Genomic DNA, 115,343 nt, shown 5'->3' on the forward strand with positions numbered 1-115,343 from the left:
CCTCCGCTACCAGAGGTGTCTTCTCCCAGAGTTTGTCCAACATCCCCGTCTCCTCCTCCACCGAGCCCTGGGAGGGGGTCAGTTTTAGTGTCGCCAGGGGGTCAGTTTTACTGACGCTCTACACAAGCCCCAGTGATTGGCTGGGATTTCCGGCGGGAACCCCTTGATTTTCAGGGGTCGGATCCCAGCAAGGTCCACTTTTCGATCCACTTTTTGCCTTTCGGCGAGGGGCGGTCGCCGGGTTGCCCCGCGGTTTGCGCGGACCGGCCCCAGAAGCCTATCGAAAAGTGGATTGATCACTGGGCGGGAGTGGACCGACGACGCGGCGAAACAAGGGGCGCGTTCCGGATCCCGCATTGAATCCGACAATTCGCGTGCACCGCCGCAACCCGCTGATTTCTTTCGCGAAAATCGCTTGCGATCGGTTTCCGATTTCCTCAGAGTCCGGCGTCAGGAACGTTGGGAGAGGGGTCGCTCGCCAGGAGCTCGAGCCCCTTCTTCCTCTTGCTTTCACTCCACCCCTACGGCAGCCGTCGCGGATGCGGCGGCGTGGGGGCGGGGAGAGGAGGTCCGGCATGTCGGCGAATCGGGGAGAGGCCGAGCGGGGTCCCGTGCCGTGGGTGTCGATCGAGCGCGCGGCGGCGTTTCTCGGGCTGAGTCCGGGGGCGCTGCGCAAGTCATTGGAGCGCCGGGCCGTGCGCGCCGGCGATGGGGGGACCGAGGCGCTGCTCGACGGCGTGCGGGCGCGGAAGTTCGGGCGGCTCTGGCGGGTGAAGTTCTCGGAGGCGTGGGGCGCGCCGTGAGCGCCCGGAAAGGAGTGGGGTCATGGCGGTCCGGAAGATGACGCGGCGCGGGAAGGCGTTCTTGTTCATCGATCTTCGATATCGACGGAAAGATGGCAGCAAGGGCCGATTCCGCCGGGACGCGAAGGTGCAGACGATGGCGGCGGCGCGCGCGGAGGAGAAGCGATACCTCCTGAACATCGCCCAGCACGGCGAGCCGTATGCGCCGGGGGAGGCGGAGGCGGGCGCGGTGCCGCGGTCGGGGAAGACGTTTCGGGACGTCGTGGAGGAGTATCGGGCGACGTTCATGGTGACGGAGCTCAAGGTGTCGTCGCGGCGGGGGTATGCGGCGCTGCTCGAGGGGACGCTGCTGCCGAGGTTCGGCGAGCTCGCGGTCGGGAAGGTGGACGGTGCGGCGGCGGCACAGCTCGACCTGGAGCTGTCGGAGCGGGGGCTCGCGCGGGCGACGCGGAACAATGTGCAGGTGGTGATCCGGTCGGTGCTGCGATTCGCGGTGGCGCGGAAGTATCTGCGCGCGATGCCCGAGGGGATGCCGCGGCTCAAGGCGGTGGGGCAGAGCATTCTGGAGATTCCGTCGGACGAGGAGGTCGAGCGGATCCTCGCGGCCGCGAGCGAGCGGCATCGGGTGAGCTTCGCGTTGATGGCGTATGCGGGGCTGCGGCCGAACGAGGTGCGGGCGCTACGGTGGCGGGATGTGCGGCTGCGACGGGATGGGGAGGCCGTGGGCGGGTTCGTGAGCGTGCGGGAGGGGCGGTCGCACGGGGAGACGCACACGCCGAAGACGGGGCAGCGGGAGGTGCCGGTGGCGCCGGAGCTGGGGAGGTTGCTGGCGGGGATCGAGGGGGTCGGGGGGGCGGGGCGGGAGGAGTATGTGGCGCTGAATGAGCGGGGGAGGGCGTGGGGGCAGTACGGGATCGTGCAGGCGTTTGAGAGGGGGCGGCGGAAGGTCGGGGTTGGGGGGTGGTCGGTGTATTGTTTGCGGCACTACGCGATCACGATGTGGTTGCGGGTGGGCGTGCCGGTGCATGTCGTGCAGAGGATGGCGGGGCACAAGCATCTCGCGACGACGCAGCGGTATGTGCACCATCTGAAGGAGGATTTGGAGGAGGCGGGGAGGCGGCTTGCGAGGGGGAGGGAGGAGAGAACGTTAAGGATATAAGCACGGGCTAGACCCGCACGTCACGCGTACTGCTGCCAGAGCTGTGTCGCATAAGCGCGTTTCTGCGCGCCGGACACGCCGCGATGTTGCTCCGCGGCATGCACGAATTGCACCAGGGCGACGAGCGGTGCGGGCAGTGCCTTCTTAAGAGCACTGATCGCGTAGCGGCCCCACGACTTGCCGAAGGTCTCGTTGAGGGACTCGACGACCATGTCGAGCCTATCTTCGATACTGTCAGGGATAAGCGCGGCGTTCTTGTCCTTTCCCGCACCGGCGAGCAGGTAGTAGAGGCCGGTCGCTCCAGCTACACTTGCGAGTGCACCGAGTACGCCCAAAACGATTTTTTCATCACGATTCATTGCGACTTCCTTCCTTTGGTTGTTGCCGGCTATGGCCGACGTGGACGTCTACGTGCTCCGCGGGGCTCTGACTGCGCGTCCTCTCCATCATCCTCCCCCTCGTCTTCATCGAGCGCCCACTTAAGGAGGAAGTAGAGTCCGGCGATGGCTCCCGCTGTTACGAGGACCGCAGCCACCTGCGTGGCGACGTCCTTGCGTCGGGCTGCGCGGCCGAACTGCTGGATCAAGCCCACCTGGTATGGGGTGGGATGTTGGGCGCTGTTCTCCCACCTAGATACTGTCACTGCGTGTACGCCGAGGAGCGATGCGAACTGCGCTTGTGACAATCCCAGCGACTCTCGGACTTGTCTGATCTCAGAACCGTTCATCAGCGTAGGGTCGAAGTTTAGCAATTGTTACGTCAAGTGGCCACTCAAATATTGCGTCCTAAGCTGTAGCGTCTGCAAAACAGAATGACGCAGCGCGGCGCAATGCTGTCGCTCGTGGCAGCAGGGCTGCTAACAACGCGATGCGCTAGGGCCGACGCGGCGCACAGCTTCAGCGGGCGGGGCGGCTGGTCACAGCCGAGCAAAGTGTGCCAGCGATTACCCCTTGACTCGCGTGCGCGAACCACGTTGCATCAACAAGCGTGGAGGGTCCATCGTGCTGAAGGCCTTCGAGTCGAGTGCCGGCTCCGATGTCGCATCGCCGGGTCTTAGAGGTCTTCCTACCAGCGTACAGGGTGGTGCCCTTCCTACCAGCGTACAGGGTGGTGCCGCATGGCATCTGACGGTTGGAGACTGTCGGCTGGCCCGGAGCCACTGAGGCAGTCGGTATCGCGCATGCATGCATCGAGCTACCAGGCATGGAATGGCAACGACTGGCAGGATTACGTCGTACGTCTGCTTCAGCTGCGCTATTCGATACGCTTCCAGGAGGTGCCGGATAAGCACAAAGGCGACTTCGGCGTCGAGGGATTCACTATCGATGGTCATGCATATCAATGTTACGCGGCCCAAGAACCCATCGGCACGGCCGATCTTTACGAGGAGCAGCGCAACAAAATCACCAGAGACATCAACAAGTTTTGCGATAACAAGGAGGATCTGGCCAAGCTCTTCGGGGACACAAAGATATGCATGTGGATCCTGGTCGTACCGCGGCACGAAAGCGCGATGCTTGTGCAGCATGCAACCAAGAAAGCCGAAGAGGTGCGTGCCAAAAACCTCCCTTATGTAGCAAGCGACTTTAGGATCCAGATCACCACCGACGAAGCGTTTCAGCAGGAGCGCGCCGTGCTAGTCACCAATGGCGCCAGGGTGATGCGGATCGACGGCGAGCCAGTCGACGAAGACGACATTGACAAGTGGAGCCAGACGCACGCCAAGCTAATCGAGCGCCTTGAGAACAAAATTGACAACATTCCTGTCCTAAATACGGACGATGAACGCAGTGACTTTAGAAACCGTCAGCTCGATCACTACCTAAGGGGTAGCAGCATCCTTGAGAAGATGCGCGCTCAGTATCCGCATATTTACGAGACAATTGATAGGTACATTAAGAACAAGGAAAGGTTTGTTGAGACAGAGTGCTTGCTCGCAGACACTGCCCCACAACGCACCATCGCGCAGGTCGCACGCGAGCTTGAGAAAGAGCTTTCCGAGGCTATCAAGGGAATCGACCCAGTAACCGCTAAAGACTTGGCATTCGCTACCATCGCCGACTGGCTTCTTCGTTGTCCACTGCGCTTCCCGAAGTTAGAAGGTAGATAGATGGAGGTTACCGACCTAAACATCCCGTTTCGCTTTGTACGCCGTCCAGTCGCTGTTCCTGGCGATCTCCGGATAGCCTGGCGAATCTCTGTGATTCTGTTAATTCTGCACAGGTGCCACGGAGAGTCACTCAAGATGAAGCACTTGCACGTAATGAGCTGGGCGATACGAAGCGCCGAGTCCAGGCTGCTATTCCTTGAAGTGCTCGCTGGACGCACTCAGCCCGAGCAAGCGATCGTTCGCTATGAGCCTGGGCTGAACCGTGCCGTCGACTTTGCCCTAGGGGAAGGTCTCCTTGAGCGAGACAAGTCCAAGCTCCATCTTGCGGCTGCCGGCCGAGCCATGACTGACCAGATTCTCAGTGAGCCCGTGCTCCACGCGGAGAAAGAATTCCTTGAGAAACTGCCGCGAAGAATAACACAAAGGATGATTGAGTCCGTTCTAAAGGGGGTATCTGCGAAATGAGCGGCTACATCAGACTGCGACGAGCGGACCTCGCCGTGGACACCCCCAAAGGTAAATACGGGGCTACAGTCGAGTTCGAGCACGGGTTGAACATACTCTGGGCCGACAATACAAGCGGAAAGTCGACATGTATCCAAGGCATAATATACGCCCTTGGACTGGAGGGCATGCTTAGTGCCAGCCATAAGATTCCGCTACCTCACGCGATGACCCACTACCTCGAAGACGGTGGCGAGAAGATCGCCGTGGACGAGTCGCTCGTGGCAGTCGAGATCGAAAACGGCTCAGGTACGATCGCAACGATTGTTCGGTTTGTGAAGAGCAATGCAAAGGACAGCCGCCTCGTCACTGTGTTCGAGGGGATGACCGTGGAACAGGTAGGTACCAAGGTCGGTGCAGACTACTTCGTCAGGCTCGAAGGCGCAGCTGTACGAGGTGCTGGATTCCATGCATGGCTGACCAACTTTATCGGATGGAAGTTGCCAACGGTGTCACGCTATCAGGGTGACGATTGTCCGCTATACCTCGAATGCATATTCCCGCTGCTTATTGTTGAGCAAAAACATGGCTGGAGCGGGATTCAGGCACGCATGCCTACCCATTTCCGAGTACGGGACGTCAGCAAGCGCGCTATTGAGTTTTTGCTCAATCTTGATGCGTACGAAAATGCGATCCGACGTGATAGGCTCCGCGACGCACTTGCGACCACGAAGGTGCGATGGGGCGAGGTTGTCTCGGAGAGCGAGCGTCTAGCACGCAGAGTCTCGGGTATAGCCAACGGTATACCCAAGGAGCCAGCGACGTGGGGGACCCAAGATGAACCATACATTTCCGTGCCCGTCAGTAATGCTTGGCGCCGTCTCGACGCGGAGATCCGTGACAACTTGACGCGTATTGCCGTTCTTGAGTCGAAGGAGATTCCCAGGGTGGAGCAGGTGGCGGAAGAACTCACCGAATCCCTTAGGGAGGACGAGAGGAGGCTTTCCGACGCGGAGATCTTTGCTGGCCAGTTCCTGAGGGACGTGGAAGCGGAGAAGGCGCAACTTGAGGCGGTCATGCAGCGTCTCGAATCGCTCCGTGAAGACCTCCAGAGGAACAAGGACATTAGCCGACTTAACCAGCTCGGCTCCATCCGGGCGATGAAGACCTCGCGCAAAGAGTGTCCAACGTGTCATCAATCGGTCGTCGATAGTCTGTTGCCCCAGGATGTGCACCACGAGCCCATGTCGATCGAGGAGAATATAGAGTTTATCGACGAGCAAATAGCTGCGTTCGAGTCGATGAAGGTAGAAGCGACCCGCGTCATCAAGTCAAAAGAGCGACGCTTGCAGGCCCTGCGGGACCATGTGACCAATCTTCGCAGCACCATTAGATCTAAGAAGCGCGCTCTGGTTGCGGATGGTCGAACCCCATCGTTGGCTGCTGTCGAGGAAAAAGTGCGACTCGTGGAGACCACAAAAATTGTGATGGCCATACAGGAAGAGTGGCGACTGCTACTCGTGCGCGCTCTTGAAATAGCGAACCAGTATTCAACATTGGAAGCTCAGCTAAAAGAGGTCGGTACAGACGACCTTTCGCCGGCCGATGCTGAAAAGCTCCGTGCTCTGCAGCAGTTGTTTGTGGAGCAGCTAAAAGATTACAACTTCCGGAGCATTGAGCCCAAGTTGGTAGAGATTTCTAAGGACACCTATCGGCCCAGCCACGAAGGGTTCGATCTTGGCTTTGACCTTTCAGCCAGTGACATGATCAGGACCATATGGGCATATCTGCAGGCCCTTTTAGAAGTAGCCAGGAAGGGTGACACGAACCATTTGGGAATGATGATTCTAGATGAGCCGAGACAGCAACAAGCACAGCGAATGAGCTTCGAGGCGTTTTTGCGCCGTGCGGCGAGCGCATTGAAAGCGGAGCAGCAAGTAATCTTTGCTACCAGCGAAGACGAGGCTCAACTGCAAGCAATGCTCGAGGATGTACCTCACAAATACATAAGAGTGCCTGGGATGTTGCTGACGCGACGTGAATAAACAGGCGGTCTCTGCGCAAACCCCCAAGGATTTACAGGCAAGGGTGTGGTTTCTATGGATAAGCCGATGATTGACGAGGCAAGGCGAATCCTCAATACTCTTGAAGCAGGGCCTTCATCGGGGCAAGATCCGAAGGCGGCAGAGGAGCTGCTGTCAGCTGCTGTGGTTCCGATATTAGAATCGCAGGGTTGGGGCACTGTTTGGACCGACGAATCGCATGAGTACGAGCTAGACATCGTCGGTACCCGCCTGCTGGATGGTGGAGCACGCGACGAAACCATCGGCGTTGAACTTAGACTGACGCGCGATGTTTCCTTGATGTCTTCCGTACTGCACAGGATGATTGCTGCAGCATCCAACGCAAATCACGATCACTATCTGCTGGTCGCAAATCGTGCGCCATCTGGTCACGGACGGAAGATTCTAAACCAGCTGAGCGGCAGCAAGTTGACGTTTGTAGATTTTCATGACCTTCGATCTTGGCTCGCTCGGGTCGAACGGGGGATTGAACTAGCACCCACATGTGTGGCGCAGGCAGTTCAAGACATGTGCCGCCGTATTGCTAAGCATATCGCCGAGAACCCCGAAGAGTTACGCGCCGTTGAGTGGCGGGATGCGGAGCGTCTTGTTGGTGAAGTTCTGTCTGGTTTGGGTTTTGCCGTGACCTTGACGAAGTCTGCGGGAGATGGCGGCAAAGACGTCATTATGGAGGTTGAGGACCGGGCAAGCTCACGCACGTACATCATAGAGATAAAGCATTGGGTCTGTGGCAAAGAGGTTCGGGGAGTGCACCTGAAACGGTTTCTGGAAGTCGTGATGAACGAGAAGCATGCGTCAGGACTGTTCTTGTCGACCTCCGGCTATGCAGGCAACGCATTCAAGGCGATCGCCGAGTTAGAGCATCAGCGACTACGGGTCGGCGGGAAGGAGAAGGTTGTCCAATTGTGTAAGAGCTATGTAAAATCCGGGGAGGGACTCTGGCACACACCATCGGCGTTGGTAGAGATTCTCTTCGAAGGTACAGATTCGGCGGCATCTCTGGCTGACTCGAAGCAGGGGACGTAAAGGCCCTTTGGAAGGTGTTAACGCGGCTGGGCTATACGGTGCCAAAGGAAGCAAGTCGACTATGAGCAAGGACAAGATGTCGCCTGGTGTTGTCGCTGCTGCAGACCAGGTGCTTGCCGAATATCTCGATGACCCAGATATTATATTGTTCGACCAGAGCGCTGCTCGCAAAGCACAATTTGGTGGCGTCGCCAGCCTGGCTAATGCAAGAAGAACACCTCGCACGTGCATGTATCCCAGTTGCGCCGCGACAACCATTCGGCATTCCCATACCATACCGCGCTCGTCTTCCATTGCAGCCATAGCAAACCGGGGCCACGTCGTAACGCCCGCCTTTTCGCATCCGGATGGGAAGATGGTGGCCCGCCTGGTTGGCACTCAATGTGCAAGCGCATTTCCCGGCTTCTGCGAAACGCACGAAGGCCTATTTTTTTCTTACGAAAGAACTGGCCGCATCATGTCGGAACTAGACATTTCCCGCCAGCTTTTTCGTTCCATTTGTAGGGAGGTAGTTCGGTTCGAGATTGAAGGGACGTGGCTAGAGCAAACACTGCGAGATTTTGATGAATTTCGCCGTGTGGCCATCGAAAGATTAATTCGTCAACGAGCTGGAGACGAGAGCGTTTCAGTCTCCTCCGTCGACGCGAAAGGGCCAAGGGCTGACTTATTTCAATCGCGCCTGGACGAGCTACGCGAGGAACTTGCTTGGTTTCGCCGTGAATTTTACTCTGCCGCTGCGGCGGGCGTTGACGATGCAGAACAATCTGGACTCGCTGTGTCGGCGATCGAAATCGATCGGGTCGTTCCGGTGTGCCTTTCTGGCCGAGCCAATTTTCACTTTCGTACCGCCGACACTGTCGTCCACAACGTTCGTGTCGTAGTCACTGTTATTCCTACGCCGCCCAATACATTTGTCGCCATTGCAGCACCGAAAGCGTACGGTCACATGCTCGACGCCTATGCGGCCATTCGATTCTCCAACCCATTGATGATAATTGCTGCAATCGAATCTTGGATGTTGCATGGTACAGATCACTGGTTCCTCGGTCCTGACACATGGAGTAGCATTACACCGACGGCCCAGCAGGCGCTCCTTGATGACATTCTTGATGATACGCATAACATTGGCGCGCTCTACAACAAGACGGTATTTAATGCGCTAAAGCGTGATATTCTCGCAAAGATTCGCTCTTCCCTGGGGCCGGCGGAGCTTGTTCAACTTGAACAAACCATCGCGCCTTGGACCGATACAACCGACACGGGCTAACCTGACAATGCAGCCGAAGCCGGGCCGGCAACCAGCCGGCTGCAGCAGCCTGGTCATGGTTGGCGGCGTCGCGCAAGCCGCACTGCGAGCTTCGAGCACGGGCAGGATGAGCCACAAACTGCGAGCACGGCCGGATCGTGCTAAATTCCCGCCGATCGCACCTCTGGCCTGAGATGACCTGGGAAAGGCTCCCAAGTCATGGCAGTCCGACGAACGACCCGACGGGGCATCCCCGTTCTGTTCATTGACATCCGCTACCGCCTCCCTGATGGCACCCGCCATCGATTCCGGAAAGACGCGCTATCCCCGACAGTCCCCGGCGCTCGCGCCGAGGAGAAGCGCTACCTCCTGAACATCGCCCGCTTCGGCTCCCCGTACGAGCCGACGGACGACGCTCCCCCGGCAGCATCCGCCGCCGGCTCCTCCCCGCCCGGATCCCCCACCGATCCGGCGTCCCCGCCCCCACCCCCGACGAAAACCTTCGCCGAAGTCGTCACCGAGTTCCGCAGCACGTACATGCTGACGGACCTGAAAGTCACGACCCGCCGCGGGTACACATCGGTCCTCGAGCACACCCTGCTCCCGCGCTTCGCCAATCGACCCCTCGACAAGGTCGACGGCCACGCGGCCGCGGAGCTCGACCTCGAGCTGTCGAAGAGCAAGTTCGCGCAAACGACCCGAAACAATATCCAGGTCGTTCTCCGCTCCGTTCTTCGCTTCGCCGTCGAGCGCGGTCACCTCGCCGATCCGCCCAAGGGCCTGCCGCGCCTCAAGCAAATCGGCCAGCGTATCCTGGAGATCCCCACCGACGACGAGGTCCACGCGATCCTCGCCGCCGCGCGCGACACGCACCGCTTGAGCTTCGCCCTCATGGCGTACGCCGGCCTTCGCCCCAACGAAATCCGCGCGCTTCGCCGCCGCGACATGCTCCTCCGCTGGGACGACGATCGCCCCGCGGGCGGCTTCCTTTCGATCCGCGAAGGTCGCTCCCACGGCGAGCTTCACACGCCGAAGACCGGCCAGCGCGAGATCCCCATCGCGCCCGAGCTCGCGCGGCTCCTCGCGCCGATCGAGCGCGGCTCACGCGACGGTCATCTCGCGCTGAACGAGCGAAGCAGACCGTGGGGGCAGTACGGCCTCACGCAAGCTTTCGAGCGCGTGCGCGACCGCGCCGGGCTCGGCGGTTGGTCGATCTACGCGCTCCGGCACTACGCGATCACGTCCTGGCTCCGCGCCGGGGTGCCCGTGCACGTCGTCCAGCGGATGGCAGGTCACAAGCACCTCGCCACCACGCAACGTTACGTGCATCACCTCAAGGAGGATCTGGAGGAGGCGGCCCGCCGGCTCACCCTGGCCTCCGAGGGCAAACGGGGTGGGGGCAACAGTGGGGCAACGGGTTCTGAGGGTTCGGCGGGGCAGCGCGGTAGGAAGCGCTAACCCCGCGGAATCATTGGCACCCCCGGCAGGAATCGGACCTGCGACCTTCGGTTTAGGAAATACGGGCTCGGGGCGCGAGATGGTCCTCGCTAACCCCTGAGAAGGACGACGAAAACAGCATCATTCCAGCTACTTTTGCGAAGTTTGACGGGGGCGGGGGAGGCGACATGGCGAGACGTCTGGAGACGTCTTGGGATGCGGGTTGAGGCCACAGTGAGGCCACAGAAGCGACGGAGGGCGGCCTTCGGCGTGCTCCCAGCAGGAGCAGCGCGTCCTCGCAGGGGCTCGTGGGCATCGTTCCAACTCCCCACATTTCACATCTGAGGACGACGCGGACGGGGGCGCCGAGCTGCGGGAGGCCGACGGCCACGTCGTGGAACTGCGAGCGACCGGGGGGGATCCTCCAGCTGGAAAACGCGAGACCGCGTGTGTCGAAAGCACGAGGAGCACCGCGCGGTAAGACAGTTGTCCGTTCCAGCTCGATGCAGGCAGCGCCATTCCCACCGGTTCCCTCTGCACCGGGTTGAGCACCACCGCCCCGACCGGCGACCAGTTTCCTGGTCGCCCCCATCCAGCGCCGAGGATACCTCCTGCGGGCCCGCTGGTACATTCCGATACGATAGCTATTGCCAACTTATGGGTGTGCCTGCATCATAGCGGCTGATGGGCAGCTACTACGAGTTATCGGTGGCAAACTTTGTTATGGATGTGGGCAAGGCCTACCTTCCTGGATATGTGTTCATCCCCTTCCGACGAGAGGACCGTGTCTCTCCCGTATATCCAAACGAAGAGGCGCCGCACGTGTACAGGTCTAACGCGAGTACAATCGCCCGGCGTTTGGATCTTCTTGGTTTCTCGTTGCCGTCGGCACGACGCGCCTATGAATGGGGAATTAGTCGCCTTCAGGAGTGGGAACGCGAAAAGTGGCCCAAGCAGCTAATTCAACCGGGAGGATTTGCAGCATGGGTCGAGGCCATGAGGGTTGCGGTCGATTTTGCTAGACGACTTGATCATATTTCCCCCACTGATATTGACGACGAACGACTCCAGTTCATGCTCGCGTGGGAGGAGCACATGTTTGGCTTTCCCTCTGGAGAGCCCCTGCTCGTCCTCCGCACGATACTTGCCGCAGCTTCAAACGATGACGAAGTGGAGTTGGATTTCGACGACCTCGTCACCGATGGGTATGTGCATGAACCCGATACGCTTTGGGAGGCCGAGGAGCACCAGCCGTTGATTGTCGTTACGGAGGGCAAGTTCGACTCTCGCGTTCTACGCGATACTGTAGATTTGTTGATGCCGGAGTTAAGGTCGTTTGTCAGCTTTATCGATTTCGAGACGGCCAATGCTAAGGGCGGAACCGATGAACTGGTCCAATTCGTTCGTATGTTTATCGGATGCGGGATACGCAACCGAGTCGCCGTTGTTTTTGACAATGATGCAGCTGGCCATGACGCCCTTCAGCGGCTCCTCCAAGCGAGACTTCCGTCTCACGTGTTCGCTATGACTTTGCCTCAGATCGAACATGCACGCAGCTACCCCACGCTGGGCCCCGAAGGTGCTTCCGTCGGAGACATTAACGGGCGCGCATGCTCCATCGAACTGTACCTGGGCAGGGACACACTGCTTGCTGACGACGGTGGGCTATTTCCTGTGCGGTGGACTGGTTACAATGAAAAGACCGAGCGGTACCAGGGGCAGATCAACAACAAGGGATTGATTCAGAAGCGCTTCGAGGAAAAGCTGCGCCTTGTTCAGTCGAGAACAAGAACGGTGGATGAGTTTGACTTTTCTGGCCTGAACGCGATCTTCGAGTCGATTTTTAACGCCGTTGCGTCGCGTTAGCTATCTCCTCGCTTCATCAAATGGTGGTCGCTGGACGGGTTGCCTTCCCAAAAGATTCAGGTTTGTCCGCGGTCACGGCGCGGACACTACACGCGTTCCGCAGGCAGAGCGAGAGGGTCGGCTGCGGAACGCCGGTTTCCGCCGAGAGCGCGGAGCCGCCCCCGGTGGAGGCAGGTTTATTGGGACAACTTTCCTGACGCAGGGGGACACCGACCATGGGATCATGGTACCCATGTCGACCTACTCGTTAACGTCGCTCCAGAAGCAGCTGCCATATCTCCTCTAGATGGTCGTTGTGCGGGGAGTCTTCCCGTAATTCCCGGACTAAAGCCACCAGACCGCCTTGTAGGCCACCGTTGCGCGCGAGCGCCGCAGCCTCTCGCCATCGCACGTCCGGCGCTCCCCAGTTCTTCAGGCGCTTGCGCTCTCCACCCGCACGCTCCCAGATGTCCTCCAGACGATCGGGGGCGAGGTTCGCCCCCACCTCAGCAACCCGACGGACGAGGGGAGCCTCATCCACAATATTGGTAATAGAGGGTTTTCCTCTCCAAGAAAGCCGCCAACGCTGCCAACTGGAGAGTAACTCTTGGCACGCCTCTGCAGCGGACCAAAGCTCCAGCACGCTCCAGCAGCGGTTATAGATTGTTTCAGCAGCACGCTGCCACCCCCGGGCCAGGACGGCTCGTCCCACCGCGTCCGCAACGGACGTCCACTCCGAGGCCTGTGGACCATCCAGCCACCGGATCGCTTCGAACTCGTCCAGATGCACGTCCCACATCAGGAGGGCTGCAATCACTCTCGCCGAGGGGCGGATCCGCCGAGCGCGGGTTATGACAGCTTCACCTAACGGCCGCTCAACAGTCGGATCGGCCAGTCCGGTATCACAGCGCCTGACCAGGGCCTCCGCCACCCGTGGGAGCAGCGCAGTCCGGCCAGTGCTACTGACCGCATCCCACAACGACGCTCGCCGCGGGTGATCGAGCACGGTCTCCGCCAAGCCCTCTGCCAAGGCAGCGACAAGGCCCTCCGGCTCGTCTCCCGCCAAGACCACGTTTATTAACTCGCGCCCGATGGCGTCGCGGTCCACGCCCGGAGGCCAGCATGCACCGCCAGCCTTGACGTGTGCTGCCCACAACGCTCTCCACCCGGGGTGACCAGCATCCAACTGGCGCAACAGTTCGGGCTCGCGAGCTGTTCGTCGTGCGACCAGCTGGCTGAACTCCGGGCCCGGAAACGAAACTGCCTCATCAACAACTGCGGCTCCTGGCAAATGCTCAACGAGGAATGCCAGGCCAGCTGACGGGTCGCCGCGAAAGGCCCGCTGCGCCTCAAATGCTTCGTGCGGCGGCATCGTCTGCATTGCCGCCCACGCGTGGAGTCGCGACCAGCCACGCTCTGCTGCCTGGCGCTGGATCTGCTGGAGTGCACTTTCGACGAACGCCATGCCGGGCGTCACGTTTAGTAAGCGCTGCTCAACCGCTGCCGTGGAGGGGAGAAGCGTTCGGAGCACCGCCTCGGCATTCGGCAGCCCCAGCCATCGCAGTGCGGCCTTCGCCCAACAAGCATGCGGGCTGGTTAGCTCTGCCGAGAGGCTTCCATGGACGGCTTCCTGCCACCAGTTCGCTGCACGGCCCGACGCCAACATGCCCAGCAATTCCGCAGCTTGCTCGGGAGACAGCTCCGCCGCCCAACGAGCGGTCCAGGTGCGCAACGCGCTTTCGAAGGCGGCCCCGTCGGGAAGTTGGGCCAGGTCGAGGTTCGCCAGCGACGACACGAAGGTCAGCCGTTCCTCGCAAAGTCCTCCAATCAGAGCGCGCGAAGCCTCACTTTTCAGGGCGACCGCTGCCAGGGGCTCGGGGGCCAGTGCCAGTAGGGTACGCAACACGTCCAGCGCATGCTGAGGCTCAGGGGCCTCGCGCAAGCGCTCGAGTCGATCCGCAGCCCGGGCAACTCGACGAAGACTTCCCAACTCGGACGGTAGGGAGGAGAGAGCGCCCAGCACCTCCCCGAAGGTCGGATCTGTCATACCGACCAACCATGCCGCCGCTCGGCTTGGCTGCGTCGTACCTGGGGAGACGGTGATTACCCGATGCCCCGACCACTGCAAAGCGCGCTCGGGAGGTACACCAAAGATGCAGGGTGGGGCAACCGACTCGCGGCCCTGGGGTGGGCTGATGGCCACGCGCGCGGAGAAAGCGCGACGGGCGTCTGGCCACAGCCGAGTCCAGAGAGCAGCAACAAGGCCCGGCCAAATATCGAGATTCGGTAGCACCAGAGTCCCCGCGTCCTGGGAGAGCAGCGCCTCCGCAACTGCAACCAACAGCTCGGCCGAGGGCAGCGAGACGGGCTCCCCGCCCAGCAACTCCATCACTGGACGCAGATCCGCAATTGCCCCGACCTCATCCAGACGCCAAATCGCGACCTCGCTGCGCACCATGCCACCGCGACGCGCCTGCTCATCGGGCTGCGTCCACCAGAGGGCCCACCACCCTGCCATAGGCCCACAGCCGACGGATGGCCACCAGCGATCCCCCGGGGCGTAAGAGCCCGGAGGTTTGTCGGTCAGTCCGAGCAGAGCCGGGGGAAGAAGGGTAGGAGAGCCTTCCCACTCCAACAGGGCATGCATATTGTCCCGGGCACCATAGCGCGCTCGGAGCGGGCGGCTCATCGTGACCCCACAAGCCAGGCCAATGGCCTTGTCAGGTCGGTATCCGACGTGCCCCCCTCGGGAGGAACGAGCCACCCCTGATGTTCTGGACCCTCGTCGATGAAGGTCGCGTTCTCGCTATTGGGTTCCAACAGGCAGCCGAGCGAAGAGAGGCCCCAGATGCTCGCTTCCCCGGGAGCCCACGTGCTTTCGATGAACGACGACATCAATGGAAGGGTCTCGTTGAGCACCTCCCGGGGAGGCTGCTGGGGTGCCGCCCCCAGTTCGTCGTAGCAGGATAATAGAACGGCAAGGCGCGGCCGCTGCAGGCGGCTCAACTGACCCAGGCCAGCCACATGGAGCAAGATCTGCAAGAGTTCTACCCATCTGGCATTCGCGTCCCACGAAACCGCCCGCGCCGTATTGCTGCTACTCGCCTTCTCTTTGCTTTTCTTCAGCTCCTCGAATGCGTCGGGATACGTTGGTTCGCTCTTGAGTCGGATCAGCAGGATCCAGCCGTCAGCCTTCGTCAACCTCAATCGCCACGCGTCAGAAACTGCACGGCTTTCGAACACCGAGCGAAGCTGTTCCCCCCCGTAGTCCGGCCAGCGCAGGTCAATGGCGTTGCCCCGCTCATCCACGAGCGGCAGCAAAACCTCGGCCCACGCGTCTGCCGAAGTATGAGAAGCCGCGTGCCCCTCTTCCAGGCATCGAAGCACCTCCTCCAGCGCAGCCAGGTTAGAGGGAGTGCCCTGCTCGTGGCGAAGCCGAAGCAATCCAGGACGCCGCCGGATCCGACCGTAAAGCTGACCCGCATAGTGGGTTTTCCCGCTGTTCGGACCGCCCAGGATCACCAGTTCAGGAGTGCGCACGGGTGCCCCTGTATGCAGCAAATGGCTCATGGTTCAGGATCGGGTCGTCGACAGGACGCGCTCGAAGTGGGATCCACGCAGGCCGGAGGGCAGCTTCCAGGGCCAGCACGAGCGTCTCCCGCTGGTCGATGCGACTCTCGACCTCGATGGCGTGAGGAACGAGTTCGTTCAAGACACGACAAATCGCAGTTCGGATACCGTCGGGAGGAGCGTGATCCGCCTTCGCCCAAACCAACACCGTTGGTCTGTGACCGACGTGGTTACCAAGCCGCTCCAAGAGCTGGCGGGTGTCGTTCCGGGCCTGCCCTCTCTTGGGACCAGACAAGCGTATACAGTCCGCGAACACCAGGAAGGCATCTGCATGCCTCACGATCCATCGAGCCCCCTCCGCTTCCGGTGTATCTTCTTGAACCGACCAGCGGGCGAACCATTCTCCCGGAGCGTCCGTGAGCAGCACGTCCCGAAACTCATCCTTCGGGCCACGTAGCGCAAAATGAAGCAAGCCAGGGATCCTGCTGGTTCCCCGGGGGGTGTGCGGTGGGAAGGACGGACGGCGTGCAGCATCCTCGAACCGCGTCCACGCCGCTAACGATTCCCAAGCTCCGAGCGTCCGCGATCCCGCAAAACGCGCGTCGGCGAGCGTTTGCCCCCGGAGGAGCTGGAGGTAGTTTCCTGTGAGCAATGTAGTTTTTCCTGCATCGTGTGCCCCCAGCACGCCGATCAGGATGGACCGGCCCCGCGGGGCCAAGTTGGCAAGATCTGCCACGCCTAGAGCGCTGCCAGACCATGGCACCCGGGCCGAGGTCTCGGTGGGCGGAGACGGCGTAGCCTCGGCTTTGGAAGCAGACCAGAAGGGGCACTCGGCAGGGTTCAGCTTCCCATCTCTGCACAATTCCCCGTCGTCGACAAAGCAATGGGGGTTCGAGCAGCGTCGGCTCATCGCTTCTCCATAGCGAGTTGCACAGCCTGCTCCTGTCGGAACAAGGCCCGGGCAAGTACTGGAAGGCTTAACGTGCTCTCTCCTGCCAGTCCAGCTTGCTGCACGACCCCGTCCAGACTCCACTCCTGGTCACCCAGGGCCACGATGACAAGATCGCGCAGGCTGAGGCGGCCCTCCTTGGGCGGCGGGATGAATCGCCCTGCCCACCCTTGAGGAAGACGGCGCCGCGCTTCGCGGAGCGCAGTGAGGAGAGCTGGCAGTTGGTGCTGTCGCTCGAAGTCCGCGTTCGAAAGTCGACAGACGGTCTCTGCGAGGAGGTAGCTTACGCTGGCAGGCGCAGGTTTCGTAATCAAGTCAAGAAGGTCGATGGCCATGACCACCGCAGCGAGCTGAGTCGGCAATTCGCGATAGCCGCACCTGAGGGATTGCGAATAGAGCGCTTCCGACCACCATAGGGCGTTCAAGCGCACCTGATCGGCTTGCTGACGATGCTCGCTAGCTGACAGTGCTTCCCGTACCCAATCGTGGTGTGCCGTCAACGAATTGTCGATCTTTTTGATGAGCTCCGCCTGTGATGCCTGGAGCCGTTGAGCCACATCCGTTTGATATTTCGCAACCTCCCTTGCCAGAGAGTCGAGTTCATCCGCGAGCAGAACGTGCATTCGTTCAGAAAATTCGTAGGACCAGCTTCCTGCGCTATTCGTCCAAATTTGGTTTGCTCCTGGGATTGGCTTGTTGTCACGGTGGTGTGGTCCCGCCGTCGCCGCAACCCGCTGCAGCAGGTCTTGCCTGTCCACCTTGCGCGCCGCCGGCGCTTTCAATGCCCCGGGAGCTTCCACCTGTAACAAAGCTTTCCCATTCTTGGAATCGGTCGGGATCGAGGGAACGTCCAGCGCTGCCTCCTCCCCACGCGCCGCGATGCGCTCCAGCATCCCTCGCACTACGTGCTCCTCTCGACCTATGCGTAGCAACGGCAGCGTGTCCGCCGCAGTCAGCCATATAATGGCTGCATTGGTTCCCTCGGCAGCATGGCTGCATGCCCCGAGTAATATGGCCCGATATAACCCGACGGGTGGATTATCATACACGGTGCCCATGGATTTCCACTCGGCGACAAGCGCACGGTGGGCCTTGGTGATGGCGGGATCGTTTGCTGGCACGTCTGGGTCAAGGCCGGCGAGAATGGCCCGAATGAGCTCAGGCCGGTTCGTGATGAGCTCCTGGCCGACAGCGTTGGCGGCCCTCTCGATTTTGGCGAAGCGCTCGTCGTCTCCGCCGAGCTTCTCGATGAGCCCGGCAGCCAACAGTTCGGTCAGCAAATCTGCCATTCGTAGTCTCCAAGTACCTGTGCGGGCAACTTAGGGTTTTGTTGTCTTCGCTGCCGTCAGGGACTCCAGGTGGTGGATGAGCACGGTGTTGTCGGGAAGGTCTTCCAGCGCGGCCTTCAGCAAGGTCGCAGGACGAACCGACGCCCCCTGCATGCTGCGGATCCAGAGCCGCTGCCACAGATCCCGCGGCCGTGGGATGTTCTCCACCTCGCTGACCTTGCCGCCGGCTCGCTCCCAGAGGGCACGAGCGTCGCGCACGTCGGGGTACTCCTCGGCGAGCACGTGAATGAGATCCCGAGGCAGCGCGGTAGAAGTGGAAGGGCTCGTCCGTGAGGCTGGGTCGGCAGGCATGACGCCGGGCTTCTCTGGAGGGATCGTAACCCTAGCATCCCGATCCGGGAGGAGGTCGGTCGCCCTTCGCAACATGCCTATCAAGCACTCCGCTGACGCGCGGGCGGCGAACCTGCGGTACCGGTCGTCCTTGAAAGCATCGCCGTAATCCGAGACCGCTTTGGCCACCACGACGGGCACGTCCAGGAGGTTCCCCAGGGCGCCAAGGGCGCTGGCCTCCATCTCCACGCCGAGCACTTTTCGCATGTAGCTCGCGAGCCGAGGGAAGATGCCTGCGTCCTCCGTGACCGATGCGCCCGTGGCGATAGGCGCTACGCAGACCTGAATCGCGGGGGGCGAAGGGAGCCCGTGGGGGTGGAGGAGCTGCAGCTCCGCAGCCCGCGCCCGGCCGATGTCCGTGAGGATCAGCGGCTGGGCAACCCACTTGCGTTGCCAGAGACGAGGAAGGACGTCGCTCCAGTCTGGACAGGCCTCTTTGAAGTCCGCTCGGCCGAGGGGGTCCTCGCCGGCAAGAAGCCGAAGGAGGACCCAGTCTTCCTGGTTCTCGAGCGGTAGCGCGGGCCGCTCGGCGAGCCACAGGGCCTGTTCCGAGACGGACACCTGCTGCATGCGCTGAATCCAGACCGGCGGGGCGTGGAACTGGAACATGTCCCCCTCGAAGCGCTCCTCTCCGTCCTCGACTGTGGTTTTTCCCGCATCGTAGGACCAGAGTCGGTCGGCGAAGATCACGTCGCCCAGTGCCACCTTGCCCCGGCGCCCGGCGCAGATTCCGCACATGGCGAGGCAACGAGCAGGCTGCGCCTGGATGAGCATGCTCGCGACGGCCTGCGCCTGCTCACGCCCCATGTGCGTCGCCCACGTCGACCGGATCCGGAGCGGGGCTCCGCTCGAGGTCATGAACGATGCATCGGCTACGGTCCAGCCCTTGGGGCCATGGCTCTCCACCCACCCAGGGTCGATGAGGCCATACGTGACGTTCAGGACCTGGTCGTACTCGTCCTTCAGGGCGCAAATGAGGAGTACGTCGAGCGTCATGGCACCGATCTCGCCACGTCGAATGCCCGCCAACGATCGCAATCCACGCTACTGTCCTCCCACCGTGTCATCGCAGACGTGCGCCTCCGTCCTACCCGGCTTGTCTCGGATGCGCAAGTCAGCTCATCGCTCGGATCGGTCTGGGTCTGTTCCGCACCTCTGCGAGGCTCCGATACGGAGCCACCTCTCCTCACTTCGGCCCCTCACGGCCGTAGAGCCTTCACTCCGCGGGCAATGCCTGACAGCAGAAGACTTTTGGCTTGGCGGGCTTGGCTTTCCGCCGTCCGGCTGGCCTCCCTGCGGCACGCAGCCGTGTGGCACAACTCCATACACGCTGAAGGCCCGGTTTTGAGCCGCGCTCGCCGCTGGGAACCCCGCCTCAAAGAGCCCCGCAGTTGCGCCGTTGACCTGCGGTGCGCGGGGCAAGTATAGTCAAGTAATTACGATTGGACAGCCACCAGACAAGGCCCCCTGATGACCTCGAAAGTACAACGCAATCGCTTGCAGCCGTACCACGTGTTCGTTGCTGAACTTGCAAGGTTGAACGAGGTTTACTGGACCTCGAAGTACGCCCTTGAGCGGATTCCTGCCACACTCAAGGCCATTGCGGCCACGGCCTCTGATGCTGAAGATCCGGCGGTTGGGGACTTGTGGAGGAGCTCGAACCCGCGAATGCACAAGCAGTTAACCATCTCGCTGTCAGAATTCAGGAGGCGCGCGACTGCTACCACAGAATTCATCCGAGCGATTTCTGTTGTCGGCATCTGCTCGGCATTCGAAAATGCGATTGCGAATTATTTTGCACTTGCTTGTCTGTACAACCCCAAGAGTGTGTTGAGTGGCTGGAATCATGCCTCGGTGCCGAAGATTCTCAGGAGCAAGGATGCCTATACTAGGCTGCAGAGGCGCGCGACTGAGAGGGCCGCCGAAGTCTTGAGAGCGGGTTACGGCACTCGGATATTCGCACTCATCGATGCTTTTGGAGCAGACCGCGCCGATCTGGAGATTCCTGCAGCTCTGGAGACCTACCATGGTTATCGCCACTTGCTTGCCCACAATCAAGGTGTGGAGGAAGATGGTCCGTGGCTCCCACCAGATGACCTTGTTGCCGCACGTATAGTTGTCGATGAAGAGGCCTGGCGACAAATGTTGGCAGATTTTAGCGCGTTGATGGGGCGGCTGGATCGCATCATGCAAACTGTAATTCCCGACAGAGCAATCCATCTCGCTGTACACTGGGTCATGGAACACCTGGCCAGCGAATGGATTACGCTGGGCACACTACGGAATCGAGTTAACGTTCGCTGGCATCTTCTGGAATCAGTCAAAGCCATCGAGGAGACTGCGGTGGCGCTAGGCTACCGCGTTTCTGCGGAAAATAATCAACGACGCCGTCGGGTTATGCAAAGATGATCAATTTGCGCGGTGTGAATCAGCGCCGGCATTAGCATCCCGCCCCGTTCCAGGGGGCCGAGAAACGCCTAAGCAGGCACTCTGGAACCGGCCGCGCCTCCCCTTTCAACCCCCCGCGGCTCTTCGCACCTCGGGTCGGATAAGCCCGACGAGCGCCTGGATCACGTCCGCAACCGCCACCATGCGCTCGCGCCTGTTCTTGGTGTGCGCTTCATCAGCCGAAGCAAGGACCCCCGCTGCCCACGCGTCGAGCGCGTCGAGGATCCTCAGCACGTCACGGGTCTCCGGCGAGGCTCCCGGTCTGGGCTTCAGCTCGGGCCGCACGATAGGAATCAGCACCGAGAGCACGTCGGCGACGGCCAAGGCACGCGCGTGTCGGCCCGTATTTGGCGCGGTGCTGCCGAGTGAGGCGTCTGCAAGCATGCCCTGGGACCAGCCGTCGAGTATGTCAAGGATTCTCTTGAAAGGATGACCTTTCATTACGGCTTCCTCACGCAGATGCACTACTACCCCGCAGGACAGCGATCGTTAAATTCATCGCCATGCGATGGAACGCCTGAAACACGCGTCCGGCCTCCTCGTCGGTGAGGGCGTAACCACGGAATACCTTGCGCCTCTGGGCGTCGATCGCGTGCTCCTCGACGTACACGCGCCCATCACTCCCGAGCGCGAGGGTCTGGAGACACGCCCACCGGAGCAAGACGCGTTCCCCATGCCGCGCCCGTTCCTCGGCAGTCAACGCGTACCCGACGAACACGCGCCGACCCGGAGGCGGCTCGTCCTCGATGCGGACGTAGATCGTGCCATCGCTCGCGAACACGAGCTCGGTCGGAAGAGTCGCCATCGTTCTTGACCTCCCTTTACTCACACCGGGATCCGGAGTTGCACCCGCTCGGGTCGCGAGCCAGGTCCCTGGTTCGTTGACGAGAGCGAGACGACCCGGCCGCTTTGCAGTCGAAGCAGCGCGGGCACGAGCTCCCCTGAATACGAAAGCTCGGGAAGCCGATCGCGCAAACGTGCAACGGATACGAACCCCTCCGCATCCGGGGGCATCCTCGAAATGGCAAAATGGACAAGCCCTTCGGTGTACGCGTCGTCCCCAAGTCTCCGAAGCACGGCCGCATAGTGCACGACGCAGATCGCGGCGTCCTGGTACGCAGAATCCACGCGCATGAGCTCGAGCAGGAGCAACTCCCCGCGCTCGTCGTGGTCGACGGCGCCAGCGGAGGCGTGGGTCGCTCGCGCGGATCGCGGTGGGAGGCAATCCGAGAGCCGGACCTTGCGGAAGCACCCGCGGATGCGGGATACGAAGCACCCGACGAAGACGCGCGCGAGGTTCCACGCCGAAGGCCGATCCACGATCGTGTCGCGCGGCGGCTCGGAATGCGCCGCGCTCATCCCCGTCCCGCTCTGCGGTGGATACGCCGAGCGGTCCATCTCGGTCGTTGCTGCGTCGTCGTCGAAGTCCCGAAGAGCATTCATGGTTCCTCCATGGGCGTCGCCGACCCGAGGCGACGGCGAATCGAGGGCGTGCGCGAGCAGGGTGGGGACGCCCCGGTTTTCGGCAACAAACGACCCCCAGGAGAGGGCGATGGGGACGCGTGCCCAGAGAGAAGACATCCCCACCGCCCCCTTCTGCGGGTCGTTTTCGGCTACGTGCGTCGCCGTCTGGCGCGCACATACATAAAATTGGGTTGGTCGCCCCGAAGGGACACCAAAAAGTGAATCAGGGAGCGCGGCGCGGTCGCTCGGCCCTGGCGAGCTCGCCGAGGACGAACGCTCTCACCTTGGGCAGCGGGTTCGACGGGAACCGACGATCGTAACGCTCGAACGCCGCCCGTGCGTCCGCGATGTCGCCTTGCTCCAGCGCACCCACCGCCCGATTCAGCAAGGCCCGAGCTTCGGTCACCGGATCCGCAGAGCGCGGCATCGAGCTCGGCGAGCTCGGCGCGCTCGGCGGCGGCGCAGGTGGTGGCGCTGCTGTCACAGGCAAAGCGGCAACAGCCGGGGGAATGCGCTCGTCGAGATGGCTCCTCGTGGCCTCTGGCACGACCGCCGCGGGACGCACGAGGAGATAAACGACGACTGCTCCAACAATCCCGCCCGTGATGTTTCCTCCGAGAAACGAGGCCGCGTCCGGCCCGGCCTGCCCGGTGCCTGGAGCTTCGGCGTCCGGAGCGGTCGCGGGCGCTTCCGGTTCCGTCGCTCCGGGGCCCTGCTCGACGACGGCGCGGAGCCGCTCCCGCAGCTCCTCCGGAACGTCCTCCGTGCTGGCGCGAAGGAACGCGAACAGCCCGTCCACCGTGAAGGGCAGCACGACCATACCATTGTCGCGCATCTTCCTCTTGATCCGCCGCGTGAAATCCTCCCGCGCGCGTTCGAGGCGATCCTTGACGGTGCGCTTCGAGACGCCAACCAACTGCGCCGTCTCCTCATGGCTCAGCTCCCCGAGTTCGACGGCCGTCAGCACTTCGCGAAGGTCCGCGTCCATCTCTCCGATGGTCTCCTGCACGAGTCGCACCTGCTGCGCTCTCGCCATGGCCTCCTCGGGGTTGCGCGCGCCGCTCGGCGCCGCAATTACATCTTCATCGACGGAAAATCCTCCTCGATACTGCTCGCGCACCTGCCAATCGCGCGCCTTGCGCTGCGTGATCGCATACAGCCAGACGGCCATCGACCCCTTCGCCGGATCGTACCGCGGCAAACCCGCGACAGCTACCGTCAGGACCTCCTGCCCGAGGTCCTCCACCTCCGTGAGCGGAACGGGCCCCCAGGGCGGAGGGAGCCGGGCCAACCATCCCGGCACGCGGAGCGCAAGCTGCGCGAGTTGCTCGTGAGGATCATCTGGTGTGTCGAGTCGTCGGGTCACGTTCTAATGGATTGGGTTGAGCCCCCGAAAGGGACACCCAAATCGTCACTTGTCCTTCGGACGGCAGCAGATCGTCGAGGGTCGGAGCGCCTCCACCTGCCCGATGGGTTCACCGCCCGTCGGCTGACACGTGCCCGAGTGGTACGTGACGTTCGAGATCGACTTGCTCCCGAGGGCCGAGCCCGCGGGCAAGTCGAAGCAGGCTTCCTTGAGCGATGAGATCGGGTAACCGAGGAGGAGCGGATCGACGCACGCGTTATCCTTGTAGATTGAGGCCGTCGCCGTGCACATGCTGCCCTCGACCTCGGGCATGCACTCGCACGCGGTGCATCCGCGTTTGTCCTCGAACCCGCTGTAAATGACGAAGCGGTCGGTGTAGTTCTCGCCCTGGCAGGGGACGTCCCCCTCCTGATACACGCAGACGCGAAACTCGGGCGGCGGCGTGGGCGCGGGGGCGCACTTCGCGCCGGATCCGCACCCGCCCTCGCCGCCTTCCGGGAATCCTTCGCAGCCGACGACTGTGAGCCCCCACGTTGGCTCGTCCGAAGTCCCGGTCAGGATCGGCTCGTACTTCACCTCGCAGCCTTCGTCCATGGCCTGCATGGGCCCGATGGTGAGCGACTCGACGCACGGCTTGCCGCCGCACTGTTTTCCCGCGGCGATCGCGTTGGAGCTCGAGCAGCTCCCGTCCCAGTCGGCCGGGGGGTCGAAGGACGTTGGTACCGCGCCAGCAATGTTGCAGGCTGCGTTGCTTGCGGTCGTGGTCGTCGGCAGCGTGCAGGAGCCCGTCGAAGGCTTGCAGCCACAGTTGCAGGCGAGCGGCCCCGCGACCAGATCGGCGTACTTGGTGAAGTGATGCTCGGGCGCCTCGGGCGGGCACTCGACGGCGGGGCCGGGCGTCATCGCCACGAGGATCGGATCGCTCCATCCGAGGGGCCGGAAGGGGACGCACTGGCCAGTGCAGACCTTGGCCTCCATGCCGCCGCCACCGGCATCCCCCGCGTCGGCCCCAGCATCCGCCGGCAACGTGGGCCATCCACAATCGGGCACTCCTCCGTCCAAATCGCAGAAAACAATGCGCCCGTCACGGCCGCATCCAGCAAGCGCCAGAACCGTAAAAGCGCAGCCGTAGAAGTTCCATGCACGTATCATGCGGAATCTCCTGGTTTCATGGAGCCCATAAAATACCAATTCCCAATGACGGCAGTACGACAGGGGTCTCCCAAACGTCGCGTGGCCCGTAGCCGAGCGTGGGGCCTTGGATGCCTACCAATGCTTCGCCGAACGCCCGTAGCCCGAGAACCTCGGTAAGAGGCTGATCGTACGACAGCCGCAGGCCTGCACCTGCAAATGCCTGGGTCGCCTTGGTCTGAAAGACGAGTCCATCACCGCCCGTCGCCTGAAGGAAGCCACCGGAAAGCGAGATACATGTACGAACTCGCGGATGTACGAGGATGCAAGGCACGCCTACCAGCGTCCCGAGCCACAGGCGGACGGGTCTTCCTGCCACTTCCCCCCGGTGGTCGACCACGCCGCGGACCTCGAAACCGAGGGAGAACCAAGGCCACCGGGCCGCTGCTTGGACAGCTCCACCCAGTGCCACGCCGGGAGTGTCGAGGAAACCGACGACGAAGGCCGCAGAGAGCTCTCTCCGAAACGGCGGTTCAGTAGTAGATGGAGAGGGAGCTGCTGGTCGCGGAACGCGCGACGGGGGCGGCTCCGGGGCCCGTGGCGGCGGCGGAGTGGGAGGGGGCGGTGGTGGCTCCGGCCCCACGGGAGGCGTCGGCGGGACCAGGAGCATCCAGGCCTCCGGCGTCTCGCCCTTGGGCGTCATGAACCGCGCGTAGATCATGAGCGCCACGTCCTCGACGAGCTCGTCGCACTTCCACCGCGGGGTCGCGGTCTCCTCCCATTGAACCGCGCCCTGGTCGTCTCGGGCGACGAGCACGGCCTCCAGGCGTCCACCGGTACGCCGCACCGTCACGGAGAGGGACGCGCGCGCCGCGTCCGGGAAGACGTCGTACCGGTACTTCGCGCTCGTCAGCTCCGCAAGGGCGGAGCTTGCAGGACACTTGGCTCCGGGGGGCGCGACGTACTCGAGCCGAAACGCGACGCGCGGTGCCGTTGGCGCATCGTCCGCCATCGCAGGCAGCGCAAGGGCAACCAGAAGGACACTCAGCGGGCTTGCGTAGGCGTGGCGCATCGGTCCGGACGAACCTAGGCTACCAGGAAGCGCGGAAAAAGCGCAAGATGGTCCCACCTGGTTTGGCCCGGCCACACTCGGGTGCCCGGTGAAACTTCCGTGCGTCATAGAGCAGGAAGCCCACCGGGCGTCCCGCGTTTCTCATGCAATCACTGCGTGAGGGCGCTGATCTCCGTGCCGAGCACGCGGGCGACCGCCCCGGCGAAGTGGACCGTCACGTAGAGCCTGGCCTCCAGGACCGCGCGCACGTATTCGCGTGCGTAGCCGAGCGCCACCGCGACATCATGCAGGGTTTTCCCCTGTGCATACATGAGGAGCGCGACTCGCACGCGCTCCTGCTGGTCGGGCGTGAGCACCGCCGGAATGCTTGCGGGCTCTTGATCGGATCCGCTCTCGACGGACCCTTCGGGCAGATCAGTGCTTTCTTGCCCTGCGCATGCAGGACGAACGATAGTGGTCATGGGTTGCGACTCCGCTTCGGACGGGGTTGCGGCCAAGTCGCCCCGGGGGATTTCCAGGTCCCTCGGGGCGGCGCCTTTGTGTGCTAATCACGAAAATTGTAGAGACGAAGCCATCGCGTGGCGTAAACTACTCCTTCGCCGTGAGTGAGACGCTACAGCAGCGCATGGGTCGAATCGTTCGGGATCGACGCGAGGCCCTTGGCTTGACCCAGGAGGAACTCGGGGAACGCTGCAATTTGCATCGCACCTACATCGGCAGCATCGAGCGCGGCGAGCGAAATCTGTCCTTGCAGAACATCGAGCGGATCGCGCATGCCCTGGAAATTCTCGCCTGGGAGCTGGTTCGGGCCGCGGAGGAAGCTGAGTGAAGCTCCCTTCCTGCCGGAGATGACCATCCATAGCGCCAAAAGATGACGATTCATAGCGTCATACTTGGTGGGTTGTCAAAGACGATGTTGCGGCCACGAAACGCAGCAAGTGGCGGAAAGATGGTCCACTCCGTGGCGGGAACACCGTGGGCCGCCGTGCGCTCCGCCTATGTGGCGCTTCGCCATGCCTTCCAAGCCGGCAGCAAACTCGCGTTCCCGCCCCTTGGGCGCTCGTCCCCTGCCGACGTTCAGCGCTTCCCGTCGCTGGCAAGCGCCATCGCGGTCGTGCAGCTCCGGACCCCACTGTAGAAGGAGACGAGAGCATGCACCAGCAGAGGCCACCCGTCGGGATCGGGGTCCCGGCCCCGTGCAGCCGAAGCAGCGCCGGCTTCGGCCCTACGCGGTGTAGCGAGGTGGAAACAAGTCACCGAGGGGAGGTTCGGGGTTGACGTGGGGCAGCAAAGGATCCGGGATATGCCTCGGGACGGGGAAAGGGACAGGTCTGATGGGCAAGAAGATGCTGGGCGACAACGGTTGTTCGGCTTCGTCTGCCTCTTCCGTGAGCACCTCAGTCTCGTCGAAGCCATCCGTCGTCTCTGCGCCCGCCATCATACAGCCAGCACCCGTGAACAACGACGTCGCGCTCAGCAAAACGAGTGTTACCCAGTTCGAACGTGCCATGAGGTTCCTCCTCCCCATCCACGAAACGTGGAAGAGCCTGCATCGTTCATTGGGCCAATGGCCTCGATGTCCACACCGGATTCGACGCTGGAAAGTGCGGTCGGCGCAGGCGATTAAGGCCACGGAGAGCAAGATCAGCCGCACACGCAAGCTTCGGGATGGCTCGACCACCGAAACTTTCTCACTCACGGGGATCCTTCGTTGCCCGAGCTGCGGCGCAGGGCTGAACGGGCAAGTGGACGAATTTTTCCGAGGGGGGCTCCGCCTTACCTGCCTGTCGCTGGACCCGCCCGTGGGGCAAGTCGGACTCGGTGTCACCAGCCCCGCGCAGCCAAGGACGGCGCTGCACGTCCGTGACACGCGAACCAGGAACTTGCTTATGCGAAGCCGCTGAAGGCCCGCACGGCCCGTGCTCACTCTGTAGGCTAGTGGTCGACGCGTCGTGATGAGGAGCATCGCGACGGAGGAACGTCGATGCAGTCCCCCACGGTCATCCTGCTCGTGATGTCACTTGGCCTCACGGCTTGCAGCGGCCCCACACCGAACACGGTGATCCATGCGGCAACCGGCGACGCGGCTCTCATGCCCGTGACGTGGGGCGCGAACGCTCCCCCCGCCACTCCGCCGGTCTCCAGCGCGCCGTCCGTGACCCAGGCCCAAACGGTGAACGTCGTGGTTGTACCGACCAGCAGGCTCGAACCGGCAGGGGGGACGGCCGACAACCCCAAGGCCGAAGGCGTCGACCAGACGAAGCCTGCCATCGTGACCGGTGTGCCGGGGGGGATCGAGCTCGGAAACGGCAAAAGGATCCAGTACTCCGGGCCAGCGACGTTCTTCCTCCTCGATGCGGAGAAGGGCGTGCGAGGCATGCTCCTCGTCGACGTGCGCGAGCCCGGCGGCGGCTACATTTCCGACGTCTGGATGTTCGACGGCGCGGACTGGCGCCACGGCACGATGCTGAAGAGAGTTCCCCTCAGCGAGCGCGTGAGCATGCCGATATCATCGCCTCCACCGCGCCGCACCTTCGATAGGTTCGACCTGGGGCCCACGTGGCTCGTATCGAATGGCGCCGTGGTGCCAGGTCCGAGCTTTCGCCAAGCGCTGCTTGCCCTGGGAAGGCCGAGCGACCTCGCGGGTGAACCCCGCGCGAGTGCAGGACGCCGCAACATGCTCCGGTTCGCCCTCGCACTCGAGCATTTCCGGCGCGAGGAGATGAAGCCGTGTGATCACATCAAGCCTTTGTCGGAGACCCTGCTCTCGGGATTCGCGCGGATGAATGCCGTCGGAGTCCAGTGACCGGAGTCCAGTGACCGGACGGCTTGGATAAATCGTTCGTTGCTATCGCGCCCTGGACGGGCGACCGAGCAATGATACCAGGACCCCGATGATACCCAGCGGCACGGCCGGGCCCTCCTGTTTCGCCGCCATCTCAGGTGGCAAGACCCACCTCCGCAGATGCCTTGCACTCAGCTCCGGGACGACGTGGACGAGCTGCGCCGCGTGGGCGGCAGCGTCGATCCTCCCGCTCGCGTAGGAGTACACCCAGAGCGCGCCTTCGTGCGTCACCAGGGGGCGATCCCGGGGGCCTGCCCGGTCAAGCCTCCATCCCGTTGCCATCCGCAGCACGCGCACCGTCGAGGCGAACGCTTTGCCCTTTGGTAGGTTCTCCACATAGGTCTGCATCGTGTGCGTGGCGACGACGAGCGTTTTCCCAGCACGCGCATCGCTCGCGAGCTCGCGCAGCCAGGCAATCTGCCATTCCTCCGGCGGCCATGACGCGTGGGTTCCGTCTGCGAGCAGGTACGCGTTTGCCCGAACCCCGGCCATCCAGAGCGCCCGCACCCGCTGGCACCCGGCCGAATATCCGATCAGCGCGAGCCCTGACACTTCGCGCAGGCCTGCCCGCTGGTGCGCGAACTCCAGCAGTTCGCCCATCATCGGCCCCTTCGCCACGTTATCCGCAACGATGCAGGGCCGCGGACCGAACGCGCCTCGCAGCTTCGGATCGAGATCACCCCCGACGAGAAACGCCAGCACGAGCGCCCGCGGATGCCCCTCACCTGTTTGCACGAGCCGAAGCGCCACGGTTACCTCCGCATCATGACCGTCCCGACGACAGCGAGCGCCAGAATGCCGACCAGCGCTCGATCGATACCTGTGCTTTTCCCGCCGCCGAGTTCGTGAAACTCGATGTCCTCCCCGTAGAACAAGCGCAGGATCGTCCTGTGGTCGTACCCCTGCGCAGCCAGCCAGTTCGAGCTGTTCTGCCCCAAGCAACCGCGGTTTCCGGGGTGTGAACGCAGCGAAAGGCGCGTGGGAATGACGTCACGCCCGCGCCGCCCGACGTTGTACGTAACCCATCGCTCGGTGTTCGTCGCATCGGAACCCTGTGACCCGTCCAGGTTCCAATGAGCTCCCGCAACGTGGTTCGCGAGGATCATCCGTCCCTGATACCGCAACACAATCCCCCGTGTCCGCGCCGCCGCTTCGAGGCAGTCCGCCGTGGCACTCGGCGCGATCACCTGGAACCGAGCCCCGCTCGGGATTGCCGTCGTTCTTCCGAGCGTCAGCCGATCCCTCATCGCCCGCAAGACGAACGTCCGCGCCGCGATGGCAAGCGCCGCCTTTGCCTCGGGATCCGCATGCAAATGCTCGCCTGCCACCACGCGTGGCACGTACTCGCGCTCGAGCGAGAGCCACCCGGCGGTCGTGAGAATGCGCTCCGGCGCCTCGGTGGGCTCCTCGCCGAGCACCATCCTCACCCCTTCAACCCGTGCTTCACCACGAAGATCCCGCACTCCGTTACCGGCGAGGTCCCCGGATGCAACCACACCAGCGCTGTCGCCCGCCCCGCGTCACTCTCGAACCGAAACGACCAACGGTCGACGGGGCTCGGGTACTTCGCCATCGCAACGACCTGCCGCTTATGAATCAGCGGCCCCACGACCACCGTCGGCAGATCCGCCAAAACGGCGCCCTTCCCGAGAACTTTCTCGCGAAGCGTGAGCGTGGCGGAGACCCGCCACTGCGGGGGAGGCTCGTTCCCCATCAGCGGTGGTTGCTCCATGATCACGATGCAATGTGTCGACGGGCCGAACTGCGGGTCCGTCTCGACGATGTTCTGCCTCGCTTCGCTGTCGATCTCCGCCACGCTCATGGCATCCCCCTTTTCAGACCGTTACGTTCGAGCCCTTGTGCTGCTCGAACGCAACCCCGTTGAGCGAGAGCTGCACGTACAGACCCACCTCGATCGGCCGGCTTGGCGTGCCGCTCCCGAGGTCGATGGGCTTGATCGGGAACGCGATGTCCTCCGGGATGTGGATGATCGCCGAAAAGGCCCCGTGCTCGCTCCGCTCGGGATTGTCGGTGAACACGTAGCCATCCGGCACCGACAACACGGCCGCGCCTCCGGAGGTCCGGGAGAGCGTTCGAACCTTCGTATCCGGCACGTTGCGCAGGTGGTCGATCAGCACCTTGCGCGACGTGGCATTACCACCGCTCCGGGCCTTGTCCCAGTTGAAGTAAACGACGGCGGAGCGGCGCAGCGTCCGGTACAGGAGGTTCTCCCCGCTGTAGTCGTGAAAAATCTCCTTCGGCAAGAACGTGCCCGCGTCGTCCCACAACCACGCCTGCCCCGTGAGGACGCCTTTCGCTTCGCCGAGGCCCGCGATCTTGTCGATCTCGGCGCCATCGTACCGGACGCGGAGCCCGGCCTCTTGCATCGTGATCGACTGGATCAGGAATTCCTGGTCGCTGTACGTATTCTTCGAGGGACGCTGGAGGTTCGTCCAGTTCGTCGTGACGGTGGCGTTGTTGCCGAGGAACGTCATCGACTCGCCGACGGCCACGTTGAAGAGCGTGTATTCACCCTTCGCGATGTGTAGCCATGCGAGCTTCTCGGTTCCCTGGCACTTGCACGGGATCTCGACGACCGAGTAGTAGTGACCGTCCTGGCGCATGATGAACTTGGCGTCGCGCGCCGTCCATTTGTTGAAGAGCTCCCGCGCGCCGGTGTTCGGCGGGATGTAGTTGGCGGGCAATTTCGGGCGCGGCTTCGGCTTCTGCGCCTGCACCTTCTGCGTTTTCTTCACCCCGATGCGCTGCCCGCGGGCGCGGGAGCGCCGCTGGATCTGGCGCAGCTCTTCGAGGGACACCTGCTTCTTCCCGCGCTTGCGGAGCGCGCGGATGTCGCCCGTGTCTTCCTCCTCAGCCTCGAGCTCGAGGGCGGCGGTATCGTCATCCTCGTCGTCGGGGCCAGCGGTATCGGACTCGTCGAGTTCCTCGAAGGGCGACGCCGTCTCGCCCTCCTCGTCGGATTCTCGCAAGATATCCAGTGCCGTTCTGGTGTCGTTCATTGTGCAGTCCTTCCTGTCTCACGCTACGGCTTGCGCCCGGCTGACGGGCATGCGCCGCGAGATGTTCGGCAATCGAACGAAACGACCATCGGGGGTTTGAAGCCAGAAACCCGTTTGCGGTCCAGGCGGCAGCATGCCGACGGGGGCCGCTGTGTCACCTCCCCGGAAAACGGCCTGCTGACCGGCGGGAGCCTGTTGCTGCGCGGCCGCAGCCTTCTGCTGCGCCATGTAGGACAGCGCGAACATTGCGCCGCCCACCGCGATCACTGCGTTCGCGTGCGCATTGTGCCGCTTTCGCAGCATGTATCCGATCGCGACGAGCGCGACCGGCATGAGCCACCAGTGGTCTCTGACCTCCTTGCTGTTCCGGATGTCGTCCAGGTTCGCGAGGAGAGCGACCACCGCACCGGCACCCGCGGTGTAGAGGAATCCCGTCCCCACGTCGCGAGCCCAATGCCCGCCGCTGCGCCGACGCCGAATGCGGGCGCGTGGGACCGCCACGAGCGAGCGGTCCACAGGAACTCTCGATTCTGCCATGCGTTACGATCTCCTTTCGTTCTGCTGTCTGAGAAGGAAGAAAGCTGCGAATGCAATCAGTGCAACGGGAAGGAAGTTCGTTGTCGCCTTGACGAGCTCCGTCGCGCCCTGGAATGGTGAAGGGAGCGGTCTTTGGCGAAGCGTTGCGAGGCGTCGCTGCAAGTCTTCGAGGGCGAGGAGCATCGACTTCTCGGTCTCATCGAAGGGCAGTTCCCGCCCTGCGATTCGCTCTCGTTCCACGTGAAGCGAGAGGATCTCCATTGCGCGCGCCTGCGCCGCGAGAAGCCGCTTGGTCACTTCGTCGTCGAAGTTCACGGCGTGAATGGCCTGCGCGACCATGGTGCCGAGATACGCCGCAGCGATGGCCACCGCAGTCACAAGTAAAACGGTCACGACGTGAACGACGCCCGTCTCGAGCGTTCCCTGCGGTGGCTCCGCTTCATCGGTTGTGATGTCGGAGCCGGGCCGGATGCTCTCGGGCGCGAGCAGCACGAGCGTGCGAGCAATCGCGGACCCCGCGGCATTTCGTTCCGGCGTGCTGAAGAGGTGCGGCCCGAGCTGCCCGAGCGGAACCGGTCGCCAGGACAGCGGCGCAATGCGTAGCGACATCACGACGAACGCGCGGAACTGCCGCGTGCGGGTTTTCTTGTCGAGCGCGAGCCACATCCCGCGCTTGGCTGTCTCGAGCGCGTCTGCGCCTACGCGAGCCAGGTCCCGATCCTGGTGAAACCAGCGAAAGAGGCCAGAGGATGGGGGGTTGGGGGCCGGCGCCGGGACGGGAGATGGCGCGGGGGTCCCTTTCTCCCGCTGCCACCAGTTCCACCACCAGAAAGGCAAATGCGTAGGCATGGCGCCGCCCCCTATTCGATCACGAGAATGCGAGACCGGCGCCGATGATGGCGATCACCGGAATCAGGCTGCCGTTACTGCCGGACGTGGTCGCAGGTGCATCTACAGGGCCGTACTGCCAGCCACCGGAGCCGCCGGATCCACTCCAGTCTTCCGGGCCCAGCTCACCCTGCGCAGCGAGCTCCCGCAGAGCGTCTGCCCGTGCTCGCAAGGCTTTTGCCGTGAGGGGATGGCCCTGCGACTCGTACGTGCTCGCCAACTGTTCGAGCTGATCTGCGTCGTAGACGCTTTCGAGGACGAGGATGATCTCGTTTCTTTCGGAGGCGGACAGATTGTCGTCGAGCAGGGGGCCTGTCGTTTGCGTGCTCGTCGTTGAACTCGTCGTGCCGCCCGACGAGGATTGCTGCGGCGCAGGAATTTCGTGCTTTCCGAGCAGTGGCACGTCCACTACGACCGTCCCCGGTTTCGAGCCCGGTGATGCGGGCAGGTCGAAGTTCCCCAGAGGCGTCACCACGAGGACATGGCCGGGCTTCGTACTCGGCTGGACGCTCACACCAGCCGGCAGCCCGGCGGAAGGTGCGGCAGGAGGAGGCGGGGGCGGAGGAGGCGGGGGCGGCGGAGTCGTGGATTGTTGCTGCTGCGGCGCGGTCGGTGCCGGGATTTCATGCTTTCCGAGCAGCGGCACGTCCACTACGACCGTCCCCGGTTTCGAGCCCGGTGATGCGGGCAGGTCGAAGTTCCCCAGAGGCGTCACCACGAGGACATGGCCGGGCTTCGTGCTCTGCTGGACACTCACGCCAGCCGGCAGCCCTGTGGTTGTGGGAGCAGGCAGAGGTGGCGGCGGAGTTGGACTGGTCTTGGATTCCGATTGTCCGTCCGCCTTCGTTCCGCCGCTCGACGCATTGTCGAAGGGCGTACCCGATGCGTTGCTTTCCTCGACCAGCGCATTGTACGTCGTCTGGTCGAGCTCTCCGGTTGTCGGGAGCGGCCTCGTCGGCTGCTTCTTGTTCCACCACGTCTGGAACGAGGCGAGCGCCTGCGTCGTCCTCGGCGTGAATCCGCTGACGAGGTCCATTGGATTCCTTCCGAAATCTGAAGGGTTGCAGTCGCCGGGGTTCCGTAATGCCCAGCTCGCGAGAAGCGCCTGGGTATGGGGAACGACGGCCGGATCGAGCGTCGTCGTCTTCCCGGGAGCAGGGACGCCCGGCGTGGACGGCTGCGAAGGGATGCCATTGACCGCGACCGCGAGCGGGTGGTCGGGCCACTCGTTGGGGATTCCGATCTCCTCACCTGGGTAGAGATACGTCCAGTTCCCATTCTCCGTGGCCTTGTGCGGGTTCGCGGCTCGGAGCTCGGACCACCACTTCGGGCGCGCAGGGAAGGCGCCCAGCTTCGACGCGATCTTCTGCGGCCAGTCATCTTTGATCACGACGTACTTGCGCGCTGTGCCGAGGGTCGCCCCCGTATCGCCCGCGTAATGCAGCCACCCCGGCGGGATGTTCCATACGGGATCCGAATCAGGTTTGCCGGGATTCGCCGCCAAGAGCTCCTGGGTGCGCTGGGTCTGCCCCGTGAGCTTCTTGGTAATACCGTGTGGCGTCTCGCCGGGAATCGCGTGATACGTGCCCGTGGTCGGATCCACGCCCGAGACGTCGCGCGCGCCGCCGTCGCCAGTGAGCGCGCGTAGGAGCCGCGGATCGTGCATGCGGAGCAGCGGTACGGCGCGGACCATCGCCGCAAGCTGCGCGGCGTTCATCGGCAAGGCCGAGACGTGCTGCAACGGGCGCGGCCTCGCGTCGGGCGACGCGGTATCGTTGTACGTCGCGTCAGGCTCCTTCAGATGGGGCGAATTCGTCATCGCGCCGAAGTTGAGCCGAGGGCGCCGTTGCTGCGGCGGTTCCGGCAGTGCCTCCGGCTCGGACTCGGCCGCAAGGATCTGGGACAAGAGCTGCCCCGCGTCGCGCTTGCGCTTGTACTCCGCCGGCCGATACACGCGGAGGCGCGCCTCCTGCGCATACATCGGATCACCGGTGCGCTTCGTCATCTGCTCGCCGTCGGCGAGGATCTTTCGCTCTCGCTTCGTGAGCTGGCGCTGTTGCTTACCGGGCTTCGGCTTCTTTTTGACCTGCGTGCGGACGAGATTCTCGACCGCGCCACCGGCCATCTTTCCGAGATTCGCGCCAATCGAAGCGCCGGCTCCGCCCGCGAGGGTGCCGAGCCCAGCACCAGCGATCATTCCGAGGCTTTCCCCGATGCCACCGCCCCCGCTGGGCTTGGAACCGCCTCCGCCGCCCCCCAGGACGGACGAGAGCAACTGCGCCCCACCGCCGAGCAGCGTATCGAAGAAATCGCCCGTATCGTCGAACGGCGTCGCGCCTTCCTCTTCGGGCACGCCGCTAGTCTCCTCGTCGGTCTCGTAAGACAAAGTGATAGCCTTAGGCATACCGAAATGCCTCCTCTCCCTGCTTCGGTTGTGTTTCCGTGCGACAGCTCTATGAGGCCATCGGACGTTCGATCGTGCGCGGGCAAAGGCTCCAGCGGCACTTGGTTACTTCAATGTTTTTCGTCCGGACGATCGCCGTAGCGTCTACGTCGTATTCGTTGCCCATCGGGCCCGCGAACTGGCCCGCCTTGTTGAAATGCGAGACGACGAGCACCGTGGGGCGCATCGTCGCGACGGTTTCGAGGAGCGTGGTCTGCTCGACGTAGCTGCGCGCCCAGCGCTGGAGCGAGTCCACGACGATCACGGCGGCGTCGGGCGGCACGGCCTGGAGCGCGTCGCGCCATCCGACCTTGCTCCCGCTGCCGCTGCGCCTGCTCACGAGGCGAATGTGTCGTGATGACGAACCCGTGCGTGGAAATAGCTCCTGCACGAGGTTCCGGTTCTGCTCGGCGTCGAGCCAGTACCCGAGGCCGTCCAGCTTTGCGGCGATCTGCGCGGCGAGCTCGGCGCAAAGGGTCGACTTCCCGGCACCCGGAGCCCCACCCACGAGCACCTTCAAGCCAAGGACGACGCCCCCGAGTGCACGTGAGAGGAGCGCGGCGAAATGCGTGGGCCGCAATGGCGTGCTACGCTCTTCGAGCGATTCCACGACGATGCCCGGCGGGACCTCGTGCGGGATGAGCTCCCACACGGTCGCGCCGCATGCGCAGTAACCTCCGCAAAGCTGGGGACGTCGCCGCAGACAGACGGCGCATCGAAGGGGCGGTTTCGACATGGCATCACCAGTAGTTCGTTCTCGCGAGCCAAGCGGGCGGGATACGCCCGATCGTCGAGTTCAAGATGGTTGGGTCCGCGGGCTGCCATCGGCCATTCAAGAAGACTTCCGCGAGGATGTGCGGAAAGTCTTGCTCGGGGCGGACTGGCTTTTCGCGGGCCGGGATTCCGCACGCCCGGCAAAGCGCAACGAAGACGCGCGTCTTCGCGTCGCAGTCCCCGAAGCCGCGGAAGAGCGTCACGGCCGCGTCTTCGAGCACTTCCCGGCGCGGATCGCGGACATAATCGATCGCGTACTGGCAGAACTTGAGGATCGCCGCTGCGCGCTCCTGGATCGGCAATCGCCGAAACACCGCGGCCCAGCGCTGGACCTCTGGGAGCAGGAGGTCGCGCTTGCTGCCCTCGGCCATGTACCGCGCTTTCGCGAGGTTCGTGGGGAAGTGAACGATACGCGGGCGAATCATTTGGCACCGCCCTTTTCCGCCATGACGAGCACTTCGCCGAAGGCTTCGGGCGAAAACCCGGTCGAGGCGAGTTCCTGAAGTTTCGCGAAGAGGTCGGGGTTGTTGCCGAGGAGTTGGATGCCCTGCGCCACGGCACCGCCGAGCGGGTTGGCAGGCGCCGACGGATCCGGGGGAACGAGGCCCGCGGCCGTGAGATGTGGCGCGAGATTGGTCGGTTTGTGCGTCCGCGACTCGGGCCGCGCACTCGCGGGCGGCGGTGGCGGAGGCGGCGGAGCAGGCGGCGGGAGTGGCGCGGTCACGAAAGGAGGCTCCGGGGGCGGCGGAGGCGGCGGCGGCCTCGGCGGCGGCGCGACATTCTGCACGCCGTCGCACCGCATGGGCGCTGCGGGCTGCACGCGCACGGGCGCTACGGGGTCGAGCTGCGCGAGCTCGACGGGCTCAGGGGCGGGCGCCACGGACACGGGTTGCACAGGTGCGGGCTGCGCAGGCGCAGCGGTCTGGCGCATGACGATCCCCATCGGGGTCTGGATCATCTCCCATCCTTCCCAGGACATGGGCGCACCCGTGGGCCACGGATTCGCCTGCGGGGGAGGCGGAGGCGGCGGAGGCGGAGGCGGAGGCGGCGGCGGTGAATTCGCGGCGGTCGTGGACTTTACGAGCGTGAGCAGCTTGGCGATCTCGCCGAACTCGTCCCCACCGCTGCCACCATTGCCCCCGAGGGCCTTCGCGAGCTCGATTCCGCGCTCCATCCCTCGTTCATACCCGGCCCCGACGCTCGGCTTTCCAGCGTCGTTTCCCCGGAGGAGCGGCACGAGCTCGCGCACGAATTCGAGCGAGTTCGATTGCGGCGGCTGCTGGAGGAGCGGGACGATCGCTTGTACGACTTCGAGGGTCTGATTTCCCTGTGGTGGTGGTGGTGGTGGTGGCTGCTTCGTGTTCTCGAGGATCGAGCGCATCGTTTCGAGAACGACCTTGAGCAGCCCCATGAACTCCAGCCCCATCGCTGGCGCGGCTGCGGGAGCTGGCGCGGGCGCAGGCGCAGCCGGGGCATAGTAGTAAGGCGGCACCGCAGCCGGGTTGATCGGAGGCGCTGCCGGCGCCGGTCGGGGCGCCTGCGGCTCCTGGACGAAGGGCTTCCGCGCCGGGCCTGCGAAGTAGTGCGTCTCGGACCTGGCCGTATATCGATGCGTCTTCGCGCACTGCGCGTTGACATAATAGAAGCACTCGCCACCGTACATGTCGACGACGTGCTGCCAACTTCGCAGATCGGATCCCTTCCACAACGTCGGGCAGACCTCTCGCGTCTTGTCCGGAAGGATGCGGACGATCTGAATGAAGTCAAATCTCCGCGGATCGGGACCAGTCTCTGTTTCTGGCCGAGGAAATAGCGGATGACCGCCGAGATCCGGCTCGACGGCAGACGACTGCCCGTCGAGCCCAGAGGGCTCTTGGTGGTTCATAATCCTTGGTGGGAGTATGCCGAGTTCATCGATTCAGGGAAACACAAAAGTTGTATGAGTGCCCACGTGCTCGGTTTGGCCAAGTAGTTTGAGTGCAAAACAAGTGGACTGCGGATGCGCTCGTCCCAGCATATTTGAAGGAGATCTGGTGTCCCCTCGCGGGGCAGCGGAGACCCCTCACTCGGAGGGGCGTGCGGCACGTCGTGATGCTCCCCGGCAACGACGCTCGGTGTCGATCCAGCGTTCAAGTAGCCATGTCGGGTCATGTCAGGTTCTTTGTACTGGAACCCCTCGATCCGATCTGGAGGGTCATCAACTCCAGACGGTAGGGAGGCTCGCATCGCATCCATGGGATTTCCCGGTGCCGAGGGTTTTCCATTCTGGCCCTTCGTCGAGGAGGTGCTGTTCGTTTCGAGGAACGGCTCCCTCGGAGACAGCCTAAACGCCGACTCATTTCCCATCGCGGGGGCGTCGCGCGCCGTGCAGCCAGAATTTTCGAGTCCCTGATCGTCGTCCTTACGGCTGGATTTCGACGTGTTCAGTGTTTCGATTGAGGAACTGTGCGGTTGGCCCCGTCGAACCTCGCGTCTCGGAGCGTGACGAGAAGCCGGATCGTGTCCACGGCTGGTTGTATTTGCGTACGGCAATCGATGTAGGGTGCCGTGCGGGACGTAAATTGACTTGGCGTGTGAAGCATGAGCGCTTCCGAGAAAAAGCCCGGGATTTCCGAGGCGGGTCGGAGAAAGGCTCCGAATCGGAGCCGCGGCGGGGCCGGGAGGGGCGGCCTCGGGGGAGCGTCACGCGAGGTGGCTCGAGCTCGGCAGCGTGGAGCTGCACGACGAGCACGACGTTATTTGGAGGCGTCTGGTGTACGGAATCGCACTGCGGTGGTCCTTCCCGGGCAGGGGCGTCGCATCCTCGAGCGGTCCGTTTTCCGAGCCAGGGAAGGGGATTTCGAGGGCGCCCGGGATTGGGGCCTTCATTTCGAGGGGTCGGTTCCGAGGACTCCCGAGAACTCAGCCGAGGATTTGCTTGTCCGCGGAGGAGGAAGACGAGCTTTCGTGTGGTTTCCGCGAGAGGGCCTCGGCGAGCATGCGAAATGTGGATCGATTTCTCGGCGATCCTCGGATTGCCACGCGGCAAAACAAGGTGCTGCGTTCGGGATCCTCTATCAAAACTCGGAATTTTGATCTCTGTCTCTAAACTATTGATTTGGCTATGGAAATGGCTTGAAAGTCTGCGGCGAATTGCCGTAGATTCCGGGGACCGACGCTGGGGAGGGGTCGCTCGCCGAGAGCTCGAGCCCCCTTGCCGGTGGTCGATTCACATGGCGCCGCGGAGCCCTCGCGCGCGCCTGGGAGGTGGACATGGGCGGCAAGGAAGGGAGGTCCCCGCATGTCGGCAAAGCAGGGAGAAGCCCATCAAGCGGTCGGGGGATGGGTGCCCATCGACCGCGCAGCGGCGCACCTCGGCATGAATGTGGGCGCGCTGCGCAAGACGCTGGAGCGCCGCGCCGTGCGGGCGCCGGACGGGGTGACCGAGGCGAGTGTCGACGGGGTGCGAGCGCGCAAGTTCGGCCGGATCTGGCGAGTCCGGTTCTCCGAGGCTTGGGGTGTCCCGTGAGGACGGACCACGTGCTACAGTCCCAGCCTCGCAAAGGTGGCTGGGATGGTCGGAAAGGAATCTGACCATGGCAGTCCGCAAGGTAGAACGATACGGGGAAACCCGGCTGTTGATTGACATCCAATACAAGAAGCGGGACGGCAGGCGGGCCCGTTTCCGCAAGGATGCCGAGGTCCAAACGTGGACCGCGGCCCGTGCGGAGGAGAAGCGCTACCTGCTCAACATCGCCAACCATGGCGAGCCGTACGAGCCGGGAGCTGGGCCGGCGGCAAGCGATTCAGGCGACTCGTCCGGAGCCAACGCCGCGCCGAAGCCGAAGAAGACCTTCGCCGAGGTGGTTACCGAGTTCCGGGAGACCTTCATGGTCGCGGAGCTCAAGGTCACCAGCCGGAAGGGGTACGACTCGGTCCTTCGGGCCTCGTTGCTTCCGAAGTTCGGCAAGCTGCGCGTGGACAAGGTCGACGGGAAGGCGGCCGCGGATCTCGACCTCGCGCTGACGAAGCGCAAGTTGAGCCGCTCGACGCGGAACAACACGCAGGTCGTGCTTCGATCGGTCCTGCGGTTCGCCAAGAGCCGCGGGTATGTCGAGGATCGGCCGGCGAATCTGCCGAAGTTGAAGCAGGTCGGGCAGCGCATCCTGGAGATTCCGAGCGACGATCAGGTCGAGCAGATTCTCGGGGTCGCCTGCGATACGCACCGCCTGGGCTTCACCCTCATGTCGGATGCCGGGCTTCGTCCCAACGAAGTTCGCGCCCTCCGAGGCAAGGACGTGCAGCTCCGGTGGGAGAATGGCGTGGCGGTCGGCGGGTTCCTCACCGTGCGCGAAGGTCGGTCACACGGCGAGATCCATACGCCGAAGACCGGGCAGCGCGAGATCCCCATCTCGCGCGAGCTCGCGAGGCTCCTCGCCCCGGTGGTTGTCAAGAGCGCAGCGCGCGAGGCGTACATTGCGCTGAACGACGCCGGGGAGCCGTGGGGCCAGTTCGGGCTCAAGCAGGCGTTCGCGCGCACGAGCAAGCGGGCCGGGGTCGAAGGGTGGTCGGTGTACTGCTTGCGCCACTACGCGATCACGGCTTGGCTCCGCGCGGGCATCCCGGTCCATGTCGTGCAGCGGATGGCAGGTCACACGAACCTGTCGACCACGCAGCGCTACGTGCACTTCCTCAAGGAAGACCTCGAGGAGGCCGCTCGTCGGTTGCCTGTCCGCCGCCGCGGTGACGGGGAGAAGAACTGACGCCCGGCCACGGGTCCTTCGGTGCAACGCCGGGGGCAAGGGTCGACCAGAGCACGGTGGGCGAGACCACCGTACCGCCGCCCGCATCCCAGGAACGTCTCCAGACAGTCGAGCAGGGCCCGGAGAGGACACGTCCTCTGCTGGGCTCGGCCGCCGTTCTCGGTTGAGGCCACAGTGAGGCCACAGCTTTGGGCGACGGGGAGGGAGCGAGGGGACATGGCTCGTAACCCCTCGAAATCATTGGGCACCCCCGGCAGGAATCGGACCTGCGACCTTCGGTTTAGGAAACCGCTGCTCTATCCACTGAGCTACGGGGGCACGACTGTCCTTCTTCGGGCGAAGGACCGCGGGATCGTACGTGGCGGGTTGGGCGAGTCAAGGGGCAAGTGTGCTCCGGGGGGTCAGAGGCTGCGATCCTCGTTCGATCCTCGTACGATCCTCCTCCCATGCCGCCTTGCCATCGACCTTGTCGCATGTCCTTGCGGGGTCATCGGCTTGGTTTGCGGGGGGTTGTGGTAGCCTCGCGGACGGCATGCCGTATCGTTCCGAGCGCAAGCGGGAGGTGGCGGAGAGGCCTGAGGCGGGGCCGGTGGCCGAGATGGTTCGGCAGTTTGCTGATCCGCATGCGTTCGTTCGGGAGCTCGTGCAGAACAGCATCGACGCGGGGGCGACGGCGCTCGTCGTGCGCGTCGAGCGGTCGGGGACGAGCGTCACGACCTCCGTGCAGGATGACGGCGCGGGGATGGATCGGGCCGTCATCGAGGGGCCCTTGCTCACGCTGTTCAATTCCTCCAAAGAGGGGGATTCGTCCAAGATTGGGAAGTACGGGGTCGGGTTCGTCAGTGTGTTTGCCGTCGATCCTGACGTCGTCGAGATTGATACGTGGCGGGACGGGGCGTGCCATCGCGTTCGGTTGTTTCGGGATCATCGCTACGAGCTCGAACGGCTCGCGCCGCGGGCTGGGAGTGGGACGATCGTTTCGCTTCATCAGACCATGGAGGCCGCTCGGTTCGAGGAGCATCGGGCTCGGATCGAGGGCGCGCTCCTGCGGTGGTGCAGGTATGCGGCCGTGCCCATGGAATTGCACGTGTCCGATCCGGATCGAGCCGAGGGAAATGGGGCGCGGCGGATCGATGGGGCGCTCGGCGTGCCGGCGCCGATCTTCGTGGAGACGCATCGGGGCGGTGAGCATATCGTCGTGGGGCCTTCGGCCGGGTCGGAGCGGTTTTGCGCGACGGCGCCCGCGCCCGAGGATCCGGCCTGGGGAAAGCCCACGTTTGCTGGGTTTTACAATCGCGGACTCACGCTGTTCGAGACCACAGAGCCGCTCCTCCCGGGGCTCGAGCATGTGCGGTTTCGCGTCGATAGCCCCCATTTGCGGCATACGTTGAGCCGCGACAACGTCCTCAGGGACAAGGCGTTTCATCGCATCGTCTCGCAGGTGCGCGACCTCGTGAACGGGTCGCTCCGGCGCGAGCTCGGCTCGCGGCTCGCGCGGGCGGCGCGGGACCTCGCGAAGGCGAAGCCGCCTCCGGACGAGGAGCTCGTCCTTTCGTATGTCGCATTGCTGGAGGCGGCCTGCGCGCCGCCGCTCGCTTTGCCCAAGGACGAGATTGTTTTGCCGCTCGTCGCCGCCTGGGAAGGGAAGCACGTCGCTTCCGAGGGAACACTTTTCAAGCGCAAGCAGATGTTTGTCGCGCCTCGCGCCGACGAGCTTGGCCGCGCGCTCGCGCAGGTCGGGGAGCCGGTCGTGCTCGTGCCGCATCCGGCCATCGTCTCGTCGCTCTCCGCGCGGGGACCCCTGCCGGGGCCGCTTGCGGTGGAGAAGCATTGGGTGCTTTTGCACGAGCTCCCGGATGCGGAGAGTACGAAGGCCGATGGGGAGCTTTGCCTCGGCGTGCAGAAGGCCCTGCGCGGGGCCGGGATTCGCGTCGATCGGGTGGCGCTCGCGCGGCCGAGCGCGACCATTCCCTCGCCTTGTGTCCTCGTCCAGGGGGATGTGCGGTGCGTAGGGGTCGGGGTTTGGCTTTGCCGCATGGCATTTGCGGAGCGCGGGTGGGGCACGGAGCGGGTCCGGGGCGGGCTCCTCCTCGATGCGACCCACGAGGTGGTGCTCGCCGCGCGTGAGCGGGCCCGGGAGGACGCGTTCGTCGCGGCGCACTTGCTCGCGCGGATCCTCTTGCTTTCGCGCCCGGATCCTTCCGGCAAGGTCTCCGATTCGCTTTTCGAGGCTTCGGCGAAGGGGATTGCATGAGCGGAATGGCGGAGGACGGGCGCGAGATCCTCGCCCGGGGGCGCATTCGTGTCGACGCGCGGCGCGCGCTTGCCAAGCTGCGAGAGCATCTGCTCGTCGATCTGCACCTGTATGCCGCGGAGATCGCGCGGGCCGCGGTCGCCTCGGGGGCCACGTTCCTCGACGTGCAGTACGACGCCGACGACGTCGTGTTCGTGTTCGACGGCGAGCCTTTGGCCGAGAACGAATTGCCACGGCTGCTCGATCACGTGCTGGACGCGGGGGGCTCGGTGCGCGCTTTGCGGGGGCTCGCGCTCGGCGTCAATGCGGCGCTCGGGCTCGGGCCTTCGTTCGTCGACATTCACATCCGCGCCGCGGGAGAGGCGAAGGCCGCGCGGGTGCGGTTTGTCCCGTCCGTCCTCGCGGGGGAGGACGCGCCGCTCCCGGACGTCGAGCGGGTCGCTTTGCCCAAGGGAATGCCGGAGCGGGGCAGCCGCGTGCACGTGCGCCGGCGCATCGGGTTCGAGACGTTGAAGCGCGCGGCGCGGCGGGAGCTGCCGCGCGAGATTGGGCTCCTCGGCGACGCGATGCACGACGCGCCGCTCGCGCTCCGGAGGGCGGGGGAATCCCTTCCCCTCGCGCCGCGACCGCAGCCTCTTTTGCGCGTTCGGTTTCGCGAGAAGGACCTCCGGCGCGGCGCCATCGAGATCCTCGCCGTGCCCGCGGGGCCGCCGGTCGTCGAGTATCTGGAGCTCGGGGTCCTCCTTTTGCGGCGGCCCTTCGCGGCGGAGCCCATGTTTCCGAGCGCGGCGCACGCGCAGGTCGAGCTGCCGGTCCGGGTGATGGTCGACGCGGACGAGTTGCCCACGAATGCCTCGCGCTCCGCATTGCGCGAAGATGCGGGCCTTGCGCTCCGCGCGGAGCAGGCGGCGCGGAGCGGGCTCGTCGACGCGCTGCGGACGCTCGTGGCGCTCGTCACGGGCGAGGGAAAACCTTTGCCCGGCGTGGAGGTGCTCCAGCACGACAAGGCACGCCTCGAAGACGCGCTCGGCGCGTTCGTTTGTGTCGCGGCGGGGGCGCTGCTACGCGGGACGGACCTCGGGGAGCAGGCGCGGGCGCTGCTCGAATTGCCGCTGCTCCGGAATGCCGTCGGTGGGCCGCTCACGCCGATGGCATTGCTCTCGCGGGACAAGGGGGCCGTGTACGTCTTCGAGGGGCAGGAGCCTGCGCCGGCCGAGCTCGAACCCTGGCTCGACGACGTCGTCTGGGCGCGCGGGCGCCTCGCGGAGCGCATCCTCGTCGATTTCGAGATTCAGGGCGCCGAGAAGCGCATCGCGGCGGCGCAGGTCGCGCACGAGCGCAGGCGTCGCCTCCACGCGCGGCCGCGCAGCGAGCCGGCCGTGCCGCCGGAGCCGGATCACGTCGTCAAGGAGACGTTCCACGTCAAGGACGGGCCTTTTCGCGGGCTGCGCGGGCAGCTCGCGCTCGGCGCGGAAGGAATCGGCTCGGGGCAGCGGCCCTCCACCGTCCGGGTCTACGTCGAGGGGCGCCACATCGACACGATCACGGTCGACCGCGACAAACTGCCGCTGGCGATCGACGCGGCCCTCGCGTGGGACGGGCAGATCGTGCCCCGCTTTTCGTACGAGGGCGTGCACGACAGCGACGCGCTGCGCCTCGCCATCTTTCAGCTCACGCGCCTCTCGCTCCTCGCGCTCGGCTCGCACGTCGAGCGGCTCGCGCAGGAAAAACGAGCCGCGGACCTCGAACGATTGCGTCCGCTCGCGCGCGCGGCGGTCGGGGCGTTCGTGCGCGCGGCCGAGGCGCTCGGCATTGAAGATCCTCCGCCCGAGCCGGCGCTCTCCGCGTATACGCCCCTCTGGACGCGGAGCTTCTGGCCCTCGCCCGATCCCGAGCGGCTCCCGCTGAGCCTCGCCGAGCTGCGCACGTACGTCGATCGCACGAATGCCATTTGCCATGCGCCGCCGGGGACCACGGGGGTTGCTCCGGACAAGCGGCCCGTCGTCGCCGTCACGGACCTCGAGCTCGGCTGGCTCGCCAAGGTATTTCAAGGCGTGACGCTGGTCCCGTATGCGCGGGCCTTGCGACCGCCCCGGGAGCCCGTGACGCCGCGGCTCGGCATGTTCCACGAGCTCTGCGCGTCGCGACGCGCGGAGGGGCCGTTCGCCGAGGTTTTGCCCTCGATGCCCTTCGAGGTGCAGCAGGGGCGAGGCGTCATCGCGCCGGCCCGCAAGGACGAGATCCTGTGGCTCCACGCCGGCGTCTTGCTCCAGGTGGTCGCGACCGACAAGTATATCGAGCCCACGACGATCGTCGTCGAATACGACGGGCTCGTGCCCGCGCCCTCGTGGGATCGTGTCGTGTGGACGCGGGACATGGGGTTTCTCGTGCCGGTGCGCGACGAGCTCTTGAAGCGAATCGTCGCGGCGCTCGAAGGAAACGCGGAGGCGCGCGCGGCGCTGAAGGATCCGCCGACGGGCGCGCCGGGGCCTCTGCTCCGGGCGTATGTCGTCGAGGCGATCACGCGGCACAGGAATCACCCGCTCACGGAGCGAATCGAGGCGCTCCCGCTCGTGCAGGTCCTCGACGAGGAGGGGCGGCCCGAGCTCGTCTCGCTCGCATCGGTGCGGAAACGGTATCCGGAGCCGGAGATGATTCCGTTCCTCCGCGCGGCGCCGGATTTTCCGACGCTCGCCTGGCGCCCGGTCCTTTGCCTCGACGACCGCGAGGCGTACGCGTTCGAGCGGTGGGCGGGCGGTCGGGCCAAGAACGCGCAAGGCGAGATCGAAGCGCGAAAGCAAGGCGCGCGCACCGAGTATGATCGGCGGGTCTTTCGCGCCAAACCCGTGCTCGATCCCTTCGTGTGCGGTCCGCTCGCCGAGCCCGAGGGGCTCACCGCGCTCTGGTACGAGGAGGAGCAGACCGAGACGTCCATGTCCGTCGCGGCGGCCTTGCCACGGCGCGGAATCGAGCTTCGCACGGCCGAGGTCGAGATCCTCCTCGACAAGCGGCTGCTCTGCACGCGAAAGCTCACGACCCTGCCCGTCCCCGTCGTCGCGCGTATTCTCCTCGCGTCGGAGACGTTCGTCGTTCCTTTTTCGGACGTGACGCCCGCGGGCGCGACGGTCGCCGAGGCGCGCGTCTATTCGGCGGCCTGCTCGCTCGCCGCCGGGCTCGTCGTGCACGCGAAGGGCCGAGAGATGGCCGCGTTTTTCGGAGACCACCGCGTCCTGCGACTCGTCGCCGCGTTGTACAAGGTCTCGGCGCAGGACGCGACGCGCTCGGAGATCCTCGAGGCGGATTTCGCTCTTCGCGCGGCGGATTTCCGCTGGCCGACCGTGCAGGGGGACGAGCGCGCGTTCAGTGAGCTCGTGCCGGGCAGCGCGAAGCTCTTTCATGGGCGGACGCGATACACGCAATGGCAACCCCCGACGCGCGGCGGAAGCGAGCTCGACGCGCCCATCGTGTACACGCCCGCCTCGCCGGAGGGGAATCTCCTGCGGGAAATCCTCGTCGGCATGGGATACGAGCTCGTCGACGTGAGCGAGGCCCTCGCGGCCTTGCAAGCGCGTCGCACGGGCGAGGCGGCGCAGGGCCGGCCGCGGCTCCCGGGCTCGCCGGCGCATCCGAGGCTCCGGGTCGATCTCGCTTCGTTGAATTCGCATTACGAGGGGGAGATCGAGCTCACGGAGAGCGGGCGCGCGGACGTGCAGGTCGAGACGTTGCGCGGCGAGGTCGTCACGCTCGACGTCGACGGAATGTTCCCGTTCCGCGCGAAGGTGCGGGTCGAGGACGTCGACCTCGACGCCAACGACAAACGCGACATCGCCGTGGATCTGACGAAATCGGCGAAGAAGCACCTCGAATCGCTCGCCGACGAGCTCGACGCGTTGCCCTCGTTCGCGCGGACGTCGCTCCGCCGTGTCGTCTGCGCCCATTCTCGCAAGGATCAGACGCTCGCGAAGCGCCGGGCCGCGATGCGCGTGTTCCCCGACATCCTCGGCGGATACCATTCGATCGCGGACATCGAGGGCGACGGCTCGTCCCCGTATCCGTACGTGAGCTTCCCGCCGCCGTATCCCTCCGCGCCGCGCCCGCGCCCGCCGCTCGCCCTCACGACCGAGGAGCTCGAGGCGATCCGATCACGCGCCCTGTTCGAGGACGTATCGCCGGCCCTGAGGCGCGAGCTCGCCGCCGAGCAACGCCGCCTCGCTCCGCCGCTCGATTTCATCGGTCTCGACGCGACGCAGCGGGCGAAATGCATGGACGTTCTTCCGTTCCGCGGCGACGGCGTCCTCGGTGAAATCGGGATCCTCATGCCCGAGCACGCCCCTGCCCGTGGCATTCACGTGCACACGACGCGGCGGCTGCTCTGCAGCGTGCTCGATGGCGACGGCTGGCCCATCCTCGCCGTGGTGAACGATGATTCGCTCCCGACGAACCGCGGGTTCGACGGGATCAAAGGGCACGCGGCGCGCGAGGGCCTGCGGGCGCGCGTCGCCGGGCAGGCGAACGAGCACCTCGGGAAGTGGTTTGTCCCGCCGCCCGCGGTGCTCGCCGAGCTGTCCGTGCACGGCCCGGTCCCCGGTGTGCCGTTCTTCGTCAAGGGAATGCTGTGGCTTCCGCCGTCCTGGGCCGGGGCAGGGCGCATCGAGGTGCGGGACGCGACGAACAAGGAGACGGTCTCGCGGCATTACGAGGTCGCCGGCCCGAAGCATTTCGACGGGACGGTGCCGGTGTGCGGGCGGCTGCTCGTCGCGCCGACCCGGGTCGGGAACCTCGACACGTCGGCCATGCGCGCGGCGCTCGGAAAATTCCTCGTCGAGAGGACGCTCGAACTGGTCGAAGCCGCCGAGGAGAGGGGCGCGCCCGCGGAGCTCGTCGAAGGGTATCGGTGGATCCTCAAGTTCCTCGGGGGCGATGTGGGGGAGCTCGACGTCGTGGCGGCCGATGGGACGCGCGTGCCGGCGTCCGAGGTCGTGGCCGAGATCGAGGCGAAAGGGCAGGTCTGGGTCACGCGCCACGAGGGCTCGACGGAAGGGGTTTTTCCGGGCGAGGCGCCTCCGTTCGTCCTGCGCGACGGCGGCGTGCTCGCCTCGGTGCTGCGGGCGAGGACGCGGATCGTCCGGGAGCTCGGCGGGTTCGTCCTGGAAAAACACGCGCCGCCACAGCCCGAGGTCATGCAACCCGCGGTGCTCGCGGCCGTGCACGCGTTCACCTATGCGTCTGTCGTGCCAAACGTGCCCGCGCAGCCGGGCGTGGCGATCACGCCGTTCGTCGCGCCCGACGTCGCCGAGCCGAAGGCGCCGGAGGCCGAAGGCGGCCTCGAGGAGGAGCCTGCTGCGTCGTGGTTCGGCGCGCTCGTGTCGCGCGTGGTGTTGCTCTTCGATCCGCCGGAGCCGGTGGAGCCGGCCACGCGCGCGCTCGGCCCTTCGCTTTTGCAAGCGATCGACAAACTCGGCCTCGCGCCCACGAAGGTCGTCACCGGCGTGCGGTATGCGCGGAGCGGGCGGCCTCTACGCTTCGATGCCGCGTCGGGGAAGCTCGTGCTCAACCGCGCGCACCCGGCCGTGCGCGCGCTCGCGGCGAGGGCGGCGGAGGATCCGCGCGCGCGCACGCTGCTCGTCGCGGCCGCCGTGCGCGAGATCAACCGCGTCCTCGAGGTCGTCACCGACGCGACCGAGAAGCGCGTGCTTTTGTCGCTGCTCCGCGATGAGCCGCTCTGACGTGCGCGCGAGGCGGGCCGCGTGCTACGAGTGCCCGATCCCATGGTTGATTTCGTCGCTCTCACGACCGGGCGCCTCGTCGCGCCAGGTCAATATTCCCTCGACGTCCCCGATGGCTGGCAGCAAGGGCGTGGCGCGTTCGGAGGGTTTTCCCTCGCCGCGCTCGTGCGGGCCCTCGAAGCGGCCGAGGACGACGCGGCGAGGCCGCTGCGCACGCTGACGGCCGAGCTCTGCGGCCCGCTTTTGCCCGGCCCGGCGGAGATCTTGGTCGAGGTCCTGCGCCGCGGCTCGGGCGTGACGACCGTGGCGGCGCGCGTGGTGCAAGGAGGCTCGGTCATCACGCACGCCGTCGGCATTCTCGCGCGAACGCGGGCCGACGGCATGGCGCTCTGCGAGATTGCGCCGCCCCAGCTCGGCCCGTGGAGCGACGCCCCGCCCCTCCCGTCGCAAGAATGGCCGACGTTCGCGAAGTTTTTCGAATATCGCGTGACGGGGCCGCTCCCTTTTTCGGGGCATTCGTCGCCGGTCACGGAGAACTGGGTGCGATTGCGTCCTCCGTGCCCAAAGCTCGACGCGGCGTATCTCACGGCGCTCGCGGACGCGACCTGGCCCGCGTCCTTCTCCGTCATGCCCGAGCCGCGGCCCGTCGGCACCGTCTCGTTCACGCTCCAGCTCTTTCCGCCATTCGACGACGTGGTCGCCCACGCGCCGCTCTATCACCGCGGCAAGGTGCTCGTCGCGGCGGATGGATACAGCGCCGAACAACGCGAGCTCTGGACCGAGGACGGCCGTCTCCTCTCGCTGAACCACCAGACCATCGCAACGATTCGTTGACATCGGACGCGGCCAAGCGCGGCCCGGGTCGGCGGATGGTCGCTCACCACACCTCGGGCGAACCGGGCAGGGGGTGGTGGGCGCTCGACTCCCCGTGGTAGCCTCGCGTCCGATGGCGCTGTCCGAAAACATCCAGTTCTACGCCGCGACGGACGTTGGCCGCGTACGTGATCACAACGAGGACAACTTCCTCGTCGACAAGAAGCTCGCGCTCTCCATCGTCGCGGATGGCATGGGCGGGCATGCGGCCGGCGAAGTGGCGAGCGCGCTCGCGGTGCGGATCATCCACGAGGAGGTCAAGAAGCACAAAGACGTCGTCGAGAAGTACGCGCGCGAGGGCGTGAGCGGTCGGGCAGGCGCCAAGGAGATCCTCGCGATGCTGGAGCTCGCCGTGCAGCGAGCCTGCGCGAAGATCCACGACGAGGCGAAGCAAGACGCGAACAAACGCGGCATGGGCACGACGCTGTCGGCCCTCTTGATCGTGGCCTCGCACGGCTTCATCGCGCACGTCGGCGACAGCCGCATCTACCTGCTTCGCGGCGGCAAGGTGCAGCAGATCACCGAGGATCACACGGTCTACAACGAGCTGATCAAGCGCGGAAAGCTCACGCGCGATCAGATCGAAAAGGTCGCGCAGAAGAACGCGATCACGCGCGCCGTCGGCGTCTACGAGCGGGTCGAGGTCGACACGCTGACGATCGAGGTGCTGCCCGGTGACCAGTTCCTGCTCGCCTCGGACGGCCTGCACGGATACATCGCGCACACGGCGGAGCTCGAGCCGTACTTCGAGGAAGCCGACGGCGAGACGGCGACGCGTGAGCTCATCGATCTCGCGAACAGGAAGGGCGGCAAGGACAACATCACCGCGATCCTGGTTCGCCTCGGCGCCGGCGACAAACAGGACGACAACCGCGCGCGGCGGCTGCACCTCAAGCGCGAGGTGCTCGCGAAGATGCCGCTCTTCTCGCGCCTGTCCGAGCGCGAAATGCTCCGGATCATGCAGGTCGCGGACGTGGTCTCCTACGACGTCGATCAGGTCGTCGTGCAAGAGGGAGATCGCGGCGACGAGCTCTTCATCGTGCTCTCGGGGCAGGTGCGCATCAGCCGCGGCGAGACGGTGCTGAACGAGTTCGGCCCCGGCGAGCACTTCGGCGAGATGGCGCTGATCCGCGCGATGCCGCGATCGGCGACGGTGACCGCGATCGAGCCGAGTGAGCTCATCGTGCTGCACAGGAACGACTTCTTCGAGATCCTGCGCAAGGAGCACGAGCTCGCGGTCAAGCTGCTCTGGCAGTTCCTCGGCGTGCTCGCCGACAGGCTCGATCAGACGTCGCGTGATCTCAGCTCGGCGCGCGAGGAGCTCAACGCCGAGGACATCACGGACGCGATCTTCCCGGACGAGATCGAGCCGGGGGAGGACGACGCGCCCGTGACCGAGCCGCGGCCCCGCGACAGCTACATCCCCGAGCCCCCCTCGGACCCGTCGCCCCTCGGCGGGGCCTGAGCAGGGCCGCGCCGCCTGGGGCATACGGGTTTCCTGGTAGTTCCAATTGACACGTTCGCCCCAGCGCCGGTAGCGTCCGTCCAACGGAAAGGTCTGCCATGAAAGGCGCAACGTTCTGCGATCGCAAGGGCAATGGCTTTCGCCTCGGGAGGCGGGGCCTGGGATCGCCTGTCTCGCTCGCGCTCACCCTCGCTATTGGGCTCGCATCGTCGCTCGTGACGACGGGCGCGCGCGCGGACGAACCGCGCAGCGCCACCGAGCCGCGCGTGATGCAGGAGCCCGGCGAGGTGGTGAACGTGATCGACGCCTTCGACGAGGGCGATCCGTTCGACATCGCGATCAGCCTGGGCTTTCAGTACTCGTCGAAGAGCGCGAAGGTCCAGCGCGAGACGAACATCTTCGGGCCGGGCCTCACGTCGGGCGGGTTCACGTCGAACCTCATGAACGTGGCGCAGTTCAGCGAGCAGACCTCGCGCATCATCCCGCGCATCGACATCGGCCTCTACAAGGATCTCGCGGTCTACTTCCGCGCGCCGATCATCCTCAACAACTCGCGTGAGCTCACGGGCCTCGACGGCAGCGACGCCGTGCAGAGCGTGGTGCTCCAGGGCGCGCCGGGCGAGCAGCTCTTCAGCCTGCCGTTCAAGTCGCCCGATCGCAGCGGCCTCGAATACCTCGCGGTCGGCATCGACACGAGCGCGTTCATGAACCAGGCGCGTGATCGCACGAAGCCCACGCTGCTCTTCGGCGTCGAGGGTCGCTTCTCGCTCGGCACGCCCATGCACGCGTGCAACCCCGGCGCGCCGTCGGGGCAGGTCCAGTGCGCGCACCCGTCGGACATCAACCGAAACGGGCAGCCGAACGGCAACCTCGAAGGCACCGCCGTCGGCGAGCGAGATGCCGGCGTCACGCGCGGCACGATCGGGCTCGAGGTGCACACGCTCGTCTCGAAGCGCATCAAGTACCTGGAGCCGTACGGCGGCTTCTCGGCGCTCTTCGAGTTCCAGCAGGAGGACTCGGACTACGGCCTCACGGACCTCGAAGGCTCGCTCGTGAACCGGCCGCCGATCCGGGGCACGATGACGCTCGGCCTCATGATCATCCCGTGGGAGAACCGCGAGAAGTTCGGCCGTCTGACCTTCGATCTGCGCGCGCAGGGCACGTACACGTCGGAGGGCCGCGACTACTCGGAGATCTTCGACGCGATCGGGTCGAGCACGGCGAGCTCGCTGCGCCAGCCGCAGTGGTCGAAGTACAGGCGCAACCCGGCCTACGACGAGAACGCGCCGGCGGGCAGCCGGCAGCCGATCTCGATCATCGACGAGGGTTCGCAGAAGACGTACGTCACGGGTCTGACCGACGTGCAGCAATACGCGTCGATCCGCGGGCAAGCGTCGGTGACGTGGCAGGCGAGCGAGTACGTGAAGTTCAACCTGGGCTTCGGGTTCACGCACGATCAGAAGCACGGCATCACCGGCGATCAGCCGTGCAACCCGTCGTTCAAGGACGACATCGGGCAGTCGGGCCCGTGCAAGAGCGGCAACGAGCTCAACGTCGGCGAGTTCGTCTCCGCGACGGGTATTCCGAACCCGAACTATCGTCCCACGATCAACGCGGTCGGGAGGCGGTTCTGGGTGAGCGACAGCAATACCTTCGACGTCTTCGCGAGCGGCGTGGTGATGTTCTGAAAGGCGGCCGCGCGGCTCGGCTCCTGGGGGTGCTCGCGGCGCTCGGCGTCGCGGGGCCCGCCTCGGCCGAAGCCCCGCGGACGAACGGCGCGACGAGCGCGAGCGCGGAGCCCGCGCGCACCTCCGCCGTCCTGTTTCCCACGAAGATCAAGCGGCGCCCCGGGCCGCCGGGCGAGGCCGGCGAAGGCACGGAGCTCGCGCCGATCGCGGGCCAGCTCGACGCGCTTCTTGCAGACGCGGCGCAGGATCTCGGGCTCGTGCTGGATCTCGATCAGCGCCACGCGGCGCCCGACGACGAGGCCGAGCTCGTGGCGCTTGCGGGCTCGCTCGGCAGTACGCTGATCGTGCCGAGCGTGCGCGCGAAGGACGGCGAGATCGAGCTTCGGATCGTGCTCGCGGAGGCGTCGTCGCCCGAGCTTCGCGTGCGGATCGAGCGCGCGAGCCAGGCGGATCTCGCGGTGCGCGCGGTCGTGATGCTGCGCGATCTCGTGACGGGGCTGCGCTCGATGCCGGCGCGTCGACCCGAGCCGCGGCGCGCGCCCGAGGGGACGCTGACGTACCCCGCGAAGAGCGCGGGCCGCACGGCGCTCGCGGTGAACGCGACGCTCTTCGGAGGGCTGCTCGGGTATTCGATCCAGCGGGCGAGCGGATCCGAGGATCCGCGGCTGCTCTATCCGCTGCTCGCCGTCGGCGCAGGCGGCGGGCTCGTCACGTCGATCCTCGTCGCGGAGGAGTGGGACGTGGGCGTCGGATCCGCGTGGTTTCTCGCGTCGGGCGCGTGGTGGCCATCGTTTGCGGGGCACCTGATCTACGCGGGCCGGTTCGGCGCGTCGGGGGGCGAGGGGGAGCAATGGACGGCGGGGATCGTGGCGGGCACGACGGGCCTCACGCTGTCGACGCTGGGGCTCGCGCTGCGCGGGATGTCGGAGGGCGGGGCGCTGCTCGCGCACTCGGGCGGCGGGCTCGGGCTCGTGCTCGGGGGCATGACGGAGATGCTCGTGCAGGGCAACGTGGACAGCTTTCCGCTCGCGGGGATGGGGTACGGCGCGGGGCTCGGCTGGCTCGGGGCGGCGGCGCTGGCGGTGCACTGGCGGCCCGCGGCGAACCGGGTGGTGGCGATGGATCTCGGGGCGCTGCTCGGCGGGCTCGGCGGCGCGGCGCTCGGCAGCCCGCTCCTGCTCGACGGGCCGACGGAGACGCAGCAGCGGGCCTGGGTGGGACTGACGGGCGGCATGACGCTCGCAGGGGCGGCGATCGGGTGGTTCATGACGAAGCCGAAGGCCGAGGCGGCGTCGAAGCCCGGCAAGCAGGCGCACGACGAGGCCCCGGGGACGCTGCCGGTCATCGGGGTGATCGGGCAGAGTCAGGTGGGAGAGCGGCGCGCGCCCGTCGTGGGGCTATCGTGGAGCGGGACGTTGCGGTAGAGCAGCGAGCGTTCGTCGTGGGCGGCGGACATCACGGAAGACCATGAAGATCACGGTGAACGAGGCGCAGGCAGGGGTTCGTTTGGACAAGCTCCTGCTCGAGGTGATGCCGACGCTCGGGCGAGCGGGGGCGAAGCGGCTGTTCGAGGCCGGCAAGGTCCGCCTGCACGAGGGCGGAGGCGAGCGCGGGCGCAGGGTGGCGAAGGGAGACGTGGCGCGCGCGGGGGACGTGGTCGCGGTCGAGCTCGATCCGGCGTCGCTCGCGGGCGGAGCGTTGCCGGACACGGAGACGCCGCTCGTGGTGGTGCTCGAGACGAGCCAGGTGGTCGTGCTGGACAAACCGGCCGGGCAACCGACGGCGCCGCTCGAGCCGGGGGAGCGAGGGACCTTGGCGAACGCGCTCGTGGCGCGGTACCCGGAGTGCGCGGGGATCGGCTTTTCGGCGCGGGAGCCGGGGCTCTGCCATCGTCTGGACACGGAGACGAGCGGGCTCGTGCTGGCGGCGCGGACACGCGAGGCGTTCGAGGTGCTGACGGGGGCGATCAAGGAAGAGCGCCTCGACAAACGGTATTTGCTGGTCTGCGCGGCGAAGGATTTGCCGGAGACGGGGACGATCGAGATCCCGCTGGCGCCGCACCCGAAGGATCGGCGTCGGGTGTATCCGTGTGTGCACCCGCGCGACGTGGAGCGGTATGCGCCGCGGCCGGCGCATACGACGTACCGGAAGCTGTCGGAGCGGGGAGAATGGGCGCTCGTGGAGGCGCGGGCCGGGAAGGCGACGCGGCATCAGATCCGGGCGCATTTCGCGGCGATTGAACATCCGCTCGCGGGGGATACGCTGTACGGTGGGCAGAGCGTGCCGGGGCTTGCGCGGCATGCCTTGCATGCGTCGCGGATTGCGTGGGGCGGGGACGCGAAGGTGCCGGCGTTCACGGCGAGCTCGCCGCTGCCGGCGGACATTGCGGGGATCGTGGGGGAAGAGGGCGGCTAGGCCGGCCCTTCAAAGCCCCTTCGGCCTCGGGACCTCTTTCTCCCGCTTCCGGATCCGCGTCGCCACCTGCTCCGCGGCCGCCGTCATCTCCTGCGTGGCAATCCCCGCATTGCGCGGCCTCGGCATTCCGTAGCCGACCTCGTACGTCTCCGTCTGGATCGGCGGCGGCGGTTTGCCCGTTCCTTTCGGGCCGATTCCGACCGAAAAGAAGACCTCGCCCTTTTGTAGCTCCATCCAGACGACGGATTCGTTCGTCGGGTAGAAGTTCACCACCTTCCACCCATTCACCTCGCTGCCGACCGTGAGCCCGTCGAGCAATGCGACGAGCGCCGGATCCGGCGGCGCCGGGGCCGGGCCGAAGGGCTCGGCGGGCGCGGGTGCTTCGGCTTCCGCGCCCGCGGGTGGCGAGGCCGGCCCGCTCGGGCTGCTCTGCGCGGCCACCAGGAAGGCGAAGACCCCGAGGAGCAAGACGGCGGCGGCGATCCGGGCGAACAGGCGAGGGGGTTTTTCGGAAGGGGCGGTCACGGGCGCCCTCGAAGCAAGCGGGAAAACCTGCCCGGCGTCAAGCCGCTCGGCCATCCTCGGACGCCGCGATGACCTGGGCTGATCGGCGAATGCCCGAGCGCTCGTCCGCCGCCTTGCGCCCTTCGCGCAGGAGGTTCACGAGGCGCGTGACGAGGTCCGCCGTCATCCACGCCGTCGGCAAGCGCGGGACCAGCGAGATCGCGCGCTCCGTCGACCGACGCCCGCGCTGCGATCGGCCTTGCTGCGCGATCGCCTCCACGGCCTCCTCGCACGCCGTTCCCGACGTCACGCGGAGCAAGACCTCCGGCGAGCGCAACGTCGAGCCCGCGGCCGGCGTGAGCACCACGCCGACCTCGAGCCCGGAAAAACCCGGGAGCGGCGAGCGCGGGACCACGGCGAGCCGGAGCTCGTCGGCCTTCGCGCTGCCCTCGGGCACCCGGATGCGCGGGACGATGCGGACCTCTTCGCCGGCCTTTTTCGTCGCTTTGCGGACGCGCTTGGCGACGTCGCGCAGGAGCGGCGCGGCCGAGGCCACCGGATCCGGCGGCAGCTCGGCGAGCCGGCCCGTGCAGAAAAGCGCGAGCAGCGCCACCGCGTCGTAGGCGAAGAGCTCGGCATGGTACATCGAGGTGCGCGAGACGAACCACACGGCCGCGCCGAGGAGGAGCAGGCCGAACGCGAAGAGGGCTTTTCCGGCGCGGGTGGAGACGTCGAGCAAGCCCGCCTGCGCGGAGGGGCGCGCGGCGCGCGCGAAGGCCTCTTCCTCGGAGACGGGGAGCCACGTGCCCGGGCCGCGTAGCGAGGAGGCGCGGATCCAGCGCGGGGCGCGGAACGCGGCGAACGCCGAGGCGAGCGCGACGAGGAGCGCGCCCGCCGTGCCCGTGGGCAAGGTGAGCTGCAAGGCGAGGCCCCCGACGAGCGCGAGGCCCGCGCCCGTCGCCCGCACGAAGAGCGGGGCCGGGATCAAGGGGCGCGGCTCGGCGCCGGCCGCGCGCGCGGCGCGCTCGACCTCGCGGGTCTTCCAGGCGACGAGCAGGGCATACAGGACAAACGCGAGCCCGCCGCCGACCAGCACGAACGTGCGGCGATCCGGGGCGAGCGCTGCGGGGCCCGAGGAGGCGACGGTGGTCGGCTCGGCGCGCGGCGCGGTGACCTCGAGGGCGCGGGCGTCGAAGCGGACGAGCCACGTGACGGGCTCGCCTTTCGGCGCGTAGGGGCGCAAAAGCTCGAGCTCGTCGCGTCCCGTGGAGCGGCGAACGGTCGAGAGGACCGACGGCGGCGCGGCCGATTCGCTCGAGGGATCGGCGGCGACGCCGGCCTCGTCGGGGCGCGGCTCGGTCGGGCCCGCGGGCAGGACGAACGTGGCGCGCGCCGAGTCGAAGCCGTCTTCCCACGCGAGCCCGGTCCAGCGGAGGCGCGCCATGGAGCCGTCGCGCTGCACGAGCCCGCGGCGGAAGAGCTCGGTCCGGTAGCGGACGAACACCACGAAGACGCCCCGCGACAAACCTTTGTCCGCGTCGAAGCGGATGCGCATGGCCGAGGGATTCGGCTGGCCGTCGTCGCGCGCGCGGCTCGGCGGCGGCAGCATCTCCGTGGTGACGGGCGTGGCCGAGGCGAGCGAGTTCGTGGCGGCGTCGCGTCCCGGCACGACATAGCCGTCGGGCTCGGGCACGGCGTCGGCGTCGACGCCCTTCAGGTCGATCGACTTGAGCGGCCCGCCGGAGACGCGCAGGGTGATCTTGTGCTCGACGCGGGCCGAGCCGTCCTTGTTCACGTCGACGCGGACGTCGTCGCCCGCGACGTGCACGTCGACCCACGCCAGCGCGGGCGCCGGGACCGTGACGAGGCCGAGGACGAGGCCAGAGGCCACGAGCCAGGGCCGGGCGACACGAATGGACATGGCCGAGACCTCCCACGGGGCGAGGTCCCGGGCCAAGTTTTGGTCCGTGGGGTCGGGTCAGCTGAAGTTGCCCGAGCCCGGGGTCGTGGTGGTGTGCGTGACGGGGCGGCTCGGGATGAAGGCGAAGACCGCGACGGCGATGCCGACCACGATGTCGTTCACCACGGCCCTGCCGCCGAAGTATCCGAGGACGAACGGCGCGATGATCAGCCACGCGCCGAGCACGACGTTCACGAACCGGGCCTTCGGCGCCCAGAGCGCGGCGATCGCCGAGGCCGCGATCAAGATGCCGAGCAGGCGGTCATTGTTCACCGCGTAGACGTCGACGTATCCGAGCGCCGCCGGGGCGATGAGCAACCAGATACCCAGTGCGACATTGATCCATCGGGGCCATGTCATGGTGTCCTCCTCGGGCGATTGGTTTCACGCGGCGTGCCGCTTCTCGGCCTCCTGCTCGTGCCGCATTCCCTGCTCGTGATACCGCCGAGCCTCGATCGCGTGCCGGATGGCCTCGGCCTCGTTTCCACGCTCGTGCTGCTCCGCGGCCATCCGGTGGTGCACCGCGGCGTTTTCGAAGTGCTCGGCGGCCTTTCGATGGTGATCGGCCAGGCTTTCGGTACGGACCATTCCTTGCTCCGTGGGCGAATTCGTGCCGCGAGGCAGCGTCCCCGACGTCCCGATGCAAACGGAGGCCCAGCCGCGGCGAACGGACCCGGCTGCGGCTGGGATTGTCGTATTACGACGCACCATTGAGGCCCGATTTTCGGACCTCGATCTGGCCGTCGCGCACGCGCGTCTCGTAATGGGGCTCCGAGTCGGTCGCGGGGCCGACCATCACGCGGCCGTCGCGCAGCCGGAACTGCGATCCGTGGCAGGCGCAGATGACGCGCTCGCCGTCGAGGCGGCCCGCGCTGAGCGAGCAGCCGAGGTGCGTGCAGGTATCGCCGATCGCGTGGACGCGGCCGTTCGCGCGGGCGAGCAGGATCGGCGCGCCCTCGGCCACGACGCGGCGGAGCTGCCCGTCGGCGAGCTCGTCATTGCGGAGCACCGGCACGAAGCCGCTCGGCCCGCCCTGCTCGAAGGCCCGGTGGCTCACGCCGATGCCATAATGGTACGACATGACCCCGCCGAGCCACGCGCTGCCGAGCACGACGCCGAAGCCCGCCGTCGACGCGGCGATGCCCGCCCCGCGCCGGCCGCTCTTGCGCAGGAGCAACGAGGCGCCGAAGAGGCCGGCCGCGACCGTGTTCAGCGCCGCGTGCACGAAGCCCACGCGCCGCGGCTTTCCGTCGAGGTAACTCCAGTCCGCGAGCCCCGCGAGCGCCGCCACGCCCGCGGCCGCCAGCCCGAAGGCGTGCGCCGTGAATGCCGCGTCGTGGAGCGACTTCTTTCGCCGCCCGAGCCCGGCGATGTCCAGGACGACCCCCGTCGCCCACGCGCCGACCGGGAAATCGGTGAGCGCCGCGTGGAGCGGGTGCCCGAGCCACGTCCCGTCGAGCGTGGTCCGGAGCTCCGGGCGCTTCTGCAGGACCGCCTGGACCGGCCGGTGCACGGCCTCCGCGAGCGAATCGACGCCCGATCGATTCTCGACTGTCGTAAGGAGCGACGTGGCCATCCCCTGTCCCCTTTCGTGCTTCGTCGGGGGCCTCTCCCCCCCGAACGTGCCTCGCCGTGCAATCGCCGCGCCGGCCATGACGTTCTTGCCCTGCCTCCCGGGCCGCCGGACCCGTGTGCGATCGCGATTTCGCGAGGGGCACGTCCATTGCTATCGTCGGCCCCATGCCATTCCCTCGCTTTTTGCTTCCTTTCCTCGTGCTCGCGACCGGATGTGCCCAGGGCTCGTCCGGCGCGCTCGGCCAGACCGACACGACCGCGGCTTGCCCCCCGAGCGAGCTCGTCTGCGCCGTCGCCGGCATCGACGCCCCCATCGCCAAGGGCGCGAGCTTGCCCATCCAGGTCTCCGTCACCACCGAGGGGGCCGCCACGCCGCCGCTCACGTTTGTCTCGGCAAACCCGGCGGTCTTCACGATCGACGCCGACCGCCTCCACGCCCAGGAGGCCGGGCTCGCGTCGATGCTCATCACGATGCCGGGGGTTGGGGCGCAGGACGCCGAAGGCGATCCGAAGCCCCAAGCGTCGAACAGCGATTTGGTGGTGGACTTCCTGCACGTCTGGGTCGCGGAGGCGGACGCGCTGCGCTTGCACCGCGTGACCACGGGAGGCCTGCAGACCTCGCCCTTGCCCGCTGCGATGGAGATGCTCGTCGGCGACGAGCTCACCCTCGTCGCCGCGCCGCATCGAGGCCCGCAGCGCTTGCTCGGCGAGCTCGACGCGGCGTTCGAGGCCGATCCGCAGGTGGTCACGATGCTCGACGAGGGCGTGGCCGGAAGCCGGCGCATCGTCGCGACGGCCCCGGGCGAGACGACCGTCGCCGTCAAGGCGCTCGACATCGAGGTCGCGGTCACGCTGAAGGTGCTGGAGGTGAAGCCGTGAGCCCCCGCGCCGCCCTCTTGCTCGTCGTCGCCGCCGCGCTCGCCGCGGGCTGCGAGCCCAGCCTCACCGCGCTCACCGTCGCGCCGCCCACGGCCGTCGCCGAGCTCGACGCCGTCGACAAGGACGTCCGCCTCTCGCAGGGCATCGCGCTCGCGATCGAGTGCACCTACCAGGGCAGCCCTTGCGAGAACGCGAACGCGACGTCGAGTGATCCCGACATCGTGCGCGTGATGCCCGGCTACGTGGATCTCTTCACGCCGGGCGACGCGTACCACAGCACCGCCTCCGACGAGCCGCGCGCCGTCTTCATCCTCGTCGGGGGCAAGCCCGGCGACGCGATCGTGACCCTCACGTCGACCGACGCAAACACGTCGATCGACGTCAAGGTGCTCTCGCCTCCCTGAAGCCCTGCCCGGGGGTGCCGCCGCTTCGGCCTTGGCCCCCCGTCTTCGGCCGATTTTCCGCCCTCTGCGGACGCTTTTTCGGGCGGATTCGCGGAGAGCACAATTTCACGCGTCGCCGGCATCAGGTGGAACTTGATGCTCATGGGCATCTTCCCGTATGTAGGAGGGACGCATCGGAGACCATCGGGATGACGGACGCGACCGACGAGTCGGTAGTGGTGGAGGGGAAGCGGATCGAGCGCGTCCTGGAGGCGCTTTCGCTCGCTTCCGTCGGGGCCTTCGACGAGGCCATCGGGCTCTCCGGCGCGCTGACCGAGGATCGGTTCGGGGCGCTCGAAGAGAGCCTGCTCGTGCTTTTGCGGGAGCTCAAGCAGACCCGCGAAGAGCACGACAAGGCGATGAGTGATCTCGAGGCGTCGCGGCGCGATCTCGAGGAGCAGCTCGCCACGGTGGAGCGGCAGCGCATCGCGATCCGCGAGCTCAGCGTGCCCATCATCGACGTGTGGGACGACGTGCTCACGCTGCCGCTCGTCGGCGCGATCGACAGCGTGCGCGCCTCCGAGATGACGGAGAAGCTCCTGCAGCGGATCGCGGATCGCGGCGCGGAGTACGTGATCATCGATCTGACGGGCGTCGACGTGGTCGACACGATGACGGCCGCGCACCTCATCCGGCTGACGCACGCGGCGAAGCTTCTCGGCGCGAAGTGCGTGCTGACGGGCGTGCGCCCCGACGTGGCGCGCACGCTCGTGGAGATCGGCATCCACCTCGGCGGGCTCATGACGCTGCGCACGCTGAAGGACGGCCTGCGCGCGTGCCTCAACATGCGCGAGGCCGACCGCATCAGCCTGCGCAAGAAGCCCGCGGCCGACGACAAGGACAAGAAGGCGCAGGCCTCGAAGGACGAGGGGCAAGACCGCGGGATGAGCCGCGGCGAGCGTCGCCAGCGGCCGCCGCGGCACGAGGCTTCGCCGAACCCGTCGACGGTACCGGCATCGTTGCCCATGTCCGAGGACATCGGGGTTTAATCGCGCCGCGGGCGAATCGTTCAAAGTCGAACGATTCCCTCATCCCCAACCCCTCTCCCTCACGGGAGAGGGGTTGCGCGCTTTTTCAAGCGCCCGTCGCGAGCTCGCCGGCGGCTTCGTCCACCGCGTCGACGACGATCTGTCCACGATCGGCCGAGAGGAGCGCGACCGATCCCGCGGGCAGCTCGCCGCGCAGGATCATCTCGGCGATCGGCGCCTCGACGTGGCGCATGATCGCGCGCTTCATGGGGCGCGCGCCGAGCCCCTCGTCGAACCCGCCCTCCGCGAGGAGCACGTCGAGCACCGCCGGCTCCACGTCGAGGCGGATGCCCTTGTCTTCGAGCCCGCGCCCGAGCGCCGCGAGCAGCCTGCGCGCGACCTCCTTCACCTCGACCTTGCCGAGCGGACCGAAGACGAGCACCTCGTCGATGCGGTTGTAGAGCTCCGGCGGCAGGGCCCCGCGCGCGGCGGCGAGCATCGTCGATTCGAGCTTGTCCGGTGAAACCTGCGTCGCGGCGCGGGAAAACCCGACCGAACGTTCGCTCTTGAGCGCCCCGGCCTCGGCCGCGCCGAGGTTCGAGGTGAGCACGATGACCGTGTTCGTGAAATCGACCCGCCTGCCGCGGCCGTCCGTCATGCGGCCCTCGTCGAAGACCTGGAGGAACGCTTCGAGCACGTCGCGGTGCGCCTTCTCGATCTCGTCGAGCAGGATCACCTGGTAGGCGCGGCGGCGCACGGACTCCGTGAGCTGGCCGCCGGCCTCGTGCCCGACGTAGCCGGGCGGCGCGCCGATGAGCCTCGCCGTCGCGTGCGCCTCGCTGTACTCGGAGAGGTCGAGCCGCGTCATCGCGTCGGCCGAATGGAAGAGCGCCTCGGCGATGGCCTTGGCCGTCTCCGTCTTGCCGACGCCCGTCGGCCCGAGCAAGAGGAACGTGCCGAGCGGCCGATCCGCGCGAATGCCGGCTGCATTGCGGCGGAGGACCCGCGCGATGCGAGCGAGCGGCGCCGCGTGGCCGACGACGCGATCGGCGAGCAGTTTTTCCAAATTGAGCATTCGCTCGCGGTCGGTCTCGAGCAGCCGCTCCTCGGGGATGTCCGCGAGGCTCGCGAGGACCTCGGCGACCTCGGAGGGCCGGACCGGCGGGAGTTTTCCGGCCCCGGCGCGCCTGCGCGCGCGCGCGCCGGCGAGGTCGAGGATCCCGATCGCCTTGTCGGGCAACGCGCGGCCCGGCAGATAACGCACCGACCACGAGACCGCGGAGGCGATGGATTCGTCCGTGTACCCGAGCCCGTGGTGAGCGCCGAGGCCCTGACAAACCTGTTTGCAGAGGAGGAACGCCGATGCCTCGTCCGGCTCCTCGATCTCGACGACCGAGAATCGCCGCGCGAGCACGGGATCGGGCTCGAACGCGCGGCGGTGCTCCTCGGGCGTCGTGGCGCCGACGAGGCGCAGGTCGCCGCGGGCGAGGGCGAGCTTGATCTCGGCCGTGGCCTCGTCGAGGCCGCCGGAGAAGAGCTCGTGGATCTCGTCGACGAAGAGGATGACGGCGCGGCCCTCCTCGCGAATCTCGCGCAAAATGGCGTTCATGCGCTCGGCGAGCGCGCCGCGCGTCCCGGTGCCGGCGACGAGCTCGGAGACGGCGACCTCGACGAAGAGCCGCGCCGCGGACGGGTCTCGATCGGCCTCGCGGGCGAGGCGCTCGGCGATCCCACGCGCGACCGAGGTCTTTCCGACGCCGGCCGGCCCGACGAGCAGGCAGCTATTCTGGTTTTTCTTGGCCAGGATGTCGAGCGCCGCGTCGACCTCGGCGTCCCGGCCGATCACGGGCTCGATTTCCCCGAGGCAAGCCGCGAGCGTGAGGTTTTTCCCGAGCGCCGCGAGCGTCGGCGTCTTCGCCCGATCGAGCGCGAGCGGATGGCCCTCCGGAATCGTGGGCCCGGGCGCGAGAATCTCCCGCGCCTTGGTTTTGCGGTCCTTATCAACCGGCTTCGCGGGCGTGGGGAGCGGGACCGGCGTCGCGGTCGCGAGGGCCTGCGGCGGCGGGGGCGAGGGCGCCGCGGTCGGCGGGACCGTGGGCGTCTTCGTGGGCGGGCGTTGCTCCTGGCCGAGCCGACCCGGCGGCGGGAAGAGCGGGACCGTCACGCCCGTGCCCGTCGGCCGCTTCGAGGGCGTGGGCGCGGGTTTGTCGAGGTCGAGCCGCGTCGGCGAACGCGGGGCGGGCCGGGGCTCGGCCTCCGTGGTCTTGCCGCCCGCGGGTTGCGACACGCGTCGGGCCGCGACGACCCCGAGCGAGAGCTGCATGGCCGCCGTCCGCAGCCGGCCCGTGTCCACGCCGGCCTGCACGAGGGCGCGGTGCGCGGCGGAAGAGCGATCCGCGAGCAGGGCGAGCACGAGGTGGAGCGCGTTCGGCTCGCCGAGAGGCGCGCGCTTGCCGAGCTCGCGGGCCGCGACGGCGGCGCGGGCGAGGGGATCGGGCGTGTCCTCGTCGAAGGAACGACCTGCCTTGAGGAGGGTATCCGCGTCGAGGCGCCGCTCGCGGAGCAGCTCCCCGGCCTGACCGTCGCGCGAGGCGATGGCGGCGAGGAGGTGGACGCTCGTCGGACGCTCCTTTCGCGCAGCGGCCAGGTCCTGGGCGAGCTTGCGCAGCGTGACGAGCTCGGCCTGCGAGCGGGGGATCGTCATGGTGGGGAGGGGGGTCTCACGGACGCGGGGCGTGGGACAAGTTTTCGGCCGGGGACGGGGCGGGCGTTCGTGTAGGATGGGCGGAGGAGAGCACCCATCCGTGACGACACGACGTACCGCCCTTCTTTTCCTGGCTTCGCTCGGGCTCCTCGTCTCCCGTGAGGCGCGGGCCGACCTCATCAACCCCGGGGAGAAGCGCGTCGACTACTCGTTCGACCTGGAGAATGCATCGCAGTTCCCCGAATACGTGTTCCTCGCGCATCCGTACACGACGTCGTTCGGCGCGCCGATGCCCGAGCTCGGCGTGCTCGGCGGGTTGCCGCTGATCGTGGGGAAGTATGTCCAGCCCGTCGTTCATGCGATGAAGAAATCCGATTTCGAGGCGTCCTCGGTGCGCAAGCTCGAGGGGGCGGCCCTCGAAGCGTTTTTCGCGGAGGGAAAGGGGCTCGTCTCGTCGGGGCTCACGATCAGGCCGATCCATTTCGTGTCCGATCGCTGGCCCGTGAAGGGCATCCACGACGTCGTGCGGGTCGAGAAGCTCGAAGCTGGCGTGTTCGTCGCCCGGCTCGCGAAGGTCGTCTACTTCATGGACGACGGGAAGCGCGTGACGCTCGATTATCCGGCCGATGGAAAACGGCCCGATCCGCCCGGTGTCGCATCGGCCCCGGCGCCGGACGCGCCTCCGACGAGCACGACCGCCGATCCCGCGGAAAACACGCCCGCCGCGCCCGCGCATGCGCCGAGCGGATGCGGCGGATGCGCGGTGAAAGGCGAGGAGGGCGCCGCGGGGGTCATGTTCCTCCTCGGCGTGCTCGCGGCGCTTCGAGGGCGCAGGCGCGGTGGATCAAGGGCGGCGTGATTCGACGAGCGCGCGGTCGACGATGTCGAGCAGCTCGGCGGTGCTCGGCCGGTCGGCCATGCTCTCGCCGATCTGCCGGAAGAAGACGCGTCCGTCCGGCAGGATGACGAAGGTGGCGGGGACCGCGATGTCCTGGCCCTGCATGGCGACGCCATAGGCGAGCGCGGTCTTCAATCCGTCGTCCCGCAGCAGCGGGAAATGCAGTTCGAGCTTTTCGGCGAGCTCGCGCGACTCCTCCTCGCTATCGACGCTGATCGCCGCGAGGCCCACGCCGAGCCGCCGGAACCGATCGTTCAATCTTGCCAGCTGCCCGAGCTGGCTACGACAATACGGTCACCAGTGGCCGCGGTAAAACACCACGACCGCGGGGCCTTTCTGGGTGAGGCTGGCCAGGGTGACGGTCTCGCCCGTGTGCGACGGGAGCGAGAAGGCGGGCGCCGGGGCCGAGGTCGCGAGCGCGGGGCCGCGCGTCTTCAACGTGCAGCCGGCGGCAAAGGCGAGGAGCGCGGCGCCGAGGAGGAAGAGGCGGCGCGGAGCGCGGATCGGCGCGGACATGAGCGGGAGCATACCGGGGCGCGCGCGGGGCGGCAAGCCCCGGGAAAAACGTCAGAAGCCGCCGCCCGTGGCCGTCCCCGTGGGCAGGGGCCGCTTCGGCCCGGGGGCCGTGGGCGAGGGCGCGGCGGGCGCGGTGGCCTCGCGCTTGACGATGAACTCGACGAGGGCGTCGCACCGGCCGGAGCTGACCCCGCCGGTCTCGTCGAGGCAGGAGACGACGAGCGCGCGTCCAGGCGTCACCTCGGTGACGAGCAACGTCGAGACCCAGGTTTGTCCGTCGATGCGCGTGGTGAAGCAGGGTTTGTCGGCGATCGTCGGCTTGCCGCGGGTGCGGCGCATCTTCGGCGATTGCTGCTCGAATCCGGTCAGGATCGCGTCGGCGAATTTCTCGTCCACGGCGCGGACGGGCATGTCCGTGACCTTGAGCGTTTGCTTGTCGCAGACGAGCGAGACCGTGCGAATGCCGTCCTTCTCCTCGGCGGTCTTCTTGCAATTGCTCATTGCGTCGCCGCCGCCCGGGGCGAACATGATCGGATAGACGACCTTGACGACGCCGCCCTCGGGCGCGGGGAACGTGAGCGTTTCGACGGCCGCGAGGACACACTTCACGACGTCGGGATCGGGCAGGGTCGACTGCGTATCTTCGGAGATGGAGCCGGGCTTGCCGTCCTTGCCGATGACGAACCGGATGCCGATGCGTCCTTCGAGGTTCGGGTTTTTTTGCAGGCCCTCCTCGTAACAAGCACGCAATGCTTTGAAATTGCCCCGGATGACCTTCTGGATTTCGGCCGGCTCGAGCTTCCCCTCGGGGGCGTCGAGCGCGCCGATCACGTCGGCTTTCGGGTTCGGGGCCTCGGCCTTGGCCTCGGCCGGCGGGGCTTTCGCCTCGGGGTGCGGCGGCGTGTCGGCGGGCGGCGTGGCGCCGGCGCAGCCGACGAGGAGGAGGGCGAGGGACGAGGGCCAAAGGGCGCGCGACATCGGCGCGGATGCTAGGAGGCACGCTGGGGTGCGTCAAGGCGACCCCAGGAATGCGCATTGCAAACCCTTCCCGTGGGTCGCGATTTTCCACGGACCCGAGCCGCCGGGCAACGCCGAGCACGTTGTCGCCGCGTCCGAGCACGTTGTCGTCGTGGCACCGTCATCCACCCGGCGCTCCTCCCCATGAGGATTCAATAACCGCGGCATTTCACGTTCCCGTTGGAACGAATGCTCACGCGCGCGTTACGTTTCGGCACCAACGATGCGGCCTCCGAAACCTTTCGGAAGGACGTTGAAAACTTGATTGACCACCCCTTCTGCGCGAGGGAACGTAGGCACGTGCGGGACGGCATGGTTCGTCCTGGCACGCCGACTTGGAGGCTTACGTGAAGCGTCGCGAATTTCTCAAGGGCGCAGGGCTCGTCACTGCGACGGCGGCCAGCGGCCTCGGCGTATCGCTTTGGGGCATGCGGCAAGCCCGCGCGTTCGGGGAGGTGCCGAAGGAAGCCGAGGGCGCGATGCTGCCGCCCGAGCTGCAGGCCGAGAACATCCTCGAAATCTTTCTTTACGGCGGCGTGAGCCAGTACGAGTCGTTTTACTGCGTTCCCTCGCTCGGGCAGGCGAGCGGGACGCAGTGGTACGCGTACCTGAACTCCGGCCACGTGCAGGCGGCGGTCGATCAGTGTGCGTTCCAGGGCCCACTGACCGAGCCCTTCGCGGCCGACTCGATGGGCCAAACCGTCCACCTCGGGCCCTTCGTGATGCCTCTGCGAGAGCGGCCCGATGTGATGGAGCGGACACGGGTCTCCATCTCGGCGCACGACCTCGAGCCACACGAGGGCGCGATCCCGATGATGCTCGGCGGCCGCGGGCTCGGGCATCCGGCGTTCTCGGGGCTCGGCGCGCACGTGCAGCGCTACTTCCTCGAACGGTTCAACGAGCCGGGGCGCGCGCCCTACTCGTACGCGCTCTTGTCGAACGGCGCGAACGGGCTGCCCACGGACAACATCCGCAGCGTCGTGTCGATCGGAATGCACCCCGGCGCGGCGCGTCCGCTCGCCATCAAGGTCGACGCAGCGGGCGACCTCACGAGCCTGCTCGCCCGAGGGACGCTCGGGCAAAACCGCGCGCAGTACGACGCGCTGATGCAGGGCTACATCGATCGGTACCACGAGCGGCTGCGCTGGAAGGGGCAAGGCAATCCGCTGCGCGCGCCGCGGCTCGGCGAGCTCGAGGCGGCGTCGAGCTCCATCGCCAACGCGCAGGCGATCTCCGGGGTGCTCGAGCCGCAGTTCTTCACGAAGGTCTCGGGGTCGAACTGCGGGGACACCTCGAACACCGACGCGATGAGCATGAACCTGAAGCTCGCGGCGCACCTGCTCCGGCATCCGACGGTGCCCGCGAAGTACGTGTGCATCGTCGACACGGGGCTGCTCACGGCCGACGGCGGCGGCGGGTACGACACGCACGGCGAGAACTCGTTCACGCAGGCGCGGAACCTGTCGCACACGCTCCGGCAATTGCTGTCGGTGGTGAATGCGCCCGGCGAGAACAACCCGGCGAAGCTCGACCTCGACAAGACGCTGATCGTGCTGACGACGGAGTTCGGGCGCACGCCGTTCAAGCAGGGCAGCCAGGGGCGAAACCACTGGCCGTACGGCTTCCCGGTGGTGTTCATCGGCGGGCCGGTGCGGCCCTCGGGCAAGGGCGTGTTCGGCGCGTGCGGAGAGGACGGGCGCGCGACGATCGCGTCGACGCCGCAGGAGAACCGCATGGCGGCGCTGCTGTCGCTCGGCATCTGGCCCTTCGCGCAGGAGAGCTTCAACGTCTCCGACGTGCCGGGCGCGACGACGGAGATCGAGGCGGCGAAGTTCGTGCAGCAGCGGCAGCTGGGGGTGGTGGCATGAAGACCAGGCGTTTTTCCGGGCTCTCGACCCTCACCCTGGCGATCTCGTGCGCGGCCGCGATGGCCCTCGTGCCCGCGTGCAGCGGCGAATCGAACCCGTCCGAGCCGTCGGGTCCCGGCGTCGGCGGCAGCGGCGCAAGCGGCGGCTCCGGTGGGGAGGGCGGCGCCGGCGGGGATGCCGGCGCGGGCGGCGAAGGTGGTGCTTCGACGCCGCACACGCCCGAGCACGTGTGGACCGAGTGCCAGGCGAGTGATCAAGCGTGGGTGCGCCGCGCGATCACCGCGGTGAGCGGCCGCAAGCCGTGGGGCCAGGCCGAGGTGAACGCGTACACCGACGCGATCACGGCGATCCGCAAGGCGGACCTCGAAGCCGCCGGCAAGTTCGGCGAGCTCGGCGACGCGCTGCCGCCCTACGGCGACGACCTCGTGAACGCGCGCAAGATCGTCGCGCGCGCGCTCATGCGCGAGGACGCGTTCCGGCAGCGGTGGAGCGACTTCTTCATGGACACGCTGCGCGTGAACCGCATCGAGACGAAGTCGCTGCAGCAGTGCTACGGCTCGCCGCCGGCCGCGGCCTACGACAACGGAAACCTCGCCGCGTGGGTGCGCGACAACGAGGCGACCTCGAAGAACCCGCCGAACCCCGGGTTCACGATGAACCAGCTCCTCTCGTCGGCGCTCGAGCTCGACGACCTCTCGCCCGTGTACCGCGGCAACCTCTTCGCGATGATGTCGCAGCCGTACTCGGGCGCGAACGTGGGCGAGTACGAGATGGAGCGCGCGCGGCGGCAGAACTTCGGCGCGATCTTCGAGCGCGCCTACCTGCACCGCGATCGGGTGTGCTTGACCTGCCACAACAGCGAGTTCTCCGTGACGTACAGCGACGATCCGGCGCTGAACCGGGCGTGGCCCGTGCCCGGGCTCTTCGAGGTCGCGCTCTACGGAAACTCCGCCGGCGTGCACCCCGAGGAGGAGCAGGAGACGAAGGGCACGGACGAGATGCGCGCCCTGTCGATGCTGCGTTACTGGGGCGTCGCCGACGGCGGCGGGAGCTCGCCCTACGGCTGGAGCGGCAACGCGTGCGGCAGCTTCCGCGCGCCCGCCGAGGACGATCCGCTCGGCGTCGACACGTACTTCGGCTCGATCCGCTCGACGCCGGAGGCCCCGAACAAGGGTCGCCGCGCGAGCGTGTGGGACCTCGAGCGAGCGCTCAAGCGCGGCGTGGACCAACTCGCGGCGCACGGGCTCGTGCGTTTGCCCGGGGGCGAGCTCGCCGATCCGGACGAGGCGTTCGCGTACATGGTCGCGCAGAACATCGTCGACGTCGTGTGGTCCGAGGTGATGGGCACGCGGCTGACGATCGCGAACTACTTTCCGCGGACCGAGGTGCAACGCGACATCCTGATGAGCCTGACGGAGAAGTTCGTCGCGTCGCACTTCTCGCTGCGCGAGCTGCTCACGGACATCCTGGCGCACCCGGCGTTCAACCTGAAGGCGCCGGAAGAGGGCTGCGGGAGCGCGGCCTACGAGGTGCCGCGGATCTTCGATCCGTGGACGATCGCGGACAAGGACCTCGGCCGGCGCGGCAACAGCCCCGCCGACGGCGTCTTCGCGATCTCGTCGCGCCCGCTGCGCAGGAGCCTGCACCGCGCCATGGAGTGGCCGAGCTACAGCGAGTATCCGCAGGACGAGACGGAGGAGAGCTTCCAGCTCGCGATCGGGTTCGCCCTGAAGGACGCGGAGCCGGGCTTCCGCGGGCTCGACTTCCAGGGCCGGCTCTCGTGGGAAGCGACGTACGGCGCGTGCAAGCCGCTCAATGCGAACGACTTCATCTCGAAGATCGTGCAGCGGGCCCAGGCGACGACGGGCGCGACCGTGGGCGACGCGGTGATCGCGCTGAAGGATCGTCTCCTCGGTGAGCCGTGGGTCGAGCCGGTGACGGAGAAGCCGCAGATCGAGGCGCTCGTGAAGTCGTCCCTGGAGGACACGAACCTCGCGGGGCTCGACGCGAAGCTGCGCTCGTTCTGCGGCGTCCTCGTCGCGGCGCCGCAGTTCATGCTCGGCGGCGTCGTGTCGAAGGACGCGACCGACGTGCCGAAGCTGACGCCGACGGAGATCTCGTACGAGGGTACGTGCGGGTACGTGTCGTTCGTCGCGGGGCAGATCGGCGCGCCGTACACGATCACCTGCGGTCCGGGTACGATCACCGCGAAGAAGCAGTGACGGAAGGGGTTTGGGGCGTAGCTCGGCTTGTCCGAGCGCAGCCCCAAGCTTTGAAAGGGACGAGCGGGATGCGTTTGTCGCGGGCAGCCAGGGCGATCGGGGCACTCTCGATCGCCCTGGTGATGATGGTCGGGTGCGGGGCCGACGAGGACGTCGACCTCACCGGCGGCGCGGCCGGGAGCGGCAGCGGCGGCGCCGGTGGGAGCGGTGGCCCAGGCAGCGGCGGCGCGGGCGGTAGCGGCGGCGGCGCAGGGGGCAGCGACGATCCGGCGGAGGCGATCTACCCGAACATCACGGCGCTGCACGCGCTCGGCGTCGCGCAGACGTGCTCGCTCAACCAGGGCGTGTGCCATTCGTCGCGGCAGTACCCCGAGCTCGGCGGCGTGAAGGACATGCTCGCGCTCGTGAACGCGCCCTGCCAGATCACGGCGGCCGAGCCGAGCCTCGTGCCCGACGAGTGCGAGCGGCCCGGGGACAAACTCGTGATCGGCGGGCAGGAGCGGGAGATCCTGCAGGTCGTCCTCGACCCGAGCGCGCCGTTCCCGCCGACGAGCGTGGAGCTACGGCTCGCCTCGGCGCCGCCGTCGCTCGACGCGAACGGCGCGCGCATCCGCAGGCTCGACGACGCAGGCGCCGAGGTGCTCAGCGTTCCGCTCGACGGCGCGTCGTTCACGGCGGGAGGCGCGCCTACGAGCGTGATCGTGAACCTCGCGGCGTCGCCTCCGGCGCTGAAGGGTTTCCTCGACGTGCGCGTGACCGATCTCGATCGGGTGCGCGTCGGCGACGCGAACGGCAACGGCATGGCGCATCCGTCGGCGACGCCGTGGTCGCTCGTCGCGCCGGGAGATCCGGCGCGGAGCTACCTCTACAAGCGGCTGCTCTCGGACAAACTCGGGCCGCGCATGCCGCTGCTCCAGCGCACGTGGACCGCGCTCTCCACGCGCGCGGTGTGGTGCTGGATCCGCGGCATGAAGCCGGATGCGAAGCCGGGCGACGCGTCGCTCCTCGAGCCGATCGACTACGGAAATTGCCCGCAGGACCCCGACGCGCCCGATCCGAACACGTCCGGCACGTGGGGGAGCGTGCGCACGCTGATGGGCTCGCGCTGCGCGACGTCGAAGTGCCACGACGGCACGGACAAAGCGGGCGACCTCGATCTGTCGCCCGACGCGTCGACGTTCCTCGCGAACGTGATCAACGCGCCGAGCGTGCAGACGGGCGCGCAGCGCGTGGTGCCGGGGCAACCGGCGGCGAGTTATCTGCTCTGCAAGGTGGATCCGCACTGCGAAGGGCGCGCGGACATGACGGGGCTCATGCCGCTCTCGGGCGAGCCCCTGACGGACGCCGAGATCAAGTCGATCGCGGCCTGGATCCAGGCCGGGGCGAAGCTCGAATAGGCTCGGGCGCGCGGGCGGCCGCGATGCCGAGCTCGACGAGCGCCCTGCGCACCTCGCCCGCGTCCTTCGCGACGCGCGCCTTCTCGCCGAGGGCGCGCTTCGCGTCTCCGCGGAACCACACCGCGCGCATCCCCGCGCCGAGCGCGCCCTCCACGTCGGCGGCGAGTGAGTCGCCGACGTGCACGATCCGCTCGAGCGGCTTGCCGAGGCGCTCGGCGGTCCAGGCGAAGATCGGGCGGCCGGGTTTGTCCATGCCGAGGCGGCCGCTGTCGGCGATCACGAGGAACCGATCGTCCCAGCCGAGCTCCGCGACGAGCTCGGCGAGCCGGCCCTCGGAGTTCGAGATGATGCCCACGGGCACGCCCGCGTCGGAGAGGTCCTCCGCGAGCTCCAGCATGCCGGGGATCGGCCGCCGCCAGAGGTTCTTCCGGGGCTGCTCGGACCAGAGGAAGTCCACGGCGCCCACGAGCGCCTCCTCGTCGAGCGGCGACGAGGCGGCGCGTTCCAGGAGCGCGCGCATGAAGATCTTCCAGGGATGACCGCCGAGGCCGCGATGGATGGCGTCATCGTAGACGCGCCATGCATCGGGGAGGGCGGCCTCGATTCGTTGGGGGTCGAACGATAGGCTCCGCTCGGCGAGGCGCGCGGACGTGAGGTCCGCGTCGAGGGCGGCGAGGGTTTGACCGAAGTCGAAGGTGACGGCGTGCATGGCGCACGCTCCGTTAGCACGGAGCGGAGGCGCCCGGGGGGTCAGGCGTCCTGAGCGCCCTCGTACATCCGGTCGATTTCGTGGGCGTAGCGGTCGTAGACGACGCGTCGCTTGAGCTTCAGGGTGGGCGTGAGCTCACCACTCTCGATCGTGAAGGGGCGGTCGAGGATGTGAAATTTCTTCACGGTCTCCACGCGAGCGAGCGTGGAATTCACACTGTCGACCGCCTTCTGTACTGCGGCCACCACGGAGGGATCGCTGCGTAGCTTGTCCAGATCCGCCCCGGGTGAGCCCGCGAGCTCGCCGGCGGCGGCCGGATCGATGACGACGAGCGCCGTGAGGAACTTGCGCCGGTCGCCGATGACCACGGCCTCGGCGATGGGCGGGTGGTTCTTCAGGGCCGCCTCGATGTTCTTCGGGGCGATGTTTTTCCCGCCCGCCGTGATGATGATTTCCTTCTTGCGGCCCGTGATCGACAGGAAGCCGTCCTTGTCGAACTGACCGAGGTCGCCCGAGTGCAGCCAGCCGTCCTGGAGCGTGTCGGCCGTCGCTTGCGGCTCTTTGTAGTAGCCGAGGAACACGTTCGGGCCCTTCACCAGGATCTCGCCGTCCTCGGCGATCTTCACGTCGACGCCGTCGAGCTTCGTGCCGACAGTGCCGAGCTTCATGTCGTTTCCGCGGTTGAACGTGGTCGGGCCCGTGTCCTCGCTCTGGCCGTAGACCTCGGAGACGATGATGTCGAGGCTCGCGAAAAACTCGAGGATCTCCTTGGCCACGGGCGCGGCGCCGGACACGCACGTGCGCGCGCGCGACATGCCGATCGCCGCCTTCAGCTTGTTGAACACGAGCTTCTGCGCGAGCTTGTACTGGAGCGCGAGCGCGCCTTCGGGCGTGCGGCCGCGCATCTTCACCGCCGTCGCCTCGCGCGCGACGTCCATCGCCCACGTGACGAGCGCCTTCTTCGCGCCCTTGGCCTCCTTGAGTTTGCCCTGGACGCCGGCGTGGAACTTCTCCCAGATGCGCGGGACGCCGAAGAAGAGCGTCGGCTGCACTTCCTTGAGGTTGTCCGGGACCTTGTCGATGCTCTCGGCGAAATAGGCCGATCCGCCCATCGTGATGCAGCCGTGGATGGTGAAGATCTGCTCGGCGATGTGCGAGAGCGGCAGGTACGAGAGCACGCAGTCCTGCGCGGCGCCGCCCACGAGCTTCTGCGCCGCGTCCGAGGTCCACGCGAGGTTCTGGTGCGAGAGCATCACGCCCTTGGGCGGTCCGGTCGTGCCGGACGTGTAGATCAGCGTGGCGAGGCCCTGCGGTTCGAGCGCGGCGATCCGCGCGAAAAACGCTTCGTCGGTGACGTCCTTGCCCTTGTCGAGGAACGCGTCGTACGAGGCGACGAGCGGGTGATCGATGCGGGGCGCGCCGCGCATCGTGACGACCTGCTTCAGGCGCGGCAGCTCGCCGAGCATCTTCTCGATCTTCGCCCACTGCCCGGCGTCCTCGACGAGGACGATCTCGCTCTCGGCGTGGTGGACGATGTACGCGACTTCCTCGGGCGAGCACGTCGTGTAGATGCCGGCAGGCGCGCCGCCCGCGGCCATGGCGGCGACGTCGAAGGCGGCCCACTCGGACCGGTTGAAGCCGAGGATGCACACGGTGAAGCCCGGCTTCTGGCCGAGCGCGATCATCGCCTTGCCCAGGCGTTTGACCTCGTCCGCGAGCTCCCGGTAGCTCTTCGGCCGGTAGACGCCGCCCGATTTGATGTGGTGGGCAGGCGCGTCGGGCCTGCGTTCGGCCTGCTTGAAGAGCCGGGAAGGAATGGTGTCGTTCGGCGTGGACATGGGACGCGGAGTGTAATCGAGCCACGCGCCGTTCGTTGCACCCGAAAAACGAACGCAGACGTAAGAGTCAGCGCGGCTTCGGCGGCGGGGGCGGCTCGGGCGCGGGGCCTTCGGACGAGGTCGGCGCGGGGCGCGGCGGAGGTCGGGCCGGCACCTCGTCCTCGACCGGGCCTCTTTGCCGTCCTGCCGCGGCGCGCAAGGCGATCACACGCGTCACGAGCTCGGTCGCCTCGTCCGTCGACATGTCCACGCGCGCCGAGATGCGCGGGCCCTCCGCGCCGATCCGCAGCCGCTCCAGGATCGGTCCGAGGCCCATCAGGCGCACGAGCATGTCGCCCGATTGCGCGGCGCGTTTCCCCTCGAAAATTCGCGCCAGATCGGCGCACGGGGCCGCCGCGTCGCAGGCCACGACCCCGGACAAACCGACGCGCTCGCCGATCGTCACCGAGAGCCCGAGGCCGACGACCGACGCGGCCGGCGAGCCCTGCGCTCCGTTGAGGGCGATCTCTTCGAGGAGCGTGCGCCGCTGCTCGGGCGTGAGCACCACCGTCACGCGCAGCGCGCCCGGGCCCACCTCCGCCGCGAGCTTCGTGTGATCTCCGTCAGCGCGCGCGTTCGGGACGCGGCCTTCCGCCGCGTCGATCATCGCCCGCAGGTAGCTGCCCGCGCCGAGCAGGATGGGCCCGCCCTCGCGCACGGCGATCTCGGCGCCGCTCGTCGACTGGCTCGCGTCGCGGACCGTGCGAAACCCGCCGATCGGGTTCACGACGGAGCGGCCGCCGCGCGCCTCGATGACCTTGCTCGCGCAGGCGAGCAGGGCGTCCGGGTCGATCGTGCCCGAGGCGACGAGGCCGAAGTCGCCGTCGCCGCCGTTCGCGGGCACGGCCACGCCGAGCTCGGTGAGGCCCGCCATGGGGTCTGTGCCGCAGACGTCGCGGACCTTGCCGAGGCCGGGGATTTCACGGGTCTCGGAGAGCAGGGGCGCGAAGGCGTTCGAGCGCCGCAGGGCGCCGAGGTCGGCCGTGGCGACGAGGAGCGCACCTTCGGGGATCGCGTCGAGCGTCCCGGGCAGCGGGCGCGCCATCTCGCGTTTTTGCCAGACCCAGGCGACGGCCGCGACGACCACCACCGCGGCGGCCGCGAACACGAGGGCGTTGCGCGTGCGCGTCTGCACGGGCCGAGCCCTACCACGTTTTTCACGGGACCGCGCGCGTCGGCTTTCGCGAGGCGCGTCGCGCGCGCCAGGCTGCTTCCCGCTCGGGCGACCACGTCGTGCGGTGGAGCCAGTCGAAGAGCGGCACCGTGACGTTGAAGTTCCAGCGTTTCATGAGCCGCGGCTCGTGGTGCCGGCGGTGATGCTCGCGCAGGAGGGAGATGATGCCGAGGCGGGAAATCGGGTGCTCGGGCGGCAGGTGGTAGGCGAGGTGGAGCCACTCGTACGACAGGAAAAACACCATCGACGTCGCGACCCCGAGCATGGCCACGTTCGTCCCGAGGAAATGCGAAAGGCCGATCCCGAGCGGCAAAACGAGCGTGAGGAAGACCAGCACGATCGCGTAGGGCGGCATGAGGATGAGCCACATTTCGCGCGGGCTCTTCATGGCCATGTCGCGGTCGGTGTAGATGACGTGGTGCGAGAGCTCGTGCCGCTCGTAGATCACGCCGAGCAGCGGCATCCGTCGATGCAGGATGTCCTTGTGCGCGCGCCACTCGAAGCCGAAGCCCGCGAAGAGCGTGATCGGCACCGTGAGGAGCTCGATCGGCCGGAGCGCCGCGATCCCGAGGAGCGACGCCACGAGCACGGAGAGGCCGAGCAAGGTGGGAAAGGCGAGGTGGAAGGCGGGGCTGTAGCCCGGCGGGATCTCTGCGACGATGGCGGCGCGCTTTTCGTCGCGGATCGAAGCGAGATCTCGCGCGGCCTCCTCCATGCCTCGACGCTACGTTCTGCAAATGCAGAATGCAAGGCGCCGATGATGGCCTGCGCCCTGGATCAGCCGGTGTCCTTCGACGGGCCCGTCCCCTTGGTGCGGCGCTCGAAGTAGCCGCCGATGGCCTCGCCGATCCGCGGGACGATCGAGTGGATGACCACGAGCCCGACCAGGAAGGCCACCAGCGCGAGCTCTCGGGGGGTGCCAAAGGCGGACATGCGCTGGATTCTTACCACCAGAAAGGCGAGCGGATCGGCCCAAATGTTGGAACGATCCCCGCCTTGGACGTAGGAAGGGAAGACCCGAGGGCGCGCGCGTTGACAGGCTGGCGCATCGGGTCGAAGGATCACGCCGTGCCCGCGATGGAGGAAGCCCCGAACACGCCGCGTCGCGACGTGATCCTGATCGCGGACGCCTCCGCCGAAGGGCAAACGATCGCGTCGGCGCTGCGCGCACAAGGCTTCGCCGTGGCCTTCGCCCCGATCGAGCGGCTCGAAGCGCGCGTGCTCGACGAGTCGCCGCGGGTGCTGCTCGTCGACATCGATCAGCCCGGCGCGCGCGACGCCATCGAGCGGCTGCGCGAGTTGCCCGGCGGCGAGGACGCCGAGCTGGTTTGTCTGGGCAGCCGCATCCGCGCCGCGGAGATCGGCGCGCACTCCACCGCCGGCCGCTCCTTCGCGCGGCCGCTCGACATCCACGCCATCGTCGCCCAGATCGCCGCGCTCGCCGACCCAGCGCCGCTCGACGACGACTCGATCGTCGACGACCGCGGCGCCGCGGCGATCCGCCCCGGCGAGACCTTGCCCCCCGGGCTGCTCGACGACGGCACCGGCGCGTTTCCGCCAGCCTTTCAGTCCGCGTTCCCCGGCGCGCCCGAGATCGCCGAGATGGGCGTGTCGATCTTCCCGCCCGACGAGAGCGACGGGCCGTCGCCGCCGACGCTCTTGCCCACGCACCCCATGCAGCTCTCGCCCGAGCTCATGGGCTTGCTCGCCGCGGCCGAGCAACGCGTGCTCGCAGAGACGCCTTCGTCCTCCACGCCTCCGCAGGCCGCCGAGGAGGAGGTGGACCTCGTCCTCGGCGACGAGTTCCTCGCCATCCTCGAAGAGCCGCTCGACGCCGAGGCGGACAGCTCCCAGTCGGATCTCGGCAACACGGGCGGAATCGATCCGGGCACGGGGCCCAACGCGCTCAGCATCACGACGGGCCAGTTCGCCCTGACCGAAGGCAACACGACCGCGCCGAACCCCCCGGTCTCGTCGTCCGCAGCCATCGAGCCGCCGAGCGTGGGCGACCTCGTGCTCGACATGCCACCCACGCCCCAGCCGAGCGAGCCAACCGGCAAGACGGCGCCCGCGGGATCGACGCCGCGTTCGCCGGAGCTCCGCGGCGCCTCTTCGGAGGCCCCCGTGACGGCGTGGGAGCCGCGCCCGAGCCGCATCACCGACGACGCCGGCACGCCCGTCCGGCCGACGGAGACGACCGCGGCCTCCCGCGCGATCGAGTCGCGCCCCACGTCCGTGCCCACGCCGCCGCGCCCGCCGCCGCCCGTGATCGAGCCCATGATCGATGTCGCGCCGCCGACGGTCTTCCCTGCCCGATGGACCGTTCCGAGCATGCCGCGCCTCTCTCCGACGCTTGGGGGCTACGCTCCGGCGAGCGGAGCTACGCCCCCAAACCTCTCTTCGACGCTTGGGGGCTACGCTCCGGCGAGCGGAGCTACGCCCCCAAACCCCCAGTCGCCGCCAACGGCCCCCAGCATCCTCGGTCGAGCCTCGGACGCCCCGCCGCCTTCGGTTCGTCTCGCCCCGCCCGTGCCGCCGCCGCCGGCGCCGGTTCCGTCCTCGCGGCCTGCGCATGCCTCGCAGGACGCGCGGAGTGAGCAGGCCACGGTGCTCGGTCCCGGCGATGCGCCGCGCGCGCTCGCCCGGGCCATCGCCAGCCGCGCCACGGGCTCGCTCGCGATCCATGAAGGCGGCTCCGTGCGTCGCGTCGTCCTCCAGGATGGGGACGTGGTCACGGCTGGGTCGGGCGTCGCCGACGAGGCGCTCCTTTCGTTTCTCTCGGCGCGCGGCGACCTCGAGCGCGACGTCGCGCATCGGCTCGCTGGCAAGCTCCCGCCCTCGGGCCGGCACGCGGGCGCCGCGCTCATCGCGCACGGATTTCTCCAGCAGGACGCGCTCTGGCCCGTGCTCCGCGCGCACGCCGAGTGGATCATCGGCCGGGCGATCCTCGTCGAGTCCGGCACGCTGGAGCTCGAGTCCGAGCCGCCGGGCCGCCTGCGCGCCGAGCCCAACGTGTTCGGCGGCGCCACCGGGGCCGAGGTCTTCGTCGAGATCGTCCGGCGCGTGATCCCGCCCGAGGCCGCGTTTGTCCGTCTCGGCGGCGCGGCTGCGCGCTTCGACGCGGGCCCGCGCATGTCGCTCCTCTCCGAGTGCGCGCTCTTGCCTGACGAAGCGGCGCTCGTGGGGCAGGCACCGGGGGTGACCGTGGGCGAGCTCGCGGGCCGATCGGGCCCCGACATCACGCCGCTGTTCTACGCGCTCGTTTGCCTGGAGGTGCTCGTGGCGCTCACGCCGGCGCGGCCCGCCACGGCCGACCGTCGGCCCGCGGAGGATCCGCTCGACGAGGAGGCGATCCGCATGCGGGTGCGGGCGCGCGTCGCGCTCGTCGAGGACGGCGACTACTTCGCGCTGCTCGGCATCGGGCGCACGGCGACGAGCTACGAGATCCGGCGGGCCTACCTGGAGCTTCGGCGCTTCTTCGAGCCTTCGCGCCTGCTCACGGCGGCGACGGCCGATCTCCAGGGCGACGTGCGCCTGGTGATCGAGGTGCTCGACGAGGCGTACGAGATTTTGAAGGATGGGACGCGGCGGGAGCGCTACCGGCGAGCGATCGAGGCGGGGCCGCCGGCTTGAGGCGAACGGCCCTCACGCCGGGGTGAGGGCCTCGTCATTCCGCGTCGGGCGTCCTCGACGACCGCACGGACTCGGGGGGCAGGCCCTCGAGGATGTCGACGACGTGCGAGGCGAGCGAGTGCGCGAGCGAGAGCTCGTGCTGGGCCGCGGCGTTGACCCCGAAGCCGCGGGTGTCGGCGAGCGCATCGGCCAGCGCTTGCGCGAGGGAGAGCGCTCGCGTCACGGGGGAGACGTCGTCCGCACGGCCCGTCGCCGGGGGACGTGCATCGCTGGGCTCGCTCGTATCGGGCTGGGCACCAGGAGGAGTACGTTGTCCGTGGGAGATCGATAAATCGAGCGCCATGGGCTGAGCCTCGCAGTTCGTGGACGTGGATCGCGCGCGGGATCAGCCCATGCAAGCCCGCGGCCAGGGCGTGGAAAGGCCTTCGCTGCGAGAGGGTTCGTCCAGCCGGGGCGCAGGGGAGCACCGGGGACGAGAGGTTCGCGGAAGGTTTGTCGGGGGAGACCTGCCGTGCGATGCGTCAACGTGGGTTGGATGTGAGAGGCAGGATCCAACGCGGGGAGGAGCCGAGATCCGGCGCCTCGGAGAGGATCGAGCCGTGCGCGAAATGAGCGCACTCGTGGGTTCGCCTGCTCGTTCGATTAGGATGCGAGCATGCGCACCTCCAAGAAGCTCCTGCGCGCGCTCGCGCTCGCTTCGTTCCTCTTGCCGGTCCTCACCCAAGGTTGCGGCGACGACCTCACGGCGTACCGATGTTTCACCTGGCCGCAGGCGTCAGGCGACGACCCGAACGTGTGCCCCGGGGACGAGCGGGCGAGCGACATCATCGCGCGCGACAATCCGAACCCCTTCACCATCGTCAGCGATGGCCTGCTCGACGACGGTCGATGCTGCTACGAGGTGGAGGAGGAGTCCTCGTCCGGCTGCAACGGGAGCCTCCACCCCGGCTGGTGAGCCTACGGACGCGGCTCGGCCAGCGCGAGGATCCACGGGTACGACGTCCGCAGCTCCAGCACCTCGAAGTCGGGTTCGAGCAGCGCACGGAACGAGCCGAGGCCCCAGTGGTTCTTGTGGTCGATGTCGTTGCCGAAGCGCGAGACGTTTTTCCCGCGCAGCAAGTTCGACAGCATGAAGAACGGCTCGTGCGGCACCGAGAGCAGCGCGCGCCTCGCCCCGAGCTTGCGCAGCTCCGCGAGCGCCCGGCGCGGATCGTCGAGGTGCTCGAGGACCTCGCAGCACACGACGACGTCGGGCTTCTTCGCGAGGAAGCCGAGGTCGTAGATCGAGCCCACGTGCGCCTCGATGCGCGGGAAGTGGCGGCGCAGGCGTGCCACGTCGTCCGGGTTGTACTCGACGCCGACGAAGCTCGTGTCTTCGAGCTTCTCCGACAGGTAGCCCGAGAGGAACCCTTCGCCGCAGCCGACCTCGAGCACCGTGCGCGCCGGCAGGGCTTCGAGGAACATCGAGTGCAGCGTCGCGGCGAAGCGGCGGATCAGCATCCGCTGCACGGGGTTTTGGCTTCGGTACTTCTGCGTCTCGAAGCGGTCGAAGTACGCGTCGGGGATCACAGGGTTTCCTCGCGGATCGGCGGCTCGTCTTCGAGGTGACGGGTCTGGCTCTGGTACGTCAAGAACTCGCCGATGAAGCCCATCGAGAAGAGCTGGATGCCCGTGACGATCATGAGCACCCCGAGAATGAGCAGCGGCCGGTCGCCGATCTTGTGCCCGAAGCACCAGAGCACCGTCAGGTAGAGCTCGATCAGCATGCCGATCCCCGCGAGCGTCAGGCCCGCGAAGCCGAAGAGGTGCATCGGCCTCTTCTGGTACCGCGTCAGGAAGAGCACGCTGAGCAGGTCGAACGAGCCTCGCAGGATGCGCTCGAGCCCGTAGCGCGAAGAGCCGTACTTGCGCGCGTGGTGCTTGATCGGGATCTCGGTGACGCTGAAGCCCTGCGAGGCCGCGAGCGCCGGGATGAACCGGAACAGGTCGCCGTAGATCGGGATCGAGCGGATGACCTCGCACCGGTACGCCTTGAAGCCGCAGTTCATGTCGTGCAGCTTCACGCCCGTCAGGAGGCCGACGGTGCCGTTGAAGATCCGCGAGAGGAAGAGGCGGTTCGTCGGGTCGAGCCGCTGCACCTTCCAGCCGACGACGACGTCGTTGCCTTCCTCCAGCTTGGTGAGGAAGTTCGGAAGGTCCGCGGGATCGTCCTGGAGATCGGCGTCCATCGTCACGAAGATCGTGCCGCGCGCCTTGCGAAAGCCGGCCGTGAGGGCCTGGGCCTTGCCGAAGTTCTTGCGCAGCCGCACGCCCCGCACGGCCGGGTTCTCCGAGGCGAGGCGCTTGATCACGGACCACGAGTCGTCCGTGCTGCCGTCGTCCACGAAGATGAGCTCGTACTGCTCCTTGCCGGAGAGCGCCTCGTCGATGCGCCGAGCGAGCTCGGGCAGGCTCGCCGCCTCGTTCAGGCCCGGGACCACGAGCGAGACGCGCGGGAGGATGACCACCGGGCTCTCGGCCGCCTTTCGGGCCAGGGCGATGGCAGGGGGCTCGCCCGGAGAGGGCTGGGTGATGTCCACGGCGCTCACGGCGGCGGAGGATAGCAGAACGGTCCGTCCGCACGAGCCCTCGGAGTGGAGGCAAGGCGAGATCGTGGTGCTACCCTCGCGCGCGCGATGAAGCTGCTCGTGACCGGCATCGCCGGATTCATCGGATCCCACCTCGCCGAGCGCCTGCTCGATCGAGGCGACACGGTCGTCGGCCTCGACAGCTTCGATCCTTTCTACGCACGCTCGATCAAGGAGCGAAACCTCGCCCGCGTCCGCGGCCGCGCCCACGTCGTCGAGGCCGACCTGCTCGACGAGGCGGCCGTCGCGGAGATCCTCTCGGCCACGGACTTCGACGTCGTCGTGCACCTCGCGGGCCTCGCGGGCGTGCGCCCGAGCCTCGCCGCGCCGGCCCGCTACCAGCGCGTGAACGTCGAGGGCACGACGCGCCTCGCCGAGCTCGCCCGCGCGCGCGGCGTGCGCCGCTTCGTGTTCGCGTCGAGCTCCTCGGTCTATGGAGCGAGCAAGCGCCTGCCTTTCGCCGAGGACGACCGCGCCGACGAGCCGATGAGCCCGTACGCCGCGAGCAAGCGCGCCGCGGAGCTCGTGCTGCGCGCCCTCGTGCACACGCAGGGGATCGGGGTCACCTCGCTCCGCTACTTCACGGTCTACGGCCCACGGCAGCGCCCGGAGATGGCCATCCACGCCTTCTGCCGCGCCATCGATCGCGGCGAGACGATCGAGCTCTACGGCACGGGCGAGGCGAGCCGCGACTACACCTACGTCGACGACGTGATCGACGGCACGCTGCGCGCGATCGATCGGGTCGGCGAGGGCTACCGCGTGTACAACCTCGGCGCTGGGGGCACGCCGACGACGCTCCACGAGGTCGTCGATCTGCTCGCCGAGGCCCTCGGCAAGCCTGCGCGCGTGCATCGCGGCCCGGCCGTCGTTGGCGACGTCGAGCACACGATCGCGGACATCCGCGCCGCCAGGGACGCGCTCGGCTACGAGCCGAAGACGGCGATTCGCGAGGGGATCCGCAAATTCGTGGCGTGGTACCTCAACCCGCCGACGTAGTCACCGCGCCTTCGGCCGTGCCCCGCTCGCCCGGTGTTGCGTGCGTTTCCTCTTCCGGGGCACGAGCTCCGGCAGGGGACCGTGCTTCGCCAGGATCTCGCCGAGCGCCTCGTCGGAGAGCGTCCGCGAGAGCGCGATGACCGCGTGGCGCAGGCTCTCGTCCGGGGACACGACGAGGTCGACGAGCTCCACGTCGAGCCCTTCGAGCGCCTCGGCGATGCGCTGGAGCGTCTCGACGGTGGGGTTGGCGAGCCCGTGCTCGATGCTGGAGATGTGGCCCTTGTTGGCGAGCGCCTCGGGCGCGTGACCTTCGGCCACCTCCTCCTGGGTCAGCCCGGCGGCGAGCCGGAACGCCTTCACGCGCTCGCCGATCGTGAGAAAAAGCTTCTTGGGGCGGACTCTGCGCGGCATGTGCTTCTCGTTACTTCTCGATCGGTTCGCTGCGCCGAGCGTGTGCGGGTGGTATCGCCTTCGGTAAGGTCGTGCTTGCCATGCCGATGTTCCCTCTCTCTGACTCCAAGATCCTCGTCACGGGCGGCGCCGGGTTCCTCGGCTCGCACGTCGTGGAAGTGCTGAAGGCGCGTGGCGCGCGGCAGATCGTGGTCCCTCGCTCGGCCGAGTTCGATCTGACGGACGCCCACGCGACGCGATCTCTCTTCGAAACGCACCGACCCGACCTCGTCTTGCATCTCGCCGCGCGCGTCGGTGGGATCGGCGCGAACCGGCGCCACCCCGGCACGTTCTTCCGCGACAACATGGCGATGGGCCTGCACGTCCTCGAAGAGGCGCGGCGCGCAGGGACCCCCAAAGTTGTCGTCGCTGGTACCATTTGTGCCTATCCGAAGTTCGCTCCCGTCCCGTTCCGGGAAGAGGATCTCTGGAACGGGTATCCGGAGGAGACGAATGCCCCGTACGGCATCGCCAAGAAGGCGCTGCTCGTCATGGCGCAGGCGTACCGGAAAGAGTTCGGGTCGAAGTTTGTCGTCGTCTTCCCGGTGAACCTCTATGGCCCGCGGGACAACTTCGACCTCGAGGACTCGCACGTGATTCCGGCGATGATCCGCAAGTTCGTCGAGGCGCGGCGCGCCGGGGAGCGGTCGGTCGTGCTCTGGGGCGACGGGTCGCCGACGCGGGAGTTCCTCTACGTGGAGGACGCGGCCGAGGGGCTCGTGCGTGCGGCGGAGCGGTACGACGGCGAGGAGCCGGTGAACCTCGGCGCGGGGCGCGAGGTCTCGATGCGGGACCTCGCGGCGACGATCGCGAAGGCCGTGGGCTACGAAGGGGACATCGTCTGGGACAGCGCGCGCCCGAACGGCCAGCCGCGCCGGATGCTCGACGTGTCGCGTGCGCGGGAATGGTTCGGGTTCGAGGCGCGGACGACGCTCGAAGAGGGGCTCGGGAAGACGATCGCCTGGTACGAGGAGAATCGGGGGCGGATCGTCGACAAGGCGTGATCTGGGTCTGCCCCGGAGATGTCGAGGGCAGGTGAGGGGGGATCCTCGTGGGCTCCGGGGATGGGCGGGGGGAGGCACGGAGGATCCTCCCCCGAGCAGATTCCGAGCTGGGTCAGGGCGGGGGTGATCCGGCCGAGGTCATGGGGCGCGTGGGGGTGGATCGGGTCGGGTGTTCGCGGCTCACGGCGTGAGCGGGGGTAGGTGACGGGTCACCTTGGCGCTTCTTGGCATGTTCGGGGGTGGGTGACGCCCGCATCGCCCGCCCGGCGCTTCCCCCGACGCCTCGTTGCTAGAACTTCCCCCCGAATGTATTAGTCTCCCGCGCCGGATCCCGCCCTTACGCCTCCAGACGTTCCCGTGATGCTCCTCGAAATCGTCGTCGCCGCGGCCGAAGCCCTCCGGGCCAGCTTGCCCCTCCTCGCCGGTCTGATCCTCGGCGCGGCCGCCCTGCTCCTCTTCGAGCGTTTCCTCGCGGGCCGCGTCTCCCTCGCCGTCAAGCGCGTCCTCTACGCGGTCTTCCTCCTCGGTGGACTCGGCGCGGGCCTCTTCTTCGCGTGGAAGATCCGATGGCTGTGTGACGACGCGTTCATTTCGTTCCGGTATGCGAGGAACTTCTCCCGCGGCGAGGGGCTCGTCTTCAACCCAGGCGAGTGGGTCGAGGGATACACGAATTTTCTGTGGACGCTGGTGCTCGGGCTCCTCGCCAAGGTCCGGGTCTCGATCCCGCACGCGGGGCTCTTCGGCAACCTCGCGTCGTATGTGCTCGCGGTCGTGTTCGTGGCGCTCGTCGTGCGCAAAGCGAGCCCGAAGCCGGCGATCGTGCCCTTCGCCGCGCTCGCCCTCGCCGCGAGCCGGCCGTTTCACACGTTCGCCTCGTCGGGGCTCGAGACCATGCCCGCCGCGATGCTCGTGGCCGTGGGCATGTGGGCCTCGCTCAAGAAGAATGGCGCGTTCTGGTCGGGGCTTTCGCTCATCGCCGCCGCGCTGACGCGGCCGGATCACCTGCTCCTTTATGGATGCATGGGCCTCGCGATCGTGGCCGAGGACCTCGTCCACCGCGAGGAGAGGCCGTTCTGGAAGCGGCTCGATCTCCGTCGCTATTTCGCGTACGGCGCGCCGTTCGTCCTCTTGTACGTCCCGTATTTTCTCTGGCGCTGGCGCGCGTACGGCGATTTCTTTCCGAATACCTATTACGCAAAATCGGGCAACCTGACGTACTGGTCGCAGGGCGTCGTCTACGCGACGCATTTCCTGTTCACGAGCGGCGCGGCGATCTGGCTCCCGCTCTTCCTCGTCGCGCTCGCGGGGCGGCCTCGCAACCGGGGCGAGACGCGGCTCCGGCTCTTCGCATTCCTTTCGCTCCTGGTCTACGGCCGCTACGTCGTGAAGGTCGGCGGCGATTTCATGGAGCATCGCTTCTTCATCTCGCTCCTGCCGATCCTCGCGGCGACCACCGAGATTTCGGTCCGGTATCGGCTGCGCGAGGTCTCCGCGCCGGTCCGCGCGCTCCTCGGCTCGGCCGCGGCACTCGCCGTCGCGCTCGCAGCCATGCCCGTCCGCGTGCTCAAGCCGTACGAGAAGCGCTGGAACCTCGCCGAAGAGAACACGTTTTACCCGCTGAAGAGCGTCCTGCCGCTCGAATCCGGCTCGACGTACGCGAGCATGGGCGAGCGGCTGCACAAGACGTTCATCGCCCGCGGGCTCAAGCCCCGCCTTTCGATCGATTGCATCGGTCTCGTGGGCTGGTATGCGGACCTGCCGATCGTCGACGCCTACGGACTTGCGAACCGGCGCATCGCGCACAAGCCGATCGAGAAGCGCGGCCGGCCGGGGCACGAGAAGCGCGGCACGGTGGAGGATCTGATCGCAGAAGGCGCGGTCGTGGACCTCGGCAATCCCTGGGGCGAGAAATTCAAGGAAAAGACCCGCGCGAGCGTCGACGGGAGCTCGTTCCATTTCATTCGCTGGGATCCGGACCTCGTGAAGGCGCTGCGCGGCGTGAAGAACACGCAGCTGCCCGATCCGGCCCGCGACATCGCGGCGCTCGCGCGCACGGGCTCGAGGAACGACATCCTCGATTCGATGGAGTTTTACGAGGCCTTCCTGGAGCGCCACCCGGACCGAGAGAAGCTCGTCGGCGAGCTGCGGGGGAGGCTCGCCGAGGTCGCCGATTTCGAGGGCAGTCTCCCGCAGGGCGCGACGATGCGCGGCGAGGGGCTGCGCATCGAGAAGACCCGGCGCACGGGCGCGACGGGCAAGAGCCTGCTCGTCTCGCTGCCAGACGCGGGCGACGGCACGGGGACCGTGGAGATCGACCTCGGCGTCCTCTCGCGGTCGGAGCTTCGTTTTGCGCTGGGCGGCAAAGCAAGCCCCGGCGTGCGCGTCGAGCTCGTCGTCGACGGCGCAGCCCTGCGGACGGCGCGTCCGCGCGTCGACCGAAAGCTCGTGCCCGAGGCCTGGCAGCTCCAGGATTTGCAAGGCCGCCGCGCGACGCTCCGGATCATCGACGAGGACAAGGCGCCGGGGACGGGCCTCTACATCGACGGGATTCACTGGTCCGAGGGCACGAAGGACGACATCCGCGCGCGGCTCCGCGCAGGCGCGATGGGCAATGCTGCCATCGACCTCTTCCGCGCGGCCCGCGCAGAGCTACCCGACGCCGATCCCGACGTGATCGCGTTCGCGACGACGGGATTTTCGGTGCATTACAGCTTCGACGAGGCCTTCCCCCAGGGGACCGAGGTGACGGGCACGGCGTTCGGCAAGGCGCCGACGACGAGCGCAACCGGCAATCAGCAAGACGTGACGGGCTTCGTCGGCCGCGCCTTCGTGAACGGCTATCACGGCGGGGACGCGGCGAAGGGCAAGCTCGCACTGCCAATGATGGCGCTCGACGGCCACCCCGTGCACGTCCTCGTGGGCGGCGGCAAGGATTGTCAGAAGACGTTCGTGGGCCTAGAGGTCGAAGGGCGCATCGTGGCACGCGCCTGCGGCAAGCAGGACGAGATCCTCCGGCCCGCCGAGCTCTCGACGAGCGCATACGTCGGCAAGCAAGGGCGCGTCGTGATCGTCGACGAATCCACAGGGAACTGGGGGCACCTCATCGCAGACGACGTGCTCGTGGCCGCACCCCCCCGGGCCGCGCGCCTGAATTGAGCTGGGTTTCATCGAGGAGGCGCTGCGCTGGGGCGTTGCCCCAGGCCCCACCAGGGGCTGTCCGCCCCTGGACCTGGACCAGCGCAAGCGCTGGACTCGGGGTCGATGAACTGCGCGATGCGCAGTTCATCGAACAGCCGGGTCAAGACCACAAGCGACGCTGCCAACCAAGACAGCAGCGCGGATGGCTCAACCGGCAACGCGGTACCAACGGCCTGTGGGAAGAACTGCGCGCAGCGCAGTTCTTCCCCCTGAGGTCCAGGGCTGGCCCTGGCGCGGGTCGAGGGGCGCGTAGCCCCCGCGGGGCCCGGGGCAGAGCCCCGGCGCGGCGGCTCAGGGAGTGACGGGGATCGTGGGGAGCCCGGGGCGGCGGCGGTAGAGCTCCATGGCATTGAAGCTCCCGTAACGCCGGCGGTTTGCGATGCGGTCGAAGCCGCGCGTGATGTCCGCGGGCTTGGACTTGTCGGGGTAGCAGCCTTCCTCCAGGACCACGTAATGGGCCATCGGGAGCAGGGCTTCGGCCTCTTCCTTGGTCTTCGCGGGTTTGACGGGCGCGGGGAAATCGTCGGCCTCGGGCCCGAAAGGCAGGGGGCGCAGGTCCCGCACGTGGAAGAGGCCTTTGGGCGGCGCCTTGCGCGAGCAGCTCAGGACGGCGGTGAGGTCCACGGGCGTCGCTGGAAGGGGCTTGTCCGGGAGCTTGCCGAGCACGCCGACGGCGATGGGCTTGCGCTCGACGAGATGGGTGGCGAAGTCCCAGAAGAGAAGGTCGGCTGCGATGGAGTTTGCTCCGTCGCTCTCCTTGTCGGGCTCGGCGAAGACGTGCGTGACGCCCATGTCGGAGAGCATCTTGCGCACCCCCTCGGGCGAGCCGGCTGCGCCGTATTCGACGCCGAATTGCCAGAGGTAGGCGTCGAGCACCGTCTTTCGCCACGTCCCCATGTGGGCGTGGTTGTCGGGCCAGATGTGCAAGAGGATCTGCGATCCGACGGGCGTCGCATTGCCGACGTCCTGCCAGTGCCCCTGGATGCCGAAGCGCGCGTCGTATTTCTTCTCGAATCCGGCGCTCAGCAGGTCGATGGCCTCCTTGAGCGGCGATCGCGCGTGCGCGTGCGTCTGGAAGAAATACACGTCGCCGCCCCATACGATCTGGAGCCCGAACGAAGCTGCGAGGGCGACGCGCGCGCTCGTGCCGAACGAGCGCCAGACGAGCAGCGCGATTGCTGCCGTGACCGCCGCCATGAGGGGCATGAGCGCCTGGAGGTACCGGTCCTGGTGATGGACCGAGTACCAGATGAAGACGCCGCCGTGGACGAGCAGCACGACGAGCCAGATTCGCTTCGTCTTCTTCAGGAACGGGAGACAGCCGAGCAGGAGCGTGAATGCCGATCCGAAGACGGGCACGTTTCGGTGGAACTTGGGCCAGTCATTCGGGACGAACGAGAAATCGACGAGCGCGAGGAGCGTCTGGAGCAGGCCCTTCAGATCGCGGGTCGGCGCCCATAATTTGGCCTCGACGTAGCCGTATTTGAATCGATACCCGGCTTGGTCCGTGAAGGGGTGCGCCTTCACCTTCGCGCCGAGCAGCGGGTAGAACGGGTCGCCGTAGAACAGCAGGTTCTTGAGCCAGAGCGGCGAGCTCGCGGCGAGCCCGACGCCGGCGAGCACGAGCGGCGCCACGAGGAAGCGGCGCCGGAGCTCGGGCGGAAGGCGCCCCCGGAACGATTGCACGCCGAGGGTGACGGCTCGAATGCCGACGAGCAGGAGCGGCGGCGGCACGAGCATGATCGCGACCGTCTCCTTCGTGAGCGCCGCGGCGGCGCAGAGGACGCCGAGCACCGCGACGTATCGGAGGTCGAGCTCGCGCAGGGTGCGGAAGAGGACGAGCGCGATCGCCGTGCCGAACATCGCGCCGACGTGATCGGCGCCGCCGCTGACCGAGCTATCGTAGAGCAGGACGCCGGGGAAGACGAAGCGCGCCGCCCAGATCCAGCGGGGATCGGCGCGCGGCACGAGCCGCCGGACGAGGGCTGGGATGCCGGCGACCGTCGTTACCACGAAGAGGGAGAATTCGAGGTGGGCCGCGAGCGTCATCTTGTCGAAGAGGCGCCCGGGGACGAGGAATGCCCACGTGTAAAGGTACGACGTGAAATGCGGACGGGCCGTGAAGACCCAGCCCTCGACGGCCGGCCGCACGGCGCCGCGCACTGCGTAGCTCTCGGCGAGGGCCATGTGCTTCCACCGCGCGTCGAACTGGATGTTCGACGGCGTGAGCACATAAAAATAAACCATTGCCAGGCCGAGCACGCCGAACGCGAGCGCGAGCGCGGAGATGCCGAGCTTCGGCCGGGTCGGGGCTGTGCGGGCGAGGACGCGGCGGATGTGCTGCGCGTGCTTGTAGAGCGGCACGGACACCGCGGCGAGCAGGGCAAGGGGCAGGACGAAAAATGTGGCCGTGCGGTAGAGACCGAGAAGGCCGGCGATGAACATCACCAGCTCGAAGCCGTAGATGCCGAGCGCCATCGAGACCATTGCGTGCTCGAGGAGCGGCATGCGCGTCCGGAGGACCCGGTGGAGCACGACGTGCCCAATGCCGTAGCTCGCCGTCCCGACGACGAGGGTGCCGAGCCAGTAGCCGGCGTAGCGCCAGAAGAGCCACTTCTGGATCGGGTAGTGCGGGTGGACGACCCAACCGAACACCAGGATCCCCGCCACGAGCATCGTCGTGGCCAGGACCGGGCGCACGCGTGCGCGTGCTGCGTCGAGTACGCGTGATCCAGCAGACGGTGCGGGCGCGGCCGAGTCCGACTCCATTGCCGGGGCGGAGTACTCTCCGGCACCTCGCGCGTCAAGCCTGACGTCGCTTCGGAACGAGCGACCTCAAGGATGGGGGCAGGTGTCGCGGTTCAGCGTTTCCGCGCCCAGATTTCGAGCTTCTTCCAGGCGCCGCTGCTCCTGCGCTCGACGAGAAGCTCGAAGCCCTGGAGCAGCGCCGCCGGCTTCTGCTCGTAACATTGCTTTTCGAGGATCACGTAGTCCGCACTCGGAATCAGCAGCTCCGCCGCCTCCTTCGTGGCGGTCTCGGCTTCGGACGCCGGGAATTCCAGCGCCTTCGGGCCATACGGCAGGATGTGCAGGTCGTTCACGCGGTAAAGCCCCCGCGGCGGCGCGTCCTTCGTGCATCCGAGGAGCAGGGCCGCGTCGTGGAAAGGGGCCGTGATCGCCGCGTCCATCACGCGGCCGAGGACGCCGCCCTCCACGACGCGGCGCTCCGCGAGCCCGCTCCGCGCGAACTCCCAGAACAGGATGTCGGCCGCGATCGAATTCGAGCCGTCGCTCTCTTTTTCGGGCGCGAGGAACGCGTGCGTGACCCCGAGCTCGCGCAATCGCTTGCGCACGCCCTCGGGGGAGCCGGCGCGGCCGTATTCGATGCCGAATTGCCAGAGGTAATTGTCGAGCACCGTCGGATGGCCCGTGCCGAGGTGGCCGTGGTGCGTGTGCATCAGGTGGAGGAGCAGGCGGGATCCCTTCGGTACCTCGGCGCCGAGGGTCTGGAAGCGCCCCTGGACCGCGAAGCGATCCTCGTATTTCTGCTCGAACCCGCCGCTCACGAGATCGATCACGTGCTTGGGCGGCGATTTCGCGTGGACATGCGTCTGGATGAAATACACGTCCCCGCCCCAGACGACCTGCAATCCCACGAGCCCGAAGAGCGCGGCCCGCACGGGACGCCCGAAGGATCGGTAGAGCGAGAGCGCGAGCACCGCCGTGACGGCCGTCATCAGCGGGAGCTGTCCCTGGAGATAACGGTCCTGGTGGTGGACGGAGTACCACGAGAAGATCGCCACGTGGATCCACGCGACGAGAAACCACACGCGCCGGTGCACGCGCACGAGGAGCAAGGCCGGGAGCAAGAGCGTGAAGAGCGAGCCGAAGACGGGGACGTCGCCGTGGAATTTCCCCCAATCGTTCGGGAGAAACGAGAAGAGCCAGAGCGAGCTCATCGTCTCGGCGAGGCCCGCGAGGTCTCGCGTCGGCGCCCACATTTTTCCTTCGAGATAGCCGTACTGGAATCGATACGCGGCGTCCTCGGAGAAGGGATGCAAGTGCAGGAAGCGGTGCGAGAGGGGATAGACGGGGTCGCCGTAAAAGACGAAGTTTTTCAGCCAGAGCGGCGACGTGGCGACGAGGGCGGCGAGGCCGAAGACGAGCGGGGCGAGGAGGGCGCGGCGCGTGGTCCGGGCCGCGCGGATCGATTGCACGAGGAGCGCGAGGGCCGGGAAGGGGACCAGCATGATCGCCACGGTCTCCTTCGTGAGCGCCGCGCCGGCCGCGAGAATGCCGAGCAGGGCGGCGCGGCGCGGATCGAAATCGCGGAGCACGCGGAACGTGCAGAGCGCGATCGGCACGGAATACATGGCGCCGAAGTGATCGGCGCCGCCGCTCACGGAGCTGTCGTAGAGCAGGACGCCCGGGAAGAGGAATCGGACGGCCCAGATCCAGCGAGGATCGGCGCCCGGAGCGAGGCGCCGGACGAGCGCGGGGATGCCAATGACGGTCGTGAACAGAAAGACCGCGAATTCGAGGTGGGCCGCGAGGACCATCCGGTCGAAGAGGCGGCTCTTCGGCAAGAGGAACGCCCAGGTGTAGAGATACGAGCTGAAATGCGGGCGCGCCGAGAAGACCCAGCCCTCGGCCGAAGGGTGCACGCCGCCGTGGATCGCATAATCCTCGGCGATCGCCATGTGCTTCCACCGCGCGTCGAACTGGACGTTTTGCGGGGTGAGCACGTTGAAATACACGAGCCCGAGCCCGAGGCAGCCGAACGCGAGCGCGAGGATCGCCCACGTTCCAAGCTTCGGCGCGCGCCGCGAGGCCCGCGCGAGCACGCGGCGCACGTGCGCGAGGTGGCGCGCGAGGGGCACGGACACGGCGGCGAGCAGGCCGAGCGGGAGGGCGAAAAACGTGGGCGCGCGATAAAGCTGGAAAATCCCCGCCAGGAAGACGAGGATTTCATAGCCGAAGACGCCGACGGCGAGGGCGGTGATCGCGTGTTCGAGGAGCGGGAGGCGCAGGCCGAGGGCGCGCCGGACGAGGACGTGGCCGAGGCCGTAGGCGCCGGCAAGGACGACGAGCACGCCGAGCCACGCGCCGGCGTAATGCCAGACGAGCCATTTCTGGATGGGGTAATGGGCGTGGACGACCTTGCCGAAGAAGGCCATGCCCGCGAGGAGCACGAGGGCGAGGGCGGCGCTCCCGAGGCGCGGGCCCCAGCGGCCCTGGATCCGAGCCTCTCCTGACTCCATGGAGGGCGAGGGCGTAGCTGCCCGGGAGGGCGACGTCAAGCGCGGCTCACCGTCGATACGGGACCACGTAGCCCTCGCGTTTCAGGGTGTGCGTGGCGAGGAACCGGCGCAGGTGCGAGAGCGGCGGGAAGAGGCGCGCCGGGTCGTCCGCGAGGCTCTGCGACTCGCCCGGATCCGAGGCGAGGTCGAAGAGTTCCACGGTGTGGCTGCGATCGTCGACGATGAGCTTCATGCCGTCGCGCAGGACGAGGGCGCGTTTCAGGCGGGTCTCGGCGAGGATCGGGCGCGTGAGCGTGGGGGTCTCGCCGCGCAGATAGGGCACGAGGCTCTGGCCCATGAAGGTGCCGGGCGTGCTTTCGCCGAAGAGATCGAGGATCGTCGGGCCGAGGTCGACGTGCGAGACAGGCGCGTCGACGAGGCGCGGCGCGATCGGCCGGGCCTGCACGATGAGCGGCACGCGCAAGAGCTCGTCGTACAGCGAATTCGCGTGCACCCACTGTCCATGCTCGCCGAACGCCTCGCCGTGATCACTCGTCAGGACGACGACGGCGCGCTCGGCGAGCGGCGTGCGCTCGATCAAGGCGAGCAGACGGCCGATCTGGGCGTCGATGAGGGCGACTTCGCCGAGGTAACGGTCGAACTCGGAGCCGGCCGTGCCCGCGAGGTTGTAGGGGTTGTGCGCGTCGAGGAAATGGATGTACAGGAAAAACGGCTCGCCGTTCACCTTCGCGAGCCGCCCGACCGCCGCGTCGACGAGGGGTTTGCTCATGGTCCAGCGGCTGTTTCCGGCGGGGCGGACGAAGGTCTCCTCGGAGAAACCCCGGACGATTCCATATTGGTTGACGAGCCAGGCCGCGCTCGCGAAGGTGATCGTGGAGACGCCGCGGGCGCGCAAGAGCTCGGGGAAGCGCGGGGTCTCGTCCTTGGCGGGCCAGACGCCGAGCACGGGCCCCGCGTTCGGCGTCCAGTATTGCTGGGAGAAGTACGTGCCCGCGAAGAGCGCCGAGAGGCTGTAGACGGTCTGCGAGCCGGCGGAGCGGGCTGAACGAAAATATACGCCGCGTTTGCGGAGGGAGGCGAGGTTCGGGAGCTTGTCGTCGTACTTGCCTTCGAGGAGGACGTCGTTCCGGAGGCAATCGATGCTGAAGAGGAAGACGGCGGGATTGGCAGGTAAAACCGCGGGGGAGCTCGGCGGTACGGGAGGCGCGGCCTTGCGGTCGACGAACCACGGGGCCATTTCGGGGGGCACGGGGGCGTCGTAGGAAACCATCCTCTCGCGGAGCGCGCCGAGGAACGGCGGGAGCAGCGAGCCGCTCGGGCCTTGCAGGGCCATGGCCACGGTGGGCCGGGGCGGGACGACGACCGCAGCGGCCGCGGCGAGCGAGGCGCCGGCGAGCAGCGGCGTGCGGAGGGGGCGGAGCCGGCGGGCGAAACGGGCGAGGCGCACGGGCAAGGCGGCGCCGGCGAGGGCGGCGGCGAAGAGGGCCGCGGCGACGAAGGCGACGAAGAGGCGCACGCCAGCGTAATCGCCTTCGAGGAGGACGGGGTTCACCGAGAAAAGCGCGGCGGCGACGGCGACGGCGACCCAGCGGAGATAGGGGCGCGCGGCGAGGCGGCCGAGCAGAATGGTGAGCGGAAGGGTGAGCGCGAAGAGCGTGATGGCAAGGACGAGCAGCGCCGGCTGGACCCAGGCGGCGTGGCCCGAGGCGTGGCGCTCGGTGGCCGTCGCGAGGTCCGAGGGCAAGACGAGGGCGCCGAGCGCGAGCGCGAGCACGACGAGCACAGCGGCGGACATGCGTGGGCGCGCGCGGCCGAAGCGAATGTGAAGGCCCACGAGGCCGGCCGAGGCGAGGCCGAGGGCGAGGAAATGCCCGGCATCGAAGGCGTGATGCAAGACGCGCGTGACGAGGCGCGGCGGCAGGATGAAGGACCGCGCGATGGTGATCGCATTCGTGACGGCCGCGAGGATCCACGCGAGGAGGATTGCGTCGGGGCCGGAGACGGTGGTCCGCTGGGGCTCGCTTTCGTTCACTTCACCGAGCCCAAAGCGCGCCGATGTCGATTTCGATGGCCTCGAAAGGCTCGAGCCGCGCGCGATTGTCACCTTCGTACGTATCGAGGTGCGACGAGCGCCCATGGACGAGCCGGAACACCTCGACCAATTGCGCAGCAGGATCGACGAACCACAGGTACTCGACCCCCTCGCGCCGGTAGATTCGCATTTTCTTCCCGCGGTCGATGGCCTGCGTGCCGGGCGAAAGCACCTCGCAGACCCAGTCGGGCGGGAGCGTGATGGCCGCGACGTCCGGCAGCTCGGGCATACGCTCACGTCGCCAGCCCGCGAGGTCGGGCACGAGCTTGTCCGGTCCCGGGCCGAGGTGCAGCTCCGGCTCGTACAGGATGACCCAGCCCCCCGGAGGCTCGTCACCGGGAGGATCGAAGGGACGCAACGTACGATCGAGCATCGAAGCCGCCCGAGCGTGGCGTATCCGCGGTCGCGGCTGCACGTGGAGCTCGCCGTCGATGATCTCCGCGATCTGCTCCGCAGGGACGGCCTCGAACGCCGCCTCGACCTCGGGCGCGTTCCGCTCCTCTTCGTCCTGCTTGCGCGCCGGAACCGCGTTCATGGCTGGATCCTACCACATCCCGGGCGGGCGGTCAGCGCCCCGCCTCCGCCGCGCCTCGCGCGTCCGGTTTGTCCCCGAACGGCGGCGGCGCCAGGTACCACCCGACAAACCCCATCGCCGCCACGCCCACGTAGATCACGAGGAACACGACGAGCCCGTAGATCAAGCCCGCGTCCCCGGGGTGGCCGAGCGCCGGGAAGACCTCCGAAAAAAAGAGCTCGCGCACGCCGAGGCCCGAGACCGAGATCGGCAAGAGGCCGAGCAGGCTCGCGACCGCGAGCAGGCAAACGACGTCGTAAAACGCGAGATCGAAGTGGAGCGATTGCGCGATGAGGTATCCCTGGAGGTAATTGACGCCGAACGCGAGAATCGTGAGCAGCACCGCGGACGCGAGGTGCCGCGGGCGCTGGGCGCGCAGGGCCAGGAGAAAACGATCGAACCCCTCGCCCGTGGGATCGCCGGGCATTTTCTTGTAAAGCGCCCGCATCGCCGTCTGCGCGAACGAGGGGACGAAGAGCACGAGCGGGCCGAGCGCCGTGAAGAGCACGCCGCCCCACGTGAAGAGCGCGAGATCCCCGACGACGACCGAGCTCCATCGCGCCACGCCCACCGCCACGAACCCGACGAGCACGTAAAGGTCGCAGAGCCGATCGACCACGACGACCGCGATCCCTTCGGAATACGGCATCCCGAGGTCGTGGCGGAAGTATTGCGCGCGGAGGACGTCGCCCACGCGGCCCGGCGTGAACATGCCGACGAAGACCGACGAGAGGAAGCCGAGCCAGGCGCGCTTGCGCGGGTAGTCGTAGCCGCGCGCCGAGAGGAGCACGTCGGAGCGGACGATCTTGAGCCAGTAGCTCGCCGCGTTCAGCGCGAATGCGAGCCCGAGCGGCAGGAGCGAGGCCGTCGCGAGCGCATCCCACGCGGCGCGCGCGTCGTGCATGCGCAGGAGCACGACCACGAGCAGGACCGGGCCCACGAGGCGCACGGCGAGGCGCACGAGCGAGCGCGGCGCGCCTTTCTTCGAGGCCTCGTTCGGGGAGGGGTTTGGGGCGAAGGGCGCCTTCGGCGACCCGAAGCCCCAAGCGTTGAAGGGATCGCTCACGGGCGCCTCGGTCTCTCGCACGGAGCGCCGCCTGTCAAGCCTACCGGAGCGATTCCGTGATCACCTTGAAGCGACGCTCCGCCAGGATCGCGTCGTCGTCCGAGCGCTGGATCAGCACCGAAATGGTGTGCTTGCCCTTGCGCAGGACGTAGACCTCGGTCCGCACCGACTCCTTCGCGAGCGTGAACTCGAGCCGCGTCCCCTCGACGTTCTCGCCGCGCAGGCGCCGGGTCACGGTGGTGCCGCTGCCCGGGTGAAACTGGCCGCCGCGCGAGCGCATCTCCTTCTCGATGCCGTCCACGAGCGACTGGCTCAGCGTGTCCGGATCGACATCGATCGAATAGATCTGGATCATCAGGAACGTCGAATCCGCCGCCTCGACCGTGACGCTCGAGACGCCCGTGGAGCGGTCGTCCTCCAGGGTCATTTCTTTCGGATATCGGAAGGAGATCCCGTTGCCCTGGTAATGCAGGACCTGCTTCGATCGGACCGTGGCCTCGAAGCGCTCGCCGCCGAGCTGCACCTCGAAAGGCTTGCCGTCGGCCACGGAGTAGACCTTGCCCCCGATCGAGAGCTCGAACTGGTCCCCAGGGCTCGATACGTCGGGCCCGATCGGCTCTTCACTCGGCGCGGTCTTCGCGACGGAGACCGTGGGCGACGCGCTCTCGGGGCTCTCCGCAGGCTTCGCGGGCGCACAAGCGGCGGTCGCGAGCCCGAGGACGGCACAAATGGCAAGGCGAGCGTTTGCCCACATCGGTCCCTACAGACCTTTTTTCCGCCCGGGCGTCAAGCATCGAGTACGCTCGCGCCCGTCCATGCAAGAGGCCGAGGCGAGGCGGTTCATCGAGGAAAACACGGCCCCGTGCGCGCCGCCGCTCCTGCCCGAGATCCGGCTGCGGCTCGCGACGGAGGTGACGCCGCTCTGGCGCGCCACGGAGGCGTTTCTCCGGACACACGGGATCGAGCCGCCCTTCTGGGCGTTCGCCTGGTCCGGCGGGCAAGCGATCGCGCGGCTCGTGCTCGATCGGCCGGAGATCGTGCGCGGCAAGGTCGTGCTCGATCTGGCCTCGGGCTCGGGGCTCTGCGCGATCGCAGCGGCGCGCGCGGGGGCGCTTCGGGTCGTTGCGGTGGATACGGATCCGCTGGCCGCCGCGGCGATCACGATGAACGCGGAGGACGCGGGCGCGTCGGTGGAAGCGCACGTGGAGGACGTGCTCGGCGCGGCGGTTTTGCCGGCCTGGGCCGAGGCGGCCGAGGTCGTGCTGGCGGGGGACGTTTGTTACGACGCGGCGATGACGCGCGTGGTGTTGCCGTGGCTCGGGGCGCGCGCGGCCGAGGGGAGGACGGTGCTGCTCGGGGATCCGGGGCGCGCCTATCTGCCGAAGGAGGGGATCGAGGAGATCACGCGCTACCGGGTGCCGGTGATCGATGACGTGGAGGGGACGGCAGAGAAATGGGGCGTCGTGTACCGCGTAGCGCTTGCGGGGGGTGGGGCGTCCGTGTCTTGATGCGGGCGCCCACGGAGGGGTTGTGCAGCTCGACAAACAGGCACTCCTGAAGGAACTTCGCGCGCGGCTCACGGAAGAGCTCGCCACGATGGCGCGCATCGCCCAGGAGGCGGCCGCGGCCGCGTCACACGAAGAGAACAAGCCCGAGAACGACAAGGACATGCGCTCGACCGAGGCGTCCTACATCGCGCGGGGCCAGGCCGAGCGGGCGCGGGAGCTCGAACGATCGCTCGCGCTCCTCGGCTCGATCTACGTGCGCACGTTCGCGGAAGGCGACGGGATCGCGGCGACGGCGCTCGTGACGCTCTCGCACCGGGGATCGAAGCTCGTGTGCTTCGTGTTGCCCGCGGCGGGCGGGCAACGCGTGAAGCTCGGCGGGACCGAGGTGCAGGTGGTGACGCCGACGAGCCCGCTCGGCGCCGCGCTGATGGGTTTGTCGGAAGGGGACGAAGCCGAGGTGCCGACGCCGCAAGGGACGAAGGTGTACGAGGTGGAGAGCGTGGCTTAGGGGCGGGGCGCGGGCTGGTACGATTGTCCGTCGAAGTGGAGATCGACGACGTCCGCCTCGAATTCGCCCGCTCGTGAGATGTGCTGGATCAGGCGATAGCCATTCGCCGTCTCGGTGCCTTTGACCTTCAGGTCGAAGGCGTATTCGGGACCCCATACGGGGAGGTATTCCTCCTCGCCGCAGCCGAGGTAGACGCCGCTCATGCATTCATGCGTGCTGCCACAGGTATCGTTGAAGTAGACGATGAGGTCGGGAAAGCGGTCGTCGTTCAGCGAGCCCGCGAAATGGATCGACGTCTGCCCCGAGCCGGGATCCGGGGTCAGCGTGGTGTCGTTCTCCGTCCCCGGCACGCGCTCGATCCGCACGAGCTCGGCGACAGGCGTGCACGGTTCAGGATCCCGAAGCGGCTCGGCGACGAGCGCACCGGTGGATGCATGCGAGGCGCGCGGCGTCGCGACGTCGACGGCTGGCCGGGGCGGGGTTCCGCCGCAAGCGACGAGGGCGAGCGCGAGGAGCAGGGAGGGGCGCATGCGCCGTGTTACTCCGCGGCGCCCTTCTTTTCGAGGTGATCGCCGTAGAGCTCCCGCAGCTTCGTCTTCAAGAACTTGCCGGTCGAGGTGCGCGGGATCTGCGCCATGAAGACGTAATCGTCCGGGAGCCAGAATTTCGCGAATTTCGACTCGATGTGGGCATTGAGCTCCTCCCTCGTGGCGGTCTTGCCCTCCTTGAGCACGATCGCCGCGAGCGGTCGCTCGGTCCATTTCGGGTGCCGGCCCGCGAAGACGGCCGCTTCGAGCACGGCCGGGTGGCTCATGAGCGCGTTCTCCAGCGCGACCGAGCTGATCCATTCGCCGCCCGATTTGATGACGTCCTTCGAGCGATCCGTGATCCGGAGATAGCCCTCGCGATCGATCGTGACGACGTCGCCCGTCTTGAACCATCCATCCGCGGTGAACCGATCCGGGCCCTCGCCGCCGAAATACGAGGAGGCGACCCACGGCCCGCGCACCTCGAGCTCGCCCATGGTCTCGCCGTCCCACGGCAGGATCTTGCCGTCCTCGTCCACATGCCGCTGCTCGACGAACGGCACGGCATACCCCTGCGAGGCTTTACACCCGAGTTTCGCGGCATCGTCTGTGTGGGACAAACTGTGCTTGACCCGCGCGAGCGTGCCGACGGGGTTCGTCTCCGTCATTCCCCAGGCGTGCGTGACGTCGATGCCGTGCCGCGATTTGAACCCGTCGATCAAAGCCGGAGGCGCGGCCGAGCCGCCGATGACCGTGGAGCGGATCGCGGAGAGGTCCCACTTGCCGGGGTGCTGATCGAGGAGCTGGAGGATGCCGAGCCATATCGTGGGCACGCCCGCGGCGATCGTGACCTTTTCGGCGGCCATGAGGTCGAGCAGGCTCGGCGGGTCGAGGTGCGGACCGGGAAAGACGATCTTGGAGCCCGCGGCGATGGCCGCATAAGGCAATCCCCAGGCGGCGGCGTGGAACATGGGGACGACGGGAAGGACCGTGTCGGCTTCGCGGACGCCGATGGTGTCGGCATTGCACACGACGAGCGTGTGGAGGACGGTCGAGCGATGGCTGTAGACGACGCCCTTCGGGTTTCCCGTGGTGCCCGAGGTGTAACAGATCATCGCGGCGCTGCGCTCGTCGAGCGAGGGCCAGGGGTATTCGTCTTTTTCGGGGGCGATGAGCTCTTCGTAATCAATCTCGGCGCCCGTGGCCTCGCCCTGCGCGGGGCAATCGGGCACGACGACGACGTGCCGGACCGAGCGGACCTGGTCGGCGAACTTGCGCCAGAGCGGCAGGAGCGAGCGGTCGACGACGACGACCTTGTCCTCGGCGTGATTGGCGATGTAGCCGAGCTCGTTCGGGTGGAGGCGGAGGTTCAAGGTGTGGACGACGGCGCCCATGGCCGGCGCGCCGAGGTAGACCTCGAGGTGGCGCTGATGATTCCACGAGAGCGTGGCGACCCGATCGCCAGGCCGAACCCCGAGGCGATGGAGCGCGTTCGCGAGCTTGGACGTGCGGCGGTAGAAGTCGGCGTACGTGCCGCGGACGAGGGTCTTGTCCGGGAGGCGCGAGACGATCTCGTTGCGACCGAAGAAGGTGCGCGCGCGTTCGAGGAAATGCGTGAGGGTGAGGGGAAAGTCCATCATGCGTCCGGCAAGCATCGGTCGGTTCCTCTCGTGGATGGGGAGCGGGCGGAGGGATGTTAGCCGGGGTGCGGATGAAAACGGAAGGGGGGTGAGACGGGCGGAGGCTCGCGGCTTGGTCAGCGCGCGCGCAGGCAGATCGCCTCCGGCGCGAGGGCTTCGAGCCGCCTGACAAACTTGCTGGCGATCGGCGACAGGCCCAAGCTGAAGTTGGCTTGGCTGTTCCGGAAGTCCACGAACCACGGGTAGTCGTTGAGGAGAATCGTATCCCGGAACGCCTTGCCCTTTCTTCCGCGCACGAGATTCGCGAATGCTTCGTGGTCCGAGCGTTCAATCTTGTCGATGATGAAGCAATCGGCGAGGAAATATTTTCTCGGCTGATCTATGCCAGCGATTGACCATACCCTTGCGCCGCGGTATCTTGAGACGGATTTGTTCGTGTAGAAGCCGAAGGGAACTTTACCCGTCAGGATGGAGTAGCCCATTTTTTCCGTGTTGTGGTATCCGACGAGGTCTACTCGGTGCACCATCCGAGTCAGGGTACCACCCAGCGTGCTCCCGGCTCGACCCTCCTGCGGCTCCCGCGAGCCTCCCGGCGGTCACCTCCCGACCTCCGGAGGTTGGCTTTCTCTCAAATGGGGTCGCCTGTCGACCTCCCGAGGCTCCCGCGAGCCTCCCGGCGGTCACCCACCGACCTCCGGAGGTTGGCTTTATCTCAAATGGGGTCGCCTGGCGACCGCCCCGCGGCTCCGCCGAGCCTGCCGGCGGTCGCCCACCGACCTCCCCGCCCTCCGTCGAACCGCTACCGCCCTGTACGGTCCCCATGGTAGCGTCCCCACGATGAACCCTCCGCAGAAGAAGAAGCCCCCTGTCGATGCGGACGCCGCCAAGGCCGCATTCGAAAAACTCCTCCCGCGCTTCGAACAGATCCCCAAAGACAGCCTCCAATCACCCAATACGAGCGTCGACGCCGCGGCCATCGTCGCGCTCGGCATCGCCCGGGAGCTTTCCGCACCCGAGACACGCGCCCGCTTCGAGCTCTTGCCCAAGGAGCTCTTCGATATCGCTGCCCTCGATGACCTCGAAGCCGCCGCCCTCGCGGCCTGGTATGCGGCCACCTCGCTCCTCTCCGCCAATGCCCAGGGCACCGAGGCCAAGCTCCCCGTCGAGCTGGTGGACGACGCCACCACGCTCAAGGCGCGGATGCTCAAGGTCGGCGATTACCATTTCGACCCGGCCTCGCCCACCGGCCGCGAGATCGCCGATATCCGCGTGGGCACGGGGTACCGTGACCTCGCCCAGGACCTCGCCCGGCTCGCCCGGCTCTATCGTACCGAAAAGAAGCAGCTCGAAAACGACAAGGTCCACTACAGCGCCGAGGACGCCGCGCGCGCGGACGAGCTTTCCCACCGGATCGTCGCAGAGCTTTCGGCCTCCCGCAGCACGGAGCAAGCGCTCTGGGTCGAGCGAGTCCAGCGCGCCTTTGCGCTGCTCCTCGGCCTGTATGGAGAGGTGACGACGACCGCCACGTGGCTCCGGCGGAAGGAGGGAGGCGCGGCGGCGTATCCGTCGCTCGTCACGGCAGGGCGCGCGGCGAGAAGGGGTCGAGCCGAGGAGCCGCCGGGCGACAACGAAGGTACGGGCGGCTGACGCGCGCGAGCACCAACAGGAGAGGTTTCACATGCAGATCGGACTATCGAAGAACATCGATGCGGAAGGCTGTGAGAAGTGCAAAGAGTTTCGGCCCTGGTGGGGCACCATTGCCAAGATCGCGGCGCAGCTACATGCGCACGGCGTAACTTGGCCGAACTTCCTCATCATCCATGGCAAGCACCTGAGCTGTCGCGATGCGCCCGACGCCGGCGACTTGGATAGGACCGTTTACGTCATCGCAACGGATGAGCACGGCAAAGAGGCGAAGGGACAACCAATCTTCACGACGAAGGCAGGCTACTACGTCGGGGTGAACAGCATCCTGGATGGGAGTGCATTCGTAGAGCGAAATCGGTGAGGCGTAGAGCCGCCTTCAGAACCGCAATTCCTTCCGCAACTCGTCCCCCGGCACGTCGAGCTCCTTCACCGCCTCGGCCACGCGCGGTTCGTCCTCCGTGCGGATGTGGATCAAGAATCGCACGTACAGGTCCCCCGGCTCTTTTCCTTTTCGCGCCACGCCTTTTCCTTTGAGCCGGAGCACCTGCCCGCTCTGCGTGTGCGCCGGGACCTTCAAGGTCACCTCGCCGTCCGGCGTCGGTACCTTGACCTTCCCGCCGAAATACGCCTCGCCGATGCTCACCGGCACGTCGAGACGGAGATCGTCGCCCTCGCGCTTGAACAAGGGGTGCGGCGTCACGTGGATCGTCAGCAGCAAATCCCCGGCAGGCCCGCCGCCCATTCCAGGCCCGCCCTGCCCAGGGACACGAATGCGGCTGCCCTCGTTCGCGCCCGCAGGAATGCGCACCGTCATCGGCTCCTCGCCCTCGCGCTGGAGCTGCACCGTCGTGCCCTTCACCGCCGACACGAAGTCGATCGTCACCTCGCTCTCGACGTCCTGCCCCTTGCGCGCACGCACGCCCCCGCGCGCGCCGCCGCCGCGGCCCCGCCCGAAGAGGTCGCCGATGTTGCCGAAGAGGTCGCCGAAATCGCCGGACGCGGCGCCGCCGCCGCCGCCCCCACCCCCGAAGATCTCCTCGACGTTGAACGGCACCCCGCCGCCGGCTCCGGCCGGCCCGCCGGCTCGGCCGCGGCCTCCGCCGTACTGACGCACGAACCGCGCTCGCTCCGCGTCGAAGCCCTGCTGCAGGGCTTCGTCGCCGAACTCGTCGTAGAGCGCGCGCTTCTGCTTGTCCGACAGGACCTCGTGGGCGTGGTTGATCTCCTTGAACTTCGCCTCGTTCGCCTTTCCAGGCGCCTTGTCCGGGTGGTACTGGACGGCGAGCTTACGGAAAGCTTTCTTGATGGTGTCTTCGTCAGCGTCCCGGGCGACGCCGAGCACGGAATAAAGGTCGCGAGCCATGGGCCGGGGGAAGGGTAATTCCCGGATCTGGCTACGTCACGGGGGGCAGGTAGGAAACGTACGGGCGAGCTCTACACGCCGATGCGCCAGGTCGTCCCGGTCGGGTTGTCCGCGACCTCGATCCCGAGCGCCTCGAGCTCCTTACGGATCGCGTCGCCCAGCGCGAAGTCCTTCGCCTGCCGCGCCTGTCGCCGCTCCTCGAGCCGCGCCGTGATCTCCTCGGCCGTCTTGTTCAGGATCGACAGCCGCCGCGCCTGCGTGCGCCCGCGGTAGACGGCCATCGGCGTCTGCAAGATGCCGAGCGGCTCGACCGAGGACCAGAGCGCGCGCGCCAGCATCTTCGCCACGAGCGGCGCCGCCTGCGCGATCTCCGGGTCCTTGCGGCGCTTCTGCGCGAGGTCCACGAGCTCGTTGCCCGCGCGCGCGACCTCGCCCACGACCGCCAGCGCGACGGGCGTGTTGAGGTCGTCGTCGAGCGCCGCGTCGATCTTGCCGCGCGCCGCCGACGCGAGGTCCATCATCGGCGCCATCTCCTTCGGCAAACGCATCGTCGGCGCCGGCGCGTCGTCGCCGCCCGTGGCGCCCTTCGCGAGCTCGGCCAGCGAGCCGAGCCGGCCGAGCGTGTGATAGAGGTAATCGACCCGCCGCTCCGCCTCCAGGATGCCCGGGAAGACCACACGCCCGTCCTCGCGCTTCTCCGTCTCGAAGGCGATCGGGCCGCGGTAGTGCACCGTGAGCAGGAAGTACCGGAGCGCCTCGGGGTCGTTGCGCTGGTAGACGTCGCGGATCGTGACGAAGTTGCCGAGCGACTTCGCCATCTTCTCCTTGTCGACGTTCACGAAGCCGTTGTGGATCCACAGCGAGCAGAACGGCCCCTCGCCCGGATGCGCCGCCTCGCTCTGCGCGATCTCGTTCTCGTGGTGCGGGAAGACGAGGTCCATCCCGCCGCAGTGCACGTCGAAGCCGTAGCCGAGGTAGCGCTCGCTCATCGCCGAGCACTCGATGTGCCAGCCAGGGCGGCCCTTGCCCCACGGGCTGTCCCAGCCCCACGTGCAGTCGCCTGCGCCCTTCCAGAGCGCGAAATCGAGCGGATCGTGCTTCTGCTCGGAGACCTCGACGCGCGCGCCCGAGCAGAGGTCCTCGATGTGCCGGTGCGAGAGCTTGCCGTACTCCGCGAAGGAGCGGACCGCGTAGTAGACGTCCTTCGAGCCGTTCGGCATGTCGGCGACGTACGCGTTGCCGTTTTTGATCAGCGTCTCGATGATCCGGATGATGTCGTCGATCGAGTCGGAAACGCGCGGCTCGTGGTCCGGGTCCTGGCAGCCGAGCGCGCGGATGTCCTCCTGGTAGAGCGCCGCCATGCGGGCCGAGAGGTCGAGCGGCGTCTCGCCCTTCTCCTTGGAGCGCGCGAGGATCTTGTCGTCGACGTCCGTCACGTTGCGCGTGTAGACGACGCGCACGCCCTGGCTGCGCAGGTGCCGCACGAGCACGTCCGGCGCGAGCGCGGCGCGGGCGTGGCCGACGTGCGCGACGTCGTAAACGGTGGGGCCGCAGCAGTAGACGCGCACCTCGCCGGCCTTTTTGGGCACCAGCTGGGTCAGCTTGCCGGTCATCGTGTCGTGGAGGCGTAGACCGATCGGAGGCATCGCGTTCTCCGTCTACCAGCACGGTCCACGCCTGTCACGAGGGGGAAGGCGGACCCTCGTGTCCTTGAAAGACCGGCATGGCCTGCGCATGGTAAGGCAGTCCCGCCATGTTGCCCCTTCGAGACCGCCTGCCGGCTCGGCGCCGCCCCTACGTCAACTGGCTGATCATCCTCGTGAACCTCGGCGTCTTCGTGTGGACGCAGGCGCTCATCTCGGTGGCCGGCCCCCGCGGCACCGAGGGGAGGGCCTTCGCGCTGCTCATGGAGTACGGCCTCGTGCCCGCGCGCCTCGTGCAAGAGCCCATCGCCGCCCTGCCGACGGTGTTCTCGAGCATGTTCATGCACGACCCGTCCGGGTGGGCGCACATCGGCGGCAACATGCTCTACCTCTGGATCTTCGGCGACAACGTCGAGGACGCCATCGGCAGCAAGCGGTACGCGCTCTTCTACGTCCTCTGCGGCCTCTGCGCGGCGCTCGCGCAGGTGGTGGTGAACCCGTCGTCGGTCGTGCCCATGGTGGGCGCTTCGGGCGCGATCTCGGGCGTGCTCGCGGCGTACGGGTCGCTCTACCCGCGCTCGCCGATCACGGTGCTGAACCCGATCGTCCCGCTCTGGCTCTTCTTCGGGATCTTCTTCGAGCTCCCGGCCTGGGTGATCATCCTCGAGTACTTCGTGCTGAACCTCTTCAGCGGCATCCGCTCGGTCGGCGGGTCGGGCGGCGGGGTCGCGTTCTTCGCGCACCTCGGCGGGTTCGTCGCGGGTGCGCTGCTCATCCGCGTGTTCATGCGGGACAAGCCTCCTCGCGAGCACGACCGCTGGACCCAGCTCCGCCCACCCGCCCCGCGAACCAAGTCTCCCTACGGTCGGCCTTACGGCGCCCCGCCGCCGCGACGGCCCCAGGGCGGGGACCCGTGGGGCTGGTGAGAAACGGAGTACGCAGTCTGTCACAGCATGGTCAGGTCGTCGGTTTCCGCCGGAGACGCTCTCTTCGGCGTGTTAGCTTCGCCCGCGCGATGGGAATGCCCTTTCGTCGCCCCCGAGCGCTCGTGCTCGGCCTCTGCCTCGCGGTCTTCGGGATCGGAGCCTGCGGAGCGCCGAGCTTCACGGGCTCGGTGTACCGAGGGACCGGCTACGCCTTCCGCGTGCCGACGCCGCCCGCGACGTGGAAACAGATCGAGCTCGACGGCCAGGCCCTCGCGTTCGAGGACACGGCGAACGACGCGATGATCGCGGCCTCGGGTCGTTGCAAGGTGGACGGCGAGGACGTGCCGCTCCGCTCGCTCGTGCAGCACCTCTTCTTGCAGTTCACGGACCGCGAGGTGGTGAGCGAGGAGGTCGTGCCGTTCGACGGGCGCGAGGCGCTGCACACGGTGGTGACGGCGAAGCTCGACGGCGTGCCGCGGCAGTTCGACGTGTGGGTGCTGAAGAAGGACGGCTGCGTCTACGACCTCTACTGCATCGCCGATCCCGCGGGCTTTTCGGCCGCGGTCGGGCCGTTTCGCGCGTTCGTCAAAGGCTTCGCCACGGTGCCCGGCGATGAGTAGCCAGACCTCGGGCGTGGAGTCGCAGAAGCCGAAGTCGCTGCCGGGGCTGCCGCCGGAGCCGCCGTTCTACGAGCGGCTCGCGCAGCGGGGGACGAACTTCCTCGTGCACCTCGCGCAGATCGGGCGGATGACGCGCGAGACGTTCGCGGCGATGTTCCAGAGACCGTTCGAGCTCCAATCGACGATGCACCAGATGGAGCAGCTCGGCATCCGATCGCTCGGGATCGCGTGCGCGACGGCGCTCTTCACGGGCATGGTCATGGCGGTGCAGTTCGCCTTCGGCCTGCAGAAGTTCGGCGGCATGGAGTACACGGGCCGCGTGATCGGTCTGTCGTTCTCGCGCGAGCTCGCGCCGACGCTGACGGCGGTGATCGTGGGAGGTCGGATCGGATCGGGCATCGCGGCCGAGGTGGGCTCGATGGCCGTGACGGAGCAGATCGACGCGATCCGCGCGCTCGGGGCGGATCCGATGAAGAAGCTCGTGGTGCCGCGGCTCGTCTCCTGCGTGATCATCATGCCGGTGCTCGGCGCGCTGGCGCTCGTGATCGGCTTCTCGGGCGCGATGATCATCTGCGACTGGCAGTTCGGCATCCCGTGGGGGTTTTTCCTTCGCTCCGCGCTCGGCTCGATGAACTTCCGCGACTTCTGGATGGGGCTCATGAAGTGCCCGTTCTTCGGTGCGATCATCGCGCTCGTGGGCTGTCACTTCGGCATGATCACGCGCGGCGGCACCGAGGGCGTGGGCCAGTCGACGACGCGGGCCGTCGTGGGCGTGTCGATCTCGATCCTCGTGGCGGACTTCGTGCTCACGAAGCTCGGGTTCATCATTTTCGGCTGAAGAACCCCTTTGACGGATGCGCGCGATGAGAGACGATGCGCGCGTGGCGGAACGTATCGTGGTGAGCTTCCACGGGCCAAACGGCTCTTTGGCGAGCTCCGGATCGGGGTATCTCGAGAGATCGCTCTCGATCCTGAAGCGCGCAGAGGCTCATGGCGGCGCGCTCTGCGCGTGGAGCGGCGAGGCGTATAGCGTCGACTTCGCCGCCGAGGCGCTCGACGAGGCGCTCGGGTTCACGCTCGAACAGGTGGCAGAAGCGCAGGACGGCGAGCCCTTGCGGATCGGGATCGCGCAAGGCGAGATGCAGCCGATCGGCGCGCAGGGCGGGCTCGCGTGGGGCAAGCCGCTCGTCCGCGCCGAGCGGCTCGCGGCGATCGCGCGCCCCGGTGAGGTGCTGCTCGATGCGGACGTCGCGGCGGTGCAGTCGGGCGACCTCGTGACCGCGGGGCTGCGTCGAGGGCGTGCCGCGGACGGCTCGATCGTGCGAGGCCTGCGGCTCGACATCTACGCGCCGCTCCGAGGCGACACGCTGGCGAACGTGCTCAAGCTCGTGCTCGCGCCGGAGCTCGTGGGCCGCGAGGAGGAGCTCGGCAAGCTCACGGTTCCGCTCGGGTGCGCAGGGCTTTTGCGGGCGGCGCCGGGCGCGGGCGGGACGCGGCTGCTTCAGGAGCTCGCGCGCAGGCTCGCGCCGCCGCGGTCCTTGCGGATCGCGCCGACGTTCTTGCCACGCGAGCCGCTCGGGGCGCTGCGCAACGCGTTCGCGCGGTCGCTCGGGCGGGAAGAACCGCCGGCGCTGCCGGAGGCGCTCGCCGCGGCGTTCAACAAGCTCCTCGCGGGGGAAGGGATCGACCCGCGGAGCGCCGCCGAGCTCGTGGATGCTTGGCTCGCGCCGGTGGATGGGCGATCGGGTCTGCTCACGGTCGACGACGTGGCGTTGATCGACGTGGCGACGCTGGAGGTGGTGTCGCAGGCGATCCCGGCGCCGGGGTTCTTCCGGTCGGTCGTGCGTCTCGACGTGGAGGAGGCGCTGCCCGAGGTGCTCTCGTCGATCCCTGTGGTCGCGGAGGTGACGCTGGGCCCGCTGCCGAAAGAGGCGGCCGTGGCGCTCGCGCGCGCGTTCTGCGGCGGCGCGATCACGCAGGAAGCCGCCGAGAGGTGGGCGCGTCGCGGAGAAGGGATGCCGCTCGGGATCCGCGAGGCGCTCGCGGAGGGGCTCTCGACGGGAGAGCTCCGGTGGGCCGGAGACGTCGCCGAGCCGCGGGATCGCGCGAGCGGTCGAGGCGCGCCGGCGCCGGCGCACGAGTGGATCGTGCGGCGCGCGACGTGGCTCGAACCTGGCGAGCGCGCGGCGCTCGTGGGCGTCGCGCTGCTTGGCGCGGATGCGCCGAGCGAGATCGTGGACGCGGTGTCGACGCTGATGGCGGGCGCGGGCGCGCGCGTGGCCGTCGTGGAGGACGCGCTCGTCGGCGCGGGATGGGCGTACCGGCCGGAGGAAGGCTGGCTCGCGATCGCGTCGAGGACCACGGCGCGCGCGTTGATCGGTCTGCTCGACGCAGGGACGCGCGAGCTCTGGCATCGCATGGCCGGTCGCGTGCTCGAGCAGAACGTGGGGCCGCTCGGGCTCGCGGAGCCGGCGTATCACGCGGCCGTCGCGGGGGAGCGTGCGTCGGCGGCGGTGCTCGCGGCGGAGGCGGCGCTCGCAGCGGCGGGCGCGGGCCTGCGCAAGGCGGCGGCGGCGCTGATCGACGAGGCGCGCAGCCTCGATCCGGACGTGCAGGTGCCAGAGCTGTCGGACGAGGGCGAGCTGCTCGTCGATGCGCCCGCCGAGGAGCTGTCGATCGCGTCGATCATCGAGGCAGCGATGGGGGAGGGGGGACAGATGCGCGCATCCGATCCGCACCCGCCGTCGTCGCTCGGATCGCTCTCGCCCGACAGCCTGAGCGCGCGAGGCGAAGGGGTGGCGGCGTACGGGCTGCCGTCGAAGCCCTCGGTGGCGGAGGCGGTCGAGGCGCTCGGCGACGATCCGGCTGCGGTCGAGGATCCCGTGGTGATGGCGGAGCGGCTGTCGAAGCTCCTGCGCGAGGCGCTCGTCGAGGGCGACATCAAGACGGTAGAGGACATCCTCGTGCGGCTCCGGGTGACGGGCGAGCACGACGCGCTCGTCGATCGGATGGGCGCGTTCGTGCTGCTCGCGCGACGCGAGCCCGGCGAGGCGCTGCGCAAGCTGAAGGAAGCGGTGGACTCGGCGAGCTCGCCGCGCGCGCGCGTCCGTGCGCGGCTGTCGTACGGCATCGGGCTCGCGTCGGCGGGCGACATGGATCGCGCGCTCATGGAGACGCTCACGGCGCTCGCGCGCGCCCGGGAGGCGTCCGATCAGCGCGCCGAGCAAGCCTGCGCGCGCTTCCTCGCGTACCTGTCGGCGGCGATGGGTCAGCCGCAAGCGGCGATGGTCTGGACCAAGGTCGCGCAGACCTCCGGAGAGGCGCTCCGCGGTTGACAGGCCCGGGGCGGCCGAGCAAAAGCGTTTCTCATGAGCGCGACCGTCCCCCCTTCCGCCGAACCCGCGCGGGAGCGTCGCGCGCGCCGCGTGATCGCCGCGCTCCTCGTGATCTCCGCGCTCGGCTTCGCGGCCGCGCTCGTGACGTACCTGAAGTACGCCGCGCTGTGGCTGCGCCCGCCGCCGCGCTTGCCGCCGTGTGTGCTCGCCGCGCGGCGCGGGCTCGTGCGCGAGGAGCCCGTCATGGGATCGATCCCCCACATGACGCCGGAGGGCAACACCGTGTACCTGCGGCCGAACGAGGATCGGGCCGTGGGTTGCCTCGGGCGCATGTCGTCGCCGGTCGCGTCGGCCTTGGCGGGGGCCTTCGCAGAGATCGAGCCCGCGGCCCGGATGCGCGCGCTCACGGCGGTCATGAAGAACCACGTGCCGCGGGATCCTTCGGCCGATCGGGAGGCGCTCGCGGCGTGGATGCTCGTGTCGGGGGCGATGCGCGCGTTGCCCGAGACGCCGGAGACCACGGCCACGCGGGACGAGATCGACCAGATGAACGCGTGCCGCTTCGCGATGCGCTCGACGTGCTCGACGCGTCCTCCGGTCCCGCTCCTCGTGTGGGCGGCGGGCGTTCCCTCGTCGTTTGGCTTGCTCTTCGGCGCGGGCGTCGGCGTGCGCGCGCTCGTGCACCTCGTGCGCGAGCGTCGCCGGCGCAAGCGGGCTGAGGCCACCGCCTAGTCCCCCTCGTCGAGCAGGCGCACCGCGCCCTCGATCGCGACGAGCTTGCCGACGAGGTAGAGCACGTCGCTCTCGCGGAACGGCGCGCTCGCGGTGACGTCCTCGCAGAGCGATCCGTCCCTGCGTATCGCCACGAGGCTCGCGCCCGTCTTGCGGCGCAGATCGAGGTCGAGCGGGCTCTTGCCGCACGCGTAGGAGCCGCGCCGCACGAGGAACGTCTCCACCTTCAGCTCGCCGAGCTCGGGCAGCTCCGAGAGCGTGGGCCGCTGCAGCGTCTGCTTCCGGATGAAGAGCCCCTTGCTCTCGCGGCGCGCGACGTTGACGCGCTCGATGATCACGTTCCGGGGAATGCCGCGTCGACGCAGCACACGCGCGATCATCTCGAGCCCGGCTTCGAGCTCCTCGAAGACGACCTCCTCGGCGCCGAGCTCGGTGAGCGTGCGGTCCGCGGCGATGTAGTGCGCGCGCACGAGCACGGGGATCTTCGGCGCGCTCTGCTTCGCGGCGGACACGGCGCGGCGCGTGGCCTCGGGGTCGTTGATGAGCAGGACGAGCGCCGCGGCGTGCTCGACGCGCGCGCTGGCGAGCGCCTCGGGGCTCGTGACGTCGGCGTAATACGCGGGCTCGCCGGCCTCGCGCGCGGCGCGGACGGTCTCCGCGTTCAGCTCGAGCACGAGGTACGGCACCGACGTCTCGGCGAGCGCGCGCGCCAGCATCTTTCCTGCGACGCCGTACCCCACGATGATCACGTGCTCCGAGAGCGCGGAGTGCTCGGGCATCGGCTCGTCGATGCCGCGCGCCCCGAGCAGGCGTTCGAGCGGCTTCAGGATCTTCTCGCCGGCGCGCACGCGCGGCGCGAGGCGCATCGCGAGCGGCGTGATGATCATGCTGAGCACGCCCGCCGCGAGCAGCGCCCGATCCTCGCGCTTCGTGATGAGCCCGTTCCGCTCGGCGAGCGTCGCGAGCACGAAGCCGAACTCGCCGAACTGCGCGAGCCCCACGCCGGCGAGCCACGCGACGCGCGCAGGAAAACGCATCGACAGGGCCGAGAGCGTCGCGATGAACCCTTTTCCGAGGACGAACGCCGCGAGGTACAGGCCGACCGAGAGCGGCTCTTCGATGAGCACGCGCGCGTCGAGCAGCATGCCGAGCGAGACGAAGAACAGGCTCGTGAACGCGTTGCGCAGCGGCAGGACGTCGCCGATCGCGCGGTGCGCGTACTCGCTGCCCGCGAGCAGGATGCCCGCGAGGAACGCGCCGAGCGCGAGCGAGAGGCCGGCGAGGGACGTGAAGAACGCCGTCGCGAGGCAGATGCCGAGCACGGCCATGACGAAGAGCTCGCGGCTCCGCGCGCGGTCCACCAGCGCGAAGAACCGCGGCACGAGCGAGCGAGCCACGACCACCGTGACCAGCACGAGCAGCGCCGCCTTGCCGAGCGCGAGCAGGAGATCATGCGCCGGATCGCCGCCGGATTTGCCGGCGAGGATCGGGATCACGAGCACCATCGGCACGACGCAGAGGTCCTGGAAGATCAGCGCGCCGACGATGAAGCGTCCGTGCGGCGCGTCGACCTCGCCGCGCTCGGCGAGCGTGCGGAGCACGAGCGCGGTGCTCGAGAGCGCGAACAAAAAGCCGAAGAGGATCCCACGTGAGAGCGGCTGCCCCGCGAGGCGTGCGCAGAGGACCGACGCGAGGATCGTGAGGCCCACCTGGAGCGAGCCGCCGATCGTGACGGTCTTGGCGATCTGGCGAAGCCGCTCGAGCGAGAACTCGAGGCCGATGCCGAAGAGCAGGAGCACGACGCCGATCTCGGCGAGCGACTGGATGCGGTGTACGTCGTTGAGCAGCCCGAAGCCCGTGGGCCCGATGAACGCGCCCGCGAGGAGGAGCCCAGCGACGACGGGCAGGCGCACGCGGCCGAGGACGAGGACGACGAGGACGCCGACGATCGAGATGATCGCGAGATCTCGGAGGATCGGGATCTGCTCCATGGTCCGCCGCGCGCGGGCGTGCAGCGCGCCCGTGCGGGACGTGGATGCATGAAGCGCGCGCGGGGCTCAGCGCGAGGGCGGCGTCCCGCGGGTGAGCGCCTCGAGCGCCGCGCGGTCCTTCTCGGCCGCGTCCGGCGGGGCGGGCTTTCGTGGCCACGCGAGCTCGATCTCCCCGTCGAACCAGTAGAGGTGCTGCGCGTCGACGTGGCCGTGCGCCCCGCCCACGGCCGCGAGCGCCGCGAGGGCCTGCCCGAGCCGCTCGATCGCCTCCGCGTCGATCGCCCGCGGCGCGTCGGCGAGCGCCTTGCCGAGCGGCGGCGCCACCCAGATCTCGCCGGCCGCGCGATCCACGCGAAGCACCGTCGGCAGCGCGGGAGACCCGGCCCGCGCAAAGGCGCGCGCGCGGGCGAGGGACGCCTCGTCCATCGGGATCACGAGCACCTCGCGATCGAGCCATGCGTCGTGGCGCAGGCTCGCCATGTCGCGCCCGTCGCCGAGCGCGAGCGGCGGACCGAGGCGCTCGCCTTGCCTCGGCGCGGCGGGCCGCTCGCTCCCGTTCGTCGCGGCCGCCCATCGCCTTGGAAGCGCCTCCGGCCAGCGCAGCGCCGATAGCGCGCGCCGCGCCTCGAAGGCGTCTTCCGGCCGTCGATCCGGCTCTTCCGCGAGCAGCGTGGCCACGGCGGCGTCGTGCTCCGGCCCGAGCTCGGGGTTCTTCTCGCTCGGTGCTCCTCCCTGGAAGCGCCCGCGCATCGGCTCGGCCGCTTCGCCCGTGAGCAGCTCGTAAAGCACGGCGCCCACCGCGTAGAGATCACTCGCGATCCCCGCGGGACGACCGAGCCGCTGCTCAGGCGACATGTACGCGTACGTGCCGATCGCGCCGGCGGTCGCCGTGCTCGACAGGTCGCCGAGGTGCGCCGCGCCGAAGTCCGACAGCATCGCCGTGCCCGCGTCGTCGAAGAGCACGTTCGCGGGCTTCACGTCGCGGTGCAGGATCCCGAGCCGGTGCGCCTCGCCGAGCGCCGACAGGAGGAGGCAAGCGATCTCCACGGCCCGCGCTGGCGCCATCGGCCCCTCGCGCATCTTGTCCGCGAGTGACCCGCCGCGCATGAACGCGAGCACCATCGCCGGCCCCTCCGGCACGTACTGGTGGAGCGGCACCACGTTCGGATGGCGCAGCCGTTCGAGCGCGCGCGCCTCTCGTTCGAAGCGTTGCAGCGCGTCGCGCCCCGCGCCCTCGACGAGCCCGCTGAAGATCTTCACCGCGACGCGCTCGCCGCTGATCCGATCGGTCGCCTCGACGAGCCGCGCGTGCGCCGACGACGCGATCTCCCGCGTCGTCTCGTACCGGCCGAACAGGACCACGCCCCCGCCGCGCCGATCGTTTTTCCGGGCAGACCCGCCCGTCGCGTCCTTCGCGGGCGGCTCCTCGTGCACCCCGAGCCGCGCCATCTCCGCGCGCGCCTCCCGTGCGGCCTCGGCGAGCCCCACCTCCTCGAAGCACCGCGCGAGCAGCGGCAGCGCTGCGGCGCGCTCCGGGGCCGACGCGTCGATCTGCTGCAGCGCCTTGATCGCCCCCTCGGTTCGCCCGTGCCGCGCGAGCAGCGCGCCCAGCGCGAGCCTCGGCGCGGCCTGATCCGGTCGCTGCCGCAGCGCCGCTTCGAGCGCCCGCGCCGCCTCGGCCGGTTGCCCTGCGCGTTCGAAGCTCTCGGCCGCGAGCAGCACCTCGCCGGCCGTGACGAACGCGCTCGCCGCCTCTGCGTGCTCCCCGAGCTGTGCGTAGAGCGT

At 67.6% G+C, this 115,343-nt stretch carries 94 protein-coding genes, 1 tRNA gene and 1 pseudogene (1 of these 96 running past the window's edge); 41 read left to right on the forward strand and 55 right to left on the reverse strand.

The genetic code is table 11. The annotated features are described in order from the left end of the window. The first annotated feature begins 575 nt into the window (after window positions 1-575). The gene (locus QHF85_RS12425) at window positions 576-803 is read left to right on the forward strand and encodes a hypothetical protein (RefSeq protein ID WP_281327355.1); all 228 of its coding nucleotides are present in this window, start codon (window positions 576-578) and stop codon (window positions 801-803) included. 22 nt (window positions 804-825) lie between these two features. Next, the gene (locus tag QHF85_RS12430) at window positions 826-1,962 is read left to right on the forward strand and encodes a site-specific integrase (protein ID WP_281327356.1); all 1,137 of its coding nucleotides are present in this window, start codon (window positions 826-828) and stop codon (window positions 1,960-1,962) included. Between the two features lie 20 nt (window positions 1,963-1,982). Here the strand turns inward: QHF85_RS12430 and QHF85_RS12435 are convergent, their stop codons facing one another. Then, complete coding sequence (locus QHF85_RS12435) at window positions 1,983-2,321, reverse strand: hypothetical protein (protein ID WP_281327357.1); 339 nt, start codon at window positions 2,319-2,321, stop codon at window positions 1,983-1,985. Window positions 2,322-2,350: 29 nt separating this feature from the next. Further along, complete coding sequence (locus QHF85_RS49770) at window positions 2,351-2,689, reverse strand: helix-turn-helix domain-containing protein (RefSeq protein ID WP_348652731.1); 339 nt, start codon at window positions 2,687-2,689, stop codon at window positions 2,351-2,353. A 390-nt stretch (window positions 2,690-3,079) separates the two neighbouring features. On the opposite strand from QHF85_RS49770, the gene QHF85_RS12440 reads away from it, so the two are divergent. The 6 genes from QHF85_RS12440 to QHF85_RS12465 all read left to right on the forward strand — a co-directional run bounded on the left by QHF85_RS12440 (window position 3,080) and on the right by QHF85_RS12465 (window position 12,175). Further along, window positions 3,080-4,072, forward strand: a complete 993-nt coding sequence (locus QHF85_RS12440) for a hypothetical protein (RefSeq protein WP_281327358.1) — start codon at window positions 3,080-3,082, stop codon at window positions 4,070-4,072. A 461-nt stretch (window positions 4,073-4,533) separates the two neighbouring features. Continuing rightward, window positions 4,534-6,561, forward strand: a complete 2,028-nt coding sequence (locus QHF85_RS12445; RefSeq protein WP_281327359.1) for an AAA family ATPase — start codon at window positions 4,534-4,536, stop codon at window positions 6,559-6,561. A 66-nt stretch (window positions 6,562-6,627) separates the two neighbouring features. Next, on the forward strand, window positions 6,628-7,626 hold the full coding sequence (locus QHF85_RS12450) for a restriction endonuclease (RefSeq protein ID WP_281327360.1): 999 nt from the start codon (window positions 6,628-6,630) through the stop codon (window positions 7,624-7,626). 61 nt (window positions 7,627-7,687) lie between these two features. Further along, entirely contained in the window at window positions 7,688-8,893 is a 1,206-nt protein-coding gene (locus tag QHF85_RS12455; protein ID WP_281327361.1) for a hypothetical protein, read from the forward strand. Window positions 8,894-9,091: 198 nt separating this feature from the next. Beyond that, window positions 9,092-10,330, forward strand: a complete 1,239-nt coding sequence (locus QHF85_RS12460) for a site-specific integrase (protein ID WP_281327362.1) — start codon at window positions 9,092-9,094, stop codon at window positions 10,328-10,330. A gap of 663 nt (window positions 10,331-10,993) precedes the next feature. Next, window positions 10,994-12,175 (forward strand): HEPN/Toprim-associated domain-containing protein, encoded by a 1,182-nt coding sequence (locus tag QHF85_RS12465; RefSeq protein WP_281327363.1) that lies wholly within the window; start codon window positions 10,994-10,996, stop codon window positions 12,173-12,175. Window positions 12,176-12,422: 247 nt separating this feature from the next. Here the strand turns inward: QHF85_RS12465 and QHF85_RS12470 are convergent, their stop codons facing one another. Genes QHF85_RS12470 through QHF85_RS12485 form a run of 5 tightly spaced genes read right to left on the reverse strand, consistent with a single transcriptional unit; the run spans window position 12,423 to window position 19,348 of the window. Continuing rightward, window positions 12,423-14,843, reverse strand: coding sequence for an effector-associated domain EAD1-containing protein (locus QHF85_RS12470; protein ID WP_281327364.1), 2,421 nt, complete (start codon window positions 14,841-14,843; stop codon window positions 12,423-12,425). Then, entirely contained in the window at window positions 14,840-15,724 is an 885-nt protein-coding gene (locus QHF85_RS12475; protein WP_281327365.1) for a hypothetical protein, read from the reverse strand. The genes QHF85_RS12470 and QHF85_RS12475 overlap by 4 nt, the downstream gene beginning before the upstream one ends. After that, entirely contained in the window at window positions 15,681-16,634 is a 954-nt protein-coding gene (locus tag QHF85_RS49775) for a hypothetical protein (protein ID WP_348652732.1), read from the reverse strand. The genes QHF85_RS12475 and QHF85_RS49775 overlap by 44 nt, the downstream gene beginning before the upstream one ends. Next, a complete protein-coding gene (locus QHF85_RS12480; RefSeq protein WP_281327366.1) occupies window positions 16,631-17,962 on the reverse strand; it encodes a GTPase-associated system all-helical protein GASH in 1,332 nt (443 codons plus the stop codon). Before QHF85_RS12480 ends, QHF85_RS49775 begins: the two co-directional genes overlap by 4 nt. A gap of 30 nt (window positions 17,963-17,992) precedes the next feature. After that, entirely contained in the window at window positions 17,993-19,348 is a 1,356-nt protein-coding gene (locus QHF85_RS12485; protein WP_281327367.1) for an effector-associated domain EAD1-containing protein, read from the reverse strand. A 474-nt stretch (window positions 19,349-19,822) separates the two neighbouring features. Between QHF85_RS12485 and QHF85_RS12490 the strand changes: the two genes are divergently transcribed. After that, the gene (locus QHF85_RS12490; protein WP_281327368.1) at window positions 19,823-20,761 is read left to right on the forward strand and encodes a hypothetical protein; all 939 of its coding nucleotides are present in this window, start codon (window positions 19,823-19,825) and stop codon (window positions 20,759-20,761) included. 105 nt (window positions 20,762-20,866) lie between these two features. Here the strand turns inward: QHF85_RS12490 and QHF85_RS12495 are convergent, their stop codons facing one another. The 6 genes from QHF85_RS12495 to QHF85_RS12520 form a co-directional block, all read right to left on the reverse strand. Then, window positions 20,867-21,241: a hypothetical protein gene (locus tag QHF85_RS12495; protein WP_281327369.1), complete on the reverse strand. Its 375-nt coding sequence runs from the start codon at window positions 21,239-21,241 to the stop codon at window positions 20,867-20,869. Between the two features lie 10 nt (window positions 21,242-21,251). Then, a complete protein-coding gene (locus tag QHF85_RS12500) occupies window positions 21,252-21,605 on the reverse strand; it encodes a hypothetical protein (protein ID WP_281327370.1) in 354 nt (117 codons plus the stop codon). Window positions 21,606-21,625: 20 nt separating this feature from the next. Then, a complete protein-coding gene (locus QHF85_RS12505) occupies window positions 21,626-22,243 on the reverse strand; it encodes a hypothetical protein (protein WP_281327371.1) in 618 nt (205 codons plus the stop codon). A 244-nt stretch (window positions 22,244-22,487) separates the two neighbouring features. Beyond that, window positions 22,488-23,630, reverse strand: a complete 1,143-nt coding sequence (locus QHF85_RS12510; RefSeq protein WP_281327372.1) for a sigma-70 family RNA polymerase sigma factor — start codon at window positions 23,628-23,630, stop codon at window positions 22,488-22,490. Window positions 23,631-23,675: 45 nt separating this feature from the next. Next, window positions 23,676-24,656, reverse strand: a complete 981-nt coding sequence (locus tag QHF85_RS12515) for a hypothetical protein (RefSeq protein WP_281327373.1) — start codon at window positions 24,654-24,656, stop codon at window positions 23,676-23,678. A 1,326-nt stretch (window positions 24,657-25,982) separates the two neighbouring features. Continuing rightward, a complete protein-coding gene (locus tag QHF85_RS12520; protein WP_281327374.1) occupies window positions 25,983-26,294 on the reverse strand; it encodes a hypothetical protein in 312 nt (103 codons plus the stop codon). Between the two features lie 164 nt (window positions 26,295-26,458). On the opposite strand from QHF85_RS12520, the gene QHF85_RS12525 reads away from it, so the two are divergent. Beyond that, a complete protein-coding gene (locus QHF85_RS12525; protein WP_281327375.1) occupies window positions 26,459-26,662 on the forward strand; it encodes a helix-turn-helix transcriptional regulator in 204 nt (67 codons plus the stop codon). Between the two features lie 1,155 nt (window positions 26,663-27,817). Continuing rightward, the gene (locus tag QHF85_RS12530) at window positions 27,818-28,639 is read left to right on the forward strand and encodes a hypothetical protein (RefSeq protein ID WP_281327376.1); all 822 of its coding nucleotides are present in this window, start codon (window positions 27,818-27,820) and stop codon (window positions 28,637-28,639) included. A gap of 42 nt (window positions 28,640-28,681) precedes the next feature. Here QHF85_RS12530 and QHF85_RS12535 read toward each other — a convergent pair whose 3' ends face one another. The 10 genes from QHF85_RS12535 to QHF85_RS12580 form a co-directional block, all read right to left on the reverse strand. Next, complete coding sequence (locus QHF85_RS12535; RefSeq protein WP_281327377.1) at window positions 28,682-29,428, reverse strand: hypothetical protein; 747 nt, start codon at window positions 29,426-29,428, stop codon at window positions 28,682-28,684. A 2-nt stretch (window positions 29,429-29,430) separates the two neighbouring features. Further along, complete coding sequence (locus QHF85_RS12540; protein ID WP_281327520.1) at window positions 29,431-30,099, reverse strand: SpoIID/LytB domain-containing protein; 669 nt, start codon at window positions 30,097-30,099, stop codon at window positions 29,431-29,433. A 2-nt stretch (window positions 30,100-30,101) separates the two neighbouring features. Further along, window positions 30,102-30,500, reverse strand: coding sequence for a hypothetical protein (locus QHF85_RS12545; RefSeq protein WP_281327378.1), 399 nt, complete (start codon window positions 30,498-30,500; stop codon window positions 30,102-30,104). A gap of 13 nt (window positions 30,501-30,513) precedes the next feature. Then, window positions 30,514-31,698 carry a hypothetical protein gene (locus QHF85_RS12550; protein WP_281327379.1) on the reverse strand — a complete coding sequence of 395 codons (1,185 nt, stop codon included), beginning with the start codon at window positions 31,696-31,698 and terminating at the stop codon, window positions 30,514-30,516. Window positions 31,699-31,716: 18 nt separating this feature from the next. Beyond that, a complete protein-coding gene (locus QHF85_RS12555; RefSeq protein WP_281327380.1) occupies window positions 31,717-32,235 on the reverse strand; it encodes a hypothetical protein in 519 nt (172 codons plus the stop codon). Window positions 32,236-32,238: 3 nt separating this feature from the next. Then, on the reverse strand, window positions 32,239-32,901 hold the full coding sequence (locus tag QHF85_RS12560) for a hypothetical protein (RefSeq protein ID WP_281327381.1): 663 nt from the start codon (window positions 32,899-32,901) through the stop codon (window positions 32,239-32,241). 202 nt (window positions 32,902-33,103) lie between these two features. Beyond that, window positions 33,104-35,509, reverse strand: coding sequence for a hypothetical protein (locus tag QHF85_RS12565; protein ID WP_281327382.1), 2,406 nt, complete (start codon window positions 35,507-35,509; stop codon window positions 33,104-33,106). Between the two features lie 67 nt (window positions 35,510-35,576). Beyond that, window positions 35,577-36,302: a hypothetical protein gene (locus QHF85_RS12570; protein ID WP_281327383.1), complete on the reverse strand. Its 726-nt coding sequence runs from the start codon at window positions 36,300-36,302 to the stop codon at window positions 35,577-35,579. 4 nt (window positions 36,303-36,306) lie between these two features. Continuing rightward, a complete protein-coding gene (locus QHF85_RS12575) occupies window positions 36,307-36,765 on the reverse strand; it encodes a transglutaminase-like domain-containing protein (protein ID WP_281327384.1) in 459 nt (152 codons plus the stop codon). Next, entirely contained in the window at window positions 36,762-38,003 is a 1,242-nt protein-coding gene (locus tag QHF85_RS12580; protein ID WP_281327385.1) for a hypothetical protein, read from the reverse strand. Before QHF85_RS12580 ends, QHF85_RS12575 begins: the two co-directional genes overlap by 4 nt. Window positions 38,004-39,620: 1,617 nt before the next feature. Between QHF85_RS12580 and QHF85_RS12585 the strand changes: the two genes are divergently transcribed. Then, window positions 39,621-39,848 (forward strand): hypothetical protein, encoded by a 228-nt coding sequence (locus tag QHF85_RS12585; RefSeq protein WP_281327386.1) that lies wholly within the window; start codon window positions 39,621-39,623, stop codon window positions 39,846-39,848. Between the two features lie 67 nt (window positions 39,849-39,915). Further along, a complete protein-coding gene (locus QHF85_RS12590; protein WP_281327387.1) occupies window positions 39,916-41,082 on the forward strand; it encodes a site-specific integrase in 1,167 nt (388 codons plus the stop codon). Window positions 41,083-41,327: 245 nt separating this feature from the next. Here QHF85_RS12590 and QHF85_RS12595 read toward each other — a convergent pair. After that, window positions 41,328-41,400: transfer RNA gene (locus tag QHF85_RS12595), tRNA-Arg, on the reverse strand. Between the two features lie 214 nt (window positions 41,401-41,614). Between QHF85_RS12595 and QHF85_RS12600 the strand changes: the two genes are divergently transcribed. The 7 genes from QHF85_RS12600 to QHF85_RS12630 all read left to right on the forward strand — a co-directional run bounded on the left by QHF85_RS12600 (window position 41,615) and on the right by QHF85_RS12630 (window position 55,503). After that, window positions 41,615-43,336, forward strand: coding sequence for an ATP-binding protein (locus tag QHF85_RS12600; RefSeq protein ID WP_281327388.1), 1,722 nt, complete (start codon window positions 41,615-41,617; stop codon window positions 43,334-43,336). Then, window positions 43,333-49,062, forward strand: a complete 5,730-nt coding sequence (locus tag QHF85_RS12605) for a hypothetical protein (protein WP_281327389.1) — start codon at window positions 43,333-43,335, stop codon at window positions 49,060-49,062. The genes QHF85_RS12600 and QHF85_RS12605 overlap by 4 nt, the downstream gene beginning before the upstream one ends. 42 nt (window positions 49,063-49,104) lie before the next feature. Beyond that, complete coding sequence (locus QHF85_RS12610) at window positions 49,105-49,896, forward strand: thioesterase family protein (protein ID WP_281327390.1); 792 nt, start codon at window positions 49,105-49,107, stop codon at window positions 49,894-49,896. A gap of 112 nt (window positions 49,897-50,008) precedes the next feature. Further along, a complete protein-coding gene (locus tag QHF85_RS12615; RefSeq protein ID WP_281327391.1) occupies window positions 50,009-51,400 on the forward strand; it encodes a Stp1/IreP family PP2C-type Ser/Thr phosphatase in 1,392 nt (463 codons plus the stop codon). 98 nt (window positions 51,401-51,498) lie between these two features. Beyond that, on the forward strand, window positions 51,499-53,088 hold the full coding sequence (locus QHF85_RS12620; protein WP_281327392.1) for a hypothetical protein: 1,590 nt from the start codon (window positions 51,499-51,501) through the stop codon (window positions 53,086-53,088). A 29-nt stretch (window positions 53,089-53,117) separates the two neighbouring features. Further along, window positions 53,118-54,512, forward strand: coding sequence for a hypothetical protein (locus QHF85_RS12625; RefSeq protein WP_281327393.1), 1,395 nt, complete (start codon window positions 53,118-53,120; stop codon window positions 54,510-54,512). A gap of 43 nt (window positions 54,513-54,555) precedes the next feature. Beyond that, on the forward strand, window positions 54,556-55,503 hold the full coding sequence (locus QHF85_RS12630; RefSeq protein WP_281327394.1) for an RluA family pseudouridine synthase: 948 nt from the start codon (window positions 54,556-54,558) through the stop codon (window positions 55,501-55,503). A 9-nt stretch (window positions 55,504-55,512) separates the two neighbouring features. On the opposite strand, the gene QHF85_RS12635 is transcribed toward QHF85_RS12630, so the two are convergent. From QHF85_RS12635 to QHF85_RS12655, 5 genes are all read right to left on the reverse strand, one after another. Then, window positions 55,513-56,028, reverse strand: coding sequence for a hypothetical protein (locus QHF85_RS12635; RefSeq protein ID WP_281327395.1), 516 nt, complete (start codon window positions 56,026-56,028; stop codon window positions 55,513-55,515). A gap of 37 nt (window positions 56,029-56,065) precedes the next feature. Then, window positions 56,066-57,928 carry a hypothetical protein gene (locus tag QHF85_RS12640; RefSeq protein ID WP_281327396.1) on the reverse strand — a complete coding sequence of 621 codons (1,863 nt, stop codon included), beginning with the start codon at window positions 57,926-57,928 and terminating at the stop codon, window positions 56,066-56,068. Window positions 57,929-57,985: 57 nt separating this feature from the next. Next, window positions 57,986-58,327: an SPW repeat protein gene (locus tag QHF85_RS12645; RefSeq protein WP_281327397.1), complete on the reverse strand. Its 342-nt coding sequence runs from the start codon at window positions 58,325-58,327 to the stop codon at window positions 57,986-57,988. A gap of 24 nt (window positions 58,328-58,351) precedes the next feature. Beyond that, complete coding sequence (locus QHF85_RS12650; RefSeq protein ID WP_281327398.1) at window positions 58,352-58,555, reverse strand: hypothetical protein; 204 nt, start codon at window positions 58,553-58,555, stop codon at window positions 58,352-58,354. A 109-nt stretch (window positions 58,556-58,664) separates the two neighbouring features. Next, on the reverse strand, window positions 58,665-59,543 hold the full coding sequence (locus QHF85_RS12655; protein WP_281327399.1) for a Rieske 2Fe-2S domain-containing protein: 879 nt from the start codon (window positions 59,541-59,543) through the stop codon (window positions 58,665-58,667). A 164-nt stretch (window positions 59,544-59,707) separates the two neighbouring features. Here QHF85_RS12655 and QHF85_RS12660 point away from each other — a divergent pair, with 164 nt between their 5' ends. The 3 genes from QHF85_RS12660 to QHF85_RS12670 all read left to right on the forward strand — a co-directional run bounded on the left by QHF85_RS12660 (window position 59,708) and on the right by QHF85_RS12670 (window position 61,853). Further along, window positions 59,708-60,421, forward strand: coding sequence for a hypothetical protein (locus QHF85_RS12660; protein ID WP_281327400.1), 714 nt, complete (start codon window positions 59,708-59,710; stop codon window positions 60,419-60,421). After that, window positions 60,418-60,825 carry a hypothetical protein gene (locus tag QHF85_RS12665; RefSeq protein WP_281327401.1) on the forward strand — a complete coding sequence of 136 codons (408 nt, stop codon included), beginning with the start codon at window positions 60,418-60,420 and terminating at the stop codon, window positions 60,823-60,825. Before QHF85_RS12660 ends, QHF85_RS12665 begins: the two co-directional genes overlap by 4 nt. 188 nt (window positions 60,826-61,013) lie before the next feature. Next, a complete protein-coding gene (locus QHF85_RS12670) occupies window positions 61,014-61,853 on the forward strand; it encodes an STAS domain-containing protein (RefSeq protein WP_281327402.1) in 840 nt (279 codons plus the stop codon). 85 nt (window positions 61,854-61,938) lie between these two features. On the opposite strand, the gene QHF85_RS12675 is transcribed toward QHF85_RS12670, so the two are convergent. Continuing rightward, entirely contained in the window at window positions 61,939-64,536 is a 2,598-nt protein-coding gene (locus tag QHF85_RS12675; RefSeq protein ID WP_281327403.1) for an ATP-dependent Clp protease ATP-binding subunit, read from the reverse strand. A 100-nt stretch (window positions 64,537-64,636) separates the two neighbouring features. On the opposite strand from QHF85_RS12675, the gene QHF85_RS12680 reads away from it, so the two are divergent. Next, the gene (locus tag QHF85_RS12680) at window positions 64,637-65,395 is read left to right on the forward strand and encodes an MYXO-CTERM sorting domain-containing protein (RefSeq protein ID WP_281327404.1); all 759 of its coding nucleotides are present in this window, start codon (window positions 64,637-64,639) and stop codon (window positions 65,393-65,395) included. Here the strand turns inward: QHF85_RS12680 and QHF85_RS49780 are convergent. From QHF85_RS49780 to QHF85_RS12690, 3 genes and pseudogenes are all read right to left on the reverse strand, one after another. Further along, window positions 65,381-65,716 (reverse strand): annotated as a pseudogene (locus QHF85_RS49780) (redoxin domain-containing protein); the annotation flags it as partial. The gene QHF85_RS12680 and the pseudogene QHF85_RS49780 overlap by 15 nt on opposite strands. A 12-nt stretch (window positions 65,717-65,728) precedes the next feature. Then, complete coding sequence (locus tag QHF85_RS49785; protein ID WP_348652733.1) at window positions 65,729-65,950, reverse strand: hypothetical protein; 222 nt, start codon at window positions 65,948-65,950, stop codon at window positions 65,729-65,731. A gap of 51 nt (window positions 65,951-66,001) precedes the next feature. Next, window positions 66,002-66,928 carry an AgmX/PglI C-terminal domain-containing protein gene (locus tag QHF85_RS12690; RefSeq protein WP_281327406.1) on the reverse strand — a complete coding sequence of 309 codons (927 nt, stop codon included), beginning with the start codon at window positions 66,926-66,928 and terminating at the stop codon, window positions 66,002-66,004. Window positions 66,929-67,314: 386 nt separating this feature from the next. Here QHF85_RS12690 and QHF85_RS12695 point away from each other — a divergent pair, with 386 nt between their 5' ends. The 3 genes from QHF85_RS12695 to QHF85_RS12705 all read left to right on the forward strand — a co-directional run bounded on the left by QHF85_RS12695 (window position 67,315) and on the right by QHF85_RS12705 (window position 72,454). Continuing rightward, window positions 67,315-68,835, forward strand: coding sequence for a DUF1501 domain-containing protein (locus QHF85_RS12695; protein ID WP_281327407.1), 1,521 nt, complete (start codon window positions 67,315-67,317; stop codon window positions 68,833-68,835). Then, window positions 68,832-71,057 (forward strand): hypothetical protein, encoded by a 2,226-nt coding sequence (locus tag QHF85_RS12700; RefSeq protein WP_281327408.1) that lies wholly within the window; start codon window positions 68,832-68,834, stop codon window positions 71,055-71,057. Before QHF85_RS12695 ends, QHF85_RS12700 begins: the two co-directional genes overlap by 4 nt. A 68-nt stretch (window positions 71,058-71,125) precedes the next feature. Further along, entirely contained in the window at window positions 71,126-72,454 is a 1,329-nt protein-coding gene (locus QHF85_RS12705; RefSeq protein ID WP_281327409.1) for a hypothetical protein, read from the forward strand. On the opposite strand, the gene QHF85_RS12710 is transcribed toward QHF85_RS12705, so the two are convergent. The 5 genes from QHF85_RS12710 to QHF85_RS12730 form a co-directional block, all read right to left on the reverse strand. After that, window positions 72,408-73,163, reverse strand: a complete 756-nt coding sequence (locus QHF85_RS12710; protein ID WP_281327410.1) for an HAD family hydrolase — start codon at window positions 73,161-73,163, stop codon at window positions 72,408-72,410. The genes QHF85_RS12705 and QHF85_RS12710 overlap by 47 nt on opposite strands. Window positions 73,164-73,204: 41 nt before the next feature. Next, a complete protein-coding gene (locus QHF85_RS12715) occupies window positions 73,205-75,001 on the reverse strand; it encodes a long-chain fatty acid--CoA ligase (RefSeq protein WP_281327411.1) in 1,797 nt (598 codons plus the stop codon). A gap of 67 nt (window positions 75,002-75,068) precedes the next feature. Further along, complete coding sequence (locus QHF85_RS12720; protein ID WP_281327412.1) at window positions 75,069-76,175, reverse strand: hypothetical protein; 1,107 nt, start codon at window positions 76,173-76,175, stop codon at window positions 75,069-75,071. Between the two features lie 22 nt (window positions 76,176-76,197). After that, complete coding sequence (locus tag QHF85_RS12725; protein WP_281327413.1) at window positions 76,198-76,929, reverse strand: hypothetical protein; 732 nt, start codon at window positions 76,927-76,929, stop codon at window positions 76,198-76,200. Between the two features lie 62 nt (window positions 76,930-76,991). Beyond that, window positions 76,992-77,147, reverse strand: a complete 156-nt coding sequence (locus QHF85_RS12730; protein WP_281327414.1) for a hypothetical protein — start codon at window positions 77,145-77,147, stop codon at window positions 76,992-76,994. A 135-nt stretch (window positions 77,148-77,282) separates the two neighbouring features. On the opposite strand from QHF85_RS12730, the gene QHF85_RS12735 reads away from it, so the two are divergent. Continuing rightward, a complete protein-coding gene (locus tag QHF85_RS12735; protein ID WP_281327415.1) occupies window positions 77,283-79,847 on the forward strand; it encodes a hypothetical protein in 2,565 nt (854 codons plus the stop codon). A gap of 34 nt (window positions 79,848-79,881) precedes the next feature. Here QHF85_RS12735 and QHF85_RS12740 read toward each other — a convergent pair whose 3' ends face one another. Beyond that, on the reverse strand, window positions 79,882-80,070 hold the full coding sequence (locus QHF85_RS12740) for a hypothetical protein (RefSeq protein WP_281327416.1): 189 nt from the start codon (window positions 80,068-80,070) through the stop codon (window positions 79,882-79,884). A 432-nt stretch (window positions 80,071-80,502) separates the two neighbouring features. Between QHF85_RS12740 and QHF85_RS12745 the strand changes: the two genes are divergently transcribed. Further along, window positions 80,503-80,802, forward strand: coding sequence for a hypothetical protein (locus QHF85_RS12745; protein WP_281327417.1), 300 nt, complete (start codon window positions 80,503-80,505; stop codon window positions 80,800-80,802). Window positions 80,803-80,804: 2 nt separating this feature from the next. On the opposite strand, the gene QHF85_RS12750 is transcribed toward QHF85_RS12745, so the two are convergent. Continuing rightward, window positions 80,805-81,416, reverse strand: coding sequence for a class I SAM-dependent methyltransferase (locus QHF85_RS12750; protein WP_281327418.1), 612 nt, complete (start codon window positions 81,414-81,416; stop codon window positions 80,805-80,807). Further along, entirely contained in the window at window positions 81,413-82,435 is a 1,023-nt protein-coding gene (locus QHF85_RS12755; protein WP_281327419.1) for a glycosyltransferase family 2 protein, read from the reverse strand. The genes QHF85_RS12750 and QHF85_RS12755 overlap by 4 nt, the downstream gene beginning before the upstream one ends. An 87-nt stretch (window positions 82,436-82,522) precedes the next feature. On the opposite strand from QHF85_RS12755, the gene QHF85_RS12760 reads away from it, so the two are divergent. Next, window positions 82,523-83,473, forward strand: a complete 951-nt coding sequence (locus QHF85_RS12760; RefSeq protein ID WP_281327420.1) for an NAD-dependent epimerase/dehydratase family protein — start codon at window positions 82,523-82,525, stop codon at window positions 83,471-83,473. Here QHF85_RS12760 and QHF85_RS12765 read toward each other — a convergent pair whose 3' ends face one another. Further along, entirely contained in the window at window positions 83,474-83,884 is a 411-nt protein-coding gene (locus QHF85_RS12765) for a helix-turn-helix transcriptional regulator (protein ID WP_281327421.1), read from the reverse strand. It abuts the gene before it with no gap. A gap of 86 nt (window positions 83,885-83,970) precedes the next feature. Between QHF85_RS12765 and QHF85_RS12770 the strand changes: the two genes are divergently transcribed. Further along, a complete protein-coding gene (locus tag QHF85_RS12770) occupies window positions 83,971-84,927 on the forward strand; it encodes a GDP-L-fucose synthase (RefSeq protein ID WP_348652735.1) in 957 nt (318 codons plus the stop codon). Window positions 84,928-85,287: 360 nt separating this feature from the next. Then, complete coding sequence (locus tag QHF85_RS12775) at window positions 85,288-88,083, forward strand: hypothetical protein (protein ID WP_281327423.1); 2,796 nt, start codon at window positions 85,288-85,290, stop codon at window positions 88,081-88,083. Window positions 88,084-88,416: 333 nt separating this feature from the next. Here QHF85_RS12775 and QHF85_RS12780 read toward each other — a convergent pair whose 3' ends face one another. The 6 genes from QHF85_RS12780 to QHF85_RS12805 form a co-directional block, all read right to left on the reverse strand. Continuing rightward, window positions 88,417-90,825, reverse strand: coding sequence for a hypothetical protein (locus tag QHF85_RS12780; RefSeq protein ID WP_281327424.1), 2,409 nt, complete (start codon window positions 90,823-90,825; stop codon window positions 88,417-88,419). A 161-nt stretch (window positions 90,826-90,986) separates the two neighbouring features. Next, window positions 90,987-93,386, reverse strand: coding sequence for a hypothetical protein (locus QHF85_RS12785; protein WP_281327425.1), 2,400 nt, complete (start codon window positions 93,384-93,386; stop codon window positions 90,987-90,989). A 46-nt stretch (window positions 93,387-93,432) separates the two neighbouring features. Further along, entirely contained in the window at window positions 93,433-95,418 is a 1,986-nt protein-coding gene (locus QHF85_RS12790; RefSeq protein WP_281327426.1) for a sulfatase, read from the reverse strand. Window position 95,419: 1 nt separating this feature from the next. Further along, window positions 95,420-96,013: a Uma2 family endonuclease gene (locus QHF85_RS12795; protein WP_281327427.1), complete on the reverse strand. Its 594-nt coding sequence runs from the start codon at window positions 96,011-96,013 to the stop codon at window positions 95,420-95,422. Between the two features lie 31 nt (window positions 96,014-96,044). Beyond that, the gene (locus tag QHF85_RS12800) at window positions 96,045-97,118 is read right to left on the reverse strand and encodes a lysylphosphatidylglycerol synthase transmembrane domain-containing protein (RefSeq protein WP_281327428.1); all 1,074 of its coding nucleotides are present in this window, start codon (window positions 97,116-97,118) and stop codon (window positions 96,045-96,047) included. Window positions 97,119-97,158: 40 nt separating this feature from the next. Beyond that, window positions 97,159-97,872 (reverse strand): hypothetical protein, encoded by a 714-nt coding sequence (locus QHF85_RS12805; RefSeq protein ID WP_281327429.1) that lies wholly within the window; start codon window positions 97,870-97,872, stop codon window positions 97,159-97,161. A gap of 61 nt (window positions 97,873-97,933) precedes the next feature. On the opposite strand from QHF85_RS12805, the gene QHF85_RS12810 reads away from it, so the two are divergent. Both QHF85_RS12810 and QHF85_RS12815 read left to right on the forward strand, forming a co-directional pair. Continuing rightward, window positions 97,934-98,626 (forward strand): 50S ribosomal protein L11 methyltransferase, encoded by a 693-nt coding sequence (locus QHF85_RS12810; RefSeq protein WP_281327430.1) that lies wholly within the window; start codon window positions 97,934-97,936, stop codon window positions 98,624-98,626. A gap of 22 nt (window positions 98,627-98,648) precedes the next feature. Further along, the gene (locus QHF85_RS12815; protein ID WP_281327431.1) at window positions 98,649-99,134 is read left to right on the forward strand and encodes a GreA/GreB family elongation factor; all 486 of its coding nucleotides are present in this window, start codon (window positions 98,649-98,651) and stop codon (window positions 99,132-99,134) included. Here QHF85_RS12815 and QHF85_RS12820 read toward each other — a convergent pair. The 3 genes from QHF85_RS12820 to QHF85_RS12830 form a co-directional block, all read right to left on the reverse strand. Then, a complete protein-coding gene (locus QHF85_RS12820; protein ID WP_281327432.1) occupies window positions 99,131-99,664 on the reverse strand; it encodes a hypothetical protein in 534 nt (177 codons plus the stop codon). The genes QHF85_RS12815 and QHF85_RS12820 overlap by 4 nt on opposite strands. Window positions 99,665-99,672: 8 nt before the next feature. Beyond that, a complete protein-coding gene (locus tag QHF85_RS12825) occupies window positions 99,673-101,316 on the reverse strand; it encodes a long-chain fatty acid--CoA ligase (RefSeq protein ID WP_281327433.1) in 1,644 nt (547 codons plus the stop codon). Window positions 101,317-101,417: 101 nt separating this feature from the next. After that, entirely contained in the window at window positions 101,418-101,828 is a 411-nt protein-coding gene (locus tag QHF85_RS12830; protein ID WP_281327434.1) for a hypothetical protein, read from the reverse strand. A gap of 310 nt (window positions 101,829-102,138) precedes the next feature. Between QHF85_RS12830 and QHF85_RS12835 the strand changes: the two genes are divergently transcribed. Beyond that, complete coding sequence (locus QHF85_RS12835; RefSeq protein WP_281327435.1) at window positions 102,139-102,948, forward strand: hypothetical protein; 810 nt, start codon at window positions 102,139-102,141, stop codon at window positions 102,946-102,948. 31 nt (window positions 102,949-102,979) lie between these two features. Beyond that, on the forward strand, window positions 102,980-103,309 hold the full coding sequence (locus QHF85_RS12840) for a hypothetical protein (RefSeq protein WP_281327436.1): 330 nt from the start codon (window positions 102,980-102,982) through the stop codon (window positions 103,307-103,309). A gap of 15 nt (window positions 103,310-103,324) precedes the next feature. On the opposite strand, the gene QHF85_RS12845 is transcribed toward QHF85_RS12840, so the two are convergent. Continuing rightward, window positions 103,325-104,311, reverse strand: a complete 987-nt coding sequence (locus QHF85_RS12845; RefSeq protein ID WP_281327437.1) for a DnaJ C-terminal domain-containing protein — start codon at window positions 104,309-104,311, stop codon at window positions 103,325-103,327. 71 nt (window positions 104,312-104,382) lie between these two features. Continuing rightward, a complete protein-coding gene (cysS, locus tag QHF85_RS12850) occupies window positions 104,383-105,957 on the reverse strand; it encodes a cysteine--tRNA ligase (RefSeq protein ID WP_281327438.1) in 1,575 nt (524 codons plus the stop codon). Between the two features lie 107 nt (window positions 105,958-106,064). Here cysS and QHF85_RS12855 point away from each other — a divergent pair, with 107 nt between their 5' ends. The 5 genes from QHF85_RS12855 to QHF85_RS12875 all read left to right on the forward strand — a co-directional run bounded on the left by QHF85_RS12855 (window position 106,065) and on the right by QHF85_RS12875 (window position 111,567). Continuing rightward, window positions 106,065-106,880 (forward strand): rhomboid family intramembrane serine protease, encoded by an 816-nt coding sequence (locus QHF85_RS12855; protein WP_281327439.1) that lies wholly within the window; start codon window positions 106,065-106,067, stop codon window positions 106,878-106,880. Between the two features lie 89 nt (window positions 106,881-106,969). Then, window positions 106,970-107,500, forward strand: a complete 531-nt coding sequence (locus tag QHF85_RS12860; RefSeq protein ID WP_281327440.1) for a hypothetical protein — start codon at window positions 106,970-106,972, stop codon at window positions 107,498-107,500. Beyond that, window positions 107,493-108,338 (forward strand): ABC transporter permease, encoded by an 846-nt coding sequence (locus QHF85_RS12865; RefSeq protein ID WP_281327441.1) that lies wholly within the window; start codon window positions 107,493-107,495, stop codon window positions 108,336-108,338. The genes QHF85_RS12860 and QHF85_RS12865 overlap by 8 nt, the downstream gene beginning before the upstream one ends. Before the next feature lie 43 nt (window positions 108,339-108,381). Beyond that, complete coding sequence (locus QHF85_RS12870) at window positions 108,382-110,835, forward strand: hypothetical protein (protein WP_281327442.1); 2,454 nt, start codon at window positions 108,382-108,384, stop codon at window positions 110,833-110,835. Window positions 110,836-110,868: 33 nt separating this feature from the next. After that, complete coding sequence (locus QHF85_RS12875; RefSeq protein WP_281327443.1) at window positions 110,869-111,567, forward strand: hypothetical protein; 699 nt, start codon at window positions 110,869-110,871, stop codon at window positions 111,565-111,567. Here QHF85_RS12875 and QHF85_RS12880 read toward each other — a convergent pair. Continuing rightward, window positions 111,564-113,558, reverse strand: a complete 1,995-nt coding sequence (locus tag QHF85_RS12880) for a cation:proton antiporter (RefSeq protein WP_281327444.1) — start codon at window positions 113,556-113,558, stop codon at window positions 111,564-111,566. The two genes, QHF85_RS12875 and QHF85_RS12880, sit on opposite strands and share 4 nt — an antisense overlap. A gap of 66 nt (window positions 113,559-113,624) precedes the next feature. After that, on the reverse strand, window positions 113,625-115,343 hold the 3' portion of the coding sequence (locus tag QHF85_RS12885) for a serine/threonine-protein kinase (RefSeq protein ID WP_281327445.1). Its footprint extends 270 nt past the window's final position; 1,719 of the gene's 1,989 nt are visible here — the last part of the coding sequence; its start codon lies off the right edge, out of view; its stop codon occupies window positions 113,625-113,627.

It is taken from the genome of Polyangium sp. 6x1, from assembly GCF_029946515.1.
Lineage (GTDB): Bacteria > Myxococcota_A > Polyangia > Polyangiales > Polyangiaceae > Polyangium.

Excerpts from the sequence above, each read along its gene's own strand:
- QHF85_RS12490 (WP_281327368.1), top strand. The coding sequence starts at position 19,823 with ATGACCTCGAAAGTACAACGCAATCGCTTGCAGCCGTACCACGTGTTC.
- QHF85_RS49785 (WP_348652733.1), bottom strand. The coding sequence starts at position 65,950 with ATGTCCGCGCCGATCCGCGCTCCGCGCCGCCTCTTCCTCCTCGGCGCC.
- QHF85_RS12820 (WP_281327432.1), bottom strand. The coding sequence starts at position 99,664 with ATGCGCCCCTCCCTGCTCCTCGCGCTCGCCCTCGTCGCTTGCGGCGGA.
- QHF85_RS12495 (WP_281327369.1), bottom strand. The coding sequence starts at position 21,241 with ATGAAAGGTCATCCTTTCAAGAGAATCCTTGACATACTCGACGGCTGG.
- QHF85_RS12540 (WP_281327520.1), bottom strand. The coding sequence starts at position 30,099 with ATGGTGCTCGGCGAGGAGCCCACCGAGGCGCCGGAGCGCATTCTCACG.
- QHF85_RS12590 (WP_281327387.1), top strand. The coding sequence starts at position 39,916 with ATGGCAGTCCGCAAGGTAGAACGATACGGGGAAACCCGGCTGTTGATT.
- QHF85_RS12530 (WP_281327376.1), top strand. The coding sequence starts at position 27,818 with ATGCAGTCCCCCACGGTCATCCTGCTCGTGATGTCACTTGGCCTCACG.
- QHF85_RS12770 (WP_348652735.1), top strand. The coding sequence starts at position 83,971 with ATGTTCCCTCTCTCTGACTCCAAGATCCTCGTCACGGGCGGCGCCGGG.
- QHF85_RS49775 (WP_348652732.1), bottom strand. The coding sequence starts at position 16,634 with ATGAGCCGACGCTGCTCGAACCCCCATTGCTTTGTCGACGACGGGGAA.
- QHF85_RS12765 (WP_281327421.1), bottom strand. The coding sequence starts at position 83,884 with ATGCCGCGCAGAGTCCGCCCCAAGAAGCTTTTTCTCACGATCGGCGAG.
- QHF85_RS12675 (WP_281327403.1), bottom strand. The coding sequence starts at position 64,536 with ATGACGATCCCCCGCTCGCAGGCCGAGCTCGTCACGCTGCGCAAGCTC.
- QHF85_RS12715 (WP_281327411.1), bottom strand. The coding sequence starts at position 75,001 with ATGTCCACGCCGAACGACACCATTCCTTCCCGGCTCTTCAAGCAGGCC.
- QHF85_RS12690 (WP_281327406.1), bottom strand. The coding sequence starts at position 66,928 with ATGTCGCGCGCCCTTTGGCCCTCGTCCCTCGCCCTCCTCCTCGTCGGC.
- QHF85_RS12830 (WP_281327434.1), bottom strand. The coding sequence starts at position 101,828 with ATGGTGCACCGAGTAGACCTCGTCGGATACCACAACACGGAAAAAATG.
- QHF85_RS12610 (WP_281327390.1), top strand. The coding sequence starts at position 49,105 with ATGGTTGATTTCGTCGCTCTCACGACCGGGCGCCTCGTCGCGCCAGGT.
- QHF85_RS12865 (WP_281327441.1), top strand. The coding sequence starts at position 107,493 with ATGAGTAGCCAGACCTCGGGCGTGGAGTCGCAGAAGCCGAAGTCGCTG.
- QHF85_RS12835 (WP_281327435.1), top strand. The coding sequence starts at position 102,139 with ATGAACCCTCCGCAGAAGAAGAAGCCCCCTGTCGATGCGGACGCCGCC.
- QHF85_RS12465 (WP_281327363.1), top strand. The coding sequence starts at position 10,994 with ATGGGCAGCTACTACGAGTTATCGGTGGCAAACTTTGTTATGGATGTG.
- QHF85_RS12840 (WP_281327436.1), top strand. The coding sequence starts at position 102,980 with ATGCAGATCGGACTATCGAAGAACATCGATGCGGAAGGCTGTGAGAAG.
- QHF85_RS12450 (WP_281327360.1), top strand. The coding sequence starts at position 6,628 with ATGATTGACGAGGCAAGGCGAATCCTCAATACTCTTGAAGCAGGGCCT.
- QHF85_RS12875 (WP_281327443.1), top strand. The coding sequence starts at position 110,869 with ATGAGCGCGACCGTCCCCCCTTCCGCCGAACCCGCGCGGGAGCGTCGC.
- QHF85_RS12825 (WP_281327433.1), bottom strand. The coding sequence starts at position 101,316 with ATGCTTGCCGGACGCATGATGGACTTTCCCCTCACCCTCACGCATTTC.
- cysS (WP_281327438.1), bottom strand. The coding sequence starts at position 105,957 with ATGCCTCCGATCGGTCTACGCCTCCACGACACGATGACCGGCAAGCTG.
- QHF85_RS12425 (WP_281327355.1), top strand. The coding sequence starts at position 576 with ATGTCGGCGAATCGGGGAGAGGCCGAGCGGGGTCCCGTGCCGTGGGTG.
- QHF85_RS12795 (WP_281327427.1), bottom strand. The coding sequence starts at position 96,013 with ATGAACGCGGTTCCGGCGCGCAAGCAGGACGAAGAGGAGCGGAACGCG.
- QHF85_RS12710 (WP_281327410.1), bottom strand. The coding sequence starts at position 73,163 with ATGCACGCCGTCACCTTCGACTTCGGTCAAACCCTCGCCGCCCTCGAC.
- QHF85_RS12525 (WP_281327375.1), top strand. The coding sequence starts at position 26,459 with ATGGGTCGAATCGTTCGGGATCGACGCGAGGCCCTTGGCTTGACCCAG.
- QHF85_RS12500 (WP_281327370.1), bottom strand. The coding sequence starts at position 21,605 with ATGGCGACTCTTCCGACCGAGCTCGTGTTCGCGAGCGATGGCACGATC.
- QHF85_RS12640 (WP_281327396.1), bottom strand. The coding sequence starts at position 57,928 with ATGTCCATTCGTGTCGCCCGGCCCTGGCTCGTGGCCTCTGGCCTCGTC.
- QHF85_RS12725 (WP_281327413.1), bottom strand. The coding sequence starts at position 76,929 with ATGGAGGAGGCCGCGCGAGATCTCGCTTCGATCCGCGACGAAAAGCGC.
- QHF85_RS12460 (WP_281327362.1), top strand. The coding sequence starts at position 9,092 with ATGGCAGTCCGACGAACGACCCGACGGGGCATCCCCGTTCTGTTCATT.
- QHF85_RS49770 (WP_348652731.1), bottom strand. The coding sequence starts at position 2,689 with ATGAACGGTTCTGAGATCAGACAAGTCCGAGAGTCGCTGGGATTGTCA.
- QHF85_RS12845 (WP_281327437.1), bottom strand. The coding sequence starts at position 104,311 with ATGGCTCGCGACCTTTATTCCGTGCTCGGCGTCGCCCGGGACGCTGAC.
- QHF85_RS12655 (WP_281327399.1), bottom strand. The coding sequence starts at position 59,543 with ATGGCCACGTCGCTCCTTACGACAGTCGAGAATCGATCGGGCGTCGAT.
- QHF85_RS12705 (WP_281327409.1), top strand. The coding sequence starts at position 71,126 with ATGCGTTTGTCGCGGGCAGCCAGGGCGATCGGGGCACTCTCGATCGCC.
- QHF85_RS12485 (WP_281327367.1), bottom strand. The coding sequence starts at position 19,348 with ATGACGCTCGACGTACTCCTCATTTGCGCCCTGAAGGACGAGTACGAC.
- QHF85_RS12455 (WP_281327361.1), top strand. The coding sequence starts at position 7,688 with ATGAGCAAGGACAAGATGTCGCCTGGTGTTGTCGCTGCTGCAGACCAG.
- QHF85_RS12585 (WP_281327386.1), top strand. The coding sequence starts at position 39,621 with ATGTCGGCAAAGCAGGGAGAAGCCCATCAAGCGGTCGGGGGATGGGTG.
- QHF85_RS12440 (WP_281327358.1), top strand. The coding sequence starts at position 3,080 with ATGGCATCTGACGGTTGGAGACTGTCGGCTGGCCCGGAGCCACTGAGG.
- QHF85_RS12855 (WP_281327439.1), top strand. The coding sequence starts at position 106,065 with ATGTTGCCCCTTCGAGACCGCCTGCCGGCTCGGCGCCGCCCCTACGTC.
- QHF85_RS12785 (WP_281327425.1), bottom strand. The coding sequence starts at position 93,386 with ATGGAGTCAGGAGAGGCTCGGATCCAGGGCCGCTGGGGCCCGCGCCTC.
- QHF85_RS12520 (WP_281327374.1), bottom strand. The coding sequence starts at position 26,294 with ATGACCACTATCGTTCGTCCTGCATGCGCAGGGCAAGAAAGCACTGAT.
- QHF85_RS12810 (WP_281327430.1), top strand. The coding sequence starts at position 97,934 with ATGCAAGAGGCCGAGGCGAGGCGGTTCATCGAGGAAAACACGGCCCCG.
- QHF85_RS12550 (WP_281327379.1), bottom strand. The coding sequence starts at position 31,698 with ATGAACGACACCAGAACGGCACTGGATATCTTGCGAGAATCCGACGAG.
- QHF85_RS12580 (WP_281327385.1), bottom strand. The coding sequence starts at position 38,003 with ATGTACGGTGGCGAGTGCTTCTATTATGTCAACGCGCAGTGCGCGAAG.
- QHF85_RS12615 (WP_281327391.1), top strand. The coding sequence starts at position 50,009 with ATGGCGCTGTCCGAAAACATCCAGTTCTACGCCGCGACGGACGTTGGC.
- QHF85_RS12700 (WP_281327408.1), top strand. The coding sequence starts at position 68,832 with ATGAAGACCAGGCGTTTTTCCGGGCTCTCGACCCTCACCCTGGCGATC.
- QHF85_RS12860 (WP_281327440.1), top strand. The coding sequence starts at position 106,970 with ATGGGAATGCCCTTTCGTCGCCCCCGAGCGCTCGTGCTCGGCCTCTGC.
- QHF85_RS12480 (WP_281327366.1), bottom strand. The coding sequence starts at position 17,962 with ATGGCAGATTTGCTGACCGAACTGTTGGCTGCCGGGCTCATCGAGAAG.
- QHF85_RS12575 (WP_281327384.1), bottom strand. The coding sequence starts at position 36,765 with ATGATTCGCCCGCGTATCGTTCACTTCCCCACGAACCTCGCGAAAGCG.
- QHF85_RS12570 (WP_281327383.1), bottom strand. The coding sequence starts at position 36,302 with ATGTCGAAACCGCCCCTTCGATGCGCCGTCTGTCTGCGGCGACGTCCC.
- QHF85_RS12620 (WP_281327392.1), top strand. The coding sequence starts at position 51,499 with ATGAAAGGCGCAACGTTCTGCGATCGCAAGGGCAATGGCTTTCGCCTC.
- QHF85_RS12775 (WP_281327423.1), top strand. The coding sequence starts at position 85,288 with ATGCTCCTCGAAATCGTCGTCGCCGCGGCCGAAGCCCTCCGGGCCAGC.
- QHF85_RS12880 (WP_281327444.1), bottom strand. The coding sequence starts at position 113,558 with ATGGAGCAGATCCCGATCCTCCGAGATCTCGCGATCATCTCGATCGTC.
- QHF85_RS12630 (WP_281327394.1), top strand. The coding sequence starts at position 54,556 with ATGAAGATCACGGTGAACGAGGCGCAGGCAGGGGTTCGTTTGGACAAG.
- QHF85_RS12745 (WP_281327417.1), top strand. The coding sequence starts at position 80,503 with ATGCGCACCTCCAAGAAGCTCCTGCGCGCGCTCGCGCTCGCTTCGTTC.
- QHF85_RS12470 (WP_281327364.1), bottom strand. The coding sequence starts at position 14,843 with ATGAGCCGCCCGCTCCGAGCGCGCTATGGTGCCCGGGACAATATGCAT.
- QHF85_RS12660 (WP_281327400.1), top strand. The coding sequence starts at position 59,708 with ATGCCATTCCCTCGCTTTTTGCTTCCTTTCCTCGTGCTCGCGACCGGA.
- QHF85_RS12560 (WP_281327381.1), bottom strand. The coding sequence starts at position 32,901 with ATGTGGCTCGCGCTCGACAAGAAAACCCGCACGCGGCAGTTCCGCGCG.
- QHF85_RS12645 (WP_281327397.1), bottom strand. The coding sequence starts at position 58,327 with ATGACATGGCCCCGATGGATCAATGTCGCACTGGGTATCTGGTTGCTC.
- QHF85_RS12730 (WP_281327414.1), bottom strand. The coding sequence starts at position 77,147 with ATGTCCGCCTTTGGCACCCCCCGAGAGCTCGCGCTGGTGGCCTTCCTG.
- QHF85_RS12475 (WP_281327365.1), bottom strand. The coding sequence starts at position 15,724 with ATGAGCCATTTGCTGCATACAGGGGCACCCGTGCGCACTCCTGAACTG.
- QHF85_RS12670 (WP_281327402.1), top strand. The coding sequence starts at position 61,014 with ATGACGGACGCGACCGACGAGTCGGTAGTGGTGGAGGGGAAGCGGATC.
- QHF85_RS12505 (WP_281327371.1), bottom strand. The coding sequence starts at position 22,243 with ATGAATGCTCTTCGGGACTTCGACGACGACGCAGCAACGACCGAGATG.
- QHF85_RS12435 (WP_281327357.1), bottom strand. The coding sequence starts at position 2,321 with ATGAATCGTGATGAAAAAATCGTTTTGGGCGTACTCGGTGCACTCGCA.
- QHF85_RS12805 (WP_281327429.1), bottom strand. The coding sequence starts at position 97,872 with ATGTGGGCAAACGCTCGCCTTGCCATTTGTGCCGTCCTCGGGCTCGCG.
- QHF85_RS12605 (WP_281327389.1), top strand. The coding sequence starts at position 43,333 with ATGAGCGGAATGGCGGAGGACGGGCGCGAGATCCTCGCCCGGGGGCGC.
- QHF85_RS12555 (WP_281327380.1), bottom strand. The coding sequence starts at position 32,235 with ATGGCAGAATCGAGAGTTCCTGTGGACCGCTCGCTCGTGGCGGTCCCA.
- QHF85_RS12760 (WP_281327420.1), top strand. The coding sequence starts at position 82,523 with ATGAAGCTGCTCGTGACCGGCATCGCCGGATTCATCGGATCCCACCTC.
- QHF85_RS12445 (WP_281327359.1), top strand. The coding sequence starts at position 4,534 with ATGAGCGGCTACATCAGACTGCGACGAGCGGACCTCGCCGTGGACACC.
- QHF85_RS12545 (WP_281327378.1), bottom strand. The coding sequence starts at position 30,500 with ATGAGCGTGGCGGAGATCGACAGCGAAGCGAGGCAGAACATCGTCGAG.
- QHF85_RS12650 (WP_281327398.1), bottom strand. The coding sequence starts at position 58,555 with ATGGTCCGTACCGAAAGCCTGGCCGATCACCATCGAAAGGCCGCCGAG.
- QHF85_RS12600 (WP_281327388.1), top strand. The coding sequence starts at position 41,615 with ATGCCGTATCGTTCCGAGCGCAAGCGGGAGGTGGCGGAGAGGCCTGAG.
- QHF85_RS12430 (WP_281327356.1), top strand. The coding sequence starts at position 826 with ATGGCGGTCCGGAAGATGACGCGGCGCGGGAAGGCGTTCTTGTTCATC.